105 protein-coding genes, 1 tRNA gene and 4 pseudogenes are annotated in these 106,431 nt (G+C 56.7%); 55 read left to right on the top strand and 55 right to left on the bottom strand.

Annotated features, from left to right (window positions below; all coding sequences use genetic code 11):
- Positions 1-3,014, bottom strand: a 3,014-nt coding sequence (gene dnaE / locus ACTF5F_RS09075) for a DNA polymerase III subunit alpha (protein ID WP_438956549.1), incomplete at its 3' end; no start/stop codon positions are given.
- 114 nt (positions 3,015-3,128) lie between these two features.
- Here dnaE and ACTF5F_RS09070 point away from each other — a divergent pair.
- The 10 genes from ACTF5F_RS09070 (at position 3,129) to ACTF5F_RS09025 (ending at position 14,712) form a co-directional block, all read left to right on the top strand.
- Positions 3,129-3,404, top strand: coding sequence for an ArsR/SmtB family transcription factor (locus ACTF5F_RS09070; RefSeq protein WP_438956548.1), 276 nt, complete (start codon positions 3,129-3,131; stop codon positions 3,402-3,404).
- A 138-nt stretch (positions 3,405-3,542) separates the two neighbouring features.
- The gene (gene xdhA / locus ACTF5F_RS09065; protein ID WP_438956547.1) at positions 3,543-4,901 is read left to right on the top strand and encodes a xanthine dehydrogenase small subunit; all 1,359 of its coding nucleotides are present in this window, start codon (positions 3,543-3,545) and stop codon (positions 4,899-4,901) included.
- Complete coding sequence (xdhB, locus tag ACTF5F_RS09060; protein WP_438956546.1) at positions 4,898-7,192, top strand: xanthine dehydrogenase molybdopterin binding subunit; 2,295 nt, start codon at positions 4,898-4,900, stop codon at positions 7,190-7,192. Before xdhA ends, xdhB begins: the two co-directional genes overlap by 4 nt.
- The gene (gene xdhC, locus ACTF5F_RS09055; RefSeq protein ID WP_438956545.1) at positions 7,189-8,103 is read left to right on the top strand and encodes a xanthine dehydrogenase accessory protein XdhC; all 915 of its coding nucleotides are present in this window, start codon (positions 7,189-7,191) and stop codon (positions 8,101-8,103) included. The genes xdhB and xdhC overlap by 4 nt, the downstream gene beginning before the upstream one ends.
- Entirely contained in the window at positions 8,078-9,595 is a 1,518-nt protein-coding gene (locus ACTF5F_RS09050) for an ABC transporter ATP-binding protein (RefSeq protein WP_438956544.1), read from the top strand. Before xdhC ends, ACTF5F_RS09050 begins: the two co-directional genes overlap by 26 nt.
- The gene (locus tag ACTF5F_RS09045) at positions 9,588-10,670 is read left to right on the top strand and encodes an ABC transporter permease (protein ID WP_438956543.1); all 1,083 of its coding nucleotides are present in this window, start codon (positions 9,588-9,590) and stop codon (positions 10,668-10,670) included. Before ACTF5F_RS09050 ends, ACTF5F_RS09045 begins: the two co-directional genes overlap by 8 nt.
- The gene (locus tag ACTF5F_RS09040) at positions 10,667-10,984 is read left to right on the top strand and encodes a hypothetical protein (RefSeq protein ID WP_438956542.1); all 318 of its coding nucleotides are present in this window, start codon (positions 10,667-10,669) and stop codon (positions 10,982-10,984) included. Before ACTF5F_RS09045 ends, ACTF5F_RS09040 begins: the two co-directional genes overlap by 4 nt.
- Complete coding sequence (locus tag ACTF5F_RS09035) at positions 10,975-11,889, top strand: ABC transporter permease (protein ID WP_438956541.1); 915 nt, start codon at positions 10,975-10,977, stop codon at positions 11,887-11,889. The genes ACTF5F_RS09040 and ACTF5F_RS09035 overlap by 10 nt, the downstream gene beginning before the upstream one ends.
- A gap of 31 nt (positions 11,890-11,920) precedes the next feature.
- A complete protein-coding gene (locus ACTF5F_RS09030; RefSeq protein WP_438956540.1) occupies positions 11,921-13,012 on the top strand; it encodes a BMP family ABC transporter substrate-binding protein in 1,092 nt (363 codons plus the stop codon).
- A gap of 623 nt (positions 13,013-13,635) precedes the next feature.
- Positions 13,636-14,712: an NAD(P)/FAD-dependent oxidoreductase gene (locus tag ACTF5F_RS09025; protein WP_438956539.1), complete on the top strand. Its 1,077-nt coding sequence runs from the start codon at positions 13,636-13,638 to the stop codon at positions 14,710-14,712.
- Here ACTF5F_RS09025 and ACTF5F_RS09020 read toward each other — a convergent pair.
- On the bottom strand, positions 14,709-17,216 hold the full coding sequence (locus tag ACTF5F_RS09020) for a GcvT family protein (protein ID WP_438956538.1): 2,508 nt from the start codon (positions 17,214-17,216) through the stop codon (positions 14,709-14,711). The genes ACTF5F_RS09025 and ACTF5F_RS09020 overlap by 4 nt on opposite strands.
- A 111-nt stretch (positions 17,217-17,327) precedes the next feature.
- Positions 17,328-18,314, bottom strand: a complete 987-nt coding sequence (locus tag ACTF5F_RS09015; RefSeq protein ID WP_438956537.1) for a 2-hydroxyacid dehydrogenase — start codon at positions 18,312-18,314, stop codon at positions 17,328-17,330.
- A gap of 200 nt (positions 18,315-18,514) precedes the next feature.
- On the opposite strand from ACTF5F_RS09015, the gene ACTF5F_RS09010 reads away from it, so the two are divergent.
- Complete coding sequence (locus ACTF5F_RS09010) at positions 18,515-18,955, top strand: SH3 domain-containing protein (protein ID WP_438956555.1); 441 nt, start codon at positions 18,515-18,517, stop codon at positions 18,953-18,955.
- Here ACTF5F_RS09010 and ACTF5F_RS09005 read toward each other — a convergent pair.
- The 5 genes from ACTF5F_RS09005 to ACTF5F_RS08985 all read right to left on the bottom strand — a co-directional run bounded on the left by ACTF5F_RS09005 (position 18,952) and on the right by ACTF5F_RS08985 (position 24,677).
- The gene (locus ACTF5F_RS09005; RefSeq protein ID WP_438956536.1) at positions 18,952-20,979 is read right to left on the bottom strand and encodes a M3 family metallopeptidase; all 2,028 of its coding nucleotides are present in this window, start codon (positions 20,977-20,979) and stop codon (positions 18,952-18,954) included. The genes ACTF5F_RS09010 and ACTF5F_RS09005 overlap by 4 nt on opposite strands.
- Before the next feature lie 29 nt (positions 20,980-21,008).
- Positions 21,009-22,055: a HesA/MoeB/ThiF family protein gene (locus ACTF5F_RS09000; RefSeq protein WP_438956535.1), complete on the bottom strand. Its 1,047-nt coding sequence runs from the start codon at positions 22,053-22,055 to the stop codon at positions 21,009-21,011.
- A complete protein-coding gene (dut, locus tag ACTF5F_RS08995) occupies positions 22,052-22,522 on the bottom strand; it encodes a dUTP diphosphatase (RefSeq protein WP_438956554.1) in 471 nt (156 codons plus the stop codon). Before dut ends, ACTF5F_RS09000 begins: the two co-directional genes overlap by 4 nt.
- Positions 22,522-23,724 carry a bifunctional phosphopantothenoylcysteine decarboxylase/phosphopantothenate--cysteine ligase CoaBC gene (coaBC, locus tag ACTF5F_RS08990; protein ID WP_438956534.1) on the bottom strand — a complete coding sequence of 401 codons (1,203 nt, stop codon included), beginning with the start codon at positions 23,722-23,724 and terminating at the stop codon, positions 22,522-22,524. Before coaBC ends, dut begins: the two co-directional genes overlap by 1 nt.
- A gap of 74 nt (positions 23,725-23,798) precedes the next feature.
- A complete protein-coding gene (locus ACTF5F_RS08985) occupies positions 23,799-24,677 on the bottom strand; it encodes an RNA polymerase factor sigma-32 (RefSeq protein WP_438956533.1) in 879 nt (292 codons plus the stop codon).
- A gap of 98 nt (positions 24,678-24,775) precedes the next feature.
- Here ACTF5F_RS08985 and cobU point away from each other — a divergent pair, with 98 nt between their 5' ends.
- The 4 genes and pseudogenes from cobU to ACTF5F_RS08965 form a co-directional block, all read left to right on the top strand.
- On the top strand, positions 24,776-25,297 hold the full coding sequence (gene cobU, locus ACTF5F_RS08980) for a bifunctional adenosylcobinamide kinase/adenosylcobinamide-phosphate guanylyltransferase (protein WP_438956532.1): 522 nt from the start codon (positions 24,776-24,778) through the stop codon (positions 25,295-25,297).
- Positions 25,294-25,875 (top strand): histidine phosphatase family protein, encoded by a 582-nt coding sequence (locus tag ACTF5F_RS08975; RefSeq protein WP_438956531.1) that lies wholly within the window; start codon positions 25,294-25,296, stop codon positions 25,873-25,875. The genes cobU and ACTF5F_RS08975 overlap by 4 nt, the downstream gene beginning before the upstream one ends.
- 67 nt (positions 25,876-25,942) lie before the next feature.
- Positions 25,943-26,188, top strand: a complete 246-nt coding sequence (locus ACTF5F_RS08970) for a hypothetical protein (RefSeq protein WP_438956530.1) — start codon at positions 25,943-25,945, stop codon at positions 26,186-26,188.
- Positions 26,189-26,237: 49 nt separating this feature from the next.
- Positions 26,238-26,918 (top strand): annotated as a pseudogene (locus ACTF5F_RS08965) (ATP-binding protein); the annotation flags it as partial.
- Here ACTF5F_RS08965 and gshB read toward each other — a convergent pair.
- The 3 genes from gshB to rsmI all read right to left on the bottom strand — a co-directional run bounded on the left by gshB (position 26,915) and on the right by rsmI (position 29,139).
- Entirely contained in the window at positions 26,915-27,856 is a 942-nt protein-coding gene (gene gshB, locus ACTF5F_RS08960; RefSeq protein WP_438956529.1) for a glutathione synthase, read from the bottom strand. The pseudogene ACTF5F_RS08965 and the gene gshB sit on opposite strands and share 4 nt — an antisense overlap.
- Before the next feature lie 69 nt (positions 27,857-27,925).
- Positions 27,926-28,282, bottom strand: coding sequence for a YraN family protein (locus ACTF5F_RS08955; RefSeq protein ID WP_438956528.1), 357 nt, complete (start codon positions 28,280-28,282; stop codon positions 27,926-27,928).
- Positions 28,279-29,139, bottom strand: a complete 861-nt coding sequence (gene rsmI, locus ACTF5F_RS08950) for a 16S rRNA (cytidine(1402)-2'-O)-methyltransferase (RefSeq protein WP_438956553.1) — start codon at positions 29,137-29,139, stop codon at positions 28,279-28,281. Before rsmI ends, ACTF5F_RS08955 begins: the two co-directional genes overlap by 4 nt.
- Positions 29,140-29,248: 109 nt before the next feature.
- On the opposite strand from rsmI, the gene ACTF5F_RS08945 reads away from it, so the two are divergent.
- From ACTF5F_RS08945 to murJ, 3 genes are read left to right on the top strand one after another with little or no spacing between them, the layout of a single operon-like run.
- Positions 29,249-30,433 carry a penicillin-binding protein activator gene (locus ACTF5F_RS08945; RefSeq protein ID WP_438956527.1) on the top strand — a complete coding sequence of 395 codons (1,185 nt, stop codon included), beginning with the start codon at positions 29,249-29,251 and terminating at the stop codon, positions 30,431-30,433.
- A 1-nt stretch (position 30,434) separates the two neighbouring features.
- The gene (locus tag ACTF5F_RS08940) at positions 30,435-33,197 is read left to right on the top strand and encodes a [protein-PII] uridylyltransferase (RefSeq protein WP_438956552.1); all 2,763 of its coding nucleotides are present in this window, start codon (positions 30,435-30,437) and stop codon (positions 33,195-33,197) included.
- Positions 33,194-34,729: a murein biosynthesis integral membrane protein MurJ gene (gene murJ, locus ACTF5F_RS08935; protein WP_438956526.1), complete on the top strand. Its 1,536-nt coding sequence runs from the start codon at positions 33,194-33,196 to the stop codon at positions 34,727-34,729. The genes ACTF5F_RS08940 and murJ overlap by 4 nt, the downstream gene beginning before the upstream one ends.
- On the opposite strand, the gene ACTF5F_RS08930 is transcribed toward murJ, so the two are convergent.
- A complete protein-coding gene (locus ACTF5F_RS08930; protein ID WP_438956525.1) occupies positions 34,726-35,403 on the bottom strand; it encodes a rhomboid family intramembrane serine protease in 678 nt (225 codons plus the stop codon). The two genes, murJ and ACTF5F_RS08930, sit on opposite strands and share 4 nt — an antisense overlap.
- 82 nt (positions 35,404-35,485) lie before the next feature.
- On the opposite strand from ACTF5F_RS08930, the gene trpS reads away from it, so the two are divergent.
- Complete coding sequence (gene trpS, locus ACTF5F_RS08925) at positions 35,486-36,502, top strand: tryptophan--tRNA ligase (protein ID WP_438956524.1); 1,017 nt, start codon at positions 35,486-35,488, stop codon at positions 36,500-36,502.
- Positions 36,503-36,789: 287 nt separating this feature from the next.
- Here the strand turns inward: trpS and ACTF5F_RS08920 are convergent, their stop codons facing one another.
- Positions 36,790-36,987 (bottom strand): hypothetical protein, encoded by a 198-nt coding sequence (locus ACTF5F_RS08920; protein ID WP_438956523.1) that lies wholly within the window; start codon positions 36,985-36,987, stop codon positions 36,790-36,792.
- Positions 36,988-37,523: 536 nt separating this feature from the next.
- Between ACTF5F_RS08920 and ACTF5F_RS08915 the strand changes: the two genes are divergently transcribed.
- The 11 genes from ACTF5F_RS08915 to ACTF5F_RS08865 all read left to right on the top strand — a co-directional run bounded on the left by ACTF5F_RS08915 (position 37,524) and on the right by ACTF5F_RS08865 (position 46,528).
- Positions 37,524-37,979, top strand: a complete 456-nt coding sequence (locus tag ACTF5F_RS08915; protein WP_438956522.1) for a universal stress protein — start codon at positions 37,524-37,526, stop codon at positions 37,977-37,979.
- 79 nt (positions 37,980-38,058) lie between these two features.
- Complete coding sequence (locus ACTF5F_RS08910; protein ID WP_438956521.1) at positions 38,059-38,622, top strand: NifU family protein; 564 nt, start codon at positions 38,059-38,061, stop codon at positions 38,620-38,622.
- A complete protein-coding gene (tsaB, locus tag ACTF5F_RS08905; RefSeq protein ID WP_438956520.1) occupies positions 38,612-39,274 on the top strand; it encodes a tRNA (adenosine(37)-N6)-threonylcarbamoyltransferase complex dimerization subunit type 1 TsaB in 663 nt (220 codons plus the stop codon). Before ACTF5F_RS08910 ends, tsaB begins: the two co-directional genes overlap by 11 nt.
- Positions 39,271-39,690, top strand: a complete 420-nt coding sequence (locus tag ACTF5F_RS08900) for a GNAT family N-acetyltransferase (protein ID WP_438956519.1) — start codon at positions 39,271-39,273, stop codon at positions 39,688-39,690. Before tsaB ends, ACTF5F_RS08900 begins: the two co-directional genes overlap by 4 nt.
- Positions 39,691-39,867: 177 nt before the next feature.
- Positions 39,868-40,863: a BMP family lipoprotein gene (locus ACTF5F_RS08895; protein WP_438956518.1), complete on the top strand. Its 996-nt coding sequence runs from the start codon at positions 39,868-39,870 to the stop codon at positions 40,861-40,863.
- Between the two features lie 75 nt (positions 40,864-40,938).
- Positions 40,939-41,130 carry a hypothetical protein gene (locus ACTF5F_RS08890; RefSeq protein WP_438956517.1) on the top strand — a complete coding sequence of 64 codons (192 nt, stop codon included), beginning with the start codon at positions 40,939-40,941 and terminating at the stop codon, positions 41,128-41,130.
- Positions 41,127-42,659 (top strand): ABC transporter ATP-binding protein, encoded by a 1,533-nt coding sequence (locus tag ACTF5F_RS08885; protein WP_438956516.1) that lies wholly within the window; start codon positions 41,127-41,129, stop codon positions 42,657-42,659. The genes ACTF5F_RS08890 and ACTF5F_RS08885 overlap by 4 nt, the downstream gene beginning before the upstream one ends.
- On the top strand, positions 42,659-43,750 hold the full coding sequence (locus ACTF5F_RS08880; protein ID WP_438956515.1) for an ABC transporter permease: 1,092 nt from the start codon (positions 42,659-42,661) through the stop codon (positions 43,748-43,750). Before ACTF5F_RS08885 ends, ACTF5F_RS08880 begins: the two co-directional genes overlap by 1 nt.
- A 2-nt stretch (positions 43,751-43,752) precedes the next feature.
- Positions 43,753-44,721 (top strand): ABC transporter permease, encoded by a 969-nt coding sequence (locus tag ACTF5F_RS08875; protein WP_438956514.1) that lies wholly within the window; start codon positions 43,753-43,755, stop codon positions 44,719-44,721.
- 146 nt (positions 44,722-44,867) lie between these two features.
- Positions 44,868-45,782 carry a sulfite exporter TauE/SafE family protein gene (locus ACTF5F_RS08870; RefSeq protein ID WP_438956551.1) on the top strand — a complete coding sequence of 305 codons (915 nt, stop codon included), beginning with the start codon at positions 44,868-44,870 and terminating at the stop codon, positions 45,780-45,782.
- Positions 45,782-46,528 (top strand): TIGR02186 family protein, encoded by a 747-nt coding sequence (locus tag ACTF5F_RS08865; protein ID WP_438956513.1) that lies wholly within the window; start codon positions 45,782-45,784, stop codon positions 46,526-46,528. Before ACTF5F_RS08870 ends, ACTF5F_RS08865 begins: the two co-directional genes overlap by 1 nt.
- On the opposite strand, the gene ACTF5F_RS08860 is transcribed toward ACTF5F_RS08865, so the two are convergent.
- From ACTF5F_RS08860 to ACTF5F_RS08825, 8 genes and pseudogenes are all read right to left on the bottom strand, one after another.
- Positions 46,525-47,253: an SDR family oxidoreductase gene (locus tag ACTF5F_RS08860; RefSeq protein ID WP_438956512.1), complete on the bottom strand. Its 729-nt coding sequence runs from the start codon at positions 47,251-47,253 to the stop codon at positions 46,525-46,527. The genes ACTF5F_RS08865 and ACTF5F_RS08860 overlap by 4 nt on opposite strands.
- The gene (locus tag ACTF5F_RS08855; protein ID WP_438956511.1) at positions 47,250-48,782 is read right to left on the bottom strand and encodes an ATP-dependent DNA helicase; all 1,533 of its coding nucleotides are present in this window, start codon (positions 48,780-48,782) and stop codon (positions 47,250-47,252) included. The genes ACTF5F_RS08860 and ACTF5F_RS08855 overlap by 4 nt, the downstream gene beginning before the upstream one ends.
- A 40-nt stretch (positions 48,783-48,822) precedes the next feature.
- Positions 48,823-49,452 carry an acyl-homoserine-lactone synthase gene (locus ACTF5F_RS08850; RefSeq protein WP_438956510.1) on the bottom strand — a complete coding sequence of 210 codons (630 nt, stop codon included), beginning with the start codon at positions 49,450-49,452 and terminating at the stop codon, positions 48,823-48,825.
- A gap of 83 nt (positions 49,453-49,535) precedes the next feature.
- Positions 49,536-49,796, bottom strand: coding sequence for a helix-turn-helix transcriptional regulator (locus ACTF5F_RS08845; protein ID WP_438956509.1), 261 nt, complete (start codon positions 49,794-49,796; stop codon positions 49,536-49,538).
- Between the two features lie 21 nt (positions 49,797-49,817).
- Positions 49,818-50,132 (bottom strand): annotated as a pseudogene (locus tag ACTF5F_RS08840) (autoinducer binding domain-containing protein).
- A 12-nt stretch (positions 50,133-50,144) separates the two neighbouring features.
- Positions 50,145-50,318: a hypothetical protein gene (locus tag ACTF5F_RS08835; RefSeq protein WP_438956508.1), complete on the bottom strand. Its 174-nt coding sequence runs from the start codon at positions 50,316-50,318 to the stop codon at positions 50,145-50,147.
- 305 nt (positions 50,319-50,623) lie between these two features.
- Complete coding sequence (ccrA, locus tag ACTF5F_RS08830; protein WP_438956550.1) at positions 50,624-51,913, bottom strand: crotonyl-CoA carboxylase/reductase; 1,290 nt, start codon at positions 51,911-51,913, stop codon at positions 50,624-50,626.
- 122 nt (positions 51,914-52,035) lie between these two features.
- A complete protein-coding gene (locus ACTF5F_RS08825) occupies positions 52,036-53,424 on the bottom strand; it encodes a 1-acyl-sn-glycerol-3-phosphate acyltransferase (RefSeq protein ID WP_438956507.1) in 1,389 nt (462 codons plus the stop codon).
- A 136-nt stretch (positions 53,425-53,560) separates the two neighbouring features.
- Here ACTF5F_RS08825 and ACTF5F_RS08820 point away from each other — a divergent pair, with 136 nt between their 5' ends.
- Positions 53,561-55,528: a methylmalonyl-CoA mutase family protein gene (locus ACTF5F_RS08820; RefSeq protein ID WP_438956506.1), complete on the top strand. Its 1,968-nt coding sequence runs from the start codon at positions 53,561-53,563 to the stop codon at positions 55,526-55,528.
- An 82-nt stretch (positions 55,529-55,610) separates the two neighbouring features.
- Here ACTF5F_RS08820 and ACTF5F_RS08815 read toward each other — a convergent pair whose 3' ends face one another.
- Positions 55,611-56,213: a DUF4329 domain-containing protein gene (locus ACTF5F_RS08815; RefSeq protein ID WP_438956505.1), complete on the bottom strand. Its 603-nt coding sequence runs from the start codon at positions 56,211-56,213 to the stop codon at positions 55,611-55,613.
- Between ACTF5F_RS08815 and deoD the strand changes: the two genes are divergently transcribed.
- Positions 56,206-56,910 (top strand): purine-nucleoside phosphorylase, encoded by a 705-nt coding sequence (gene deoD / locus ACTF5F_RS08810; RefSeq protein WP_438956504.1) that lies wholly within the window; start codon positions 56,206-56,208, stop codon positions 56,908-56,910. The genes ACTF5F_RS08815 and deoD overlap by 8 nt on opposite strands.
- Here deoD and ACTF5F_RS08805 read toward each other — a convergent pair.
- From ACTF5F_RS08805 to ACTF5F_RS08745, 13 genes are all read right to left on the bottom strand, one after another.
- A complete protein-coding gene (locus ACTF5F_RS08805) occupies positions 56,907-57,752 on the bottom strand; it encodes an urea carboxylase-associated family protein (protein WP_438956503.1) in 846 nt (281 codons plus the stop codon). The genes deoD and ACTF5F_RS08805 overlap by 4 nt on opposite strands.
- A gap of 61 nt (positions 57,753-57,813) precedes the next feature.
- Entirely contained in the window at positions 57,814-58,593 is a 780-nt protein-coding gene (locus tag ACTF5F_RS08800) for a succinate dehydrogenase iron-sulfur subunit (protein WP_438956502.1), read from the bottom strand.
- Positions 58,594-58,725: 132 nt separating this feature from the next.
- The gene (locus tag ACTF5F_RS08795; RefSeq protein ID WP_438956501.1) at positions 58,726-59,658 is read right to left on the bottom strand and encodes a glycosyltransferase family protein; all 933 of its coding nucleotides are present in this window, start codon (positions 59,656-59,658) and stop codon (positions 58,726-58,728) included.
- Positions 59,659-59,697: 39 nt separating this feature from the next.
- Complete coding sequence (locus ACTF5F_RS08790) at positions 59,698-60,090, bottom strand: hypothetical protein (protein WP_438956500.1); 393 nt, start codon at positions 60,088-60,090, stop codon at positions 59,698-59,700.
- 188 nt (positions 60,091-60,278) lie between these two features.
- Positions 60,279-60,563: a hypothetical protein gene (locus tag ACTF5F_RS08785; RefSeq protein ID WP_438956499.1), complete on the bottom strand. Its 285-nt coding sequence runs from the start codon at positions 60,561-60,563 to the stop codon at positions 60,279-60,281.
- Positions 60,563-60,994 (bottom strand): hypothetical protein, encoded by a 432-nt coding sequence (locus ACTF5F_RS08780; RefSeq protein ID WP_438956498.1) that lies wholly within the window; start codon positions 60,992-60,994, stop codon positions 60,563-60,565. The genes ACTF5F_RS08785 and ACTF5F_RS08780 overlap by 1 nt, the downstream gene beginning before the upstream one ends.
- On the bottom strand, positions 60,994-62,802 hold the full coding sequence (sdhA, locus tag ACTF5F_RS08775; protein WP_438956497.1) for a succinate dehydrogenase flavoprotein subunit: 1,809 nt from the start codon (positions 62,800-62,802) through the stop codon (positions 60,994-60,996). Before sdhA ends, ACTF5F_RS08780 begins: the two co-directional genes overlap by 1 nt.
- A 23-nt stretch (positions 62,803-62,825) precedes the next feature.
- Entirely contained in the window at positions 62,826-63,197 is a 372-nt protein-coding gene (sdhD, locus tag ACTF5F_RS08770) for a succinate dehydrogenase, hydrophobic membrane anchor protein (protein ID WP_438956496.1), read from the bottom strand.
- Positions 63,198-63,207: 10 nt separating this feature from the next.
- On the bottom strand, positions 63,208-63,597 hold the full coding sequence (gene sdhC, locus ACTF5F_RS08765) for a succinate dehydrogenase, cytochrome b556 subunit (RefSeq protein WP_438956495.1): 390 nt from the start codon (positions 63,595-63,597) through the stop codon (positions 63,208-63,210).
- Between the two features lie 184 nt (positions 63,598-63,781).
- Positions 63,782-64,807, bottom strand: coding sequence for a MaoC family dehydratase (locus ACTF5F_RS08760; protein ID WP_438956494.1), 1,026 nt, complete (start codon positions 64,805-64,807; stop codon positions 63,782-63,784).
- Complete coding sequence (locus tag ACTF5F_RS08755) at positions 64,804-65,007, bottom strand: DUF1737 domain-containing protein (RefSeq protein ID WP_438956493.1); 204 nt, start codon at positions 65,005-65,007, stop codon at positions 64,804-64,806. Before ACTF5F_RS08755 ends, ACTF5F_RS08760 begins: the two co-directional genes overlap by 4 nt.
- A 3-nt stretch (positions 65,008-65,010) precedes the next feature.
- Positions 65,011-65,556 carry an NnrU family protein gene (locus ACTF5F_RS08750; protein WP_438956492.1) on the bottom strand — a complete coding sequence of 182 codons (546 nt, stop codon included), beginning with the start codon at positions 65,554-65,556 and terminating at the stop codon, positions 65,011-65,013.
- Positions 65,553-66,395 carry an HpcH/HpaI aldolase/citrate lyase family protein gene (locus tag ACTF5F_RS08745; protein ID WP_438956491.1) on the bottom strand — a complete coding sequence of 281 codons (843 nt, stop codon included), beginning with the start codon at positions 66,393-66,395 and terminating at the stop codon, positions 65,553-65,555. The genes ACTF5F_RS08750 and ACTF5F_RS08745 overlap by 4 nt, the downstream gene beginning before the upstream one ends.
- Before the next feature lie 198 nt (positions 66,396-66,593).
- Between ACTF5F_RS08745 and ACTF5F_RS08740 the strand changes: the two genes are divergently transcribed.
- From ACTF5F_RS08740 to lpdA, 12 genes are all read left to right on the top strand, one after another.
- A complete protein-coding gene (locus tag ACTF5F_RS08740; RefSeq protein ID WP_438956490.1) occupies positions 66,594-66,728 on the top strand; it encodes a hypothetical protein in 135 nt (44 codons plus the stop codon).
- A 294-nt stretch (positions 66,729-67,022) separates the two neighbouring features.
- On the top strand, positions 67,023-67,991 hold the full coding sequence (gene mdh, locus ACTF5F_RS08735; RefSeq protein ID WP_438956489.1) for a malate dehydrogenase: 969 nt from the start codon (positions 67,023-67,025) through the stop codon (positions 67,989-67,991).
- A gap of 248 nt (positions 67,992-68,239) precedes the next feature.
- Positions 68,240-69,433 (top strand): ADP-forming succinate--CoA ligase subunit beta, encoded by a 1,194-nt coding sequence (gene sucC, locus ACTF5F_RS08730; protein ID WP_438956488.1) that lies wholly within the window; start codon positions 68,240-68,242, stop codon positions 69,431-69,433.
- Positions 69,434-69,578: 145 nt separating this feature from the next.
- On the top strand, positions 69,579-69,773 hold the full coding sequence (locus ACTF5F_RS08725) for a hypothetical protein (RefSeq protein ID WP_438956487.1): 195 nt from the start codon (positions 69,579-69,581) through the stop codon (positions 69,771-69,773).
- Positions 69,774-69,889: 116 nt separating this feature from the next.
- Positions 69,890-70,324: a hypothetical protein gene (locus ACTF5F_RS08720; RefSeq protein ID WP_438956486.1), complete on the top strand. Its 435-nt coding sequence runs from the start codon at positions 69,890-69,892 to the stop codon at positions 70,322-70,324.
- An 11-nt stretch (positions 70,325-70,335) separates the two neighbouring features.
- Positions 70,336-71,220, top strand: coding sequence for a succinate--CoA ligase subunit alpha (sucD, locus tag ACTF5F_RS08715; RefSeq protein WP_438956485.1), 885 nt, complete (start codon positions 70,336-70,338; stop codon positions 71,218-71,220).
- A gap of 127 nt (positions 71,221-71,347) precedes the next feature.
- Positions 71,348-71,833 carry a DUF805 domain-containing protein gene (locus tag ACTF5F_RS08710; RefSeq protein WP_438956484.1) on the top strand — a complete coding sequence of 162 codons (486 nt, stop codon included), beginning with the start codon at positions 71,348-71,350 and terminating at the stop codon, positions 71,831-71,833.
- The gene (locus ACTF5F_RS08705) at positions 71,830-74,778 is read left to right on the top strand and encodes a 2-oxoglutarate dehydrogenase E1 component (protein ID WP_438956483.1); all 2,949 of its coding nucleotides are present in this window, start codon (positions 71,830-71,832) and stop codon (positions 74,776-74,778) included. Before ACTF5F_RS08710 ends, ACTF5F_RS08705 begins: the two co-directional genes overlap by 4 nt.
- The gene (gene odhB, locus ACTF5F_RS08700; protein WP_438956482.1) at positions 74,775-75,992 is read left to right on the top strand and encodes a 2-oxoglutarate dehydrogenase complex dihydrolipoyllysine-residue succinyltransferase; all 1,218 of its coding nucleotides are present in this window, start codon (positions 74,775-74,777) and stop codon (positions 75,990-75,992) included. The genes ACTF5F_RS08705 and odhB overlap by 4 nt, the downstream gene beginning before the upstream one ends.
- 117 nt (positions 75,993-76,109) lie before the next feature.
- On the top strand, positions 76,110-76,511 hold the full coding sequence (locus ACTF5F_RS08695) for a hypothetical protein (RefSeq protein ID WP_438956481.1): 402 nt from the start codon (positions 76,110-76,112) through the stop codon (positions 76,509-76,511).
- Positions 76,512-76,514: 3 nt separating this feature from the next.
- Positions 76,515-76,925, top strand: coding sequence for an MAPEG family protein (locus ACTF5F_RS08690; RefSeq protein ID WP_438956480.1), 411 nt, complete (start codon positions 76,515-76,517; stop codon positions 76,923-76,925).
- 67 nt (positions 76,926-76,992) lie between these two features.
- Positions 76,993-78,381 (top strand): dihydrolipoyl dehydrogenase, encoded by a 1,389-nt coding sequence (gene lpdA / locus ACTF5F_RS08685; protein WP_438956479.1) that lies wholly within the window; start codon positions 76,993-76,995, stop codon positions 78,379-78,381.
- A gap of 83 nt (positions 78,382-78,464) precedes the next feature.
- On the opposite strand, the gene ACTF5F_RS08680 is transcribed toward lpdA, so the two are convergent.
- Positions 78,465-79,112 (bottom strand): GntR family transcriptional regulator, encoded by a 648-nt coding sequence (locus tag ACTF5F_RS08680; RefSeq protein ID WP_438956478.1) that lies wholly within the window; start codon positions 79,110-79,112, stop codon positions 78,465-78,467.
- Between the two features lie 30 nt (positions 79,113-79,142).
- Positions 79,143-79,835 (bottom strand): M48 family metallopeptidase, encoded by a 693-nt coding sequence (locus ACTF5F_RS08675; RefSeq protein ID WP_438956477.1) that lies wholly within the window; start codon positions 79,833-79,835, stop codon positions 79,143-79,145.
- Positions 79,836-79,944: 109 nt separating this feature from the next.
- Between ACTF5F_RS08675 and ACTF5F_RS08670 the strand changes: the two genes are divergently transcribed.
- Positions 79,945-80,271 (top strand): TIGR02300 family protein, encoded by a 327-nt coding sequence (locus tag ACTF5F_RS08670; RefSeq protein ID WP_438956476.1) that lies wholly within the window; start codon positions 79,945-79,947, stop codon positions 80,269-80,271.
- Between the two features lie 67 nt (positions 80,272-80,338).
- Positions 80,339-80,414, top strand: a tRNA-Ala gene (locus ACTF5F_RS08665).
- 416 nt (positions 80,415-80,830) lie between these two features.
- Here ACTF5F_RS08665 and ACTF5F_RS08660 read toward each other — a convergent pair.
- On the bottom strand, positions 80,831-81,196 hold the full coding sequence (locus ACTF5F_RS08660; RefSeq protein WP_438956475.1) for a winged helix-turn-helix transcriptional regulator: 366 nt from the start codon (positions 81,194-81,196) through the stop codon (positions 80,831-80,833).
- A gap of 126 nt (positions 81,197-81,322) precedes the next feature.
- Here ACTF5F_RS08660 and ACTF5F_RS08655 point away from each other — a divergent pair, with 126 nt between their 5' ends.
- Both ACTF5F_RS08655 and ACTF5F_RS08650 read left to right on the top strand, forming a co-directional pair.
- Positions 81,323-81,964 carry an NAD(P)H-dependent oxidoreductase gene (locus ACTF5F_RS08655; RefSeq protein ID WP_438956474.1) on the top strand — a complete coding sequence of 214 codons (642 nt, stop codon included), beginning with the start codon at positions 81,323-81,325 and terminating at the stop codon, positions 81,962-81,964.
- A gap of 1 nt (position 81,965) precedes the next feature.
- Positions 81,966-82,835 carry a DJ-1/PfpI family protein gene (locus tag ACTF5F_RS08650; protein WP_438956473.1) on the top strand — a complete coding sequence of 290 codons (870 nt, stop codon included), beginning with the start codon at positions 81,966-81,968 and terminating at the stop codon, positions 82,833-82,835.
- Between the two features lie 75 nt (positions 82,836-82,910).
- Here the strand turns inward: ACTF5F_RS08650 and ACTF5F_RS08645 are convergent, their stop codons facing one another.
- The 7 genes from ACTF5F_RS08645 to ACTF5F_RS08615 all read right to left on the bottom strand — a co-directional run bounded on the left by ACTF5F_RS08645 (position 82,911) and on the right by ACTF5F_RS08615 (position 90,256).
- Positions 82,911-84,566, bottom strand: a complete 1,656-nt coding sequence (locus ACTF5F_RS08645; RefSeq protein WP_438956472.1) for a Na/Pi cotransporter family protein — start codon at positions 84,564-84,566, stop codon at positions 82,911-82,913.
- 19 nt (positions 84,567-84,585) lie between these two features.
- Positions 84,586-85,386 carry a phosphodiesterase gene (locus tag ACTF5F_RS08640; protein WP_438956471.1) on the bottom strand — a complete coding sequence of 267 codons (801 nt, stop codon included), beginning with the start codon at positions 85,384-85,386 and terminating at the stop codon, positions 84,586-84,588.
- Positions 85,383-86,192: a carbohydrate ABC transporter permease gene (locus tag ACTF5F_RS08635; RefSeq protein WP_009160744.1), complete on the bottom strand. Its 810-nt coding sequence runs from the start codon at positions 86,190-86,192 to the stop codon at positions 85,383-85,385. Before ACTF5F_RS08635 ends, ACTF5F_RS08640 begins: the two co-directional genes overlap by 4 nt.
- Entirely contained in the window at positions 86,189-87,082 is an 894-nt protein-coding gene (locus tag ACTF5F_RS08630; RefSeq protein WP_438956470.1) for a carbohydrate ABC transporter permease, read from the bottom strand. The genes ACTF5F_RS08635 and ACTF5F_RS08630 overlap by 4 nt, the downstream gene beginning before the upstream one ends.
- Before the next feature lie 65 nt (positions 87,083-87,147).
- Positions 87,148-88,416: an ABC transporter substrate-binding protein gene (locus ACTF5F_RS08625; RefSeq protein ID WP_438956469.1), complete on the bottom strand. Its 1,269-nt coding sequence runs from the start codon at positions 88,414-88,416 to the stop codon at positions 87,148-87,150.
- 47 nt (positions 88,417-88,463) lie between these two features.
- The gene (locus ACTF5F_RS08620; RefSeq protein ID WP_438956468.1) at positions 88,464-89,480 is read right to left on the bottom strand and encodes an ABC transporter ATP-binding protein; all 1,017 of its coding nucleotides are present in this window, start codon (positions 89,478-89,480) and stop codon (positions 88,464-88,466) included.
- The gene (locus tag ACTF5F_RS08615) at positions 89,477-90,256 is read right to left on the bottom strand and encodes a DeoR/GlpR family DNA-binding transcription regulator (protein WP_438956467.1); all 780 of its coding nucleotides are present in this window, start codon (positions 90,254-90,256) and stop codon (positions 89,477-89,479) included. The genes ACTF5F_RS08620 and ACTF5F_RS08615 overlap by 4 nt, the downstream gene beginning before the upstream one ends.
- 239 nt (positions 90,257-90,495) lie before the next feature.
- On the opposite strand from ACTF5F_RS08615, the gene ACTF5F_RS08610 reads away from it, so the two are divergent.
- The 4 genes and pseudogenes from ACTF5F_RS08610 to ACTF5F_RS08595 all read left to right on the top strand — a co-directional run bounded on the left by ACTF5F_RS08610 (position 90,496) and on the right by ACTF5F_RS08595 (position 95,170).
- Positions 90,496-91,380 (top strand): HAD-IIA family hydrolase, encoded by an 885-nt coding sequence (locus ACTF5F_RS08610; RefSeq protein ID WP_438956466.1) that lies wholly within the window; start codon positions 90,496-90,498, stop codon positions 91,378-91,380.
- Between the two features lie 216 nt (positions 91,381-91,596).
- A pseudogene (locus tag ACTF5F_RS08605) lies at positions 91,597-92,168 on the top strand (tyrosine-type recombinase/integrase).
- A gap of 274 nt (positions 92,169-92,442) precedes the next feature.
- Complete coding sequence (locus ACTF5F_RS08600; protein ID WP_438956465.1) at positions 92,443-94,239, top strand: IlvD/Edd family dehydratase; 1,797 nt, start codon at positions 92,443-92,445, stop codon at positions 94,237-94,239.
- A gap of 31 nt (positions 94,240-94,270) precedes the next feature.
- Positions 94,271-95,170: a sugar kinase gene (locus ACTF5F_RS08595; protein WP_438956464.1), complete on the top strand. Its 900-nt coding sequence runs from the start codon at positions 94,271-94,273 to the stop codon at positions 95,168-95,170.
- A 17-nt stretch (positions 95,171-95,187) separates the two neighbouring features.
- On the opposite strand, the gene ACTF5F_RS08590 is transcribed toward ACTF5F_RS08595, so the two are convergent.
- The 8 genes and pseudogenes from ACTF5F_RS08590 to ACTF5F_RS08555 all read right to left on the bottom strand — a co-directional run bounded on the left by ACTF5F_RS08590 (position 95,188) and on the right by ACTF5F_RS08555 (position 102,044).
- On the bottom strand, positions 95,188-95,322 hold the full coding sequence (locus tag ACTF5F_RS08590) for a hypothetical protein (RefSeq protein WP_438956463.1): 135 nt from the start codon (positions 95,320-95,322) through the stop codon (positions 95,188-95,190).
- 27 nt (positions 95,323-95,349) lie between these two features.
- Positions 95,350-95,745, bottom strand: a pseudogene (locus ACTF5F_RS08585) (Hint domain-containing protein).
- Positions 95,733-96,206 (bottom strand): hypothetical protein, encoded by a 474-nt coding sequence (locus tag ACTF5F_RS08580; protein ID WP_438956462.1) that lies wholly within the window; start codon positions 96,204-96,206, stop codon positions 95,733-95,735. Before ACTF5F_RS08580 ends, ACTF5F_RS08585 begins: the two are co-directional and overlap by 13 nt.
- Before the next feature lie 223 nt (positions 96,207-96,429).
- Positions 96,430-97,716 (bottom strand): serine hydroxymethyltransferase, encoded by a 1,287-nt coding sequence (glyA, locus tag ACTF5F_RS08575; protein ID WP_438956461.1) that lies wholly within the window; start codon positions 97,714-97,716, stop codon positions 96,430-96,432.
- Between the two features lie 14 nt (positions 97,717-97,730).
- Positions 97,731-98,702, bottom strand: coding sequence for a 2-hydroxyacid dehydrogenase (locus tag ACTF5F_RS08570; RefSeq protein ID WP_438956460.1), 972 nt, complete (start codon positions 98,700-98,702; stop codon positions 97,731-97,733).
- The gene (sucD, locus tag ACTF5F_RS08565) at positions 98,702-99,589 is read right to left on the bottom strand and encodes a succinate--CoA ligase subunit alpha (RefSeq protein WP_438956459.1); all 888 of its coding nucleotides are present in this window, start codon (positions 99,587-99,589) and stop codon (positions 98,702-98,704) included. Before sucD (ACTF5F_RS08565) ends, ACTF5F_RS08570 begins: the two co-directional genes overlap by 1 nt.
- Entirely contained in the window at positions 99,586-100,785 is a 1,200-nt protein-coding gene (locus ACTF5F_RS08560) for a malate--CoA ligase subunit beta (RefSeq protein WP_438956458.1), read from the bottom strand. Before ACTF5F_RS08560 ends, sucD (ACTF5F_RS08565) begins: the two co-directional genes overlap by 4 nt.
- An 11-nt stretch (positions 100,786-100,796) precedes the next feature.
- Positions 100,797-102,044, bottom strand: a complete 1,248-nt coding sequence (locus tag ACTF5F_RS08555; RefSeq protein ID WP_438956457.1) for an aminotransferase class V-fold PLP-dependent enzyme — start codon at positions 102,042-102,044, stop codon at positions 100,797-100,799.
- Between the two features lie 207 nt (positions 102,045-102,251).
- On the opposite strand from ACTF5F_RS08555, the gene ACTF5F_RS08550 reads away from it, so the two are divergent.
- The 3 genes from ACTF5F_RS08550 (at position 102,252) to ACTF5F_RS08540 (ending at position 105,256) form a co-directional block, all read left to right on the top strand.
- Positions 102,252-102,917, top strand: coding sequence for a response regulator transcription factor (locus ACTF5F_RS08550; RefSeq protein ID WP_438956456.1), 666 nt, complete (start codon positions 102,252-102,254; stop codon positions 102,915-102,917).
- 78 nt (positions 102,918-102,995) lie between these two features.
- On the top strand, positions 102,996-103,973 hold the full coding sequence (locus ACTF5F_RS08545) for an HpcH/HpaI aldolase/citrate lyase family protein (protein ID WP_438956455.1): 978 nt from the start codon (positions 102,996-102,998) through the stop codon (positions 103,971-103,973).
- A 17-nt stretch (positions 103,974-103,990) separates the two neighbouring features.
- Complete coding sequence (locus tag ACTF5F_RS08540) at positions 103,991-105,256, top strand: glycerate kinase type-2 family protein (RefSeq protein WP_438956454.1); 1,266 nt, start codon at positions 103,991-103,993, stop codon at positions 105,254-105,256.
- On the opposite strand, the gene trxA is transcribed toward ACTF5F_RS08540, so the two are convergent.
- Positions 105,248-105,568, bottom strand: coding sequence for a thioredoxin (trxA, locus tag ACTF5F_RS08535; RefSeq protein ID WP_438956453.1), 321 nt, complete (start codon positions 105,566-105,568; stop codon positions 105,248-105,250). The two genes, ACTF5F_RS08540 and trxA, sit on opposite strands and share 9 nt — an antisense overlap.
- Before the next feature lie 59 nt (positions 105,569-105,627).
- A partial coding sequence (locus ACTF5F_RS08530; RefSeq protein ID WP_438956452.1) for a PD-(D/E)XK nuclease family protein occupies positions 105,628-106,431 on the bottom strand: 804 nt, incomplete at its 5' end.

The following is a 106,431-nucleotide window of genomic DNA, read 5'->3' as shown; positions in this document are numbered from 1 at the left end:
CCTGCCATCTTAACGATACACGCACCGCGTTCAGCCTTGGCGGTGACATCATCCAGGGTGAGAACCTGCTTGCGCTTCAAAGACACCATATAATCATCAAGCGGATGGCCGGAGAGGTAGAAGCCGATCGCTTTGAATTCCTCTGCCAAGCGTTCCGCAGGCAACCAATCCTCGCCCCTCGTCAGGCGCGGTTCCGGCAGATCATCACCCGCCTCCCCAAATAGCGAAACTTGGTTGGAGGCTTTCTGATCGAAGATCGCAGCCGAATAAGCTGACAGCGCATCAAGCGACATCATCACGCGGCGGCGGTTTGGGTCGAGGATGTCAAACGCCCCTGCCCGCGCCAACATCTCCAACGGACGCTTGCCAACACGCCGCAGATCAACACGGCGGGCGAAGTCGAAAAGGTTAACGAATTCCTTATCACCGCGCGCCTCCGCAATCAGCTTCATCGCTTCGACGCCGACATTTTTCAACGCGCCAAGCGCATAAACCAGCTTTCCATCGCGGACATCGAACGTCGCCTCAGACCGATTGATGCAGGGCGGGATGTAGTCGAGGCCCAGCCCCTTCTCCACTTCTTGGAAGTAAACGCCCAGCTTATCCGTCAGATGCAAATCGCAATTCATTACGCCCGCCATGAACTCAACAGGGTGGTTCGCCTTCAGCCAAGCGGTTTGATAGCTTACAACGGCATAGGCGGCCGCGTGGGATTTGTTGAAGCCGTAGTTGGCAAACTTCTCCAAAAGGTCAAAGACTTCACGCGCCTTTTTGGCATCCACCCCGTTCTTCTTGGCGCCTTCTTCAAACTTCGGACGTTCCGCATCCATCGCCTCTTTGATCTTCTTACCCATCGCGCGGCGCAGCAGGTCAGCTCCACCAAGGGAGTACCCTGCCATAACCTGAGCGATCTGCATCACCTGTTCCTGATAAACGATGATGCCTTGGGTTTCTTCAAGGATGTAATCGATGGACGGGTGGATCGATTCCAACTCCCGCTGCCCGTTTTTCACCTCACAATAGGTCGGGATATTTTCCATTGGGCCGGGCCGGTAAAGCGCCACCAGCGCAACGATGTCCTCGATACACGTTGGCTTCATCCGCTTCAGCGCGTCCATCATGCCGGAGCTTTCCACCTGAAATACCGCGATGGTCTTGGCAGCGGAATAAAGCGCGTAGGATTTCTCGTCATCGAGCGGGATGGCCCCAATGTCGTTGACCGCGCCCTTAGGCGGTTGGAACAACTGCTCTCCCTCGGCGGTGACGTGCAGATCACGGCCAGACTTCAGGATGAGATCAACCGCGTTCTGGATCACTGTCAGCGTTTTCAAGCCCAAGAAATCGAACTTCACCAACCCCGCCTGCTCCACCCATTTCATGTTGAACTGCGTCGCTGGCATGTCGGAGCGCGGGTCTTGATAAAGCGGGACCAGCTCATCCAATGGCCTGTCCCCAATCACAACACCCGCCGCGTGGGTGGAGGCGTTTCTGAGCAAACCTTCAACCTGATGCGCATAGGTGAGTAAACGGTCAACAACTTCTTCTGCCTTCGCCGCCTCCCGCAAGCGCGGCTCATCAGCGAGTGCTTTTTCAATGCTAACGGGCTTCACCCCTTCAACAGGGATCATCTTCGACAGTCGGTCCACCTGTCCGTAGGGCATCTGCAAAACACGCCCCACATCGCGCACGGCAGCCTTGGACAAAAGCGCACCAAAGGTGATGATCTGGCCCACTTTGTCGCGTCCGTATTTCTCCTGCACGTAGCGGATCACCTCTTCGCGGCGGTCCATGCAAAAGTCGATATCAAAGTCCGGCATCGAGACCCGTTCTGGGTTCAAGAACCGTTCGAACAGCAGTGAATAGCGCAGCGGATCAAGGTCGGTGATGAGCAATGCATAGGCGACCAGTGACCCCGCACCAGACCCCCGGCCGGGCCCGACCGGAATATCATGGTCTTTCGCCCATTTGATGAAGTCGGCAACAATCAGGAAGTAGCCCGGGAACCCCATGCCTTCGATAATGCCAAGCTCGAACTCCAGCCGCTTCTCGTATTCCTCAATCGGCGCGGCTGGGTCGATCATCGACAAACGATACTTCAAACCTTCCTCTGCCTGACGTCGCAGTTCCGCCACCTCATCATCCGCAAACTTGGGCAGGATCGGATCGCGTTTGTAGGCTTTGAATGCGCAGCGCTTGGCAATCTCGACCGTGTTCTCAATCGCTTCCGGTAGATCGGCGAAGAGCGTCACCATCTCTTGCTGCGATTTGAAATAGTGTTGCGCCGTCAGCCTGCGCCGCTCTTCCTGTTGGTCGACATAGGCACCTTCCGCAATGCAGATCAGTGCGTCATGCGCTTCATAAAGGTCGGTCTTCGGAAAATAGACATCGTTCGTCGCGACCAAGGGCAAGTTCTTGGCGTAGGCAATCTCGATGGTGCCCCGTTCCGACAGCCGCTCCGCTTCCGGCTGACCGCCTTCACCGGGGTGACGCTGCAATTCGATATAAAGCCGGTCGGGGTAAATCGTGGCCAGACGGTTCACAAAGTCTTCCGCCTTGGGACGCTGCCCCTGTTGCAACAACCGCCCGACTGGACCGTCAGGGCCACCACTGAGACAAATCAGCCCCTCATGATGCGCCGCCAATTCCTCAACAGTGACCTGCGGCAACTGCCCATCTGCGTCCAAATAGGCGCAGGAATTGAGCTTCATCAGGTTCATGTAGCCCGTCTCATTCTGCGCCAAAAGAACGATTGGCGCAGGGTCCGGAGCACGTTTCCCAGGCTCCGCAACTAGGAACGTCACATCCACTTGACACCCGATAATCGGCTGAACACCAGCGCCAGAGGCGTATTCCGAAAACTCCAAGGCGGCGAACATATTGTTACTATCCGTCAGGGCGACGGCAGGCATATCTGCGCCTGCGCACAGCCCTGCGAGTTTCTTCACTGGAACCGCGCCCTCGAGCAGTGAATACTCAGTATGTACGCGGAGATGGATGAATCGGGGATCAGACATGCGCTGACCTTATGATGCAGTTTAGTGCTCCGAAAGATCAGATTTGTTAGTTAATTCGCTAGGTATATTCATGTCACCCAGTAAGCCATTGAAACAAAACAAATGAGCGATTCTTTGTCGAAGATTTTGGCGGCCTTGTCCGATCCGACGCGGCGTGCTGTGGTCGAACGATTGATGACAGGTCAGGCCAGTGTCAGCGCGCTCCACACACCGCATGATATGGCGATGCCAACATTCCTAAGACACCTGAAAGTCTTGGAAGATGCCGGTTTGATCCGCTCCGTCAAACGTGGCCGCGTGCGCACCTGTCAAATCGCGATGGGCCCCATTCACGAACTGCAAGGCTGGCTGGAGTGGCAGACGACGTTGCGGGATGATCGACCAAGCTAAGTCTGATCAGCGCAGGCCAACAATTTTCTTGCCAAACTCACCTCCCCTTGGTTTCATTGAACAAAAGGGCCTCGTGTCTACGCCGCATCGACACGAAGCAGCGCCCCGAACAAATTGGTAAGGCGGCAGGCTTACACAATGACCGTTTCGTTTCTTCTGAATGGAGAGACTGTGGAGGTTCAGACCGACCCCACCCGTACGCTGTTGGATTGGTTGCGGGAGGACGCGGGGCTTTGCGGAACGAAAGAAGGCTGCAACGAAGGCGACTGTGGTGCCTGCACCGTGATGGTGACGGATGAGAAGGGCGTGCGGGCCTTGAACGCCTGCATCCTGTTCATGCCGCAACTCCATGGAAAGGCCGTGCGCACGGTCGAAGGGATCAGCGGACCGTCTGGGGAACTGCACCCCGTCCAGTCCGCGATGGTAGATCATCAAGGCTCTCAATGTGGGTTCTGCACACCGGGCTTTGTTGTCACGATGGCGGTCGCGCATCAGAACGGCGCGAAAGACCACAACGATCAGCTTGCAGGCAACCTTTGCCGCTGCACGGGCTATGCGCCCATTATTCGTGCGGCGGAGGCCGCTGCTGACGAGCCTGCTCCAACATGGATGGACGACACGCCACCGAAAGCCGCAAGCGCAGCGCCGTTTTCACCAACGGACCTAGACGATTTGGCCGATTGGTACGTTGATAACCCAGACGCCACGCTCATCGCTGGGGCCACTGACGTTGGCCTTTGGGTCACAAAACAACTGCGCGAATTGGAAAGCATCGCGTTCCTCCACAAATGCGCGGACCTTAAAAAGATCGAGCGCGCGTCAGACCAAATCACCTTTGGCGCGGCGGTCACGATGACCGACGTGCTGGAAGAACTGCGCGACGATTACCCGAGCTATGCCGAACTGATCCGCCGTTATGGCTCCACCCAAGTGCGCAACGCTGCGACGATTGGCGGCAACGTCGCGAATGGCTCCCCCATTGGCGACAACCCACCCGCCTTGATCGCCCTCGGCGCGACAATGACCCTGCGGCGCGGCAAGGACACCCGCACAATTCCCGTCGAAAAATTCTTTATCGACTACGGCAAACAAGACCGCCAAGCGGGTGAGTTGGTGACAGCCATCCATGTACCGCTCGGCGCGGCCAACTTGCGCTGCTACAAACTCAGCAAGCGCTTTGACCAAGACATTTCCGCCGTTTGCGGCGCGTTCAACACCACCGTGTCAGACGGAAAAATCACCGATGCACGTATCGCTTTTGGCGGCATGGCGGGCATCCCGAAGCGGGCGGCGCAAGTTGAACAGGCGCTTATTGGTGAACCTTGGACCGCTGAAACGATTGAGACAGCGGTCAAAGCCTTCAACGACGATTTCACGCCACTCTCTGACATGCGCGCTTCCGCTGACTACCGCTTGCAGGTCGCGCAAAACATGCTGCTCCGCTATTTTGCCGAACAAAGTGGTGAGGCTGTGTCTGTTTTGGAGGTGCGCGCATGAGCGTTGCCAAACCCCTCCCCCATGACGCGGCGAAACTGCACGTCACAGGTGCTGCGCGGTATGTCGATGACATCCCAACGCCGCAGGGCACCCTGCATTTGGTCTTTGGCCTGTCCGACGTCGCGCATGGGACCATCAAAAGCGTTGATCTGTCCAAGGTCCACGCGGCTGGAGGCGTCGTCGACGTTCTCACCGCTGATGACTTGCCGTTTGAGAATGACGTCTCCCCGTCCGCGCATGATGAACCGTTGCTTGCCGAAGGCACCGTTCATTACGTCGGCCAACCGATCTTCCTCGTTGTTGCCACCTCCCACTTCGCCGCACGCAAAGCCGCGCAATTGGCGGAGGTTGAGATTGATCCGCTCCCCGCCATCCTCACGATTGAGGACGCTCTGGAAGCTGACAGCCGGTTTGAAGAAGGTCCGCGCATCTGGTCGCGCGGCGATCTTCCGAAAGCGATGAAATCCGCCAAACATCGCCTGAGCGGTACCATCGATATGGGCGGGCAGGAGCATTTCTACCTCGAAGGTCAGGCCGCCCTCGCCCTGCCGCAAGAAGGCGGTGATATGGTGGTGCATTCTTCCACCCAGCACCCAACAGAGATTCAGCACAAGGTGGCCCACGCCCTCGGCATCCCCATGCACGCCGTTCGGTGTGAGGTGCGCCGCATGGGTGGCGGGTTTGGCGGCAAGGAAAGCCAAGGCAACGCCCTGGCCGTCGCTTGCGCCCTCGCCGCCCACCGCACGCAACGCCCCTGCAAGATGCGCTATGACCGCGACGATGACATGATCATCACCGGCAAGCGTCACGATTTTCGGATCGCTTACGACGTCGCATTCGATGACGCAGGACAGGTGCAGGGCATCGAATTCACCCATTGGACCCGCTGCGGTTGGGCGATGGATTTATCGCTGCCCGTCGCGGACCGGGCCATGCTCCACGCCGACAACGCGTACTTCCTTCCAGCGGTCAAAATCACCTCCCACCGGCTGAAAACAAACACTCAAAGTGCGACCGCATTTCGCGGCTTTGGCGGCCCGCAGGGGGTGCTTGGCATTGAACGTGTGATGGACGCAATTGCGCATGAGCTGGGGCTTGATCCCGTAGCGGTGCGCAAGGTCAATTACTACGCACCGATGGGCAAAACCGACCCGTCGCGCGGCACGACCACACCGTATGGGATGGAGGTCACAGATTTCATTCTCGATGGAATCACAGATCGGCTTCTGACCTCCGCCAACTATGGAAAGCGCAAGCAAGCCGTCGCGGACTGGAACGCCACACATGACTATTTGAAACGTGGAATCGCGTTTTCGCCGGTCAAATTCGGCATTTCGTTTACCTTAACGCACCTCAACCAAGCTGGCGCGCTGGTCCATGTCTACCAAGACGGCTCCATCCATCTGAACCACGGCGGGACGGAGATGGGGCAAGGTCTGTTCCAAAAGGTCGCGCAAGTCGCCGCCTCACGCTTTGGTGTCAGTATCGACGCGGTGAAGATCACGGCGACTGACACCGACAAAGTCCCCAACACGTCGGCCACCGCGGCCTCCTCCGGCTCTGACCTCAACGGTATGGCGGTCGCTGCGGCCTGCGACACGATCAGGGATCGGATAGCGGAGGCCGTTGCGAAGGCGTGGGGCGTCTCAGCGTCCGACGTGCAGTTCAAAGACGGGAACGTCACCGCACCATCGCAGTCCGTCACTTTCGCTGAAGCGGCTCAAATCGCCTATGTGAACCGTGTCAGCCTCTCCTCCACTGGGTTCTACAAAACCCCAGACCTTGCATGGGATCGGATCAAGGGCGAGGGGCGGCCATTCTTCTACTTCGCCCATGGAGCGGCCATCACCGAGGTGGTGATCGACACGCTGACCGGCGAAAACCGCATCCTGAGAACGGATATCCTTCACGATGCGGGCGCGTCGCTCAATCCAGCCATCGACATCGGCCAGATCGAAGGGGGCTATGTGCAAGGCGCAGGCTGGCTCACGACGGAGGAATTGGTGTGGGACGGCAAGGGCAACCTGCGCACCCACGCCCCGTCCACCTACAAAATTCCTGCCGCCTCTGACCGGCCTCAGGTGTTCAACGTCGCCCTTTGGGACGAACCGAACCCCGAACAGACAATCTACAAATCAAAGGCGGTTGGGGAGCCACCCTTCATGCTTGGCATCTCAGCGTTCCTCGCGCTCTCAAACGCGGTCGCTGCCTGCGGACCGAACTACCCCGATCTGCAAGCCCCCGCCACGGCGGAGGAGGTCTTGGCCGCCATAGGACGGGCGCGGTCATGAGTTTCGACCTCATCAGCCTCCAGAACGCCGTCGCGCAGCACGGCACCGTCGCGCGGGTCGTTGTGGTCAAAACAGCAGGCTCCGCCCCGCGCGAGGCGGGCACCGCCATGTTTGTCTGGCAGGGTGGCCAATCAGGGACGATCGGCGGTGGCGCACTTGAGTTTGAAGCGGTCAAACGTGCCAGAAAATTGAGCATAGGCAAGCACTTGCTTGAAACTATCCCCCTCGGCCCCGGCGTCGGCCAATGCTGCGGTGGGTCGGTGACATTGGTGACGGAGACGTATGACGCCAACACCTTACCCAAGGACGGCCCCGTCGCCCGCCGTGTCGGACCCAGTCAAGGCCCCTGCCCCGAGCCCACCGGTGATTTGGTGTTCAAGAACGGCTGGCTGATAGAGCCCATCTCGCAGCCAAAGCGCAACATCTGGATTTATGGCGCCGGACACGTCGGGCGTGCGCTGGTCAACACGCTCGCCCCCCTCCCTGACCTCGAATTGGTCTGGGTCGATACGGCTCAGGACCGGTTTCCAACGCGAGTGCCTGATGGCGTCGATTGCCTGGTCGCAACCGATCCTGCCACCGCCGCCCGCCACGCGCCGCCAGAGGCAGAACATCTGATTCTGACCTATTCGCACGAGCTCGACCTGGCGCTGTGCCACACGCTTATTTCGCAACCGGCAGGCTCAATCGGTCTCATTGGATCAGAAACGAAATGGGTAAAATTTCAGCGCCGCCTGACCCAGCTTGGCCACAGCATGACCGAAATCGCGAAGATCACCTGTCCGATCGGTGATCCGAGCTTGGGAAAACACCCACAAGAGATTGCAATTGGCGTCGCAATGGGGATGCTGGTTCAGGGGATGACGACGGGGCAACACGACCAAGATGACCAACACGCTGCTCAAGCTTGACGGGCTGACCAAAGCCTATCCAGGCGTCGTCGCAAACAGCGACGTTTCCTTCGATATTCAATCGGGCGAAATCCACGCTTTGCTGGGGGAAAACGGCGCTGGAAAGTCAACGCTTGTGAAAACGGTCTACGGGCTGGTGAAGCCAGACAGCGGAACGATGGAATTGGGCGGCGCACCCTTTGCCCCGCCAGAGCCTCGCGCAGCCCGCGCGGCTGGTGTTGCGATGGTGTTCCAGCACTTCTCCCTCTTCGATGCGCTCAACGTCGCCGAGAACATAGCGCTCGGGATGGAGAACCCGCCGCCACAACGACAAGTCGCAGCCCGCGTGCGGGAGGTGTCGGAGAAATACGGCCTCCCCCTCGATCCCGACCGGATCGTAGGCGATCTGTCAGCAGGGGAACGCCAACGGGTGGAGATTATTCGCTGCCTGCTGCAAGATCCTAAGCTTCTCATCATGGACGAACCCACCAGCGTTTTGACCCCGCAGGAGGTGGACATCCTGTTCCAGACCCTGCGCAAACTCGCGGCCGAGGGGACAGCCATCCTCTATATCTCTCACAAACTGGAAGAGATCCGCGCCCTTTGCGAAACCGCAACAATCCTGCGGCTGGGCAAGGTCGTCGGCAGCTGTGATCCGCGCCAAACCTCCGCCCGCGATATGGCGGAGATGATGGTGGGCAGCAGCCTTCAGGTACCTGAAAAGACCGCCGCTGAAGGTGGCGATACCTTGCTGGAACTCAAGGGCCTCAGCGCTCCCGCCCCGCATCAGTTTGGCACGGCGCTGAAAGACCTCAACCTGTCCGTCGTTGCCGGTGAAATCCTTGGCGTCGGCGGGGTTGCGGGCAACGGGCAGGATGAACTCGTCGCCGCACTGTCCGGCGAAACCCGCACCGCACCTGACATGATCCACTTCAAAGGCAAGGCGGTGGGGCACCTCTCACCAAATGACCGCCGCGCGCTTGGCCTTTTGGCCGCTCCGGAAGAGCGGATGGGCCACGCGGCGGCACCGGACTTGAGCCTGACCGAAAACGCACTGATGACTGGGCTTACCCGCAAATCGCTCTCCCGCCGCGGCTTCCTCAACTGGCCCGATGCCAAAAGGTTTGCGGAAGATGTGATCAAAGGATTTGACGTCCGCACGCCGGGGCCAGAGAACGCGGCACGATCCCTGTCGGGCGGTAATTTGCAGAAATTCGTGATCGGGCGGGAAATCCTGCAAGAGCCTGAGGTGTTCGTCGTCAATCAACCCACTTGGGGCGTTGATGCCGCCGCAGCCGCGGCCATCCGGCAAGCCTTGCTCGACCTCGCGGCCAAAGGCGCGGCCGTCATCTGCATAAGCCAAGACCTTGATGAACTTATGGAAATCTCCGACCGCTTTGCTGCGCTAAACGCGGGCAAACTCTCTGCCCCGCGTCCGGCCAAAGGTTTAACGGTTGAGGAGATTGGCCTCATGCTCGGCGGTGCCCACGATATGGAGGCGTCCCATGCTTAGGCTCGAAAAACGCCCGCAACCGTCCCGAGCATGGGTCTTTGCAACGCCGCTGCTCGCGGTCGCGCTGACCATGCTCTTCGGCGGTATCCTCTTTGCCGCGCTCGGGAAAAACCCGTTGGAGGTGATCCGCACCATCTTCCTCGACCCGCTGTTCTCAGAATTTGCATGGTACTACCGCCCACAACTGTTGGTGAAAGGCGCCCCGCTCGTGTTAATCGCGATCGGTCTCTCCTTCGGTTTTCGCGCAGGGGTGTGGAACATCGGGGCGGAGGGTCAATATATCCTTGGTGCGATCTGCGGTGCGGCTGTGGGCCTTGCGCTCTACCCAGCGGAAACACGGCTGATCTTTCCGCTGATGGTCATTGCTGGCGCGATTGGCGGATGCCTATGGGCGCTGATCCCCGCCATACTGCGCGTGCGGTTCGGAACAAACGAAATTCTCGTGTCGCTCATGCTGGTCTATGTTGCTGAACAGCTCTTGGCCTCGATGGCATTGGGGGCGTTGCGGAACCCTGACGGCATGGGCTTTCCCGGCTCGCGAAACCTCGCGCAGTGGTCATCCTCCGCCAACCTAGAGCTCATCGCCGGATCTGGAATGCACTGGGGCGTGGTCGCGGCCTTCATCGCTGTGATCTTTGCCTATGTGACGCTGACCCGTCATTTGTTTGGGTTCCAAGTCAAACTCTCCGGCCAAAGCCCCCGCGCGGCGCGGTTTGCGGGCATCATGCCCGGACGTCTGATCCTGATTTGCATGGGCATTTCGGGCGGATTGGCGGGGCTCGCGGGCCTTTTCGAAGTCACCGGCCCCTCTGGTCAAATCAGCATCGACTTCAACGTCGGGTACGGCTTCACAGCGATCATCGTGGCCTTCCTCGGCCGCTTGAACCCCATCGGCATCCTGCTTGCCGGCGGCCTGATGGCGCTGACCTACATCGGTGGCGAAATCGCCCAATCGAACCTCGGCCTGCCTGCGGCGGCGATCCAAATGCTGCAAGGCATGTTGCTCTTCTTCCTGCTCGCCGTCGACGTTCTCACCAACTTCCGCATCCGCATCGGACAGGGGGCCGCAGTATGACCTTTCACGCAAAACCCTATGCAATGGGCGCAGTGATGTTCGCGATGATGCTGCCAATGCTGCACGGTCCCCTGATGACAGGAGGGGACCTATCCGTTTCACTCATCCTCTTTGCCCTTGCGCATTTGGCTGTTGCCCTCGTCTTGATTGCCAAAGCGGTCTTTGGGGCGCGGATGAGCCCGAAGGTCAGATCATTGCTGTCCAAAGTCCACCGACCTTCGAGACAACACTTTGCCAATATGCTCGCAGGTGCCGCGTCCACTTTCGCCGTGGTGCACAGTTTGGTTCATTCGGGAGCCGTCTCATGGACCTGAGCGCGATCAACCCTGTCCTCCTGCTCGCCTCGCTCATGGTCGCGGCAACACCGATCCTACTGGCCGCGATTGGCGAGCTTGTTGTGGAACGCGCGGGCGTGTTGAACCTCGGCGTTGAAGGGATGATGATCACAGGCGCGGTCTGCGGATTTGTCGTGGCGGTGAACACGGGCTCCCCTTGGCTGGGGTTTCTGGGTGCAGCTGTGGGCGGCGCGCTGCTTTCCGTCCTTTTTGGCATCCTGACGCAGTATCTCTTGTCCAACCATGTGGCGACCGGCCTTGCGCTAACACTCTTTGGGCTTGGGGTTTCTTCTCTGATTGGCCAAGGCTACGTGGGCATCAAAGGGCCGGAGTTTCCAGATTGGTACATCCCTATCCTTGGGGACATCCCCATCATTGGAGAGATCCTGTTCCAGCATGATCCGATGGTCTACGTGGGCCTTCTGATCTGCTTTGGTGTCTGGGTCTTCCTCAAATATTCGCGTCTTGGCCTCGTCCTCCGTGCAGTGGGCGAAAACCACGACGCGGCGCACGCTTTGGGTTACAAGGTTGTCCGCGTTCGCATGGCGGCCATCATGTTTGGTGGCGCTTGCGCGGGCTTGGGTGGGGCCTACCTTAGCCTTGTCCGCGTGCCGCAATGGACCGAAGGGATGACCGCTGGTGCCGGTTGGATCGCCCTTGCCATCGTTGTTTTTGCTAGTTGGAAACCGGGGCGGCTTTTACTGGGTGCCTATTTGTTCGGCGGGGTGACTGTTCTTCAACTGAACTTGCAAGCGGCTGGCGTCGCCATCCCGATCGAATACCTGTCCATGTCGCCATATCTGGCAACTATCGTCGTTCTGGTTATTATGTCTGCGGGACGCGCGCCCGGGTCACTGGGACGAATCTTTCACGCCTCACGTTGAGGCGGCTGCTAACCACTCAAGGGGAGAAAAAATGAAACTCACATCAATCCTAGCCGGCGTCGCGATGGCTGCTGGTTTGGCCACAGGCGCAATCGCCGATGGTCACGAGAAAACGAAAGTAGGCTTTGTCTACGTTGGCCCAATCGGCGACGGCGGTTGGACCTATGAACACCACCAAGGTCTCTTGGCTGTTGAAGAAGCCTTCGGTGACAAGGTTGAAACTGTCTATGTTGAGAACGTGCCAGAAGGTGCGGACGCAGAGCGTGTGATGACACAGATGGCGCTGGAAGGCGCTGACCTGATCTTCACCACGTCCTTTGGTTACATGGACCCAACGATCAACGTCGCAGCCAAATTCCCAGATGTGAAGTTTGAGCATGCAACAGGCTTCAAGCGCGCCGATAACGTCTCCACCTACTCTGCACGCTTCTACGAAGGCCGTGCGGTACAAGGCCACATCGCGGGCAAGATGACGGAGTCCAACATCGTGGGCTACATCGCATCCTTCCCAATTCCAGAAGTCATCCGTGGTATCAACTCCGCCTATCTGCACGCCAGCAAGGTGAACCCGGATATCGAGTTCAAGATCATCTGGGTCTACACATGGTTCGACCCAGCGAAGGAAGCCGAAGCTGCCAACGTTCTGATTGAACAGGGTGCTGACGTGATCCTTCAGCACACTGACTCAACCGCGCCACAGGCCGCAGCACTTGCTGCCAACGATGCGGGCGGCAACGTGATTTCCTTCGGTCAGGCGTCCGACATGGCAGAGTTCGGGCCCAAGCCCCGCGTTTCTTCCATCATCGACAACTGGGCGCCTTACTATGTGGCCCGCACGCAGGCTGTTATGGACGGCACATGGTCCAGCGTCGACACATGGGACGGCATGGACACCGGCATGGTCGAAATCGGTGAGATCACCGACGTTGTCCCCGCCGAAGTGAAAGCCGAAGCAGAAGCCATGATCGCAGCCATCGCAGCGGGCGAATATCACCCGTTCACAGGGCCAATCAACAAGCAGGACGGCTCTGCTTGGTTGGCAGACGGTGAAGTGGCAGACGACGGCACTCTTGCTGGCATGAACTTCTACATCGAAGGCGTGACAGGCGACATTCCGCAGTAACGCGCAAAACATCAAAGACGAAAGGCGGGCCCTCAGATGGTCCGCCTTTTTTGATTGAATAGATGCCCGAAACCGATTGCCCCTGAGCACTTAAGAAGGCAAAAAATCGCGCTCGCTGACGACCGATTTTGTCCTTCTAAAACCGAAAGAGTCTGCGCCACTTTTCAGCTCAAAAATTGAGATTCGCAGGTCACCGCTAGTTCACGTTTGCGACAGCGAATTAGATCACTCTACCCCCAATTGTTACCGCAACGTAAAGAAATCAAAAACAATCCGTCTAAATCTGCTGTACTGATCACAAATAAAGTCGCCAACCTGTCCAATTGGAGCAGTTCCAAATTGGATCAAAAATCCGTAAAAATTTCCTCAGTTAAACGGTGTTTTCGTTGAATAGCTTTTCGAAGGGTGACTAGTGTTTGGTTAAGGTTTTCCCGGTCGCCGCGCGTTTAGATGTTTTGTGTTGTTTAGGGCATCGCGGCGATCGGACCTCTTCTCTTCAGTACACCTTCTGATCTTGCTTGAAAATGGGTGAAACGGCGTTAGCCTTTCGGCATGTGTTTCACCACCGTCTCACCACCTTTTGCCCACCGATCGCAACACTCTAGCCCGAGTGCACGTACGTCATGTTTGACGTCCTGATCATTGGCGGCGGCGTCGCGGGCCTTTCCCTTGCTTCCCAGCTTGCACCTCATGTCAGCGTGGCGCTGATCGAAGCTGAACCCTCCTTGGGCTATCATGCCTCAGGCCGCTCTGCAGCGGCCTATGAACCAAACTACGGCCTCCCATCTACATTAGAGCTGACACGGGCCAGTTTTGAGGCGCATACAGCCTTTGGCGTCCTATCCCCGCGTGGCTGTTTGTTGCTGGCAAAGGCCGCAGACAAAGACGCATTCCTTGACGATGTGAAGACCCTCGACCTCCACCAGATTTCCATCAAAGACGCAAAAGCCAAAGTCCCGATCATTGATGACACAAAGGTGGCCTTTGCAGCGCATCATGACGGGCTTTGGGACGTGGATACCGACCTCTTACGGCAAAACTTCGCGAAGATCGCCCGCAGCCACGGTGCTGAAATCATCTGTGGTCACAGGGTTACGTCGATCAGCAAATCGCTGCGCGGGTGGTCGGTTGAAAGCCAGAGCAGGACAACCGAAGCAAAAGTGCTGATCAACGCGGCTGGTGCTTGGGCGGACGGTATTGCGCAAATGGCAGGCATGCGTCCCATAGGCCTGCAACCGCTCCGCCGCTCGATGGGGCGCATCCCTGCCCCCGGTGGTCATGATGTGAGCGGTTGGCCAATGTTTTTTGGACCGTCCGAAAGCTGGTACGCCAAGCCTGACGCGGGTGCATTGATCGTCTCCCCCGCGGATGAAGACCCGACAGAACCCCATGACGCCTTTGCCGATGACATAGTTCTGGCGGAAGGTTTCGCGCGATACGAAGAACACGTGACAGAGCCGGTAACACGTTTGCTCACTTCATGGGCTGGCCTGCGCACCTTCGCGCCAGATCGCCAGTTCGTGCTTGGCCGCGACCCGTCCGACCCGTCCTTCATCTGGTGCGCAGGTCAGGGCGGCTATGGGTTCCAGTCGTGCCACGGTGCCGCGCAGTATCTGGCGGAGATGGTTTTGGAAAAACCATCCTCCTTCAGCGCCACGCTCCACCAGCAACTAGATCCCGCCAGATTTGACGCGCCTTAGCCGTCTTTCCGAATGACCTCGTTCTTCGGATCGTAAGGGCTGTCCTCAACGATCTGAGCGTCCCAAAGCTGATCAAGCATCTTGACCTTCAGCTTGGTCCCAACTTCCGCCAAAGCGGGCGGGACGTAGCCCATGCCGATGCTCTTCTCAAACGCGACGGAGTATCCGCCAGAGGTCAGACGCCCAACACGCTCCCCCTCCACGGTGTAAAGCGCCTCACGTCCCCATGGGTCCGCGTCAGACGGGCCATCGATCAGCAGTGTCACACATTTGGACCGGATGCCCTTGGCAACCATCGCGTCTTTGCCGTGGAAGTCTTTGCTCAGATCAATGAACCGCGGCAAATCCGCCTCTTGTGGGGTCGCATCACGGCCAAGTTCGGTGCCGAAAGCGCGATAAGATTTCTCCTGACGCAGCCAGTTCTGCGCACGAGCACCGACCAGCTTCATCCCATGTTTCTCACCAGCTTTTTCAAGCAGATCGAACAGGTAGGTCTGCATTTCAATCGGATGATGCAACTCCCATCCAAGCTCACCCGTATAGGCCACTCGGATCGCATTTACCGGGCACATTCCAAGTTCGATCTGTTTGGCTGACAGCCAAGGGAAATTTTTGTTGGACAGGGCGTTCTCAGGATCAGATCCACCGATTACCTCTTTCAAAACGTCGCGAGACTTCGGGCCCGCAATCGCGAAGACACCCCATTGAGTTGTGACATCCTGCGCGTTGATGCGGCCGAATTCTTCTTCCTTCTCAGCAATCGCTTTGTAGAGGAAGTCCTCGTCATAGCTATGCCAGCCACCGGCTGAGACGAGGTAGTAATCATCTTCCGCCAAACGCACGATGGTGTACTCAGTCCGCGTCGTACCATGCGCGGTAAGCGCATACGTCAGGTTGATCCGCCCAACCCGAGGCAACTTGTTGCAAGTGAACCAATCCAAAAACGCGGTCGCCCCCGGTCCGCTGATCCGATGCTTGGCAAATGCGGTTGCATCGATCAGGCCAACGCCTTCTCGGATCGCTTTCGCCTCTTCCACCGCATATTGCCACCAACCACCGCGACGGAAGGACCGGCTTTCTTCATCGAAGTTGTCTGGCGCATCCAGCGGTCCGTAGTAGTTCGGGCGTTCCCAACCGTTCACCCACCCGAACTGCGCACCACGCGCTTTCTGTCGGTCATAGGCTGGTGCGGTCCGCAATGGACGACAAGCAGGTCGCTCTTCATCTGGGTGGTGCAGGATGTAGACGTGATCGTAGCACTCTTCGTTCTTGCGGGCGGCAAACTCCGTCGTCATCCAGTCTTGGCCGTAGCGCTTTGGATCGAGCGACGCCATGTCGATCTCAGCCTCGCCGTCGACCATCATCTGCGCAAGGTAGTAGCCCGTGCCACCCGCCGCCGTGATCCCGAAGGAGAATCCTTCGGCCAACCACATATTCGTCAGACCAGGTGCGGGACCAACAAGCGGGTTGCCATCAGGTGTGTAGCAAATCGGACCGTTGAAATCGTCCTTCAACCCGCTTTCCTCACAGGAAGGTACGCGGTGGATCATTGCCATGTACTGCTCTTCAATCCGCTCCAGATCGAGCGGGAAAAGATCCGCGCGGAAGCTGTCCGGCACACCGTGCTCAAAGCAAGCAGGCGCGTTCTTCTCATATACGCCTAAAATCCAGCCGCCCCGCTCTTCCCGAACATAGGACTGCGCATCGGCATCGCGGACGACCGGATGCTCCACTCCGCCCGCTTCGCGATATTTCACAAGCTCCGGATCCTGATCCATGACAATGAACTGGTGTTCAACGGGGATCGCTGGGATCTTGATACCCAGCTTTTTCGCTGTGGTCTGTGCGTGATTACCGGAGGCAGTGACCACATGCTCCGCTGTCACAACGATCTGTTCGTCGGACCCAACGAGGTTGCCGCCCCTTTCCACCATCTTGGTGCAGGTGACTTCCCAATGGGTGCCGTTCCAATGATAGGCATCGGCCTGCCATTTCCGCTCAATCATCACGCCGCGCTGGCGCGCCCCTTTGGCCATCGCCTGCGTCACATCCGCAGGGTTAATGTAGCCATCCGTGTTGTGGTAAATCGCGCCCTTCAGGTCTTCCGTGCGGATCAGCGGCCAACGCGCTTTGATCTCATCTGGTGTCAGCCACTCGTAAGGCACGTCGCAGGTCTCAGCCGTTGAGGCGTAGAGCATGTATTCATCCATACGCTCCTGCGTCTGCGCCATGCGCAGGTTGCCAACGACCGCAAACCCCGCGTTGAGACCTGTTTCTTCCTCAAGCGTTTTGTAGAAATCGACAGAGTATTTATGGATATGCGTTGTCGCATAAGACATGTTGAAAAGCGGCAGCAGACCGGCAGCATGCCATGTGGATCCGGAGGTTAGCTCATCCCGCTCCAGCAGCATGACGTCGTCCCAGCCCGCCTTGGCCAAATGATAGGCAATCGATGTCCCGACGGCACCGCCGCCAACTACAAGCGCTTTCACATTGATCTGCATCGCCGACTCCCTTGGTCTCTGTGTTGCTGGCAATCTGGCCTAAGTCGGCAAATCACGCCAGAACCAGCCGACCTAGTGTGTCGCGAAACCGACCTTTCAGGCAGCAACCGCTTAGTGAGCAGAGGGTAGGACGAGGTCGGGCGGCCTGTGGCCGTCTTGGAAGGTCCGGATGTTGATCAAAACCTTCTCCCCCATCTCCACGCGGCCTTCGACCGTGGCAGAGCCCATGTGCGGCAGAAGAATGACGTTTGGCAGCGCTTTGAGGCGCGGATTGATCTCATGTCCGCGCTCAAACACATCCAAGCCCGCACCCGCAATCTCCCCAGCGCGGATCATCCTTGTGAGCGCGTTTTCGTCGATCACTTCGCCACGGGACGTGTTCACGATCACTGCGCTGGGTTTCAACAACCGCAAGCGCCGCGCGTTCATTAGGTGATAAGTCGAAGGCGTGTGCGGGCAATTGATCGACAAAACATCGACCCGCGCCACCATCTGATCGAGGCTTTCCCAGTAGGTCGCCTCTAGCGCCTCCTCAATCTCCGTCCGTAGCCTGCGGCGGTTGTGGTAATGGACCTGCATGCCAAAGGCTTTCGCACGGCGTGCCACTGCTTGCCCGATCCGGCCCATCCCAAGGATGCCCAAGCATCGCCCTTTGATCCGCCCGCCCAACATCGCGGTGGGCGCCCAACCGCCCCAGTCGTCCGACTGCGCAATGCGGAACCCTTCGGCCAAGCGGCGGGTCACGCCCAGGATCAGCCCCATCGTCATATCAGCCGTATCATCGGTCATGACATCCGGCGTGTTGGTCACATGGATGCCGCGCTGTCGGGCGGCAGCAACGTCGATATTGTCGACACCGGCCCCATAGTTCGCGATCAGCTTCAGCTTGTCACCCGCCCGCGCCAAAAGGTCGGCATCAATCTTATCCGTGATTGTCGGCACCAAGACATCGGCATCCGACATGGCTTGCGCCAGTTCATCGGTGCTCATCTGAGTGTCTTCATAGCGCAGCGTCATGTTGAAAAGTTCCGACATCCGCGTCTCAACCACGTCGGGCAACCGTCGCGTGACAACAACACTCAGCTTTTTGCTTGGCATTCAGCCCTCCCGACGGCTTCCAACTCTCGCGTTTCCATGACAGGTTGCCTTCAAAGATCGCGGGGCACAAGAACCCACGCGAAAGAGCAGTCGGAACAGGAACCCGAGACGTGAAGTTCAAGGCATTGATTTGCTGTTTGCTGGTCGGCGTCAGCACTTCATCTGCTGGGGCGGAGGAAGTCACACGCGCTGATACTTCTATCACAAACGGGCCTGTCATTGGACCGGAGACGAACCTCCCCCTGCCGCGCTTCGTGTCCCTGAAAGCCAGCGAAAGCAACGTCAGGCGCGGCCCATCGCTCAGCCACCGCATCGACTGGGTCTTCCAACGCCGCGAAATGCCACTGCGCGTTGTGGCAGAATACGGCCATTGGCGTCGTGTCCTTGATCGCGACGACCAAGGCGGTTGGGTGCACTACACCATGCTCTCAGGCATCCGCACCGTTATCGTTGAGGATCAGGTCACGCTCTATAAGCGCCCTGATCTTGAAAGCTTTGAAGTGGCCGAAGTCCACAGCGGTGTGATCGCACGGCTTGGGGAATGCGAATTGGACTGGTGCAAGGTCAACGCAGGTGGCTACCGCGGCTGGGTTGAAAAATCCCATCTTTGGGGCGTGACCGCGGAAGAATTACGCGATTAAGTCGCTTTGTCGAGCCCGCGCCCCTTCAGCAATGCCTGAACACCCGGCAACCGCCCCCTGAATGCGGTGTAAAGCTCCGCCGCATCGACAGACCCACCAGACGACAGGATGGTTTCTTCCAGCTTTTTGGCAAGTGCCGGATCAAAAGGATCACCCGCTTCTTCGAACGCTTCAAACGCATCTGCATCCATCACCTCTGACCACATGTAGCTGTAGTAGCCGCTGGAATAGCCGTCACCCGCAAAGACATGCGCAAAATGCGGCGTCGCGTGGCGCATCCGAATGGCATGGGGCATTCCAATCTCTTCCAACATTTCGGCCTGCTTTTGCATTGGGTCAGACGGCGCCGGTCCGTCGTGGAACGCCAGATCAACCAAGGCAGAGGCCACATATTCTACAGTCTGGAAGCCCGTATCGTAGTTCGCCGCCGCTAACATCCGATCCAGCATATCTTTTGGCATCGGCTCACCCGTTTCGGCATGGGTCGCAAACTCTGCCAGCACCTCTGGCACAGCCAGCCAATGCTCATAAAGCTGGCTTGGCAGTTCGACAAAATCGCGGGCGACGGAGGTGCCGGATATGCTCTCATACGTCACATCCGACAGCATCTGATGCAGCGCGTGGCCAAACTCGTGAAAGAGCGTCCGCGCATCGTCAAACGACAACCGCGCGGGCGACCCCTTAGCGGGTTTTGCGAAATTGCAGACATTGACGACATGCGGTCTCAAATCACCAGCGAGCCGCTGTTGCGACTGCATCGCCATGCACCACGCGCCAGAGCGTTTGGAGGGACGTGCAAAATAATCCCCAATGAAAACAGCGATATGCTCCGCATCGCGGGTCACATCCCACATCCGCACATCAGGGTGATAGGTGGGGCCGTCCAAAGGCGTGAAGGACAACCCAAACAGTCGCTCCGCACAAGTGAACGACGCTTCAATCATCCGATCAAGCTGCAAATACGGTTTCAACGCCGCCTCATCGAGGTCATGCTCCGCTTTCCGACGCAACTCCGAATAATAGCGCCAATCCCAAGGCTCCAAAGGCCCATTATGACCATCTTTGTGAAGCATTTCCGTCAAGACAGCCGCGTCCGCTTCCGCACTCGCGCGGGCTGGGGCCCAAACCTGCATCAAAAGGTCACGCACCGCATCCGGCGTGCCCGCCATTTCCGTCTCTAGCTTGTAGTCCGCGAAAGTCTTATAACCCAAAAGCCTGGCCCGCTCTTCGCGGAGCTTCAGCGTTTCCGCCGCAATCGCGCGGTTGTCGGTCTCACCACCATTTGCCCCACGCGCTCCCCACGCTTCATAGGCTTTCTGACGCAGCGCACGATTGGGGGAAAATTGCAGAAACGGCACAATGAGCGAGCGTGAGAGCGTCACCACTGGGCAGCCCGCCTCTTTCTCCTCACCTGCCGCACGGGCCGCATCGATCACGAAGTCTGGCAAACCGTCCAGATCGCCCTCGCCCAGCGCCATGAACCACGCCCGTTCGTCGGCGAGCAGGTTCTGCGTGAATTCCGTCCCCAAAACGGACAACCGCGATTTAACTTCACGCAAACGATCAGAGGCCTCGCCTTCCAACTGTGCCCCTTGCCGGACATAGCCCCGCCGCGTCAGCATTAAAACGCGCCGCTGCTCATCCGTCAGGTCAAGCGCATCGCGGGACTGCCACAACGTCTCAATCCGTTGGAACAGCGCCTTATTCTCCGCCACTTCTGAGCCAAAAGCACTCAGCTTGGGTGCGAACTCACGCTGCAACGCTTCCCGCGCGGGATTGCTGTCGGCCCCCGCCACGGCATAGAACGCGCCAAAGATGCGGCCCAACTGAAACTCCGCCAGTTCCAATGCCTCAATGGTATTGGCAAAGGTCGGCGCATCCTGATTCTCAGCAATCGCCTTGATGGCGGCGCGCGCTTCTTTCAGTGCGTGATCCGCCGCTGGCGCAAAATGCGCGTCCTCGATCACGTCAAATGGCGGCAAATCAAACGGGTTATCCCAATCGGACAGCAACGGGTTCGTCATGAATGTCTCCTTTAGGGATGACCTAGGCGTCAGGCCGCCCCTTTTCCACCGCAGACCGCGCAATCTGGATCGATCTTGGTTTGAATGGTCCGCGTGTCCGCGTAGAGCGCGTCATAAATCATCAATCGGCCTCTGAGCGGCTCACCTGCGCCCGTGATCACCTTGATCGCTTCCGCCGCCATCATTGACCCAACTACGCCGGGCAATGGCCCTAAGACACCGGCTTCGGCACAGCTTGGCACAAGGCTCGGATCGGCAGGCGTCGGGAATACACAGGCATAGCACGGCCCGCCATTTGACGGGTCATAAAAGCTGATCTGCCCTTCCCACTGCGTCAAAGCCGCGGCAATCAGAGGCTTTTCCAGCCTAGTCGCCGTCTCATTCACCAAATACCGCGTGTCGAAATTGTCAGACCCGTCGAGGATGACATCATATTCGACGAACAATTCCTCAGCGATGTCACCCGTCAGCCGCCGCTCATAAGCCCGCACGTCTGTGTAGGGGTTTTGAGCCACCATCGCCTCAGCGGCAGAGGTGACTTTGGGCGCACCAATGCTCTCATCGCGGTGAATCACCTGGCGTTGCAGGTTGGTGTTCTCAACTGTGTCATCATCGATGACACCAATCGTGCCAACGCCCGCCGCCGCCAGATATTGCAAGGTGGGCGACCCCAAACCACCGGCCCCAATCACGAAAACTTTGGCGTTTTTGAGCGATTTTTGACCCGGGCCGCCAATCTCCCGCAGCACGATATGCCGCGCGTAGCGGTCAAGTTCTGTCGCGGTAAAGTCGCCCTGTTGTTGAACCGCTACGTCAGGCTGCACCACCCGCGCCTTCAACCGCCTAAGGAGGATTCGATATGCCCAAACAATCCCGCTAAAGGCCACGACCAACAGCCACAGCCGCGCATCGCCACCCGTCGCCTCACGCAATGGATGACCATCCGGCAGCACCAATTGCAGCGCGATCACGGCCACCAACAAGATGCCGATCATGATCCAGCGGGCATTGCGCGGCTTGCCCATCACGACGCCAATCCCCCAAATCACGGCGGCCATCGCGCCGACCATGATCATGACTGGGTCCCCGTTGATCCAAACCCACCAGCGCCGCGTTCTGTGGTATCCAATGTCTCAACCACATCAAAAGCCGCCTGCACCACAGGCGCCACAACGATCTGAGCGATGCGCATCCCGTGCGTAATGTGAAACGGTTCTTGCCCCAGATTGACGGCAATGATGCCAACAGGCCCGCGGTAGTCACTGTCGATCGTACCGGGTGTGTTGAGCAGCGTGATCCCGTTCTTCAAGGCCAAGCCGGACCGTGGCCGCACTTGCACCTCAAATCCCACAGGAATCGCCATCGTCAAACCGGTCGGGATCAAAACCCGCTGACCAAACTCCAAAACAAACCCGTCATCCCGCTGACCCTCTGGGAAATTAGCGCAAATGTCTGCGCCAGCAGCCCCGGCCGTCTCGTAACGGGGGAGCGGCAAGCGCTGATCGGCCTCCGCCAACCACGCGATCTGCACTGTGGGAGGTATCACTTCTTGCCCTCAAGCGTCTCTGCAATCATTTGTGCCAGACGCGCCGCGACCTGATCCTTGGTCATGCGCGGCCAAACATCTGTACCGGATTGCCGGATCAAGGTGATGGCGTTCTCGCTCCCCCCCATGATCCCTGTCTCAGGTGACACATCATTTGCCACAATCCAGTCGCAACCCTTAGTTTCCAACTTCGACGTCGCATGGGCCACCACATCATCCGTCTCAGCCGCAAATCCGACGATCAATCCGGGGCGACCTTTTTTCCTTTTGGATACCGTGGCGAGGATGTCTGGGTTCTCTGCAAACTCTAATCTCGGCGGGCCAGAGCCGTCCTTTTTGATCTTTCTGTCACCTGCATTTGCCGCGCGCCAATCCGCGACCGCCGCCGCAAAGATCGCTACATCTGCAGGGAGGGCTGATTCCACCGCCTCCAGCATTTCTTGCGCGGTTTGCACCAGTACGACCTTCACGCCATGCGGCGCAGGATGATCCGCTGGACCGGTCACGAACGTCACATCCGCCCCCAACATCGCCAGCGCCCGCGCAATCGCCGTGCCTTGCGCGCCCGATGACCGGTTCGCAATATACCTGACGGGATCAATGGGTTCATGCGTCGGGCCAGAGGTCACAAGCACATGCTTGCCCGACAGTGGCCCCGCGCCCAGCCCCGCCTCCACCGCAGCGACAATCTCCAAAGGTTCGGCCATGCGGCCAGGGCCATATTCACCGCAGGCCATGTCGCCATCATTGGGGCCAGCCATCAAAACACCGTCATCTTCTAGCGTCGCGAGGTTGCGCTGCGTCGCGGGGTGGGTCCACATGTGCACGTTCATCGATGGTGCAATCAAAACCCGCTTGTTAGTCGCCAAAAGTACGTTGGAGGCGAGATCATTCGCATGTCCCTGCGCCATCTTCGCCATCAAATCCGCTGTTGCAGGTGCCACGACGATCAAATCCGCGGCTCGCGACAGCTCAATATGGCCCATCTCCGCCTCATCCGTAAGGTTGAAGAGGTCTTCAAACACCTTTTCACCGGTCAACGCAGAGACACTCAACGGCGTGACAAACTCAGCCGCCGCTTTTGTCATCACAGCCGTCACCTTTGCCCCCCGCTCCCGAAAGCGACGGATCAGGTCCAATGATTTATAGGCGGCAATCCCGCCGCCTATCACCAGTAAGATGTGTTTGTTTGCCAGCATCAAATCGCCCTAGGTTTGCGTGCGAACACTAGGCGACTTGATATGCGAAAGACAATGCGTGAACCGTGAGTGGTTTAGGCAAAGAATGCGTGGACTTCGCTGCTTTCTGCTTCCAACTTCTTGCGCATCTTGCCGAAGGCTGCCGCCTCGAGCTGGCGCACACGCTCCTTCGACAGACCAAGCTCAACGCCCAAGCTTTCCAGCGTGCGAGGGTCTTCGCGCAGTTTGCGCTCTCGGACGATGAATCGCTCACGCTCATTGAGTGACGCCAAAGCGCTCAAAAGCCACTGGCGCAGTGTCTCCTGATCGTGACTGTTTTCGACATGCTCCGCAGCTTGCGGCGCATCGTCTTCCAATGCATCGATCCATTCACGCCCTTCCTCATCGGTAGATTGCGTCGCGTTCAATGAAAAGTCGGAGCCGGAAAGGCGTCCTTCCATCATTTCAACGTCATGGATCGGCACACCCACCTCTTCTGAGATCAGTTGGTGCATGATGTGTCTTTCAATCACGCGCCCTTCGGCGGCGGCCTCACGCTCCAGACGAGCTTGGACCCGACGCATATTGAAAAACAGGGATTTCTGGCTGCTGGTCGATCCTGTGCGAACCATCGACCAGTTCCGCATCACATAGTCCTGAATGGAGGCTTTGATCCACCAAACGGCGTATGTGGAGAAGCGGACGCCACGGTCGGGATCGAACTTGTCGGCGGCTTTCATCAAACCGACCGAGGCTTCCTGAATAAGGTCATTCATGGGGGCGCCGTAGCGCTTGAACTTAGCAGCCATAGAGATAGCCAAACGCATGTAAGCATTGATCAACCGGTGCAGGGCCTTCTCATCACGCTCGTCGCGCCAGGCGTACGCCAAGGCCAATTCCGTCTCTGCGTCAAGCAACTCTGCTTTCATCGCCGTGCGTGACAAGGTTTGAACACTCAACCCGTCGACTGCCATAGTATTTCCCCCTATAAAAAGTTCCGTGCTTAAAGGCCGGTTTGTAATAAAGTTACGAAGGGGGAACCCATTTGGATCATTTTTGTTCGGAAAAAAGTTTGCCTGCGCTCACCCTCGTCCTAGGTGGTGCTGCCTCTGGTAAATCAAGATACGCCGAATCTCTAGTCCAAGCCACTGATCAAAAACGCATTTATATCGCAACCGCTCAGGCTTTTGACGAGGAGATGAGAGCCAAGATTGCCGCACATAAAATTCAGCGCGGCCCCAATTGGATGACGATTGAATGCCCGATTGACCTATGTGATGCGATTTCAGGTTGCGCGCCAGACGACGTTGTTCTGATTGATTGCCTTACCCTTTGGCTCACCAATGTTTTGCTCACTGAAAGGGATGTAGACGCAGAAATGGATGCTCTTGTAGCCTCTCTCTCCAGCGCATCAGCAACCATTCTCGTAGTCTCTAACGAAGTGGGTCAAGGGATTGTGCCCGACAATGCCCTATCGCGGCAATTCCGTTCGGCGCAAGGGCGGCTCAATCAAAAGGTGGCGGAACACGCTGATACGGTGGTTGGCGTCATGGCTGGCCTGCCCTTCGCGCTGAAAGGACCGCTCCCTCTATGACCCATTTTTGGTGGGTCCGGCATGGGCCAACGCATCAAAAGTCTTTCGTGGGTTGGCGCGATATCCCTGCCGATCTGTCCGACACGCCCCTGATTTCTGCTGTCGCCAACTACCTGCCGCAAGATGCGCTAATCATTTCTTCCGACCTGATCCGTAGCACGACAACCGCCGACGCCATTCAGGGTCAACGCAACCGCCTTCCCCACGACCAACGCCTGCGCGAGTTCGATTTCGGCGACTGGGACGGGCTGACCTTTGATGAGGTCAACGCCCGTGATCCAATTCTTTGCCGTGAGTACTGGGAAAAACCCGGCGATGTAGCGCCCCCAAACGGCGAAAGCTGGAACGCGGTCGCAGGACGGGTGAATGCGGCCGTCGACCACCTCATTCAATCCACCAAAAGCCAGCACATCATCGTCGTCGCGCACTTCGGCGTCATCATGACCCAAATACAAAAGGTCGAAGGCGACGACGCCTACAAAGCCTTAGGCCACAAAATTGACAATCTATCTGTCACGGACCTGCGGTTTGACGGGCAAAACTGGCATCGCGGCGCGATCAATCACCTCCCTGAATAGGAGGTATGACGCATGTTCGTTCGCTCTAAACGGCATGGCCGAGTAGCGTTTGATTTTGGAGTTTTCTATGTCCCACACCCTCTACATCGGGGATCGCACCTTCTCCAGCTGGTCCTATCGCAGCTGGCTAATGCTCGAAAAATTCAACCTGACTTATGATGTTGTCATGACCGGTCTTTATTTCGGCACCTTGGCGGAGGATTTGGCCGATATCGCACCAACCAGAACTGTGCCAGCCATAACAACATCCAGTAGGCCACGTGTTGACCGACAGCCTGTCAATGGCCGAAACGCTCGCCGAACGGCATCCTGAAGCTGGGCTTTGGCCCGCAGACCCTGCCGCCCGCGCACTCGCCCGAAACTTAGTGGGCGGGGGGCGCGGCGCAAAACCGGGGGGAATATCGCTCGCCCACAATGGCGTCCTTTTCATGGACGAATTCCCAGAGTTCCCCCGCGCGGTGCTACACACGCTGCGCCAACCCATTGAAACTGGTGAAGTCGTCTTCTCCCGCGCCAATGCGCACGTCCGATATCCGTGCCGTTTCATGCTGGTCGCGGCCGCAAACCCCAGTAAATGCGGATATTTCTCCGATCCCTCCCGCGCCTGCGCCCGTGTCCCTATGTGTGGGGAGGATTACTTGGGCCGTATCTCAGGCCTCTTGATGGAACGGTTCGATCTGCGCGTCGATGTACCCCCTGTGGCGTTCACCGACTTGGACATGCAAGCAAATGGCAAAACCTCCGCCGATATTGCCACGCGGGTCGCCCACGTTCGCGACATCCAAGCGGCACGGTTCAAAAACACAGAAGGCGTGCGCGTCAACGCCGATGCCGAAGGGGCGTTTCTGGAAGAGCTCGCAGTGCAGGAACCTGCCGGAAAAGCCCTTTTGATCCGAGCCGCCGAAACGCTCGGCCTCTCCGCGCGTGGCTATCACCGCGTGTTGCGCGTGGCGCGTACTATCGCAGATCTCGACCAATCAGAAACCGTCCAACACAAACACATCGCCGAAGCGATCAGCTTTCGAATGCCCTCTGCGGCTTAGGCCCGTTTCGCCTCAATCGCTTGCCAGATTTTCTCTGCGACGTTGGTGCCGTTAAACCGCTCCAACTCTTGAATGCCGGTGGGGGAGGTTACGTTGATCTCTGTCAGCCAATCGCCGATCACGTCGATCCCTACAAAAATCTGACCTTTTTCCTTCAACAACGGCCCAATTGCCGCACAAATCTCACGGTCCCGATCTGTGAGCTCCACCTTCTCTGGTCGCCCACCCACATGCATGTTCGAGCGTGTCTCCCCCGCAGCAGGCACACGGTTAATGGCGCCCACAGGCTCCCCATCGACCAAAATCACCCGCTTGTCGCCGTTGCTGACCGCTGGCAGGAACTTCTGAATGATCAACGGTTCACGATTCATGGCACTGAAAAGCTCGTGCAACGATGCGAGGTTTGCGTCCGCTTGATGAAGCTTGAAAACACCGGCGCCACCGTTGCCATAAAGCGGCTTCAAGATCACATCACCATGCTCTGCGCGAAATTCCTTCAGCGTCTCGAGATCGCGGGCAATCATCGTGGGGGGTGTCAAATCAGGGAACGATAACACCAACAGTTTTTCTGGATAATTCCGCACCCAAAACGGGTCATTCACCACCAAGGTCTGCGGGTGGATCATGTCCAGCAAATGCGTTGTGGTGATGTAGCTCATATCAAACGGCGGGTCTTGGCGCAGCCAGACGACGTCATACTCCGACAGATCAACATCCTGCAAATCACCAAATTGGAAGTGATCGCCCTTCTTGCGTTGCACCGTCAACGGCAAACCCCGCGCCATCACGCGGCCCGCGCGATAGCTGATTTGATCAGGTGTATAGTAAAACAGGCGATGCCCCCGAGCCTGCGCTTCTTCTGCAAGCCGGAACGTGCTGTCCGCGTCAATATCTATGGGATCGATGGGGTCCATCTGAATGGCGACTTTCAATGACATCCCGCACCCTCCGACTGACTCGCGTCCTTGTTACATGGCGTAGCGGGGCGGTCAGATCAATGGGTCAGGTCAGCCGTTGCCCAGGACATTTTCAAGGAGGCTCACATCACCAACACCATCGACCAGTGCCAAATCAAAACGGCACTCAGTATCCAAACCGGTTAGTGATCGGGCCAAGAACTCTTCCGCAGTTTGCAGAAACCGCTGCTGCTGACGGCGCCCGAGACGCCAAGCTGCCGCAGCGTGGGTTTTGCTTTTCTTCACTTCGACAAAAACAGTGCAGCCCTCAGCTTCGACAATGAGGTCAATCTCCCCACCTGATCCACGCCAACGCTGCGCTGACACACTATAACTGGCATTAACATATCGTTGGGATACGATGGCTTTCGCCATACGACCCGCGTGATATCCAACTGATCCCGTCACTCTTTTTCCTTCAATTCCAGCGCGCGCTGGTAGACTTGTTTTCTTGGCAATCCCAGCGCACCTGCCACGGTTGTTGCCGCGTCTTTCACACGCATCGTATCCAAAGCCTGCGCCAATGCCGCGTCGATATCATCGTCCGACACCAAAACTGCGCCGTCGCGACCAACCACAACAACACATTCCCCTTTGACCGACCGCCCTTCAAACGCGGCTGAAAGACCGTCCAAATTATTGCGCGATACCTCCTCAAACTTCTTGGTCAATTCGCGGCATACCGCCGCTTCCCGACCACCTCCGAAAACATCGCGCAAATCATTTAACATTTCCCGAACACGCTTCGGCGATTCAAAAAAGATCAGTGTCATTGGCAGATCACGCAACTCTGCCATCGCCGTCCGCCGTTGCTGTTGCCCCGATGGCAGAAACCCGATGAAGGCAAACCGATCGCTCGCCAAACCGGACACCGTGAGCGCCGCCAAAGCAGCCGACGGTCCGGGTGCCGCCGTCACCTGCAACCCTTCCTTTGCGACTGCTGCGCCCAATTCAAACCCCGGATCAGCAACAAGTGGCGTGCCTGCTTCGGAGAAATATGCAACAGATTTCCCCCCTCTGATCTCTGCCACCAAACGGTCAATGACTTTCGTCTGGCTGTGATCATGCAAAGCAATTAACGGCCGTTCTCTCAACGGAACCCCATGAATTTCCATAAGTTTTCGTGCTGTGCGGGTGTCTTCCGCTGCCAAGATGTCCGCCGATGCAAGAATATCCAAAGCCCGCAGCGTAATATCCCGCGCCGATCCAATCGGCGTTGCAAGAAAGTATAAGCCCGCCGAAAGAGCCGTTTTTCGAAAATTCATCATGGACCCTCTCTCTAGCGGGCTTATTATTAGAGCATTCGCACAGGGAGCGCGCAGATTAGAGGGCTTGCCCACAGCACCCCTGCTCAAGACAGAGGATCAAGACCGTATGTTTAATTCATCTTCCCCCACCCGTAGCTGGGTCGCAAGGCTGTTTGTCTTTCTGTCCTTTGCATTGCTCGCCGCATGTCAGCCGGTTTTGGTCGACCCAAATGCGAACTCCGGTCAACGGATCGACACGTCACGCCCCGTGCAAGTCGCACTTCTTGTTCCGGGTGGCTCAGGTGAAGGATCGGAACAGCTCCTTGCAAGCAATTTAGAGAATGCCGCTCGCTTGGCGATGGCAGATCTCAATGGCGTTGATGTTGACCTGCGCGTCTATAACACAGCGGGCAATCCCGAGCAGGCGGCCACTGTCGCGCGTGCAGCCGTTGATGAAGGCGCAAAGATCATTCTGGGCCCGCTCTTTGCTGAATCTGCAAACGCGGTGGGTGTAGCTGTTGCGGGTGACAATGTGAACGTCCTTACCTTCTCCAACAACCCAACGATCGCGGGCAGCAATGTCTTTGTTCTAGGCTCCACATTCCAGAACTCCGCAAACCGCTTGGTGAATTATGCATCACGCAATGGGCTGTCACGATTTGGTATCGTTAATGGCGATGATGTGCCTGGCGCCTCCGGCCGCGATGCCATCGCGAATGCCGTGCGCGCGAACGGTGCGCAGGTTGCAGGCGTGGCAAGCTACCCCCTTTCCCAACAGGGTATCTTCTCAAACATCAGCCAGATCACCTCGACCCTGCGCAACGGCGCCGTAGACGCGGTATTCATGACCGGCGGTGTGACAGCTGACCTCCCCATCATTGCAACAGCCTTGGATGACAACGGCTTTGGCCCAGATCGCGTGCAGTACATTGGCCTCACACGGTGGGATTCCGTGCCGCAAGCGCTTGAGCTCACAAGCCTGCAAGGTGGCCTGTTCGCTGTGCCGGACCGGGCGCGCGCAGCTAGCTTTGAGAGCCGCTATTTCTCAACCTATGACGCCACCCCACATCCGTTGGCTGGATTGGCCTATGACGGCATCGCCGCGATCGGAGCATTGGTCGCAACGGGCGAAGCTGATGCGCTCACCCGCAATGGATTGACTACGCCGCAAGGGTTCACGGGCACAAATGGTGTCTTCCGTTTCTTGCCCAACGGGCTTAATGAACGGGGACTAGCGGTCGCAACGATCCAAAATAATCAGGTGCTTATCCTTGAATCAGCTCCACGTTCCTTCGGCGTCTCAGGCTCCTAAGATCAACGTAGCACAGCCTTCGGCAGCGCCCATCTGCCCGGCCGAAGACATCTTCGATGCGACAAGCGTCAGGGCGAAACTTTCGAAAGCGCTTGAAGCCAAATCGATTGACAAAGACAAGCGGGCCGCAATTGTCGGCGTCCTCAATGAGACGCAGGCGACCGGAAGGGCGGCGATCGAACGCGCTTTCAAAGCCCGACCCCTCGACGCCATTCCAGCGTCAGCGGCGTACAGTTGGCTGACAGATTGCCTCGTCGCGACCGTGATCGAGGCCGTCAAATCAGAGCTTCATGTCCTGCCAAACCCCACCGACGGGGAGCGATTGAGCGTTCTGGCTGTCGGCGGCTATGGCCGTGCAGAGATGGCGCCTTACTCCGACGTCGATCTGCTCTTCCTGACCCCCTACAAGATCACGCCTTGGGCCGAGAGTGTCATTGAAAGCAGCCTCTACATCCTTTGGGATCTCAAGCTGAAAGTCGGCCATGCAAGCCGAACCGTGAAAGACTGCGTGCGGCTAGCCAAAGAAGACTTCACCATCCGCACCTCATTGGTTGAATACCGCTATATCACTGGGGACGAAAACCTCGCCCAATCGCTTGGCAAAACGCTTTGGAACGATCTCTTCCGGAGCACCAGCGCTGAATTCATCGACGCCAAACTACAAGAACGGTCCGAACGCCACCGAAAACAGGGCGGGCAGCGCTACGTTGTCGAACCGAATGTGAAAGAGGGCAAAGGCGGCCTGAGAGACCTGCAATCGCTTTACTGGATCAACAAATACATCCACCGCGTCAAAACCGCCTCCGAACTGATGAAGTTCGATGTGTTTTCGCGCGAAGAGTTTAACACCTTCCAAGACGCACACAACTTCCTTTGGGCTGTGCGCTGTCATCTTCACCTCATTGCCGGTCGCGCGGCGGATCAGTTGACCTTCGACATGCAAGTCGCGGTGGCAGAGGCGATGGGGTATTCTGATAGGGCCGGAAGGCGCGCCGTCGAACATTTCATGCAGGATTATTTCCGCCATGCCACCCGCGTGGGCGAGTTGACACGCATCTTCCTGACCGCCCAAGAAGACGCACAGAAGAAGTCCGCCCCCATGCTTGAGCGGCTCTTCACCCGTCGCAAAACAGCCAAACCCCCTTATGCGATCAAACACAACCGGCTCACGATTGCGAAGAGGGAAGAATTCCTTTCCATTAAACTGAACCTTCTGCGGTTGTTTGAAGAAGCGTTGCGCACAGGCACGTTGATCCATCCCGATGCGATGCGATTGGTTGCGGCCAATTTGCATCTGATTGATGACGATTTGCGCAAGGACAAAGAAGCCAACAAGATCTTCCTCGATCTGATGCTCAAGCACGGCAATCCAGAGCGCGGCCTGCGGCGGATGAATGAACTGGGTGTCCTCGCGGCCTTCATGCCAGAGTTTGCGCCCATCGTCGCGATGATGCAGTTTAATATGTATCACCATTACACGGTGGATGAGCACATCATTCAATGTATCAGCGTCTTGAGCGCGATCGAGCATGGGGAACTGACCGAAGAACTGCCCATTGCTTCAAGCATCTTGAAAAAGGGCATCAATCGCAAGGTGCTCTACGTGGCGCTGCTTCTGCATGACATCGGCAAAGGTCGGGGTGAAGACCACTCCATCCTCGGCGCACAAATCGCCCGAAGGGTAGCCCCGCGTTTGGGGCTTAACAAAAAGGAATGCGAAACGGTCGAATGGCTGATCCGTTATCACCTTCTAATGTCCGACGTGGCCCAGAAACGCGACATTTCTGAACCGCGCACGGTACGCGGTTTCGCGAATGCCGTGAAATCAGTTGAACGGCTCGATTTGCTGACGGTTCTCACCGTCTGCGATATTCGCGGCGTAGGCCCTGACACGTGGAACAACTGGAAAGCGGTCCTGATCCGCAACCTTTACAAAGCTACCACAGACGCGCTTGAAAACGGGCTCGAAGACATCAACCGCGAAAGCCGTGAGGCGGAAGCGAAACGCGCCCTGCGCGCCTCGCTCGCCGATTGGGACAGCAAAGCGCTGCGTGCGGAAGTGGGACGCCATTATGGCCCGTACTGGCAGGGTCTCCCCCCCGCCACGCATGTCATTTTTGCCAACCTGCTGCGTGACCTCAACGATGCGGAAATCAGTATTGATCTGAAGCTCGATGAAGACCGCGACGCGACCCGCGCCTGCTTTGCAATGGTCGACCACCCTGGCCTTTTCAGCCGCATGACTGGCGCACTTGCGCTTGTAGGGGCCAACATCGTTGATGCACGGACCTACACGTCAAAGGACGGCTACGCGACAGCGGTGTTCTGGATCCAAGACGCCGACGGCTCTCCTTACGAAGCCGCACGCCTGCCGCGACTGCGCACGATGATCGAGAAAACGCTCAAAGGTCAGGTCGTCGCCCGCGATGCCCTGAAAGACCGTGACAAGATCAAGAAACGCGAACGCGCCTTCAAAGTGCCCACCAACATCACCTTTGACAATGACGGTTCCGAAATTTACACCATCATCGAGGTCGACACCCGCGACCGGCCCGGACTTCTGTTCGATTTGACCCGAACGCTTGCACATAACCACGTCTATATCGCCTCAGCCGTCATCGCGACATATGGTGAGCAAGTGGTTGATACATTCTACGTCAAAGACATGGTGGGCTTGAAATTCCATTCGGAGGCCAAGCGCAAAGCGCTTGAAACCAAGCTGCGTGACGCGATCACGCAAGGGTTTGAACGGGCGACCGCATGAAGCCGATCCGCCTCATGGCTGGCTTTTTCACCGTCGGTATTTGGACGATGCTCAGCCGTATCCTTGGCTTTGTCCGCGACATCCTGATCGCCGCAACGCTTGGCACGGGACCCGTTGCAGAAGCCTTCCTTATCGCCTTCTCGCTCCCCAACCTATTCCGCCGCTTCTTTGCGGAAGGGGCGTTCAACATGGCCTTCGTGCCGATGTTTTCCAAAAAAGTCGAAGGCGGGGATGACCCACACCGCTTTGCGCAAGACGCCTTTGTCGGACTTGGCTTTGTACTGACTGCCTTCACGATCATTGGGATGATTTTCATGCCAGTGTTAGTGATGCTGATGGCGTCTGGTTTTCGCGGGGATGAGCGGTTTGATCTGGCAGTGCTCTACGGTCGCTTTGCCTTCCCATATATCCTATTTATCTCGTTCGCGGCTTTGCTGTCGGGCGTGTTGAACGCCGTGGGGCGCTTCACCGCCGCCGCCGCCGCACCTGTTTTGCTCAATATCATCTTCGTGGCAGCAATCGCGTATGTTTATCTGGCGGAACCTGACCCAGTCGCGGGCGATGTGGGCTTCGCGCTCGCCGCCGCTGTCCCGATCGCTGGTATCGCGCAACTCACACTGGTTTGGTTTGCGGCCAAAAACGCAGGGTATCAACTGAATATCTCCCGCCCGCGTCTGACACCAGAACTCAAACGCCTCGCCATCATCGCGCTGCCCGCCGCACTGGCAGGCGGTGTGGTGCAAATCAATTTGCTCGTCGGACGGCAAGTGGCCAGCTTCTTTGACGGCGCGATTGCATGGCTCAGCTACGCCGACCGTCTTTACCAACTGCCACTGGGCGTTGTCGGTATTGCCATCGGCGTGGTCCTGCTCCCACACCTATCCCGAAGCCTGCAAGCGGGTGACGAAGCAGGCAGTCAGGATGCCTTTAACCGCGCCTGTGAGGTCAGCCTCGCCTTGACCATTCCTGCCGCTGTCGCGCTCATCGTGATCCCAATCCCGCTGGTTGCTGTCCTTTTCGAACGTGGGGCGTTCAACACCGCCGACACGCAAGCCACCGCATTGGCCGTGGCTGTCTATGGTTTGGGCCTTCCTGCCTTTGTCATGCAAAAGACGCTCCAACCGCTCTTTTTCGCGCGAGAAGATACGAAGCGTCCCTTCCAATACGCGGTCGTCGCCATGATCCTGAATGCTGTCATCGCCGTCGGCCTAGCCCCAGTTATCGGCTATATTGCCGCCGCTATCGGCACTACAGCCACGGGCTGGGCCATGGTAGCCCTTCTTTGGCGGGGATCACGAGGGATGGGACCGTCGGCGCAGTTTGACGACTGTTTCAAACGCCGCATCTGGCTGATCGTCGCGGCCTCGCTCGGAATGGGGATCGTGCTGCTTGGCCTCAGCGCCGCGCTTGGCACTCCAAGCGTGCTTGGCGTTGCGGCCTTAGTCGTCGCTGGCATCGTCAGCTATTTCGGCATTGGCCACCTCATCGGGGCCTTCCAACTGGGTGAGTTTCTCCGCGCGCTGCGCAGCTAACCCCGCATCCGCGCCAAGAACGCAGACCAGCCGCCAGGCGCGGCAAGGATCGACAAGCAGAACCCCGCGATAAAGCCCGCCAATTCTGCAACCCACATCTTGTTGTCACCGAAGATCAGACCAAACACCAACTGGATCGCCAGCAGCACTGCAATCAACCGGAACGCTTGAAGCTGGTTGCCCCCCACCGACCCCAGCCGTGTGAAGATCACATAGGTGTAAGCACCGATCAGCCCGTAAACAGGCGTGAACGCGCCATAAAGCGGGTACTGCCCGCCAATCAACAGGCCAAAGGCGAACGCGCCAAAGACGGTCGCCACAACAAACACGATGAGCGTCGGCACATTGCCAAAAATTTCGCCCACAAACTTGCCCAACGCCAAGATTAATGCCCCACCGAACAAGGCGGAGGTAAAGCTCCCGCTCACAAACGGATAGGTCACGAAACGGCGCAGAACATCGAGGCTGTAATCCCCGCGCTCCACAATGAAATCCCAAACCAGCGTCGTGAACCCAAAGTCATTGAGCGCATTGAGTCGCCAGCCAACCGCCCCCGGCCCGCCAACAAACCCCGTCTCCCCCGCGCTGAAAATCAGCTCTACCCCAAAAACCAAAAGCGCCAATGCAATCGCCACTGGCGGAAGGGGGTTCACGGGCGGTTCAAACTGCTCCATCGGTCTGTCCTGTTGTTATTGACCAAACGCTCTGGCATGGGTAAGCGACGTTTTCTGATAATGCTAGCCCGGTTCAACACACATGACCCAGTCCACATTCACACCCCGTGTCTTTTCCGGCATCAAACCTTCCGGTGGTTTGCAGCTTGGCAACTACCTTGGTGCGATCAAGCGCTGGGCTGACATGCAGGGCGAGATGGAGACGATTTATTGCGTCGTTGACCTCCACGCCATCACCGTTTGGCAGGATCCAGCAGAGCTGCGCGATGGCACCCGTGAAATCGCAGCGGGCTTGCTCGCCTCCGGCATCGACCCGACAAAGTCGATTCTTTTCAACCAATCGCAAGTCTCCGCTCATGTGGAGCTTTGCTGGCTCTTCAACTGCGTCGCGCGCGTCGGTTGGATGAACCGCATGACCCAGTTCAAAGACAAAGCAGGCAGCAACGCAGAGAAAGTGTCGCTGGGACTTTACGCTTACCCATCGCTGATGGCAGCAGACATTCTGCTCTATCACGCGACACACGTGCCAGTGGGCGAGGACCAGAAGCAGCACGTTGAACTGACCCGCGACATCGCGTCAAAGTTCAACCACGACTTCAAGACTGACTTCTTCCCGCTGACAGAACCCGTGATCGAAGGCCCCGCCACGCGTGTAATGAACCTGCGCGACGGGACCAAGAAGATGTCGAAGTCAGGTGAAAGCGATATGGAGCGTGTGAACATGCTCGATGACGCCGACAAGATCGCCAAGAAGTTCAAAAAGGCAAAAACCGATCCTGAGCCGCTTCCGGAAACACTGGACGGTTTAAAAGATCGGCCAGAGGCGCGGAACCTCGTAGATATTTACTCTGCACTGAACGATACAACGCCGGAGGCCGTGATCGCTGAATATGCAGGCGCTGGCTGGGGCACATTTAAGCCTGCTTTGGCAGACCTCGCTGTCGCGAAACTTGCGCCCATTTCCGACGAAATGTGTCGTCTGATGAACGACCCGGCAGAGATTGACCGCATCCTTGGCGATGGCGCATACAAAGCCCGCGAAATTGCGGAGCCGATCTTGCAGCAAGCCTACGATATCGTCGGGTTCCTGCGCAGCTAGTGTCATAAAACTGAATCGCTGGCGCCGTATCGCAGCATTACCATGTTCCCCGGCATGGCCGGTTGCGTCCCATCTTTGCAGCCCAAGCAGTGCGCCCGGTTTTTTAAGGACCGGGCGCTATCACTTACGGTGGCGATCAGCCCCGCTCAATCGCAATCAATTGCCGAAGATTTGTTTTCGAAATCCGGCCCTGAAACACCGTGCACTCAACGACCATCGAAGGCGTCCCGATAAATCGAAACACCTCCGCCAGAGCCGCCGCACGGTTCATTACGGCCTGTGTCTTATCAGATGATAAGATCGGCCGTGAACTGCGCCACGTCCAGCCCCAACTCCCCCGCCAATCCTTGAAGGTACGGCACGCTCACCACCACCGGCCGCGACACCAGCAGATCGTGGAACGTGACATAGGCCCCTTGCGCCCCCGCCGCGATCGCTGCGCGCGCAGCAAGCTCTGACGCCTCCCCCAAAGATCGGCGTCCCATGCCAAGAGACCTCAATCCGCTCCTCCACCATCACCTCGATCAGTTCACTGCTGATCACGCGACAGATCGGGCAGTAGAAGTCGGAGAAATAGGCAACTTGCACCGCATCCTCATCTGTCTTTGCATAGAACAATTGCGAAGTGATATCGGCATCCACTGCTGCCCGCGCAGCCGTCAAATCGGGCGTTGGCCCCGTGTCTAGCCCTGCAAACACGTCAATTGGCGCGGACTCTTCTCCACCGGCGAAAGTGCGGAATCCCTTGGGGTATCGAGTTCTTCAAAATCAAACCCTGACGACAGCCTGTTAAAGACAGCAGGGATCGCGCGCCAGCCAACGACAAACGCTGCCAACCCGCCCAACACTAGAAGCTGTCTTCGTTTCAAGTCACACCACCAACCGTCACCATCACGCCTTGCATCGCACGGACCGCAAAGCGCGGTCCAGTGACTTCGCCGTAACCCGCGTTCGGTGTTGCTCTTACCTTTGGCATCCGTCACTATCGGATCAGCCGTGCACACCAAGGAAATCAACACAAATGCGTAAATTCATGGTCGTTCTGGATGACAGCAAAGAATGCCTCAACGCCATGCGCTATGCCGCCATGTGCGCCGCACGAACAAGCGGTGGCGTCACCGTCCTCGCTGTGATCCCGCCGGAAGAGTTCAATCACTGGATTGGCGTTGGGAACATCATGCGCGAAGAGGCTCGCGAACGGATCGAAGTACATTTTGAGGTTTTTGCAAAATGGATGCGTGACAAACAGAATGTGCATCCAGAACTTGTGATCCGAGAAGGTGAAGCAGTGCAGGAAATCCTTGGCCAAGTGGCTGACGATCCCGACATCGCAGCACTCGTTCTGGGCGCAGGCACCGATAGCAAAGGGCCAGGTCCATTGGTCAGCAGTCTCAGCCGTCAGGCAGGCACGCTGCCCCTCCCCATTACTATGGTTCCAGGTGACCTTTCCAAAGAACGTATCGAGGCCATCGTTTAGAACCAGATTAGAACCGTTCTAAACCTTGACATCACTGCGTCAAACCCTCATTTATTAAATGAATTTGGAGGCACCTGCGATGTTCATTCAGACAGAATCCACCCCAAACCCAGCAACCTTGAAGTTCCTTCCAGGCGAAAACGTGTTGGAGATCGGAACCGCGGATTTCCCAACCGTTGAAGCGGCCGAAAGTTCCCCCCTCGCCCAGCGCCTATTCGGTGTTGACGGCGTCGAAGCGGTGTTCTTTGGAATTGATTTCGTTACCATTACCAAGGCCAACAACGTCGAATGGGACCACATCAAACCGGCCCTGCTTGGCGCGATTATGGAGCACTATCAATCCGGCGCACCAGTTATGGCGGCAGATCACAAGCCAGTCAGCGGCCATGCGGAGCATTCCGGCGAAGACGCTGAGATCGTCACGCAGATCAAAGAGCTCCTCGACACCCGCGTGCGTCCAGCAGTGGCACAAGACGGTGGCGACATCACATTCCACGGGTTTGAGCGAGGCGTGGTTTACCTGCACATGCAAGGCGCCTGCGCGGGCTGTCCATCTTCAACCCTGACATTGAAAATGGGCATCGAAAACCTGCTGCGCCACTACATCCCCGAAGTGACAGAGGTGCGCCCAGTTGCCGCCTAACCCAACGATCTTGGCATTTGACACATCGGCGGCGCATTGCGCCGCCGCTTTACTATGTAACGGTCACATCACCAGCCGCGTCGATGAAATGGTACGGGGACAAGCCGAACACTTGATGCCCATGCTAGAAGACATGCTCAAAGACGCCTCCCTCTCATGGGCCGATCTGGATGCAATCGGCGTTGGCATTGGGCCAGGTAACTTCACTGGCATCCGCATCTCAGTCTCCGCAGCCCGCGGTCTGGCTCTGGGCCTTAGTAAACCCACCATCGGCGTCTCAACACTCGAAGCGCAAGCGCATGGACAAGAAGGCACCATTCTCAGCTGCCTCGACGCACGCCGCGACCGTGCATACGCGCAGCTTTTCAAAGACGGTAAAACATCGTCAGGACCGACGCTTTGTGACCTAACACAAGCCGACTTGCTGCAACTCAGCCCACTTGAAACGCCAGCCGTGATCGGGGGTGTCTCCACCCAAATCGCTGATCTGACAGGATGGCCAGTGACAACTCTCCGCCAATCGCTGATCGAAAGCATCATTGGGATCGCCGCATCTCAGATCGACAACATACCGACGCGCCCTGCCCCGCTCTACATCCGCGCCGCAGACGCGGCACCGTCGCGCGACAAACCTCCGACCGTCATCGGATGAGCGCCGAAGACCTCGCCGCGACCCATGCCGCCGCCTTCCAGAATGCGCGGGGCTGGAGCGCGGCGGAATTAACACAGCTCCTCGCCCAAGACACCACGCTCCTGATCGGCAACGCGGCATCCTTCATCATCGCCTCAATCGTGCTGGATGAGGCCGAAATTCTGACTGTCGCCACCCACCCAGAGAACCAGCGCCAAGGCCGCACCCAAGCGAACTTTGCTGAATTGGAACGGCAACTTACAGAACGCTCAGTCACTCGCATCTTCCTCGAAGTTGCCGCTGACAATCAGCCCGCCGTCACGCTCTACACCCAACTGGGATTCGCAAAAATCGCCACCCGATCAGGCTATTACCACCGTTCAGATAGCCCCGCTTTCGATGCTGAGATTTACGAAAAGAAGCTCAACGCCCGCTAAGCGCGCATTTCCTGTGGAAAACTCCCTGTTACCCTCACTGCATCCCAAAAAGCAGTTGACCCCCGCCGCGCCGCGTTGCCTTATCTATACATAATGTGGGTTGAAAGGCCCATTTGTACCTGGGGGGCTGTCACAGATCGTAGGTGTTCAGCCCAACAATTGACTTGGGAGAGTTCAATGACATTGATCAAAAAAATGCTGAGCGCGTCCGCCGCAGTTGCCCTGACAGCGGGCGCAACGATGGCCGACCCGGCAATCGTGTTCGATCTTGGTGGTAAGTTCGACAAATCCTTCAACGAATCCGCATTCAACGGCGCACAGCGCTGGGCTGAAGAAACCGGTGGTTCTTTCGCCGAAGTAGAACTGCAGTCCGACGCACAGCGTGAGCAAGCGCTCCGCCGCTTCGCTGAGTCCGGCGCAAACCCAATCGTCATGGCTGGCTTTGCTTTCGCAACAGCCCTGAACGAAGTTGCTGCTGACTACCCAGACACAAAGTTCGTCATTATCGACATGGTTGTCGATCAGCCAAACGTCCGCTCCGTTGTGTTCAACGAGCATGAAGGCTCCTACCTCGTCGGTATGCTCGCTGCAATGGCGTCCGAGTCCGGCACAGTGTCCTTCGTCGGCGGCATGGACATCCCACTGATCCGCAAGTTCGCGTGTGGCTACGCACAGGGTGTGAAGGCTGTGAACGCAGATGCAACCGTTGTGGCCAACATGACAGGCACAACACCAGCGGCATGGAACGACCCAGTGAAGGGGTCCGAGCTGACACTGGCACAGATCAGTCAAGGCTCTGACGTTGTCTTCGCAGCGGCTGGCGGCACAGGCGTTGGCGTTCTACAAACAGCAGCCGACAATAACATCCTGTCCATCGGTGTTGACGCAAACCAGAACTACCTGCACCCAGGTCAGGTTCTGACGTCCATGCTGAAGCGCGTCGACAACGCTGTTTATGAGGCGTTCTCCGCCGGTGCAGACGTTGAAACTGGCTTCAACGCAATGGGTCTCGCGAACGAAGGCGTCGGCTACGCGCTGGACGAATTCAACGCTGAGCTCATCACAGCTGAAATGGCGCAGATGGTCGATGCCGCTGCCGTCAAGATCGCAACGGGTGAGCTGGACGTTCACGACTACTCAAGCGACGAAACTTGTCCAGCGCTCGACTTCTAAGACCGACCGCTTAGGCCAAAATCGCAGGGCCGCGTCATCCATTGGCGCGGCCCTGCTCAATTCCGGGGGGCTTTGATGGCAAATTCTCTAGACACCTTCTTTTCCGCATGGGACATGGACAGCGACGTCGATCGTGCCGCAGCCAACGCATCGGCCTACGCCACCGACGGCAAAGAGATGGTCCAACAAGGCCAGTATTTCGTTGACCTCGACGGAGATAAGATCAACCCCATGGTCGGCTTTGTCGGGACCGGAGCACCAGAATGACGACTGCACCAGCGATTGAGCTCAAAGGCATTTCCAAAGCCTTCGGACCTGTTCAAGCCAACAAAGATATCTCCATCCGCGTCATGCCCGGTACGATCCACGGGATCATCGGCGAAAACGGCGCGGGCAAATCGACCCTCATGTCGATTTTGTACGGATTCTATAAGGCTGATGCCGGTGAGATCTTTATCGGCAGCCAGAAAACCACAATTTCCGACAGCCAAGCCGCCATCGCTGCGGGCATCGGAATGGTGTTCCAGCACTTCAAACTGGTCGAAAATTTCACAGTGCTTGAAAACGTCGTGCTCGGCGCGGAAGACGGGGCAATGCTACGGCCGTCGCTGGCCAAAGCCCGCCGTGAACTGAAAGCACTGGCGCAGGAATACGAACTGAATGTCGACCCAGACGCACTGATCGAAGACATCGGTGTCGGGATGCAGCAGCGCGTCGAAATCCTCAAAGCGCTCTATCGTCAGGCTGACATCCTGATCCTTGACGAACCAACGGGCGTTCTGACACCCGCCGAAGCCGATCAGCTTTTTCGCATCCTTGAGCGGCTCAAGGAAGAAGGCAAAACCATCATCCTGATCACCCACAAACTGCGGGAGATTATGGATGCCACGGATACGGTGTCGGTCATGAGACGTGGTGAAATGACGGCGACCGTGAAGACGTCGGAGACGTCACCCCCCGAACTGGCGGAGCTTATGGTTGGGCGCAAAGTCCTCCTCCGCGTGGAAAAGAAACCAGCGGAAGTAGGTCAGAAAATTCTGGAAGTTCAGAACCTTAACGTTACTGACGAAAAGGGTGTCCATCGCGTCAAAGACGTCAGTTTTGACGTCAAAGCAGGCGAAATCCTTGGCATCGCAGGCGTCGCAGGCAACGGGCAATCCGAACTGCTCGAAGTGCTTGGCGGCTATGAAAAGGCCACAGGCTCCATCAAGGTCAACGGTCAAGAAATTGACCTCACAGGCTCCAAATCAGATGGCCGCAGCCGCCGCGAGCGCGGCATCTCTCACGTGCCAGAGGATCGCCAGTCCGAAGGTCTGATTATGGACTTCATGGCGTGGGAAAACGTGGCATTCGGCTATCATCATGACGCCCGTTACAACAAAGGCATCCGTATGGAAAACGCTGCCATCCGCGCGGATACCGAAGAAAAAATGGCCCGCTTCGACGTGCGCCCGCCCAACCCACGACTGGCCGCGAAAAGCTTTTCCGGCGGCAACCAACAGAAAATCGTTCTGGCGCGTGAGATTGAACGGAACCCCGACCTCCTCCTCGTTGGTCAGCCGACACGTGGCGTCGACATCGGCGCGATTGAGTTCATCCACCAACAAATCGTCGCCCTCCGCGACCAAGGCAAAGCGATCTTGCTTGTCTCGGTCGAGTTAGAAGAAATCCTCTCCCTCTCCGACCGCATCGCTGTGATGTTCGATGGCCGGATCATGGGTGAACGCTTGCCCGATGAAACGGACGAAAAAGAACTTGGTCTCTTGATGGCCGGAATGACCAAGGGGGCCGCATAATGGATGTGATGCCAAAATGGGCGGAGGTCGTCCTCGTCCCTCTGATCAGTCTTTTGCTGGCGGCGATTCTGTCTGCGATTGTGATCCTCGCCATTGGAGAAAACCCTTGGGCCGCGTTGATGCTAATGATCGATGGGGCTTTGGGCAGCACCTACGGCTGGGGCTACACCTTGTACTACGCCACGAACTTCATCTTCACGGGCCTCGCAGTCGCCATCGCCTTCCACGCGCGCATGTTCAATATTGGCGGCGAAGGTCAGGCGATGCTTGGGGGATTGGGCGTCGCGCTCGTCTGTATCTATCTGCCGTGGCCGCATTGGTCCCTCGCCTTGCTGGGTGCGACCGTATCTGCGGCCCTGTTCGGCGCGGCTTGGGCGACGATCCCGGCCTTATTGCAAGCCAAACGCGGCAGCCACATCGTGATTACCACGATCATGTTCAACTTCATCGCTTCGGCATTATTGAACTTCCTGCTGATCGGCGCCCTGAAACCAACGGGTTCAATGGAACCTGCCACGGGAAAATTCCCAGAGGCGACCCACCTTCCATCGTTCCAGGACATGTTCTCTACCGCCGAAACACCACTGTTCCGCGGCGCACCCGCGAACATCAGCTTCTTTGTCGCCGTCGCCGCCTGCTTCGCCCTGTGGTTCCTCATCTGGCGCACCCGCCTCGGCTATGAAATCCGCTCATTTGGGCATTCGGAAAGCGCTGCGAAATACGCGGGCATCAGACCAACCAAAATCATCATGATCGCCATGCTGATCTCCGGCGCATTGGCAGGCATGATGGCCATCAACAACGTCATGGGCGAAGCAGAACGGCTCGTCCTCAACGCTGTCGAAGGCGCGGGCTTCATCGGCATCGCTGTCGCCTTGATGGGCCGCAGCCACCCGTTCGGTGTCTTCCTCGCCGCGCTCCTTTTCGGGTTCCTTTACCAAGGCGGGGCGGAGCTTGCGCTTTGGACGTCGATCCCACGCGAACTCATCGTTGTGATCCAAGCGCTGGTGATCCTTTTCACTGGGGCTTTGGACAACATGGTCAGGATGCCGCTTGAGCACATTTTCCTTGCCGTACGGAAGGGGGCGTAATCATGGATCTGCTCACTATCCTCCAAATCCTCGACTCTTCCGTCCGTCTGGCGATCCCACTTTTACTGGCTTGCCTTGCGGGGCTCTACTCAGAACGCGCTGGTATCTTCGACATCGGGCTCGAAGGGAAAATGCTCGCCGCCGCTTTCATGGCCGCCGCTGTTGCCTACACCTCCGGCAGCGCGTGGGTCGGTCTTTTGGCAGGCATCGGGGCGTCGCTGCTTTTGTCCGCGATCCACGGCGTTGCCTCCATCACCTTCCGCGGCAATCAGTTGATTTCCGGCGTCGCGATCAACTTCCTTGCGGCAGGCCTTACCGTCGTTGTCGCGCAAAGCTGGTTCGCTCAAGGCGGCAGAACCCCAACTCTGCAAGGTGCAGGCCGCTTCGAACCAATCACCCTTCCTCTCGCCGATACATTGCAAAACGTGCCGCTCTTTGGGCTGATTTACCGCGAGCTCATCTCAGGCCATTCGATCCTTGTCTACGTCGCTTTCCTGCTAGTGCCGTTCACATGGTGGGTGCTCTACCGCACACGGTTTGGTCTACGCCTCCGCGCCGTGGGGGAGAACCCTGCATCGGTCGATACTGCTGGTGTCTCCGTCGTCCAACTGCGCTACGCCGCCGTGATCATCTGCGGCATCCTTTGTGGGTTGGCGGGGGCATACCTCTCCACCGCTCTGCAAGCGGGCTTCACCAAGGACATGAGCGCCGGACGCGGCTTTATCGCACTCGCCGCCCTGATCTTTGCCAAATGGCGGCCGTGGTATGCGCTTTATGCCACGCTACTTTTTGGCTTCCTGCAAGCCCTCGCCCTGCGCCCAGACCTTTTGGAAAACACCCTTGGTTTCAAAGTGAACGGTCAACTGCTCGACGCGCTACCCTACATCCTCACCGTCGTGATCCTTGCAGGTTTTGTGGGCAAGGCGATCCCACCCCGTGCCGGTGGCGAGCCCTACGTGAAAGAGCGATAGTTCAGTCCAGTTTCCCCCGCTCGGTCCATCCAACGGGCAGGGAAATACTGCAGGTGCAGAAAAATCTGGGCCGAGGGGTTTGACATGACCCCATGAAAGGTGCTGTTAGCGGGCATCAGCAGCATCTGACCCTGCAGGACACGCCCATGCAAATCTACCTTCCCATTGCCGAGGTTTCGGTAAATGCCTTCCTGCTCTTTGGGCTGGGCGGGATGGTCGGCATTTTGTCGGGCATGTTTGGCGTTGGCGGCGGCTTTCTGATGACGCCGCTTCTGTTCTTCATTGGCATCCCGCCAGCGGTCGCCGTCGCCACTGAAGCCAACCAGATCGTCGCCTCCTCCTTCTCCGGCGTCTTGGCACACCTCAAACGCAAAACCGTGGACCTCAAAATGGGATCGGTCCTGCTCATCGGCGGTCTCATAGGCGCGGCATTTGGCGTGCTGGTCTTCAACTATCTCAAATCGCTCGGTCAGGTCGATCTGCTGGTGCGCCTCTGCTATGTTGTGTTCTTGGGCATCATTGGCAGCCTGATGTTTGTCGAAAGCCTGAAAGCGATCCGGCAGTCGGGCAAACCTGGCGCGACCCCAAAACGCCGCAAACATACATGGGTCCACAACCTGCCCTTCAAAATAAAATTTCGGGTTTCTGGCCTCTATATTTCGGTCATCCCACCCATCCTTGTGGGCGTAAGCGTCGGCATCCTTGCCGCCATCATGGGCGTCGGCGGCGGCTTTATCATTGTGCCTGCAATGATCTACTTGCTGGGCATGCCGACCAAAGTAGTTGTCGGCACATCGCTCTTCCAGATCATCTTTGTGACCGGCTTCACCACCATGCTGCACGCCACCACAAACTACACGGTCGACATCGTTCTGGCGGTGCTCTTACTGGTGGGCGGCGTCATAGGCGCACAGATCGGAACCCAAATAGGGGTAAAGATGAAGGCCGAACAGCTTCGTATCCTTCTGGCGTTGCTTGTGATCACCGTCTGCGGAAAGCTGGCACTGGACCTTATTCTGGAACCTGCGGAACTGTATTCGCTCGGAACGGGGGCCCACTGATGCGCGCGCTTCTTGCTCTCCTTCTGTGTCTTGCCACACCGCTCACTGCGGAAAGCATCGTGTCCGACCTCAGCCGGGATGAGGTGTCGATAAACGTGACCTTCAACGGATCAGACATCCTAATCTTCGGTGCCGTCCGCCGCAACGCGCCTGAACCTGAGGGGGAGATGGGCGTCATCATCACTGTCGCGGGCCCCGATCAAGACGTCACCGTCCGCCGCAAAGCGCAAAAGTTCGGCATCTGGGTCAACACTGATCAGGTCGAGATTGCAGAGGCCCCCTCCTTCTATGCCGTCGCCAGCAGCGGACCGTTGGAAGATGTCCTGCGCGCTTCAGAAGACCTGCGCCACAAGATCACAATTCCGCAAGCCCTCGGCCAAGTCGGGACCAACGTGCTCGACAGCCGCAACTTCTCTGCCGCGCTCCTGCGCATCCGCGAAGACCAAAGCCTTTATCAAGTGAACGAGGGGGCGGTCAGCCTGTCACAGGACACCCTTTTCAGCACTTCTGTCGAAATGCCTGCCAACCTAACCGAAGGCGCCTATGCCACGCAAATCTACCTCACCCGCGACGGCACCGTGATCGACAGCTATGAAAACGTGATCCCCGTCAAAAAAGTTGGGTTGGAGCGGTGGCTCTACAACCTCTCACGCGAACATGCGTTCTGGTACGGCCTGATGTCCTTAGCAATTGCCATCGCCTCCGGCTGGCTCGCCTCTGCCGTCTTCACGCTCGCCCGACGCTAGCCGCGCCCGATATAGGGCATCTGCGTCGCCATCAGCGTTTGAAACTGCACATTGGCGTTGAGCGGTAGTTCGGCCATCGCCAACACCGCATCGGCCACCAGTTGCACATCCATCATGGGCGGCGGGGTCTCCCCCTTTGCCTTCGCACGCTGCGCCAGATCGCGCAGCATATCCGTCTCCGCATTGCCGATATCAATCTGACCGCATGCGATGTGGAACGGACGTCCATCCAGCGAAATCGACCGCGTGAGCCCCGTCACCCCATGTTTGGTCGCGGTATATGTCACCGACCCTTCGCGCGGCACATGGGCGGAGACGGAGCCGTTGTTGATGATCCGTCCCCCTTGTGGGTCTTGCCTGCGCATCTGGCCAAAGGCGGCGCGTGCCGCCAGAAACATGCTCGTCAGGTTCACATCCACGGCCTGCTGCCAATGCTCAACAGACACCTCATCAATCAGTGCAGAAGGCGTGAAAATCCCTGCATTGTTAAAAAGCACATCCAACCGACCCGCCTGATCCAAGAAAACTGCGAAAGCAGCCTCAACCGCCGCCGCATCGGTTACATCCGCCGGGAGGACAACGGCCTCTGAATGCTTGGTCGCAATCTCCTCCAATGCAGCTTGGCGCCGCGCGATCAGACCGACGGTCCAGCCTTTGGTCAAACACGTCTCCGCCACCGCACGTCCAATGCCGCCGCTAGCTCCTGTGACGATCATTGTCTTCATTCCACATCCTCCGCCGTTAACGTCAACGCCGCTGCTGGGGCCTTCAAATCATCCACAACCAACGGACTATCGGGCCGCCCAAGACGATTGCGCACCACCCACCGCAACTGCGTCTCCGCCCGTGTGATCGCGACGTAAGCGAGCCGCTTCCAAAGCGGTTGTCCTGCTTCCCTCCGCCCCATCCGGCTGGCCGCATAAATATCGGGGGCAAAGACCTGCACCGCGTCCCACTGCGACCCTTGCGCCTTGTGGATTGTGACCGCGGCCCCGTGCAGGAACGTGGCCCCCATCTTTGCCGCAAAGGGGATAAACGGCTCCTCATCGCCCTCTTGTTCAATCTTCACGATGGAGGCCGCGCTGACTTGCGGGTCCTCCGCCCCCATCACATGCAGGCGCGAAAACCCAGGCTTGCGCCCCGGTCCTAGATAGATCACTTGCGCGCCTTTGATGAGGCCCCGCGCCTCCAGATCAAGCCGCTTCTTGCGGTGCTTCATGGGCAGCTCGATCCCGTCGCAGATAAGCGGCTCCCCTTCCAACAACTCATCCCCCGGCGCGCCATAGGCCGCACGGAACGCATGGATCAGACGGATGCGCGTCGCATTACGCCAGACCAATGCGGGCGACCGTGCCATCAGACCCGCTTCAACCCTTTGCGCCAAAACCACCCGTTCATCCCGTTCTGCCGCCTCCTTCACAAGCTGCTCAAACCTGTAGAAATCAAGCTGCGAGTCAGCCAAGGCGTGGGCCAAATCAAGGATTGGGTTGTCCGCATCCTGACGATGCACGCGGTTCAACTCCAACACCCGCTGCTCCGGCAAGGTCTCAAACACCATGCCCCCACTAGTCTGTACGGGCGGCAACTGTGCCGGATCGCCGAACAACAACAGCGTTGGGAAAATCTCTTTCAGGTCTTCGACTTGCTTCTCATCCAGCATCGAACTTTCATCGATGAACCCGATATCCAGTGGTTCCTCCCGCCGTTTCCAGCCGGTGATGAAATCACTGCCCCGCAAGCCCGCCGCAGCGAGCGCCGCTGGAATCGATTTGTTCTGAAGGTAGGAGGCTTGCGCCCGATCAAGGGCCACATCCGTCAGCCCCTCAATCTCCGGCCGGTCGCCTTGCCCCACAAGCCATTCGGCAATCTTTTCATACTCTGGACTATAAACGGGGGTGTAGAGGATGCGGTGGATCGTCGTCGCAGGCACCCCGCGCGTGCGCAACACACTCGCTGCTTTGTTGGTGGGTGCTAAAATCGCAAGCGTCCGACGGTCTTTCTTCTTGCGCCCCTCCCAGTCGCCCGAAATCACATCGACGCCCGCCTCCTCCAACGCCTCGTAGAGTTTGGCAAGCAACAGCGTCTTGCCCGACCCCGCCTTGCCCACCACCGCAAGAACGGAAGACCGGTCAGATTTCGGCGGCATCAGAAGGCTGTCGTCCAACTCAACACCCGATTGCCGCAGCATCGCTGCAATATCATCCCAAGCCGCAGCTTGATCGTCCGAGAACGTGATTTGGGAAGGGAACGACATGGGTGGAGGTTACCCGCCCAACGTAGCAGTCACCAGCGGATTAGCTGGCCTTTCGCAAACTAATTTCTGGCTCGAACGAACAATCAAACCAAGCCTCAGACAGTTCTGACGAAATGCCCGCGCGCCGCAGTACACGCTGGCTGTGCTGTTCCCGATAAGACCACAGACCAACGCTAATTTTGTCGCGATCGGTACCTTCACTTCCAATTACTTCAGGAGCCGTGCCAATCATATTGTAGATACGAACGATGCGGGTATCAAAGACGACCAAAACATGCGTCAGGCCAAAAGCGCAGACCAGTTCGTCCCCCACCAATGACAAGATTGCCGCAACCTTCGCCCCTGCGTCCGGTGTCAAGCAGAACCGCGTGCATTCCCAAATCAAGGGCGACGAAATCTGCGTATCCGACAGGTGAGAGAAATGCTCATTCACCATCGTGCGACCGGATGTTGGCAAAAATCGCATCGATCCCGCGTGCCGACCATCTTTTGTCTCAGAAATCACATATAGCGGGTTGATCGCGTCATATTCGTCCCGTTCCCATCCCGCGTCATTCACCGTCACGACGCAACCCAACCGATCCTTGAACTGGACGGTCCGGTCCAGAAACATAGTAGAGCGCAACGGTGGATAGTGATCCCACTGATCCGCGTATAAATATCTGATCATGTGCATCCCTCCAATCGCGGCTGACGATTGGAAGGTCATCTACCCTCATAAAATTGAGGTTAAGCTAACGTGCGGCGCCTTTTTCAGATCGCCTCCTGATGCGGGACGTCCTCTTTGCCAGGCCAGTTGCTGACATCAGCCTTCACCGCACCGCCCATCAGGATCTGCCCCTCACTCAACGCGCGCGCCACCGCCTGGGTCGTATTCAAAGCGTCCAACTTAAACCGCGCACTTTCGATATATGCGCGCAACGTATGTTCAGAGATCGACAGCATTTCCACAACCTGCCCACGACCATACCCCATCGCCAGATAGGTCAGGGAGTCCACTTCGCGTGGGGACAACGGCCACGGAGGCTGGGCCTGCTATCCGTCTTTCATCTCAATCGTTTTCTGGTTCAGATAATGCGCAATAAGGATGATGCTGCGTTGGTGTATCACCGTCAGATCGGCCGAAAGCTCATTGGAACAACTATGCGACACTGTGAACAGTGCGAATTGGCCATTCGGGCCGCGGATCGGAACGGAATACCCCTGATTGCCCACACCAAAATCCATCACATCTTTCCGGAAACTGCGCGCCGCTTTCGATGACCAATCAAGCCGCTTCTAATCCACAGGGTGGAATCTGTGAAAGCACCCTAAAATCACCGGATCGATCCGCACGTATTCCTTCTTGATATAATGCCGCGCCTACTCAGGCGGGTAGCTGCCAAACCCAAACTGCTCACCGTTCGCACTGACCCAGTTACAGACAAATTGATCGACCCCAAGCCAGCCACGCAGCCTGAGAATCCAGTCCTGAATTTCGTAGAATTCTTTAGTTTGACCCAGCTCTTCGAGCAAATGATCCAACGTGATCGTCATCGCCACACACCACCACTGATGCGATCTCGGACGTGGTTGCTATTTCGACCGATGCCACGTTAGCGGTTTGCGCGAGTTGCTCCGCCAGGAGTTCCAACTGATTTTGCTGTGCAAAGAACCTTAGATCGGTCAGCACGTTGAGTATCCACTTATGTCCCAAGATCAAACCTCCAGTGAAATCGTTAACTAAGCATTAACAACTTATGGTAGCATTCTGATTGTTACGAAAATACTCACGAAAAAACCCTCCCCCAAAAAGGGGAGGGTCCCAATTCTCACGCATTGAAACTAAAAGGTTTCAATAATTATCGCTTCGAAACAGCGATCGTCTCTTCCAGGGTGCGCAGACCGGTTTGCGTGGCCTGAACCAACACGGACATATTTCCTGGCTTATGCTCATTCTTGCGCATCTTGATGTGTGCGGCAGGGATCTCATCCCAGTCGAAGCACTCTGACATGCAAGGGTCCAAACGCTCTTCCAACATCAGCTGGTTCGCAGCACTTGCCTGCGCCAAGGTCGCAAAGTGGCTGCCCTGCAGACGCTTCTGGTGCATCCACATGTAGCGCGCATCCACCGTCAGGTTGTAGCCCGTTGTACCTGCACAAAGCACAACCATCCCACCGCGCTTCACCACGAATGTGGAGACAGGGAATGTCGCCTCGCCTGGGTGTTCAAACACCATGTCGACGTTGTTGCCTTTGCCCGTGATGTCCCAGATCGCCTTGCCGAACTTACGCACTTCAGCGAACCATTTCTTATATTCTTCGGAATTCACCGTGGGCATCTGCCCCCAGCAATCAAAGTCGCGACGGTTGATGACCCCTTTGGCGCCCAGAGACATAACGAAGTCACGCTTGTCTTCGCCACTGATCACACCAATGGCATGGGCACCAGCGTTCTTGGCTAACTGAACCGCGTAAGAACCCAGACCACCAGACGCGCCCCAAACCAGAACCGTCTGACCTGGCTTCAATTCATGCGGCGCGTGCCCAAACAGCATCCGGTATGCAGTTGCAAGGGTCAGCGTGTAGCACGCGCTCTCTTCCCACGTCAGGTGCTGCGGGCGGCGCATCAGCTGCTGCGACTGCACGCATGTGAACTGCGCGAAAGATCCGTCAGGCGTCTCATAACCCCAGATCCGCTGAGATTGGGAGTTCATGGGATCGCCACCATTACAGTGCTCATCATCACCGTCGTCTTGGTTGCAATGGATGATGACCTCATCACCCACTTTCCAGCGCTTCACCTTCTCACCAACGGCCCAAACGATGCCGGACGCATCAGAACCCGCAATGTGGAAATCAGCGCCGTGGACGTCAAATGGGCTGATCGGAATACCAAGGCCCGCCCAAACGCCATTGTAGTTCACACCAGCCGCCATAACGAGGACAAGCACTTCGTTCCCATCAGGCTTTGGCACGTCGACCACTTCGATCTGGAACGCTTCATCCGGTTCGCCGTGACGCTCACGACGGATTGTCCAGGCATACATCCGCTCTGGCACATGGCCCATCGGAGGCATCTCGCCCACTTCATAAAGGTCTTTGCTTGGCGCATCATATGCATGACTTGCAGCGTTTTGATCCAGAGCCATTAGTGTCACCATCATTGAGGTTTCTATAAAAATTGCCGCACCGCAGAATCGATGCATTCAAGTCTTGATATTCGACGTTAAAGCAACTTTGCAACCCAATGATTGTGATTTTTGTAATTTAATTACTTTGCAATTGCAGAAATTTTAGTGGTTTCAGGGAAATGGTGCGCAACTGATCGTGCGTAATAGGCCAAGACAGGGCGTCCAGTTTCAGTCGTTTGCAGGGTGTCGCCCCGCCATGAAACGATGCTGCGCCGCTCAAACCGCTTCAGGATATCGGCCACCAATTCATCCGCATCCCGCCGAGGTCGTGGCATCGAGTTGCTCTTCAGCGCTTTCAGCTTCTCTATCACTGCCTCAACAACCTGCGCCTGCGTTGGGTTTTCGAGTTCAAGGATCACCGATGCCACCAAAGGCGCGGACAGCACAGGAACAACCGCGCGGATACGCTCGATCAATTCGGCGCCCACCGCTTCGGTCAGTTCATCCTCGCCATGCAAGTCGCGAAACTCCCGCAAGGACAGCGGCGTCCCGAACCCGACCGATGCCGTCCCGAAACCTCGCATTTGGCGACTAATCCGCAGCCAGAAGTATCGCAGAACACCGCCCACCATTATCATGATGGGTGGCCTGAACCGCCGCACACCTGTCAAATCCGCGCGGATCAGGAACTGATCCTCCAACACCCGATCATAGTTGAGCCCCACGGGCACAAAGACCACATCGCGCTTCGCCGGATCATTTCCTGTCACGATATAATTTAAAAGCCCAAGCTTCGGCTCCCCAACCGCACCGGTTAGGCTCAACCCGCCTTCGGGGAACATCGCTTGCGTCACGCCCCCCTGGGTCGCCATTTGCACATATCTGGCAAGCACTTTGCGATAAAGCTGCCCGCGCGACTTACGCCTGATGAAGTAAGCCCCGAGCATCTTGATGAGCGCACTCAGCGGCCAGACCCGCGCCCATTCCCCAACGGCGTAGGACAAGGCACCTGCACGGCTGACCAAATAAGTGACAAGCACGTAATCCATATTGCTTCGGTGGTTCATGACAAAGACGACGGTCGCATCCTTATCCACACTCTCCAGCGCATCGCGGTCAAACGCGCCCAGCCGGATCCGATACATCGCGCGGCTGATCCATTTCGCCAGCCGCATCCCCACTGTGAAATAAAGCGTTGCGGAAAAGGATGGCACGATTTCCCGCGCGTAGCGCTGCGCGGTCTCAAACGCCACATTCTCAGGCACGTCATAGGTGTTGGCGTGCTCAACAACCGCTTCCGTAATCGCCGGATCATAAATCAGCCGCTGGATCATGTCATAGCGCCGCGCCAGCTTGAACGGCTCAATCGGCCGCGCCAATCGCTCATTCAGACGCGCAACCAACCGCTCCGCACGTTTGCGAAAGAACCAGCGGACCGACGGAAACAGGAAATGCGATGCAAGCGTGACTGCCGCAAACAGGACGAGCAAGATAAAAGCCCAGAGCGGCATCGTGATGGGTTGCGTCATTGCGCGACCCTGACAGGGAAAGCGCGCAGCGTAAATCCCCTCATGCCGCAGCGCAGCGAATTGACAGAGACCAATAATGTCCTGTAAACCCAAACTTGCGAAATAAAATTACTCACTAAGATTCGAGGGGTCCCGGATGTCGCAGACGCAGAAAGATCGCCCATGGCTCTTTAGAACTTATGCTGGCCATTCCACCGCTGCGGCCTCAAACGCGCTCTACCGCGGCAACTTGGCCAAAGGTCAAACCGGCCTTTCCGTGGCGTTCGATCTGCCCACGCAGACGGGCTATGACAGCGATCATCAGCTGGCCGCAGGTGAAGTGGGCAAGGTGGGCGTCCCGGTCTGCCACCTCGGCGACATGCGCACGCTTTTCAACGATATCCCGTTGGAGCAGATGAACACCTCCATGACGATCAACGCGACCGCGCCTTGGCTGCTCGCCCTTTATATCGCCGTGGCCGAAGAACAGGGTGCTGATGTCTCGAAACTGCAAGGCACGGTGCAAAACGACATCATCAAGGAATACCTCTCCCGCGGCACCTACATCTGCCCGCCGGAGCCATCCCTACGCATGATCACAGACGTCGCCGCCTACACGCGTGAGCATCTGCCAAAATGGAACCCAATGAACGTCTGTTCCTACCACTTGCAAGAGGCTGGCGCGACACCGGAACAGGAACTTGCCTTCGCCCTTGCGACCGCCACAGCCGTTCTGGATGATCTGAAAGACAAAGTACCTGCCGAAAACTTCCCAGCGATGGTGGGTCGCATCTCCTTCTTCGTGAACGCAGGCATCCGCTTTGTCACTGAGCTATGCAAAATGCGCGCCTTTGTGGAGCTTTGGGACGAGATTTGCCAAGACCGCTACGGCGTCGAAGACCCAAAATTCCGCCGCTTCCGCTATGGCGTTCAGGTAAACTCCCTCGGCCTGACCGAACAACAGCCTGAAAACAACGTCTACCGCATCTTGATCGAGATGTTGGCAGTGACACTCTCCAAAAAAGCCCGCGCCCGCGCCGTCCAGCTACCTGCGTGGAATGAAGCGCTCGGCCTGCCCCGCCCATGGGACCAGCAATGGTCGCTTCGGATGCAGCAAATTCTGGCATATGAAACTGACCTTCTCGAATACGATGACCTCTTCGATGAAAATCCAGCAATCGATCGCAAAGTGAACGCTCTCAAGGACGGCGCGCGCGCTGAACTCAAGCAGATCGATGGTATGGGCGGTGCTGTTGGGGCGATCGCTTATATGAAAGGCCGCTTGGTGGAATCAAACTCCGACCGAATCGGCGGCATCGAAACAGGTGATACAACGGTCGTCGGCGTGAACAAATGGCAAGCTGGCGAAGCCTCCCCCCTGACCGCGGGCGACGACGCCATCATGGTCGCAGACGCGAAAGCGGAGGCGGACCAACTCAAACGCCTCACCGCATGGAAGGCCGACCGGAATGAAGAGGATGTCACTAGCGCCCTCGCCAGCCTGTGTGACGCCGCAAAAGACGGCAGCAACATCATGGTCCCGTCGATCCAATGCGCCAAAGTCGGCGTGACCACCGGCGAATGGGCCAATGTTGTGCGCGGCGTCTTCGGTCAATACCGCGCTCCAACAGGGGTCAGCGCGAACCCATCAAACCGCACCGAAGGTCTTGATGAGATCCGCGATCAAGTCGACGCGGTCAGCAAAGCGCTTGGTCGCCGCCTGAAGTTTTTAGTTGGCAAGCCGGGCCTTGACGGACATTCCAACGGCGCAGAACAAATCGCCGCCCGCGCCCGCGATTGCGGCATGGAAATCACCTATGAGGGCATTCGACTGACGCCCGAAGAACTGGTTGAGGCCGCCAAAAAGGATGAGGCGCATGTCATCGGCCTGTCGATCCTCTCCGGCTCTCACATCCCACTGATTGCGAACTTCATGGATCAGATGCGCGCGGCAGGTCTGGTCCACATCCCTGTCATCGCTGGCGGGATTATTCCAGATGAAGACGCTGAAAAGCTCCGCGCGATGGGCGTGGCCAAGGTCTACACACCAAAAGACTTTGAGCTCAACAAGATCATGGGCGACATCGTCACTTTGGTTGACCCCAGCGCGATGGCGGCGGAGTAACTAGAAGCTCAACCGCCACGCCAGCTCTGAATAGGTATAGCTCTGCGCGACCAGCCCACCCTCGCCTGGGATCAGTCGTGGATCACTGGGCAAACAGCCCGACCCACACAACTGGCTCATCACCCGCTCTGAACTGTCGACGTGACACAGCCGCCGCCCCCGGCGTTGCAATATAGCCTTCAATCCCGTCCGCCTCATCACCTTCGACATCCGTGACGCTCGGCAATTCATTGAAGAAGTCGGTCAAGAATGCGCCGTGCGTATGGTAGGACGCCGTCACAACTTCAATCCGCCCCTGCCCCTGAATCGCGCAGTTCGCCGCATAACCCCGCTCGGCCCGCGTTGCGATCAGCGCTCCAAACGCATCAAACCCGATCAGCCCGCAATACCCCGCGCTGGTTTGGATGGAGATGGGCTGTAGCTGCGCAAACAGCGACCGCACCAGCGCAACCTCCTGCGCGCACTGACTGGCCGACATCACAGAACGTTCCTGCGGACGCGCGGGCACCATCCCGCTCTTCTGGGGGAGCGTCGGCACACTGACCGTCGGCGCACAGGCCGAAATACCAAAAAGAATGAAGTGAGATAACGCACCAATGATCCCTCTGCCCGATTGCCAAAGCGCAGCAATTGAGTGACATTTGCGTGCAAACGCCCCATGCACAAGGAAAAGCAAGATGAGCATTCATATCGGCGCCAAACCCGACGAAATCGCAGAGACTGTCTTGCTCCCTGGCGACCCCTACCGCGCGAAATGGGCGGCAGAGACGTTTCTTAAGGACGTTAAATGCATCAACGAAGTGCGTGGCATGTTGGGCTTCACCGGCACATGGAACGGCAATCACGTCACGATCCAAGGCTCCGGCATGGGGATGCCGTCGCTGTCGATCTACGTGAACGAATTGATCAAGGATTATGACGCCAAAACGCTCATCCGCATCGGATCCTGCGGCGCCATGCAGGAAAAGGTCAAAATCCGCGATGTGATCTTGGCCACCACATCCTCCACACTTTCCACACCCTCCATCGGCATGTTCAAGGAACTAAACTTCGCCCCCTCCGCTGACTTTGACCTTCTGCACAAAGCCTTCCATGCAGCTGAAAAAAAACCTTCCCCAGTCCACGTCGGCGGCATCTATTCTGCCGATGTGTTTTATGACGAACGCCCTGACCTCAACGAACAAATGACACGCCACGGCATCCTTGCCGTCGAAATGGAATGTGCGGAGCTTTACAACCTCGCCGCCCGCTACAACCGCCGCGCCCTTGCCGTGCTCACCGTCAGCGACCATCTTCTAACGCACGAAGCCCTACCATCCAAGGACCGCGAACGCTCCTTCGGGGATATGGTAGAAATCGCGTTGGAAGCGGCCTTCGCCTAGGTCCCGTGCGTCCCGTCATAGCCATTCACCGGCGGCGGCGTCCAACCGTCGGTGGTCACAGGTTTCAACACCTCCATCTCCAACGGATAGCATTTTGCGACATCGCTTGAATGGGTCGTGCTGCAATCGCCACCGGGACAAGCGCTTAGCACGGCAAGCAAATCAATCTCCGCAAAAAGCTCCAGATAATCGCCTGGCCGCACGGGGCTGGCCTTCATGAAATATTGGCCCGTGTCCCGCGTGAACCCCGTGCACATAAAAACATTGAGCACGTCATGCACCAGCGCCTCCGCCTCCGTGAGCGATAGCCCCTCACTCTCTGCCAAGGCCCGCGTCAGGTTGGAGTGGCAGCAATGGTGATACAGCGTGCCCGACAACAGGTTGCCGGTATAGGGATCACAGCGTGTCCCAATCACGTCGTGCACACTGCCCCCAAACGTATCCATCCCGTACCACCCCAGCGTATCATCGGTAACGGTCGCCATCGGGCGCAAATACGGGAAAGACGACCACATCCGCTCCCCCGTGGTAATGTGCGTGCCGTGCAGTGCGCGGGTCTTTCCAGAATAAAACCGCTCATTCAGATTGTTGGCGTTGAACAGGTTCAAATCGCCAACCTGTGGCCCTTCCACACTTTTGATCCGCAAGAAATGCCCAGCAGGCACACGGATCGCCGCTGCCTCACGCGGCGCAGAGGTTGCTTGATCCAGCGTCGCCAACCGCTCACGAAACCGCGCATACATAGCCATATCCGGCTCCGGGAGGGTTTCCGTCGGATAACAAATCACAGGCGGCACAGACCGCCGCGCGTCAGCATCATTCGGGGGGTTCAGACCAGTCATCGCACATCACGCACTTAAAGGATGTGCAAACTCTGGGGGAAGTTTCGGCGTCTGAAAAGCCTTAAACCATCCGCTCCACCATCATCGCCTTGATCTCAGAGATCGCCTTTGCTGGGTTTAATCCCTTCGGGCAGGTCTTGGCGCAGTTCATGATGGTGTGACAACGGTATAGCTTGAACGGATCTTCAAGGTTATCCAACCGCTCCCCCGTCGCCTCATCGCGGCTGTCAACCAACCAGCGATGCGCCGCCAAAAGGGCCGCTGGCCCAAGGTATTTGTCGCCATTCCACCAATAGGACGGGCAAGATGTGGAACAGCACGCGCACATCACACACTCATAGCCGCCATCCAGCTTTTCCCGATCTTCAACCGACTGCTTCCATTCCTTCGCAGGCGTGTTCGAGTTGGTCTCAAGCCACGGCATAATGGAGGCGTGCTGCGCATAGAAATGCGTCAGATCAGGTATCAAGTCCTTGATGACAGGCATATGCGGCAGAGGGTTGATCTTGATATCACCCTTCACCTCATCGATGCCGTAGATACAGGCCAGGGTGTTGATCCCGTCGATGTTCATCGCGCAAGACCCACAAATCCCCTCACGGCAGGACCGGCGGAAGGTCAGCGTCGGGTCAATTTCGTTCTTGATCTTGATAAGTGCGTCCAAAATCATCGGACCGCAGGTGTCCATGTCGACGAAGTATGTATCAACACGAGGGTTCGTATCGTCGTCAGGGCTCCAACGATAAATCTTCACCGTCCGCAAATTGGTCGCGCCCTCTGGTTTTGGCCATGTTTTGCCAACCACCATGCGAGAGTTTTTGGGTAGTGTGAATTGAACCATGGTCTCACCTAATGCTTACGCGGAACCTACTTTGATTCAGGGGGCAATCCAAGCAAAATTCCCGTTCAAAATGCCGCGCTTGCGCAGGTTTTTGCATCCAGTGATCACAATTGTGAATGACGTGCGCACATTTCAGATTTTTGTGATTACATCTGATATGACGCGCGCACGATTGTCAAAAATGTGCCGCTCGCGAACGATCTGAGAAATCCTATGCAATTCCCTTTTGTCCGCGCCGATAGCCTTTTGCACCGCGTTGCCAATATCAAGTTGGCGGTCATACATGTAGATGCCGCCATGCAATTCATCTGGAATGCCGTTCATCTGTTCCGTTACGACCGGACGACCCGTCGCTAGCACGTCGAACACGCGGTTTGATGCAAAGTGATGCTCCCGCATCCCCGCACAGTGGTCATTCAAAACCACCCCAGCCGCCCCATAGACTGACCGCAGTTCACTGTTCGGAACATGACGCCCCATATAGTTGACGCCGGCCACCTTGTCCCAATTTTGCCGCCGAACTTTGACGTCGAATCCTGCACTAACGCTTGCTTTCACTATAGGGCGAGGCTCCGTCTTTTTTCGGTTCCCAACAAATACGACAAATGGCTCAGATAGTTCGTCCGTGGGATAGAAATGCGCCGGATCCGTGCCTTGCAATAAAAGCTCCGCCGCACTGTTCATGGACCGAACGAGCGGTAGGGATTTCTCAGATGCCATAAAAATATGGACGTACTGCTTCGTCTCCCGCTCTCCAAAAGTGTCGCTTTGCGAAATCAACCACATAAGCGCAGACCGGTCCGATTTGGGCCGCGCATATCTCTTTCCACGCAAGATCAGGTCAATACAGTCATCGGGAAAGGATTCGCTGCGCACTCGTCGAAAATGCGCCAACCGCTCGATCAAACTGTCACCACGCCTTTGAAAACTCAGGTATGCTGGATGGTCCTGACGCTCTAACGCAGCGGCAAGAGACGGACCGAAATAGAAATCACCCCGTGCGCCCTTCTCTGACGGTGGCGGGCAAGGAAGCTGCAATCGCACCGGTCGTCTCCGGTCAATCATAGCCAAATCGTTCGAAATCAGCCCGATAAATCTCACGGATCAAGGCTTCATCGCTTGCTGAAACCCGAACGGACTTCTTCGCTTTCTTGGCATGCCCCAAAAATCGAGCATTCCTGCGTACACCCCAAAACTGTCGTCCAAACAATGCTCAACCGCTTCCAAGCCGTCTTCCAGACGAAACACGGTCACTTCGTCTGAATCGAACTTAATTTTCGGTAGAGCATGGCCATCAAAAGTGTATGGCGCATCTTCAAGAACCTTGGGCAACCGTTTCAACCAGCCGCTAAATGACGTAAGATGCCCAATCGTCTTTTGGTTTTGCTTTTGGAATCCATAAACACTTGCTAGCCGCTTGATCGGATTGCGCACGACTGCAAACTCAAAATCAAAGAAGGAAGGAGGGAAAAGCCGATCCCGCGCTTCTATCGTCACGTGTTGGTGGGACGTGTGGGTCCACGGGTGAGCAGCGGCATCCCTGAAATATGCCCAATCCTCAAACGCAGGCGCTCCAAATCGCGCTTAAAGGTACTCTGTAACCGAAGTGCCCGCACATTTCGGAACATGTGAAAAATAAATTAGGCCGACATCAGTCTTGTATATCGGCATTCAAGTGCGCCCGCCTAAAGATCCCGCAGCACAGGCGGTCGGATGGGGAGTTCGCCGGTAAGCTCGAACACGCATCGCTCATAGACTGCGACAGGGTCAAGGCCGCGCAAGAAATCGCTGCTGACGCTAATATTGCCACTGGCAAAGGTGCCTGACGAACTGTTTGCGCCAATCTCAACCCATGCTTCAGGGCCTTGAGCGGCGCGCGCCCGCTCTTCACACCGGTCCGCCGCGTGGTTGGGGTCAATCAGTGTGCAGGCTGTCACCGCCATCGCTGCAAGAACCGCGAACCAACGCATCAGTTCTTCAAACAGTAAGAGCTGCCCGCAAACATCACCGCGCGACCCACTGGGCAAAATTGGCCGGACGGCTGCGGCACCATCAGGCTGTTCGGTCGGCGATACCCGACCGAGGTAAACTGTGCCGCGGCGTCTATGCTCTCAATCTTGCCCGTGGCCAGCGACAACAGCTTGTCGTTCTTACAGGCATTGACCTTGTTTGCCATGTCTTGGCTCACGTTTAGTCCCGCTTGAACGGTCAGGTCCACACCACCTGCAACGTTGGTCTCTTCAACAACAAAAGCACTATCCGACGGGACCCCAATCTCTCGCGCACATTGGGGGATCAGTATCCTCTGCTCCTCAAATGTGGCGTTCACTGGGGTCAAGCTGCCCAAATTGCAGCCACCCAGCGCCAAGGTTGCACATCCCATCAAAATAATGCCGCACATCAATATACCCTCGCCTTAGGTGCGATCTTTTTAAGATCGATACCCCCCTCATTATGGCTGGTAAGTGGGTTCAGGTGAACGCCGCGGTATCCGATTTTTGATTTGTTGCCTTTGAACCAGATAAGCGAATGCTTACGCCAGTTCTCATCATCCCGCTCGGGATAGTCCTCATGCGCATGCGCGCCGCGGCTTTCCTTCCGCGCTTCAGCACCAACAATAGTGGCCAACGCGTTGGGCATCAGGTTGCCCAGTTCAAGCGTCTCCATCAAGTCGGAGTTCCATACCATCGACCGATCTGTGACTTTTATCTGCGGCATCTGATCCGCGATCTTGTTCATCTCTTTGACACCTTCGGCGAGCGTCTTATCCGTCCGGAACACCGCCGCGTCTTTCTGCATTGCCTTTTGCATCGACAGGCGCAGCTCAGCGGTGGAGATATCACCCTTCGCATAGCGCGTGTTATCAAACCGGTCGAACGCCGCGTCGACAGACGCTTGGTTTAGGGTTGGGTTCGGTGCGTCCGCATCAACTACTTCGCCAGCTTTAATCGCGGCCGCACGGCCAAAGACCACGAGGTCGATGAGGGAGTTTGACCCCAAACGGTTCGCCCCGTGGACGGAGGCACAGCCAGCCTCACCAACCGCCATCAAGCCAGGAACAATCGCATCCTCATCCTTGGAGTTCGGGTTCAACACCTCACCCCAATAGTTCGTTGGAATGCCGCCCATATTGTAATGCACGGTCGGCAATACAGGGATTGGCTCTTTCGTCAGATCGACACCCGCAAAGATGCGCGCGCTTTCCGAAATGCCCGGCAACCGTAGATCAAGCGTCTCTGGCGGCAAGTGGTTGAGATGGAGGTGGATGTGATCGCCATCGGCACCGACACCGCGCCCTTCACGGATTTCCATTGTCATGCAGCGCGACACCACATCGCGGGAGGCAAGGTCTTTATAGGTCGGCGCATACCGCTCCATAAACCGCTCACCTTCTGAGTTGGTGAGGTATCCGCCTTCGCCACGCGCACCCTCAGTAATCAAACAGCCCGCGCCGTAGATCCCTGTTGGATGGAACTGAACGAATTCCATATCCTGCAAAGGCAGACCCTGACGCGCGACCATCCCGCCACCGTCGCCGGTGCAAGTGTGTGCAGACGTGGCGGAGAAATAGGCACGGCCATAACCGCCTGTGGCCAAAACGGTCGTCTTGGCGTTAAAGACATGCATGGTGCCGTCATCAAGCTTCCACGCAACAACACCTTGACACTGACCATCATCGGACATGATCAGATCGGTCGCAAAATACTCGATAAAAAACTCGGCCTGCTGCTTCACAGACTGCCCATAAAGCGTGTGCAGTATCGCGTGGCCCGTCCGGTCCGCCGCGGCACAGGTCCGCTGCACAGGTGGGCCTTCACCGAACTCAGTGGTGTGACCGCCAAAAGGTCGCTGGTAGATGTTGCCCTCTTCCGTGCGGGAGAAGGGAACGCCGTAATGCTCCAATTCATAGACAGCCTTTGGCGCTTCACGGGCGAGGTATTCCATCGCGTCCGTGTCGCCCAACCAGTCAGAGCCCTTCACAGTGTCATACATGTGCCACTGCCAACTGTCGGGGCCCATGTTGCCCAAGGACGCCGCGATACCGCCTTGTGCGGCAACCGTGTGGGAGCGTGTCGGGAACACTTTGGAGATACAGGCCGTGCGCAGCCCCTGCTCCGCCATGCCCAGCGTGGCGCGCAAACCCGCACCACCGGCACCTACGACAACGACGTCATACTCATGCGTCTCGTATTCATATGCTTTTGTCATTCAGATGTTCCTTGCAGCGGAAATCAAAGGGCAAGCTTGACCAAGGCAAAAAGCCCGGCAGCGATCAATGTGTAGCAAAGCCCGTTCACGGCAATCAGCGTCAGATGCCGTGCGCGGCCGCCGATATAATCCTCGATGGCTTCAGTCGCCTCACCCAGCAGGTGGATCAATCCAACAACAAGAGTCAACGCGGTCACGATCGCGGGAAACGGACGGCTGTAGTAGGCCAGAACCTCTTCATACGTACCGCCAAACCCGATGGCGAAAGTGAAAATGAAAATCGGCAAAAGCGCACACAGCAAAACCGATGTCACAAACATCTGCCAGTGGTGATGCGTGCCATGCCCTGATGCCCCAAGGCCCTGCGCGCGTTTACGGTCAGTCATAAATCTCATGGCGCGCTCCTTAGGTGACGATAAAAGTAAGGATGGCGAGCAGCGTCGCACCAATGAACATAACCAGGCCCATCGCCTCGGCCGTTTTGACGTCCATGCCATAGCCCAGATCCCAGATCACATGACGCAGGCGGCCCAGCAAGTGATACCAAATCGCCCAAGTCGCGAAGAGGAAGATCACATCGCCCAGAACCACGCGCAGCAGCCCGTCCACCATCGCAAAGGCATCAGCAGATGTTGCCGCAGCAACCAACCAAGCGACGATCAACACAGCGACGCCTAGCGAGATAATCGCCGTAATGCGCACCATAATCGACGACATCGATGTCATTTGTGGGCGGTAGTAAGGCCCAATCATGAACGGAGAAAGGGGCCGGTTCCCCCTGTTGACGTCTGCCATAGCACTCCCCTATTGGTGTACGACGCACACACGCCGTTTTGCTTGCGTGCCTATGTGCACCAAACACGCGCTGGAGTCACGCAAGCTTGTGTCAATTTTTGACAGAAAGCCCCATCTGCGTCACTTTTTCTCAGATATGTGATCACAGGCAATTTTGGCGTGATCACAAATCGAAAGCAAGTGCCTAAAGCGGCATCAAAACCCAGTAATCAAGGTCGAGCAGGACATCGGGCAAATACTTCCCGTCGTCGCCTTTCAATTCACCCGCCGCGCCCTTGGTCGCCACCAGCCGCAGCCGCGCTGCACCAACGCCCGGCGCATCCGTCTCAACCAAATCCAGCACCTCAGACCACGCGCGGATTGTATCGCCAGAGAAACAGGGGTTCGCATGGGCGCCGCTGTTAAGTGCCACCATAATCTGTGCATTGGCCAAGCCATTGAACGACAACGCTCGCGCCATCGAAATCACATGTCCGCCATAGATCAGGCGTTTGCCATCCGGCCCGTTGGTCGCATCAAAATGAACCTTTGCCGTGTTCTGCCACAGGCGCGTGGCCATCATATGCTCCGCCTCTTCGACGGTTACACCATCCACGTGGTCGATAATCTCTCCCACCGCGTAATCCGACATCCGGTGCGGCTCTCCCGCGAGAGTAAAATTATAGTTGGAGAAATCCAAACCTTCCGGCACCACCAGATCGGCCGCATCGACCGACTTCGCCAGTTCTGGAATGACCGCCTCGGGCGCATCACCCGGGCTCCGCCGACGCACCATGACCCAGCGGACATACTCCATAACAATCTCGCCATGTTGGTTTTCGCCACGGGTCCGAACCCAAACGACACCGGTTTTGCCATTGGAATTCTGTTTCAAACCAATGACTTCCGATGATGACCGCAGCGTGTCACCGGGCCAAGCAGGTTTCAGCCACCGCCCTTCGGCATAGCCCAAATTCGCCACCGCATTCAGCGACACATCCGGTACGGTCTTGCCAAACACCAGATGGAACGCGACTAGATCATCGACAGGCGACGCCGCAAGCCCGCAATCCTGCGCGAATGCATCCGATGAATAAAGTGCCCCACGTGCAGGATAGAGCGCATGATACATCGCCCGTTCCCCACCCGAAACGGTGCGAGGCACCGCGTGCTGGATCACCTGCCCTACAGAATAGTCTTCGAAAAAGCGGCCCGGATTGGTCTTGCTCATTGTTGTCCCAATTTCATGTCTGGATGATACTCAGCGTCCACGTCCTTCACGACAGCCTGCGCACAGCGCATCACGCCATTGGCATGGTCAAAGGCATATTTTGGATCACCGTAAAGCGTCCAACCCTTTGAAATCGCGTCCGAAACCTTATGGCAAAAGGCGGCCGTATCGTCCTCTGTCAGCAGCCGATAAAGTTGCATGTCTTATCCAAACGGGTTGTAGCCGAGCCAAATGTGAACAGCCGAAACGATTGAAAAGACGACGACCGTCACAATAAGCGCTGTTGCCTCTTTCTTGATTGGCACCGCATGGTACGGAGCGCGAGGCCCTTCGGCACGGTTGATCACAGCCATCTCCGCCAAGGCCCAAACCGCCAAGCCACCAAACAAAAGGAAGGATGGGCTATCTCCGTTCACCAAGATATGCGCCACACTCCATATAACAACTGCCGTCAGTTGTGGGTGGCGGATAAAGTTCGTCACCCGCGTCTTCGCGCCACTCGCTGCAAACAAGTAAAAAGAAAATAATATCAAAAGGTTATTTATTCCCGTCAGGGCGGTCGACCGCCCCCAATAAAACGTCCCCTCAGCACCGCGGTAGCCAATGACCATCAAAACAATCGCCGCGACTGAGGCAAGAGCGACAATCGCCTTCCCCCGCTCCCCAAATCCGGCGCGGTGGTCAGGCGCGTAACGCTTCCAAAAGTGAGCCAAACTCCAAAGGATCAAACCTGCTGCTATTAAGATCATGACGCCTCCAACATCGCGATAGCTTCTGCTTTCGCCAACGTCGCGCGGGCTGTCTCCAAATGCAAGTTTTCTACGATCTTTCCGTCTACAACTGCGACACCCTGACCAGCAGCAACAGCGCCTTTGAAGGCATCAATCTGCCGCTGCGCCAAATCCACATCTGCCGTTGTTGGACCAAAGACGTTATTGGCAATCTCAACCTGTGCTGGATGGATTAGCGATTTTCCATCAAAGCCAAAATGGCGCCCCTCTTCACATTCCGCCCGCAGCCCGTCTTCGTCTTTGAAGGCGTTATAGACGCCATCAATCGCCACGACCCCGTGCATCCGCGCGGCCAAGAGGCTCATCTGAAGCGCAGTTGTCATTGCAGCACGACCGCGTGAGTTCAGCTCCTTGGCCAAGTCGTTCGTCCCTATCACGAACCCTTCCAACGCCGGATAGCCTGCAATTTCCAATGCATTTAGAACACCTTGCGGCGTCTCGATCATGGCCCAAATCTTCCGATCTGGCAGCAAAGCCGCCAAGGCGTCCACATCTGCAGCGCTACCCACTTTTGGCAACAGCACCGCATCAAAATCGGCCGCTTCCAAAGCCGCCGCGTCATCAGCACCCCACTCCGTGTCGAGCGCGTTGATCCGCACGACACGATACCGCACCCCAAATCCGCCTGCCGCCAACTCGGCCACAATCGTCTCCCGCGCCGCAGCCTTTTCATCCGGTGCAACCGCATCTTCTAGATCGAACAGGATCACATCCACAGGCAACCCCCGCGCCTTTTCAATCGCGCGTGCGCGCGAGCCAGGAATGTAGAGAGCGGACCGTGTCGGACGATTCTGCATGGCGACCTCGAAATAATGTTGCGCATGAATGAACCATTTCGAACAGATCATTCAAGCCAAAATTGCTGCATCGCGGCAAATTCCCCTGCGTGACGGTCCATTAACCAATAAGTGCCGCGCAACAGGGACAAATTTCACCAAGCACAAGAAACAATTTTTTCGTCTTCTTTCCAACCCACCCATTTGAGGCACGATAACATGCAGCAGAAACTCTTCCTGACCTCCCTCGCATTAGGCGCCATGCTGGAGACCGCAGAAATGGCGCCCGCCCAGTCTGGCAACTGCGGCCCGCGCGACGCCGTGGCGCAAAGACTGGCCGAAATCTGTTATTAAAGCAGGCATATTGCAGCGCTAAATGGCGACAACAGCCTCCATGAGCTTTTCGCGTCAGAGACCACCGGCACTTGGACCATTACGATCACGCAAAGTTCCAGCCTGACTTGCATTGTCGCTGCAAGTGAGCACTATCAAAACCTCGCAAAAGACCTCCCGAACATGGATCCAGGCGCCTAACGCAACTCGGTCCAGTCGAAGTTTTCGCCTCTCGCCGCAGCGCAGCGCACTTGCACGGTCAGCCACAAACGACTAGTCACACCCCCGAAATCTACGTCGTATAGGATGACTCGCATGGCTAGACCCAAGATTGCCCTCATCGGTGCCGGACAAATCGGCGGCACCCTCGCACACCTCGCAGCAATCAAAGAACTGGGCGACGTCGTCCTCTTCGACATCGCCGAAGAAGGCGACATCGCACGGGGCAAAGGCCTCGACATCGCAGAGGCTGGCCCTGTCGCTGGCATCGATGTCGCTCTCAAAGGCACAAACGACTACACCGACATCTCAGGCGCGGACGTCTGCATCGTCACCGCCGGTGTTGCGCGCAAGCCAGGCATGAGCCGTGATGACCTTTTGGGCATCAACCTCAAGGTTATGAAATCTGTGGGCGAAGGCATTGCCGCCCACGCGCCGAACGCATTCGTCATCTGCATCACCAACCCGCTCGACGCGATGGTGTGGGCACTGCGCGAATTCTCCGGTCTGCCGCACAACATGGTCTGCGGCATGGCGGGAGTTTTGGACAGCGCACGCTTCCGTCACTTCCTTGCTGAAGAGTTTGACGTCTCCATGCGCGATGTCACAGCCTTCGTTCTGGGCGGCCACGGCGACACGATGGTCCCACTGGCCCGTTATTCTACCGTCGCAGGCATCCCGCTCCCCGATCTGGTAGAGATGGGCTGGACCACGCAAGAAAAGCTCGACGCAATCATCCAACGCACCCGCGACGGCGGCGCTGAGATCGTTGGCCTACTAAAAACGGGCTCCGCCTTCTACGCGCCTGCCACCTCCGGCATCGAAATGGCCGAAGCCTACCTCAAAGACCAAAAGCGCCTGCTGCCTTGCGCGGCACATGTTGACGGTCAGTATGGCCAAGACGGCATCTATGTCGGCGTCCCGACCATCATTGGTGCCGGCGGGATCGAGCGTGTGGTCGAGATCAAGATGAATAAAGACGAACAAGCAATGTTCGACAAATCCGTCGACGCCGTGAAGGGCTTGGTCGACGCCTGTAAGTGCATCGATAGCTCTCTGGGCTAACATCCCAAAACAAATATCCTCAAAAGCGCCCGCATCGACGGGCGCTTTTTTGTTGCCGCGACTCAAAGAATTACAGGCTTTTCATAGCATTCGCGCGAGGCTTTCATAACATTCCACATATTTGTGATCACACTTTTCTGACGTGTGATCACAAATGTCGCTTTTTCACCTATCCGCCCCCTGTTCTAGTTTTTCTGGCTTCCTATTTGTGGTTCAGTGTCCAAAATCGAACCAGCCGAGGGATCGCTATGAACATCCATGAATATCAAGCCAAAGCGCTTCTGCGCGATTTCGGGGCACCCGTCAGCGACGGCCGCGCGGTCCTCAAAGCCGAAGACGCGAAAACGGCAGCGGGTGAGCTTGATGGCCCCCTCTGGGTCGTAAAGGCGCAGATCCACGCAGGTGGGCGCGGCAAAGGCAAGTTCAAAGAAGCCGACGCCGGCGAAGCGGGCGGTGTCCGCCTGACCAAATCGGTGCAGGAAGCCGCCGAAGAAGCCAAAAAGATGCTAGGCCGCACCCTCATGACCCATCAAACCGGTCCTGCAGGCAAGCAGGTCAATCGCATCTACATCGAAGACGGTTCTGACATCGAAACAGAAATGTACCTCGCCCTCCTCGTCGACCGTGCCACGTCCCGCGTGGGGTTCGTCTGCTCCACCGAAGGCGGTATGGACATTGAGGAGGTCGCAGCCTCCACCCCTGAAAAAATCCTAAACTTCACCGTTGATCCAGCCACAGGCTATCAACCATACCATGGCCGCCGCGTGGCCTTCGCGCTTGGCCTCAAGGGCCAGCAGGTCAAGCAATGCGTCAACCTGATGGGCATCCTTTACAAAGCCTTCATCGAGAAAGACATGGAGATGTTGGAGATCAACCCCCTCATCGTCACTGACAAAGGCGACCTGAAAGTGCTCGACACTAAAGTGTCTTTCGATGGCAATGCGGTCTACCGCCACGCCGACGTTGCCGCCCTGCGCGATGAGACTGAAGAAGACGAGAAAGAGCTCGCCGCCTCCAAGTTTGACCTCAACTACATCGCCCTCGACGGCGAAATCGGCTGCATGGTCAACGGCGCTGGTCTTGCGATGGCCACAATGGACATCATCAAACTCTACGGCGCAGAGCCTGCGAACTTCCTCGACGTGGGCGGCGGCGCGACAAAAGAAAAGGTCACCGAGGCGTTCAAAATTATCACCTCCGACCCCAACGTCAAAGGCATCCTCGTCAATATTTTCGGTGGCATCATGCGCTGCGACGTGATCGCCGAAGGCGTCGTTGAAGCCGTGAAAGAAGTGGGCCTCAAGGTTCCGCTGGTTGTCCGTCTCGAAGGCACAAACGTCCAAGAAGGCAAGGACATCATCAACAATTCCGATGTTGATGTGATCGCTGCGGACGATTTGAAAGACGGCGCACAAAAAATCGTGCACGCGGTCAAAGGCTAGAATGGCAGGCGAGACGTCATGACATTGCCCGATTTCCACCCCAAAACCACCCGCTCGCCGCGTCAGGAAGGAGCCGTCGAATCTCTGGCGACTTCTTTGAAGCGTCGATTGGGCGTGGGACCACGGTGTGGAAAGGTCAATGGTTATGACAATTTCGAAGATGATGCTGCCAATGGTAGCCTTGATCGGTTTGAGCGCTTGTATGAGCGGGACAGAGGGCGTGACGCGGGCCAAAACCGGCGTAACATCCTGCCCGGAGTTTGGTGCCTACGCGCAATACATGACGGGTGGCGACTTGCGCTGCGGACCAAAAGCCGTATTGCCTTACACACTCCAGTAAGCAAACCCCACATTCAAAGCACTTCACAGCTGTCCTCTCGCGGGGGCTGCGGTCGTGCTGTTGGCGTATTGGTCATTGCGGCCACCACCGCAACCGCCGACCCTCAAGGCAGCCCGATGAACACTTCGCCCAGCGCGGCCCAGATCGGACATGTGTTCATGGCGACCTGTTCCCCTAAACTCACCCCGCTAATGGAGAAAGAGTTTCTTCTCTTTGACACGGCCTTCGGCTGGGATGCGGCGGAAGCAGGCACCGATTTTGCCTTCAGCCCTACGGACAGCGACATCCTCGCCACCTTTGATGGCAATTGGGAAGGCGGCACCTGCACGCTCACGATCTCCCCCGCCATTGGCGGCGACGGGGCGGACCTTTATGATGGTCTCATCACCCACGTCGAAGCCGAATTCGATCCGCTGCCAGAGGCGGACTACACCGATGGCGGCGTAATCTGGGATTGGGTCCAAGACGGCACCGTCACCATCACCTTAACCATCGAATTCACCGAAAACGACGAAGGCCACACCCTTCGTACCCAAGCCAAACAATTCTAAGGGAAACGCACATGGCCATCCTTGTCGACGAAAACACCAAAGTCATCTGTCAGGGCCTCACCGGGTCCCAAGGCACGTTCCACACCGAACAGGCCCAAGCCTATGGGACCAAGATGGTTGGCGGCGTGACACCGGGCAAAGGCGGTCAAACCCACCTCGGCCTGCCTGTGTTCGATAGCGTCCACGAAGCAAAGCTCGCGACAGGAGCCAACGCCTCCGTCATCTATGTCCCGCCGCCCTTCGCAGCGGACTCCATCCTCGAGGCGATCGACACAAAGATGGAACTCATCATCTGCATCACTGAAGGCATCCCCGTGCTCGACATGATGAAGGTCAAGCGCGCTTTGGAAGGCTCCGGCTCTCGCCTCATCGGTCCGAACTGCCCCGGCATCATCACACCAAACGCCTGCAAAATCGGCATCATGCCCGGCCACATCCACAAACGCGGCTCCGTTGGCGTTGTGTCCCGCTCCGGCACGCTGACCTATGAGGCCGTCAAGCAAACCTCTGACAGCGGCCTGGGCCAGTCTACAGCTGTGGGCATTGGCGGCGATCCAATTAAAGGGACGGAGCATATCGACGTCCTCGACATGTTCCTTGATGATGATGAGACAGAATCCATCATCATGATTGGCGAAATCGGCGGCACCGCGGAAGAAGAAGCTGCCGAATTCCTGACCGAACAGCGCAAGAAAGGCCGTTGGAAGCCTACCGCTGGCTTCATCGCAGGCCGCACCGCACCTCCAGGCCGCCGCATGGGCCACGCGGGCGCGATCGTCGCCGGTGGCAAAGGCGACGCGGAAAGCAAGATTGAAGCGATGAAGTCCGCGGGCATCGTCGTGGCCGATAGCCCAGCTACACTGGGTGAGGCCGTGCTGGAAGCGATTGCTAAATAAATGTTGGACCGGTTGCTCAACTCACTGAGGGCCGCGACCAGCCGTCGGCGTGGCACTACAAGCGCTGCGCCGTTTGAGCAGCTGAGAAGCTGAGAAGCTGAGATTGATGGGCCCCCGAGAAGCAATCATGCATGGCATCAAAAAGCCTTTGATATTCAAAGGTCGCGCAATCCGTTCAGAGTTTTGGTGGTTTGCTCCAATTGGCATTTTGCCAACGATTATCGCGTGCTGGAACATCGGTTGGGGCAAGTTCGAGTTTTATGGCGGATGGCGGATGCTCCTTCTCATCTTCGTCTCAATTCCATTTCTCGCTGCAGGGTCGCGGCGATTGCAGGATATGGGCGAAGAAGGACATCAGATTCTTTATCCATTTTTGCCAGTCATAATGCTGTGGATCGCCTTCCAAGCTCTATCTTGGTTCAGCCTGATAACCCTACTCCTTGGGATTGCGTTCATAATGGGCATCCTTGCTTTGCTGGTACTTGTCCCCGCCTATCTTTTCGCTTTGCTCACAAGGCTTATGTCTATTTGTCCGATTATTGGCATGTTGATCGTCCCTTCTGAACCCGGCACCAACCGTTTTGGCCCCAACCCCAATGAGGTCCCCTCATGAACGACCAATCCCCGAACGACGTCTTTCATTCCTCGTCCTTTCTGCAAGGGCACAATGCGGAATACGTGGAACAGCTCTATGCCCGCTACGCCGACAACCCCGGAGCAGTTGATGAAAGCTGGCAGGCGTTCTTCCGGTCGCTGGGGGATGCCAAGGCAGAGGCCGCAGGCCCAAGTTGGGCGCGCGCCGATTGGCCGCCGCAGCCCGCCGATGATCTGACCGCCGCCCTCGACGGCCAATGGCCTGCAGAACCCAAAGCGGCTGGCCAAAAGATCAAAGACAAAGCCGCAGAAAAAGGCGTCACGCTGGATGAAAGCCAAGTCCGCGATGCTGTTCTCGACTCCGTCCGCGCGCTGATGATCATCCGCGCCTACCGGATCAGGGGGCACTTGATTGCTGACCTCGATCCGCTCGGCATGCGCGCCAACGAACCGCATCCTGAGCTCGATCCAGCATCCTATGGCTTCACCCCCGCCGACATGGACCGCCCAATCTTCATCGACAACGTTCTTGGCCTCGAAATCGCGACGATGAACGAAATCCTTGCCATCGTGCAGCGGACCTATTGCGGCACCTTCGCGTTGCAGTACATGCACATCTCCGACCCAGAAGAGGCGAGCTGGCTGAAAGAACGGATTGAAGGTTACGGCAAAGAGATTGCCTTCACCAAGGAAGGCCGCAAAGCGATCCTGAACTCCATGGTAAAGGCAGAGGGGTTCGAGAAATTCCTGCACGTCAAATACATGGGCACGAAACGCTTCGGCCTTGATGGCGGCGAAAGCCTGATCCCCGCGATGGAACAGATCATCAAGCGCGGCGGACAGTTGGGGCTTGAGGATATTGTAATCGGCATGCCGCACCGCGGGCGTCTCTCCGTCCTCGCCAACGTGATGGAAAAGCCTTACCGCGCGATCCTCAACGAATTTGAAGGCGGCAGCTTCAAGCCCGAAGATGTCGACGGCTCTGGCGACGTGAAATACCACCTCGGCGCCTCCTCCGACCGCTCTTTCGACGGCAACAACGTGCACCTGTCACTGACCGCGAACCCAAGCCACCTAGAGGCGGTGAACCCCGTTGTGCTGGGCAAGGTCCGCGCCAAGCAGGACCAAAAGAACGACGAAGACCGCACAAAAGTCATGGGCATCCTCCTTCACGGTGATGCGGCCTTCGCAGGCCAAGGCGTCGTGGCCGAAGGCTTCGGCCTCTCCGGCCTCAAAGGTCACAAAACAGGCGGCACGATGCATATCGTGGTCAACAACCAAATCGGCTTTACCACCGCGCCGCACTTCAGCCGCTCCAGCCCCTACCCAACCGACATCGCCCTGATGGTGGAAGCCCCGATTTTCCACGTGAACGGCGACGATCCAGAGGCGGTCGTCCACGCCGCCCGCGTCGCGACCGAGTTCCGCCAAAAGTTCCACAAAGACGTCGTGCTCGACATCATCTGCTACCGCCGCTTCGGTCACAACGAAGGCGATGAGCCGATGTTCACCAACCCGGTGATGTACAAAAAGATCAAGACGCACAAAACCTCCCTCACCCTCTACACCGAACGGCTCGTCGAAGACGGGCTGATCCCAGAGGGCGAGATTGAGGACATGAAAGCCGCGTTCCAAGCGCACCTGAATGAAGAGTTTGAGGCCGGCAAAAACTTCAAACCCAATAAGGCCGACTGGCTCGACGGCCGCTGGTCCCACCTTGACAAACGGGGTGAGGAATACCAGCGCGGCGAAACCGCGATCAGCAAAGCCGCGTTCAAGGACATCGGCAAAGCACTGACAACCGTGCCAGAGGGGTTCCCCCTCCACAAAACTGTGGGCCGCTTGATCAAATCCAAGCAAGAGATATTCAAATCGGGCGAAGGCATCGACTGGGCCACGGGCGAAGCGCTGGCATTCGGTTCTCTCGCGCTCGAAGGCTACCCTGTCCGCCTCTCCGGTCAGGATTGCACACGCGGAACCTTCTCCCAACGCCACTCCGCCTTCATCAACCAAGAAACGGAAGAACGGTATTACCCGCTCAACCACATCCGTGAAGGCCAAGCGCAGTACGACGTCATCGATTCCATGCTGTCCGAATACGCGGTTTTGGGCTTTGAATACGGCTACTCCCTGGCCGAACCCAACGCGCTCGTGCTCTGGGAAGCGCAGTTCGGCGACTTCGCCAACGGTGCGCAGATCATGTTTGACCAGTTCATCAGTTCTGGGGAGTCGAAATGGCTGCGCATGTCCGGCCTCGTCTGCCTGCTACCACACGGCTACGAGGGCCAAGGGCCCGAACACTCCTCCGCCCGCCTCGAACGCTTCTTGCAGATGTGTGGTCAGGACAACTGGATCGTGGCCAATTGCACGACACCTGCGAACTACTTCCACCTGCTGCGCCGTCAAATCCACCGCGACTACCGCAAGCCGCTGATCATCGTGACGCCAAAGTCCCTGCTCCGGCACAAACTGGCCGTCTCCAAAACGGAAGAATTCACCAAAGGGTCCAGCTTCCATCGCGTCCTTTGGGATGATGCGGAATATGGCAACTCCGACACCAAACTTGTGGCGGATAGCAAGATCAAACGCCTCGTGATTTGCTCCGGCAAGGTATACTATGATTTGCTGGAAGAACGCGACGCCCGTGGCATCGATGACATCTACATCATGCGCTACGAACAGTTCTATCCGTTCCCTGCGCAATCCTCCGTCAAGGAGCTTGAGCGCTTCAAGAACGCCGAAATGGTCTGGTGTCAGGAAGAACCGCGCAACCAAGGCGCATGGTCCTTTATGGAACCAAACCTCGAATGGGTGCTGACGCGGATCAAAGCCAAACACACCCGCCCCGTTTACGTGGGACGCCCCCCCTCGGCCTCCCCTGCGACTGGCCTCGCCAGCCAGCACAAAGCCCAACAAGCAGCCCTCGTTGACGAAGCGCTGACCATCAAAGGATCAAAGAAATGAGCACCGAAGTTCGCGTCCCCACCCTTGGTGAATCCGTGACAGAGGCGACCGTCGCCACATGGTTCAAAAAGCCTGGCGATGCCGTCGCTGTTGATGAGATGCTCTGCGAGCTTGAGACCGACAAAGTGACGGTCGAAGTGCCAAGCCCCGTGGCCGGCACCCTCTCTGAAATCGTCGCTGTCGAAGGCGACACTGTTGGCGTGGATGCGCTCTTGGCGCAAATTTCAGAAGGCGAAGCACCCGCCGCTCCAGCGCCGGAGGCGAACGCCGACGCGAGCGCAGAGGCGGCCCCCGCAGGGGGCTCTGATAAGCCCGTAACCCCCACCGCGAAAGACGTCAAAAACGCCCCTTCAGCCAACAAACTGATGGAAGAGAACAACCTGACGGACGTGCAGGGCACCGGCAAAGGCGGCCGCGTTATGAAAGAGGATGTCTTGAACGCCCTCAGCACGTCAGCCCAGGCGGCTGCGCCGACCGCGCCCGCCCAACGTGCCCCGGTGCCAGCCGATCAAGCCGCGCGCGAGGAACGAGTAAAGATGACCCGCCTGCGTCAGACCATCGCCAAGCGTCTGAAAGACAGCCAGAACACCGCCGCCATGCTGACCACCTATAACGAGGTCGACATGACAGAGGTGATGGCACTTCGGAACGAATACAAAGACCTCTTTCTAAAGAAGCACGGCGTGAAGCTCGGCTTCATGTCCTTCTTCACCAAGGCCTGCTGCCACGCACTGAAAGAAGTGCCAGAAGTGAACGCAGAGATTGACGGCACCGACATCGTCTACAAATCCTACGTCAACATAGGCATCGCAGCCGGTACACCAACCGGCCTTGTGGTGCCCGTGATCAACGACGCCGACGCCATGTCCTTCGCTGCGATCGAGAAAGCGATTGCCGAAAAAGGCGCGAAAGCTCGCGACGGCAAGCTGTCGATGGCAGAGATGCAGGGCGGCACCTTCACCATCTCCAACGGCGGTGTCTACGGCTCCCTGATGTCCTCCCCGATCCTGAACCCGCCTCAGTCCGGCATCCTCGGCATGCACAAAATCCAAGAGCGTCCAATGGCTGTCAACGGAGAGGTCGTGATCCGTCCGATGATGTATCTGGCCCTGAGCTACGACCATCGGATCGTCGACGGCAAAGGTGCTGTGACCTTCCTTGTGCGCGTGAAAGAAGCGCTTGAGGATCCACGCCGGTTGTTGATGGATCTTTGATCAAATGTTCCGCGCCGCACATAAGGGCATCGCGCGGACCTCAGGGGTGGACGTGAAGCGCCTTCCCCTCAGGGGTAGGTCCGGGCGCTGCCCGGCGATGCCGGGCGCAACGACAACATGAATGTACTTTCAAAAAGCGAGTTGGTTATCGCAAAAATCTTGGAACGCTTAATTGAAAACGGTCTCCGAGAGTCGGAATTGAATTTTAAGGATCTTGGGCTTCCCGAAGAATTCGGAAACTTCTTTTTCCAGTGTGTCGATTGGTTAAGAGCCGAAGGGTTTATTCGCTACACAAATCTACAGCGTTTTGTCGACTCAACGGCATCAGGATATGTGTTAAATCCAGTCTTAACTTCACTTGGCATGCACATGTTGGGCAACACAGTTGAAATAGGGCAAAAGTCAGTTTCCGTGGCCAAAGCCGTCAGTAAAGTAATTTCCGGTAAGGTCGACTACAACCGGGTTGGGAACGCAATTGGCGGTATCCTTGGTGGATTCACAAAGTCTATCGGCAGTTAAGAAATGACCAATGAACTCACCATCCTCGCCCTCGCGGTCCTGCTTCAGGCGCTTCATTTCACACTGATGTCCATCGCCGCGAACCCTGACCTCGGCCCGAGCAAAACCATGTCGGCCCGTGACGAATCCCACTTGGGCGGCCCGCTCGCCAGCCAACTCGCCGACAAGCCCGCGCGCCCCTACCGCGCGATGAACAACCATTTCGAAGCGCTGATCCTCTTCACCGCCGCCGTGGTCGTAGTGGTGCTGGGTGACAAGGCGACCCGCTTTTCAGAAATCTGCGCGTGGACCTACCTTGGTGCCCGCGCCCTCTATGTCCCTGCCAACTTTTTCGGATGGGCGCCGTGGCGCTCTCTCATCTGGTTTGTGGGCTTTCTCGCAACCCTTGCAATGGTGCTGTCAGTATGGATCTGATGCACATCTGTACATACGCTCTGTGTACGCCCAGTGTACGCGTAAAATAAGGAAAAAGGAGTCTCCCATGGCCAGCTATGACGTGATCGTAATCGGCGCCGGACCCGGCGGCTATGTCAGCGCCATCCGCTGCGCCCAACTGGGCCTAAAAACCGCAATTGTTGAAGGACGGGAGACATTGGGCGGCACCTGCCTCAACGTTGGCTGCATCCCGTCCAAGGCGCTGCTCCACGCCACGGAAATGCTCCACGAAGCCGAAGAGAACTTCGCTAAAATGGGCCTCAAAGGGAAGGCGCCTTCGGTCGATTGGAAGCAGATGCTGCAATACAAGACCGATACCATCGGCCAGAACACCGGCGGCGTGGAGTTTTTGATGAAAAAGAACAAGGTCGACTGGTTGAAAGGCTGGGGATCCATCCCTGAGGCCGGAAAAGTGAAAGTCGGTAACGAGGTGCATGAGGCCAAAAACATCATTATCGCCTCTGGCTCCACCCCCACCGATCTGCCGGGTGTGGAGGTTGACGAAAAAACCGTCGTGACCTCCACAGGCGCATTGAAATTACCAAAGATTCCAAAGACTTTTGTCGTCATCGGCGGCGGTGTAATCGGGCTTGAACTGGGCTCCGTCTACGCGCGGCTCGGGGCCAAGGTGACAGTCATCGAATTCCTACACCAAATCACCCCCGGCCAAGACGGTGAGGTCGCCAAAACCTTCCAACGCATGCTGAAAAAACAAGGCATGAAATTCATCATGGGCGCCGCCGTGCAGTCCGCCAAGAAGAAAGGCCAAAAGGCCGAGGTCACTTATAAACTGCGCAAGGACGACAGCGAACATATCATGACCGCGGATGCCGTCCTCCTCGCCACCGGTCGCCGCCCGTACACGGATGGTATGGGGCTGGCCGAGCTGGGCTTAGAAATGACCGACCGCGGCCAGATCAAAACTGACGCGCGCTACCAAACCAACGTGCCCGGCATCTACGCCATCGGCGACGCCATCATCGGCCCGATGCTCGCCCATAAAGCCGAGGATGAAGGCATAGCCTGCGCCGAAGGGATCGCGGGCCAACACCCCCACGTTAACTACAACGTGATCCCCGGCGTCATATACACAAATCCAGAGGTGAGCAGCGTCGGCGAAACCGAAGAAACCCTGAAGGATCAAGGGCGTGCGTATAAAGTCGGTAAGTTCTCCTTCATGGGAAACGGCCGAGCAAAGGCCAACTTTGCAGGCGACGGCTTCGTGAAAATCCTCGCCGACAAAGCCACCGATCGCATCCTCGGCGCGCACATCATCGGCCCAATGGCCGGCGATCTCATTCATGAAATTTGCGTCGCAATGGAATTTGGCGCAGCGGCTGAAGACCTAGCCCGCACCTGCCACGCACACCCTACTTACTCTGAGGCTGTGCGCGAAGCCGCCCTCGCCTGTGGCGACGGCGCAATCCACATGTAACTTTCTCTTGCCCCAAATGTCCCCGGGGGGAGGCCGCAAGGCCAGGGGTGGAACCCCCAAAAGGGGTGGGCGGGCGGGGCCCGCTACCCCTTTAACATCCGCAAGCCCTTGGTCGCATCCGCGCGGATCGCTAGCCGCAATCCCGGCTCATCACCGGCTTTCAATGCGCCCAAGATCATCCGATGGCTTGCAGGAGGTTCGGTCCGATTGAGCCGCCCGTAAAGCGCCCTCATCGTTGGGCCAAGCTGCAGCCAAACCGTTTCAGTCAACGCTAGGATAGCTGGCGCCTGCGCCCGCAGATAAAGCGTCCGGTGGAACTCCAAATTCATCCGAATATACCCCGCCGCATCATGCCGTGCGATCATTTGGGACACGCGCCCGTTGATCTGCTCCAACCGCTCGATCAGCGCCAAATGCGCCCGCGGCAAGGCACGGCTGCCCAGCTCCGGTTCCAACAAGGCCCGCAGCGCGGCGAGCTCTTCAATCCGGTCATTCGACAGCTCCGGCGTCGACACGCGGCCAGAGGATGACAGGGACAAGGCCCCTTCCGCCACCAACCGCCGCACAGCCTCCCGCGCGGGCGTCATCGACACCTCAAACTCCGCCCCAATCCCGCGCAGTGTCAACGCTGCACCAGGTTGAATTTCTCCATGCATAATCCGGCTGCGCAACGCGCGGTAGACCCGCTCATGTGCGGCACTCGTGGAATCTTGCGGCTTGGGTGCGATCATGCCCTTTTGTGATCACAAAGGCGCACAGGGTCAATTCCCAAAATCATAGCGGTGCAATTGATTGCCATTCTCCCGCAACCATCGCCGATGCACCTGATAATCCGGCATCAACTCCGCGACATGGCCCCAGAACGCTGCAGAATGGTTCATCTCAACCAAATGACACACTTCATGTGCGGCGACATAATTCAGCACATCGTCCGGCGCCATGATCAGCCGCCATGAATACATCAGCACGCCCTCTGACGAACAAGACCCCCACCGCGACCGCGTATCGCGGAGACTGATCCGCGTGTAGGAGCGTTCCAATACGCCCGCATAGTGATCCGACATTGCCACCAAGGCATCCCGCGCCTTCAGCTTGAAAAGCGCCTTGATCCGTGGCGCAACAGTAGCGGGGTCTTGCGGCACCACAATAACGCCATCACGCAGTGCCGCGCGCTTCACATCCCCGCCCAAAATCGGCACGTCGATGCCCCCCAAGAGCACGGTGCCGCCAATGCGCAGCGGCGTCGGCGGTGCAATGTCGTTCAGGTGCTTGCGCAGCCAACTTTCCTTCTCTGCCAGAAAGCCAGAGACCTCCCGGTCAGAACTAAACGACGGCACGGTGAGCGAGACCTTCCCGTCCAAACGGGACACGCGCAAGCTCAACCGCCGCGCATGGCGCGACTGCTTCACCTGAACAGGAATTGGGGGGTTGCCAACCGTGATCTCGCGACCCATGTCCACCCTTCGAAGTTGAAACGTGTCAAAGCCTTTGACACCACGCGATGCTTATGGCAGTTGGCGACGATCCACTGCAAGCGCATCCAAGATTAAAAGGGAATCGATTATGCCGAAGGAAGAATGGGGAACCAAACGTGTCTGCCCAGAAACCGGCAAACGCTTTTACGATCTGAACGCAGATCCAATTATCAGCCCTTACACCGGCAACGAAGTGACCGTTGATACGTCCAAGACCCGCACAATGGTCGCAGACGCTGAAGACGCACAGTCCAAAAAGGCGAAAGAGGCGGCGGAGGATGAAGATCTGGTGCTCGATGATGACGTCGATAATGAAGACGTTGACGCCGATCTGGGTGATGATGTGCTCGACGATGACGACGACACAGTCTCCCTTGATGAGCTTGCCGACGTCGCCACAAACGACGAAGACTAAGACATGAGGCGGGCGTGATCTTTTCACTTGATCTCGCCCCCACCGCTGCCTAGAACGCAGCCAGATAGGGGCCTTAGCTCAGTTGGGAGAGCGCTTGCATGGCATGCAAGAGGTCAGGGGTTCGACTCCCCTAGGCTCCACCAAGTTACACAGTTAACACACCGATAAATATTCGTTTTCAAGAATAGTTGAAAGCGCATACCAACGATATTGCCCACAACCAATCTCAGCCGCTTGCTCGCCTTGCTTAGTTTGCATCGTAAAAACCAGCACTTAGTTTAGTGTCACAGTTTGTTTCAGCTTTTCTCCCGAATCAAAAAAGCGACGAAAAGGCGCACTCTACCAAAATGCCAATCAGATCGAATGACGTTCACGGCCCATAGCGGACTTTGAGCATGACCTCCAAATGCTGAGGTTGCAATCCGCATTCCTGCCATTCGTTGCACGCGCAAAATCAACATTTGATTGAACTCAAGTTCTGCCGGACAATGTGCGAATTCGCCAAGCCAACGCTAACATCTGCTTTCCCAGGAAGAACCTAGACTTATGGGATGGGTGCCTACTTTGCGACGGCCTCGTCATAGGTCTCGCGCGCATCATCGATCCTGGATAGGTTTTCCAGCGCCCAATACCCTAAGGCACTGACAGGTTTGCGAAACGACTGTCCCATCTCAGTCAGGTTGTATTCGACCTTCGGCGGGATTGTTGGATGGTAAGTCCGGTTCACAAGGCCGTCGCGCTCGAGCTCTTTCAGCGTCAAACTGAGCATGCGTTGCGAGATGCCAAGGTTGCGCTTGAGTTCATTGAACCGCAGCGTTCCATATTCGGCCAAAGAGATCACGACCAGCACGCTCCACCGATCGCCGACCCGCGACAGAACTTCGTTAATGCGCTTACAATCGGGGCAGCGTTCGTCGTCCAGCATGGCGGTTCCCCTTGTGTAACCGAGGTTCAGAAATGTGCCTTCTTGCGGCACAATCTGGTTCCCCATAGATAGTCGGTAACAAATATATACCTACCACCCTAGGCACTTACAATAGGACCTGACCCCATGACAGCCAAACCACTCCATGATCTTCTGAACTGGCGCTATGCAACCAAAAAGATGGACGCCGCCAAGGCTGTCCCACAGGAGAAAGTTGATGCAATCATTGAGGCCGTCCGCATGGCGCCGACGTCCAGTGGCACGCAGCCGTTTGAGTTGTTGGTCGTAAGGAACGCTGAGATCCGTCGCAAAATTGCCGAGGCCGCAGGCGGACAGGCTCAGATCACAGATGGGTCTCATGTCTTGGTTTTCGCCGCGTGGGACAACTACACCGCCGAGCGTATCGACGAAGTCGTGGGCCTGAACGTTGAGGCGCGTGGCGATCTGCCGATGCTGCACGCCTATTATGACAACCTGAAGTCCAACTACTTGTCTCGCGATGCGGAGATAAACTATGCCCACGCGGCGCGCCAAGCTTATATAGCGCTTGGTATCGCGCTGGTCGCCGCAGCAGAACAAGAGGTCGACAGCACACCAATGGAGGGGTTTGACCCTGATGCGGTGGATGCCATCCTTGGCTTGAGAGAACGTGGTTTGCGGTCCATCGTCTTGATGCCTTTGGGCTACCGCGATCCAACCGGCGATTGGTTGCTTCCAATGGATAAGGTTCGCAAATCGCACGACACCATCGTGACGGAGGTAAACTGATATGGGCTTCCTTCGTAAAATCTTCGGTGCACAACCGCAACTGACAGCCGACGGTGCATTTAGCCCGTCGCCCCTTGCGATCAAACTGGGTACATCATCCACCACTGACTACGATGGTGGTGCCTACACGGAATGCTATGAGGGCACCCGCAACCGCGTCCTCATGGTTTGCACCGAAGAGCGCAACTTGACGATGGCCAACGGCAAGAAGTTCTCGACAGGGAACCACCCCGTCGAGATGGGCCTGCCGATGTTGCATCTGATGAACGCAGGGTTCGAGATTGACGTTATCACACCGACTGGCGCGCCTGTTGCAATCGAAGAATGGGCGATGCCCGCGGAAGACGGAGATATCCAAAAGCTGTACCGTGACTTTGCCGACGCATTTCAGAACCCTGGTAGCCTTGCCGATTTTGCAGCAAATTCGATGACAGATGACGCCCCATATGCCGCAGTGTTCATCCCCGGCGGCCACGGCGCGATGCTTGGGTTACCCAATAATGCTGATCTGGGCAAAGTACTGCACTGGGCGCACAACGCAGGCCTTCATACCCTCGCTTTGTGTCACGGTCCCGCTGCGTTGTTGGCTGCGAATAACGACGCTGGCTTCTTGTATGACGGCTATAAGATCACCGTTTTCCCAGATGCGGTGGACAAGCAAACGCCGATAATCGGATATTTACCCGGACCAATGCCGTGGTGGGTATGCGAAAAGCTGAACGCATTGGGCGTGCAAACAATCAACAAAAAAGCCGACAGTTCGACTCACGTTGACCGCCGCCTCGTCACAGGTGCAAGCCCGCAGGCTGCCAATAGCTTCGGTCGGCTTGCCGCAACGACTTTGTTGAAGCGTACAGAAGCAAATTCTTAGGTCGACCCCGCACAAATAGAAGAGAGGTGCAATAGCCTTTGCACCTCGAAGCCGATTTGAATTGAAGAAGCCATCCTAAGTGAGACGGCTTTTTAGGAGGTCACCAGACTTTAACAGAATGGGGTGAGCGACCATCGAAAATGCTGTGTTGATTTGCTTTAATGCGCGAAGCGTTTCCTGATGGATGTTGCTCGTTTCTATGCTCTCGGACAGCCCATCCCGAAGGCGACCAATATGGCTGCGCTGAAGTTTTTGCTCGACTTTGCGCACTTTTTCCTTGGCCGCCACAAGTTCGCGGGCTTCGGCTGGGTTTTGGTTCATCATCACATTCAGGGCGAGCTGCACATTGCCTTGAACGCGGTCCGTGAAATCACGGATTTCCTCGCGACCCTGGGACGAGAATTGTAAGTTTTGCAGATCAAGTCGCTTGGCGAGTTCCAGCATAATCCGCGTGATGGCATCAGATGCGGAATCCAGACTGGATGAAATCGAGGCAAGTTCCATAGACCGACGGCTCAGGTCTTCGTCCATGCCCTTTTGCCCAAGGCGCGCGAGATAGAGTTTGATCTCCAGATGGGTCTGTTTGACGGCCTTGTCCTGATCGGCGATCAAGCTGGCGGTGGCGGTGTTCCAGTGGTCGTAAATGGGTTCAACCGTGATCAGCATTTGTTCAATCTTTTGGCCCATCGCCAAAAGCTCGCGCGCCGCACAGTCAATGGCACGCCCGGGGCGGTCCAGCAGAGCGGGATCAAGGGCGCTGGCGACCTTCAGCCCTCCAGATTGATCGGGTCTTTCGGGCATGAGATATGGCGCCACGGCCATAATCGGCCCCATAAATGGGAGTGTCACAAGCGCTAGGCCGACGTTAAACGCAAGGTGCAGATTGATGGCTTGCCGGTCTGGCGTCGCACCAAGCCCGGTTAACAAATCTGGCATCGCGACAATCCCGAGGAGGACCAGTGCAGCACCACCGCCTCGGAGGATCAGATTGGCCATGACCATCCGTCGTGACGCGATTGGTGCGGAATAGGTCAGTACATATGCAATAACGCCCCCACCCAGATTGGCCCCAAGGATCATGGCGGCGGCAGCAGGGGTTGGAAGGATGGATTGACCAGTCAATGTGACGAACAGCAATACCGCAGCAACGCTTGAATGGACGCCCCACGCGAACACAGCGCCAATGACGAAAGCGGTCAGCAGATCGCTACCCAGATAGGCCATGATGGCCTGCGTGCCGGGATGGGATATCATCGGCTCGGTGGCACCCCGGATCATCTCCAGAGACACAAAAATCAGGGCAAGCCCAATCATGATCCGGCCAATCTGCCGCGTGCTGCTGCCGTCGCCGCGCAGAAACACAGTGACCCCGATCACCAGAAGCAAAGGGATCAGCAGAGGCTGACGCACCATCAGAAGCTGCGTCACCACTGCGGATCCGACATCAGCCCCCAATAGGATCGCCAGCCCTGTCGCCGCTCCCAGCGCACTCTTAGAGACAAAGTTGGACACCAGCACGGCAACCGCAGTTGCGCTTTGCAGCAACACTGCAGCACCCATGCCTGTACCCGCCGCTAGCAATCGGTTCTTGGTAGAATGACGCAACCAGCTACGCATCGGCGCGGCAAACCCACGCTCAACGCCGGTGCGCACAAGACGCACGGCCCAAATCAACAGGGCCGCAGCGCCAGCGATCTGTATGACGATTTGAAGGGCGTGCGGTTCACTCACCGGTCATACTCTCCTGCCTTCAAGAGGTCTGGAATGGAAAGGGACCGTTACCGTCATCTGGGCCAATGCGGATCGACTGAAAGCCTCCATCCCATCGGTGCAGCAGGCATCCATCCTCCTGGGTATGAAACCCAACCGGCGCATCAGGCCGCCGGTCATAGGCAAAGGTGCTATTGGGCGATGGTGCAGAGATCGCGACATGGCCTGCAATTGTCTGAATCATCATGGCGTGGATATGCCCGCAGACAATCCGAAGCTCACCTGCATAGCTGCAGACGGCGTCTGCGAAATCCTGTTTATTGGTCAGACCGATGTCATCCATGAACCTGATGCCACATGGAAACGGTGGATGATGCAACGCCAGCAAAACCGGAAGGCCATCCGCGCGGTTCAATGCGGCACGCAGGAAGGCCAGCGTCTCCCGGGTCAGGGTTCCGTGCTTTTGCCCCTCGACCAATGTGTCCAGGCCGATCAGGCAAACCTCTCCGATCCTGTGGTCCCAGTTGATAGGACCCGCGCCCGGGATCTGATCCGCAAAGGCCGCACGCATCGGCGCGCGTGCATCGTGGTTGCCAGGTATGACATGCAGCGGCACCCCTAGAGGGGCGATCAGCTTTTTAAAGTGGTCATAGCTTCGCGCACTGCCATCATCGCTGAGATCCCCGCTCACAAGCACTGCATCCAGCCCCCCGATCTGGTGACGGATTGCACCGATCCGGATGACTAGGCGATCCAGGGCATCTGCAGTGTCGAGCCGACCCGCGACACGCCCACCTGGTGCCACGATATGCGTGTCGGAGATCTGCAAGATTGTTTTCATTTGATCCCTGCGCGCAGGAAGGCTTGGACAAATTGGCGTTGGAAGATCAGGAACGCTATCAGCAATGGCGCGACAGACATCAGAGTTGCGGCCGAGATGACGCTGATATCCACACCGTTTTCAGGCGCGCCAAAGATCGACAAACCCACCGTCAGAGGCCGCGTTTCCGGAGAGTTAGTGACGATCAAGGGCCACAGGAAATTGTTCCAGTGGGTAGAGACCGAAACCAGCGCATAGGCCAGATATGTGGGTTTTGCCAAGGGCACATAAACCCGCCACAGAATGCCCAGCAATCCACAGCCCTCAATCCGCGCGGCCTCGTGCAATTCAATGGGGACACCCTTAAAAGACTGACGCATCAGGAATATGCCAAATGCGCTGGCCATATAGGGCATCCCAACACCAAGGATCGTATCAAACAGCCCTAGCCGCGAGATCATGGCGTAGTTTTCAACGATCAGCACTTCGGGCAGGATGAAAAGCTGCATCAGTACCAGAATGAACACGAAATCCTTGCCGGGGAAATTCAACTGCGCAAAGGCGAAGCCTGCTAATGTCGTCAGCACGAATTGCCCGATCAGGATCACGGTCACCAGCATGAAGGTGTTGATGAAATACTTCAGCCATGGCGCGCCCTCCCAGGCCACGCGAAAGTTATCCAATGTCCAAGGCGAGAACAGTTTCAGATTGACCGCATCTGACGTCGAATGTGTTGCGGCCCAGAAGGCGAACAGTAACGGTGAAATCCAGATGATCGCCAAAAGGATTGCGCCAAAGCTGTCCATGAATTTGGTCAGGCTCTTCATTGGTAGTGCGTCCTTCTGTCGAGATATAGGAACTGCACAGCCGCAACGATCCCCAGCACTCCAATGACCATCATCGTCATGGCCGCTGCACTTGGCGCGTCAAAAAAGGCGAATGCCATCTCGTAGATGTAATAGAGGATGAGTTTTGAGGCATCTGATGGCCCGCCTTTGGTCAATATGAACAAATGGTCGATCAGTTTGACCGAGTTGATCATGGCATTTACCGCGATGAACAGGGTTGTGGGCATAAGCAGCGGCAACACGATCCGGCGCGTATATGTCCAGCGGCTGGCCCCTTCGATATCGGCGGCTTCCTTGAGGTCCGCCGGGATCGTCTGAAGCGCGGCGAGGTAGAAGATCATGAAGAACCCCGCCTCTTTCCAGATGGTCACAATGATGATCGCCCAAAGCGCGGTTTCCGGCTGGCCCAGCCAGTTAACGGACGGCAGGCCAAACAGACTGCCGATCTGGTCCAGCACCCCAAGGCCGGGCGTATAAAAGAAAAGCCACAGGTTTGCCGCCGCGATCATCGGCAAGACGGTCGGTGTGAAATAGGCAGTGCGCACAAAGCCACGGGCGCGGATTTTTCCATTTGCCCAAAGCGCCATCGAGAGCGCGATGAAGATTGACACAGGGATTGTGATACCTGCGTAAAGCAGGTTGTTCTTGATCACGATCCAGAAAGTCGGATCGGCAAAGAGATCGGCGTAGTTCTCGGTGCCTGCAAATTCGGTAGGTTTGCGACGCGTGCCGCGGGAAAACAGGCTTGACCACAAAGTCGCGACCGACGGATAGAACGCAAACAACGTCAACAGAACAGCGGCAGGCGACAGCAACAGCCAGCCATAAATGGCCTGTCTGCGGCGTTCAAGATTGGCGTGGGCTGACATGGCGCGTCTCCGCTGTGGGAAAGAGGTGGGCCGGCACGAACAACGCGCCAGCCCCGCCAGTAGTTTTACTGGTAGTCTTTGAGCAGGCGCTCAGCGGCGGCCTGTGCCTCGGCAAGTGCATCAGCTGGCTCTTTCGCGCCGGTCAAAGCGGATTGGATCGCATTGTTGAGACCATCGCGTACACGGGCTGTCTCGAAGGTCGAGAATTCGGCCACAGCGTTTTCCAGCTGGTTGCGTGCCACCAGGGCAGGCGGGAATTCAGCTGTGTAGGCTTGCAGAGCATCTGTTTCATAGGCTGCGGGTGACACACCCATGTAGCCAGTGCCAATGGACCATGCGGCGGCCTGATCAGGCGCAGTCATGAACTGGATCAACTTCATTGCAGCGGCGCGCTCTTCGTCAGACGTATCTTTGAACAGGTAGAAGTTGCCGCCCCCTGTTGGCGAGCCTTTGCGCACATTGGCGGGCAGTTCGGCCACGCCAAAGTCAAAGCTCGCACCATTTTTGACCGCTGTCAGGTTGCCAGTGGAATGCCACATCATCGCGGTTTGGCCTTCAAGGAACGCCTGACGCAATGTGCCCCATTCAACGGTACCTGTTGGCATGATGCCATGTTCCGACGAAAGCGATTTCCAGAATTCCAGCGTTTCCACAACGGTTGCGTCGTCGAAGTAAGTGGTCAGACCATCATCGGACATGACCTCTTTGCCATTCTGGATCGCAAGCGCCTGGAACATCCAATAAGGATATCCGGTAGAGGGGATCATCAGGCCGTAGGTGTCGCCTTGAGTCAGAGCCTTACCCATAGAAATCATTTCATCCCAAGTCGTAGGTGGTGCTTCGGGGTCAAGACCTGCGGCGCGGAACATATCCTTGTTGTAATAAGCCACGATCGTTGAGCGCTGAAACGGAATGCCCCATGTCTGGCCTTCGATCGTACCATTGGCCATGAGCGCGGGATAGAATCCATTCAACCATTCTTTGTCCGCATCCGTTGTTGCGACCTCCTCGAACGGGATCACCAAATCCTGTTCGATCAGGTCATAGGCGTCGATAGAAAACATCACCGCCAATTGGGCAGGCTCACCAGAGGCAAGTGCGGACAAGGCACGCACGCGCGTGTCATCGTAGTTGCCCGAATAGATCGCGTTCACTTTGATGTCAGGGTTTGCAGCTTCAAAGTCTGCAACGATGCCGTCGACCACTTCGGTCAAGGCACCCCCGACCGCAATCGGGTAATACATTGTCAGTTCGGTCTCAGCATTTGCCGGAGCGGTCAGGCCAACCGCCATCGCAGTGGCCAGCCCCAATCCAGTTTTCGAAAATAGTTTCATCTTTCTCTCCCTTGGTTTTAGTTGGTTGTTTTGTCAGCCGGTGATTTTCACCCAGCCAGTCGTTGGCCCGCAGCGTCAAAGACGTGCAGGTTTTCGTCGTGAAAGGTGATGTCGATTTCGCTGCCATCGGCCATCATCGAAAGACCCGGTTTGAGCACGCAAAGTCCTGAAGTGCCGGCGCGATCCAGACCGATCAGCGTCTCTGCCCCCAAAAATTCACTTTCATTGACAGTGCACCGCATCCGCCCCTCGCCTTTTGGCACAATCTGGATATTTTCGGCTCTGATCCCGATTGTCTTGTCATCGCCAAACCCATCCAAAACGGAAGATTGCATCAAAGCCATGGGTGGCGCGCCGACAAACTCGGCAACAAAGGTATTGTTGGGCCTGCTGTACAGGTCCTCGGGCGCACCAACCTGCTGGATATGCCCGTCTTTCATTAGCACAACCGTGTCGGCCATGCTCATCGCTTCTGTCTGGTCGTGAGTCACATAGACGACTGTGATGCCCAGATCGCGCTGCAACTTCTTGATGTCCTTGCGCACGGCGTTGCGCAGCTTGGCATCAAGATTGGAGAGCGGTTCATCCATCAGGCACAGGCGTTGCCCCGCCACGATGGCGCGGGCCAAGGCGACACGCTGGCGCTGTCCGCCTGATAATTCGCCAGGCTTGCGATCTTCAAGACCGAGCAGGTCGGTGATTTCTAAAGCGCGGCGCAGCTTCTCCAGCCGCTCTTTCTTTGGGACGCGCCTGACCTTCAGGCCAAACATGACATTTTCGGCGACCGACAGATGCGGAAAAAGTGCGTAGGACTGGAACACCATCGACAAGTTCCGGTCCGATGCCGCACTGGTCGTCACAACCTTGCGATCGATCAAAATCTTACCCTCGTCGGGCAATTCCAATCCCGCCAACAAGCGAAGCGTCGTTGATTTCCCGCACCCCGACGGGCCCAAAAGGGCGGTAAAGCTACCCTCGGGAATATCTAACGTGATGCCTTCAACGCCCAATTTGCCGTTCCAGCGTTTTGCCACGCCATCGAGCTTCACAAACGGTGTTGTCATTTTGCATGTCCTTCAGCCACAAGCAGCCGATCTTTGAGGGTGGCCAGCAAAGACGCAAACTGCTCCCCCGGCCGTCGGTCGATGATGATCCTGTCCATGTCAGCTATATTGCCGCCCAACGCGGGGGCCTGACGCCCAAACTTTGACCCATCGATCACCAGAAGAGACTGTTTGGCATTTTCACAAATCTTTTGTGTCGCGCTGACTTCAGTTGTGTGAAATTCCAGCAACCCACCGTCGTCTGCGATCCCCGCGGCACCAAACACCGCGAAATCCGCACGGAAGCGTCCAAAAAAATCCAGCACTTCGTTGCCCAAAATGTCGCGATCCGGCAAACGCACCTCACCACCGGGCAGGATGATCCGATTTGAGACGTCCTCGCTCAGCGCCATCGCGGCACTCAGGTTGTTTGTGATGACGGTCAGGCCCTTCCGGCGGCGCAAGGCCTGCGCAACGCTCAGCGGCGTCGAACCGATGGAAATGAACAAAGTAGCACCGTCAGGAATCAGCTCAGCGGCGGCCTCTCCGATGGCGCGCTTACCCATCAGGTTCGTGCCAGCACGTTGATCGAAAGGCGTATTGAGAAATTCTTCGCTCAGCTCGATGCGGCCATGGACACGGTGCAGCATGTCGCCTTCGCAAAGGGTATCCACGTCGCGCCGGATCGTCTGCATGGAAACATTAAACCGGTCAGCCAGCGAACCAATGGTCACAGCCCCCTGTTCAAGCACCAAAGCCGAGATCGCTTCGCGTCGTCTTTGTTTTTTTGATGACATTCCACCCCCGCGACCATGAGTCTCTCGGAAGGTTAATCTGCAAAAAACCACAAAACAACATTTTTTTGCGTGATGCGGCCGGGGGTTTGCGGTGGATGAGCCTAAGCTCAGTCAGAAAATGGGTGTTTGATCCATCAAAGACCCCAATAAAATGTTGTTTTGTGGTTTTTACTTTCGCTTACAGAATATTCCTTTAAGGTGTTCGCCAAGCGGGCGATCAGAAAACGAAATGGGGAAGCATGCTGACAACGCAGTCGATATTTGATCGTTACGAAGAAGTGCGGGCACGGTTTCCAAACGTTGTCGCTCGCGAAGCCTCGCTTGGGATCTCGTCATTGCTAGACATCGACGATCAGGTTGATGCCTTTGTTTTTGACGCATTTGGCGTATTAAATGTGGGCGAAACGATGATCCCCGGTGCAGATTTACGTCTGGATCAGCTGCGGGCACGAGGTTGCGCCATTCGCATCCTCACCAATGCCGCAAGCTATGACAGAGAGGGTGCAATTGCAAAGTTCCAACGCCTTGGATTGCGCGTCATGGATGATGAAATCATCACCAGCCGGGAAGCGGCTCTTCAAAACCTGAGTGACGGGAGTTGGGGGGTAATCGCCGACGACTATGACCCGCTGAACGATCTGCCTAGCAGCGTGACGCGCCTGAAAGACAACGCCGACGACTATGACAAAGCCGAACAATTTCTGTTTCTGTCGACAGCGGACTGGACAACCTCGCGTCAAGGCTTGTTGATGTCAGCGATGCAGCAGCGCCCGCGAAAAATATTGATCGCAAACGCAGATCTGGCCGCGCCTCGTGATAATGGATTCTCCATTGAGCCAGGGCACTACGGCCACCAGATCGCCGACCAATTCCCAAGCTATGTCCACTTCTTTGGAAAACCTTTCCCCGACGTCTATGACCTAATCGAAGAGTCACTGGCTTCGCTTGAGCCTGACCGGATAGCGATGTGCGGCGACACTCTTCATACAGATATTTTGGGCGCTGCGGCACGTGGCTGGCGCACGGTATTGGTCACGCAAGATGGCTTGTTCGCGGGCTACGATACGCAGCCATTTTCAGAGCAAGCGCACCTTTTTGCAGATTGGCACGTCAGCCGAATCTGATGAAGCGGGTTTCATGATGTTTGTGTGTTGAATGTTGAGCCTGTTGATGAGTTCTCGCCTGTCCAGGTGGGCAGCGCAACATCCTGTGGTACACTGTGCCCGTCAGCATTGGGTTGTCGCTTTGGGAAGGCATGGCGGATCGGAGGATCAATCATGGAAACCACACCGAACCTGCCAGCCATTCGCGCACTCCGCCCCGCTTAGAACAAGGGTCGCATCATTGGTCAGAAACGACCTTTGAAGCTCAAACACGTTTGGGCAATCCGAGTGCGGCTTGAACTAGCAGAGAACCATCAAGACCTCGCACTGTTTAACATGGCGATCGACAGCAAATTGCGTGGCTGTGACTTGGTGAAGATGAAAGTCGTTGACGTAATGGCGTCTGGCCAGATCAAGGAACGCGCTTCCGGCCTGCAAAGCAAAACCCAGAAACCCGTGCGATTTGAGATTTCCGAAGGCACCCGAGCCTCGGTCGAGAAGTGGATGGAAAACGAGCTCATGGTCGGCTCAGAGTACCTTTGGCCGGCCGCTTCCATGAACGGCTGCATATTTCGACCCGGCAGTACGCCCGGATCGTGCGCGATTGGGTCACGTCCATCGGGCTTAAGGCGAGTGCATACGGCATACACTCGATCCGACGCACACAGGTCACGCAGATCTACAAGAAAACAGGCAACCTACGGGCAGTGCAATTTCTGCTCGGCCACACGAAGCTGGGCAGTACTGTTCGGTATCTTGGTGTGGAGCTCGAAGATGCTCTGGGCATCGCAGAAGCCATTGAAATTTAGCGTATTTGGGTCGTATTCACAGTATCGCGCTCAAATGCGTTGGCAGTCAGTGGTGTAAGCAAAAGCGTTAAAGCCAAAAATGATCTCTTCATGTGTCCCTCACAAAAAATTGTGACGCCACCTTGGGTTGTAGCGCGCAAAATAACTACAGTATTTTTTGCCGAATATGCAAAATCTCTCACATATCGCCTTCGCGCAGCAGTCAAAGCTAACGCCTTGAATACGGCGCATGAAAGAGTCAGACAGTGGTCACTACCATTTCTGAAAGCTCGTTATGACCAAGATGAAGAAGGAAAATCTGCGCTCGCGTGATTGGTTCGCGCGTGAGGGCGATCCCGAGATTACAGCGCTCTATCTTGAGCGCTACCTCAATTATGGGCTGACGCGGGAAGAGTTGCAGGAAGGCAAGCCGATCATCGCGATTGCCCAGACCGGCAGCGATCTCTCTCCTTGCAACAGACATCACCTTGAACTCACCAAGCGGGTCCGCGACGGGATCATCGCGGCGGGTGGCACCCCGATAGAGGTGCCGGTGCATCCCATCCAGGAAACCGGCAAACGCCCAACGGCAAACCTTGATCGCAACCTCGCATATCTCTCATTGGTGGAAACGCTGCAAGGGTACCCGCTTGATGGTGTGGTCCTGAACATCGGTTGTGACAAGACCACCCCTGCCTTGTTGATGGCGGCTGCCACAGTCAACATCCCTGCAATTGCCCTTTCGGTTGGCCCCATGCTCAACGGCTATTGGAACGGGGAAAGAGCCGGCTCCGGCACGGTGATCTGGAAAGCGCGGGAACTGATGGCGAAAGGGGAGATTGACGGCGACAATTTCATGGAAATCGCCGCCTCCAGTGCCCCCTCCGTTGGCTACTGCAACACGATGGGCACGGCAACAACGATGAACTCTTTGGCCGAAGCCTTGGGCATGCAACTGCCCGGCAGCGCAGCCATTCCCGCCCCCTATCGTGAGCGGGCGCAGGTCAGTTATGAGACGGGCAAACGCATTGTCGACATGGTGTGGGAGGATATGCGCCCTTCCGACATTATGACCCGCGAAGCGTTTGAGAATGCGATCGTGATCAACTCCGCCATCGGCGGCTCGACCAACGCGCCAATCCATCTGAATGCCATCGCCGCGCATTTGGGCGTTCCACTCAACAACGATGATTGGCAGTCGCTGGGCTACAAGGTGCCACTTCTCGTAAACCTGCAACCCGCCGGCACTTATTTGGGTGAGGATTATCACCGCGCAGGCGGTGTTCCGTCCGTTGTGGCGGAACTGGTGAAGGGCGGTTTGCTGCCAAACCCTGACGCCATAACAGTGAATGGCCAGACAATGGGCGCAAACTGCGACGGCAAGGCAGCAACCAACACAGATGTGATCCGCACCCTCGACAATCCATTGGTGGACGATGCGGGTTTCTTGAACCTTAAAGGCAACCTTTTTGACAGTGCGATCATGAAAACCAGCGTGATCTCAGAGGCTTTCAAAGCGCGCTACCTGTCCAACCCCGATGATCCCAATGCATTCGAAGGGCGGGCGGTCGTGTTTGATGGACCCGAAGACTTCCATCACCGCATCGATGATCAGGCAGAGAACATTGACGAAAACTGCGTTCTCTTCATGCGCGGCGCAGGCCCCAAAGGATACCCGGGCGGGGCGGAGGTCGTGAATATGCGCGCGCCGTCTTACCTTCTGAAGAAAGGCATCGACGCGTTGCCTTGCGTCGGAGACGGTCGGCAGTCGGGCACCTCCGGCTCCCCCTCCATCCTTAACGCCTCGCCGGAAGCCGCCGCAGGTGGCGGTTTGGCGCTGCTCAAGAACGGCGATCGCGTCCGCTTTGATCTTGGCAAAGGCACGGCTGACATGTTGGTCCCACTGGACGAGTTGGCCGATCGCGCCCGCTCTTTGGCAGAGACGGGCGGATACCAGATGCCAGAAAGCCAAACCCCATGGCAGCAATATTTCCGCGAACTGGTATCAGGTTTGGATACGGGCATGACCTTGCGCGACGCGCCGGATTACCGCGATACCGCGCGTGGGCATCGCCCCCGAGACAGCCACTAGTCAGGCAACTACACCCCAGAGGAAGGACCAAATGGTTAAAGATGGTGCCCCTGTGGGCTGTCTTGGCGAGGTTATGCTTGAGCTGGTTTTGGGCTCTGGCACTAATGCGCAGCTTGGCGTTGCGGGCGACACCTACAACACTGCCGTTTACATTGCGCATGAGTATCCCGACGTCAAAGTCGACTACGTGACGGGTCTTGGGAAGGACGGCTTCTCCGATCGTATTCGGGCGCATATGGCGAAATACAACGTCGGGTCTGACCGTATTTTCACCCATCCTGACCGTGGTCCCGGCCTTTACGCCATTGAAACCGATGACAAGGGTGAGCGCAGCTTTACTTATTGGCGCAGCGCGTCTGCTGCGCGGTGTTTGGGCAACCCTGATTTACCTGAGATTTCCGACATGCTGAACGGGCTCACGCACCTGCTGTTCACGGGCATCAGCCTCGCCATTTTGGAACAGGCCAACCGCAACCGGTTGTTTGAGGCAATCGACGCCTTCCGCGCGAATGGTGGGGTCGTCGCATTCGACAGCAACTACCGTCCACACCTTTGGGGCGACGCCAATCTTGCCCGGCGCGAGACGGAGCGTGCATGGGCCACCTGTGATATCGGCATGCCCTCGGTTGACGACGAAATGGCCCTGTTCGGCGATGCCTCCACCGTGGATGTTTTGAAACGTTTTGCGGGCTACGGCATTGGCATTGGCACCCTGAAACGTGGTGCAGACGGGCCAGTTGGACTTGATGGGACCGTTCCAGAGATCACCTCAAAACCAACGGCAGTTGTCGACACAACAGCGGCGGGCGACAGCTTCAACGCGGCCTATCTTGGCGCCCTCATTAGCGGGTCGGATAACGCAACATCGATGCGTGCGGGCCATGACCTCGCTTGCAAGGTCATAGCGCAAAAGGGTGCAATCATCTTTTAAGCCCTGGTTAGAGAACGCTAGATAAAGACGGCCTCATGTGGCTTCAACGTCGTGCGCGCCGCGCCAAAGGCTTGCCTATTGGCGGCATGACCAAGTTCTGGGAAAAGTTCCAAGAGTTCGATAAAAACATCCGACAGAACCGTATCTGTCACAATGTCACCTGGTTGGAAGCTTTCGCTTCATGTGCCATCGACATGGACGATTTCGTGGCCGTCAAACATGAAATGGATGTAGGTCACCCCATCTGCATCTGCCGCGATCTCTACCCCGTCGCGATGTGTTAGATGCTTTGCACAAACCAAAGCCTCCGGCTCTCCCGAAAGAAGCGACAAGGCCGTGCTCGCCACCAATATCCAATGTTGGGGCGACACCAGCATATATCAGACCGGTGCCTGTTTGCCCAAAGCACCCTGCGCAATGTGTATGGGGCGCATCTGTGGGCGGCGAGCCAGCTCTGTTGTGTCAAGCGACTTTCGCCCAATCCAGCAGATTGGCTTATATCCATTATCGCGGGTCAGGACGTGATCACCAATTTGAAGGTCTTCGACCAGCTTCGGCCCGGTCAGGGGCGACACAACACTGTCAGGACAGAAACAAGGAATGACATTTCAACACTGGCAAAAAGACCGGAGGCTGCGACGGAGCTAAAATCAAGCGCTGTCGTCCAAGCCATACCTGTCCCACAGCCCCGCAAGCCAAGACAGGAATTGGGATCAAAAGGTTCGCCGGTATCTACGTAGGTTTCGTCCGCTTCAACAGTCGCTCCCGTCCAGACTCCACCATTGGTGAAGCTAACTGCGACATCTATCCCACCGGTGTCCTGCGTGAACCCAGCAAAAATATCTGTGCCGTCGACACCTTGATTGGTCCAATCAAGGAACAAGGGGGTGTTTGAGAATGTGGAACTGCCACCATCGACGACATCATCACCAGCACCGGCGTTGATTGTGTCGTTACCAGCGCCGCCAGTAATTGTGTCTGCATCAGCAGTGCCAACTATCGTGTTGTTGCTGTCGTCGCCGTTGATAATCGCCATGGGTCTTCTTAACTTCGGACGGGTAAAAAACTCTTACGGGCCGATAGCCATGAAGAACGCCGAGAATGTGGCAACGTTAGGGGGAAAACGCGAAATGTTGCGCATAACAATCGAGAATGCGCCTCAGGATTTCACCAATCTCACGGTTTCTATTTTATGGTTGAATTTCGGTGGGTTGGCCGATTGGGCAGCACCTAAAACGATTAGGTCCCGCCCTCTCTGATCAATAGATCGGGAAGTTTTCACACATGGCTTCGACCTGCGCTTTCACGCGCTGCTCGACAGCTGTATTCTCCTGTCCGTCATTGGTGGCAAGCCCATCCACAACCTCAACGATCCAGTGTCCGATTTGACGGAATTCCGTCTCTGTAAACCCGCGCGTCGTGCCCGCTGGGGAGCCAAGACGCAGGCCGGACGTGATCATCGGCTTTTCAGTGTCAAACGGGATGCCATTCTTATTGCAAGTGATATGCGCGCGGCCCAATGCGGCCTCCGCCGTGTTGCCCTTCACGCCTTTCGGCCGCAGATCAACAAGCATGACATGCGTGTCGGTGCCGCCCGTGACAACGCTCAAACCACCCTCTTGCAGAGCATCTGACAGCGCCTGCGCATTGCGGATGACCTGCTTCTGGTAGTCCACGAATGACGGTTGCAATGCCTCACCGAACGCCACAGCCTTCGCTGCGATCACATGCATGAGCGGACCGCCCTGAATGCCGGGGAAAATAGCGGAGTTGAACTTCTTTGCGAGCTTCTCATCATTGGTCAGGATCATGCCACCCCTCGGGCCACGCAGCGTCTTGTGAGTGGTGGTGGTCGCCGCGTGGACATGGGGGAAGGGCGATGGGTACACTCCTGCGGCAATCAAGCCTGCAAAGTGCGCCACATCCGCCAAGAGATAGGCCCCAACCTTGTCCGCGATCGCGCGGAATCGCGCAAAATCAAGCTGGCGCGGGATGGCTGAGCCGCCCGCAATGATGAGCTTTGGCTCATGTTCCAGAGCCAATTCTTCGATCTGATCATAATCAACGTCGAGCGTATCTTCCCGCACGCCATAATGAACGGCATTGAACCACTTGCCCGACTGGTTGGGCGCAGCACCGTGCGTCAGGTGTCCACCCGCATCCAACGACATGCCTAGGATCGTGTCACATGGCTGCAAAAGCGCCTGAAACACACCTTGGTTGGCTTGGCTGCCCGAGTTCGGCTGAACGTTGGCAAAGCCACAGTCAAACAGCTTGCAGGCCCGCTCAATCGCAAGGTCTTCGGCCTCGTCCACAAACTGACACCCGCCGTAATAACGTCGGCCGGAGTAGCCTTCGGCGTACTTGTTCGTCATCACCGAGCCCTGCGCCTGCATGACGGCCTTAGAGACGATGTTTTCAGAGGCAATCAGCTCAATCTCATGCCGCTGACGGCCAAGTTCGCGGCTGATCGCGCCAAAAATATCTGCGTCGGTGTCGGCAAGATCGGCGGTGAAGAAACCGGTATCACGGTGGGGTGCATTCATGTCAGAGTCTCCGTTTAGGCAACGCGGTCGCGTGGCGCTTTGCCTTCAAAAAAGTCATTGAGGTTATCGAGCACGCGGAAGCCCATCGCTTGCCGCGCTTCGCGTGTGGCACTGCCAAGATGCGGCAGTATGACAAGGTTGTCGCACTGTGCGAGGGTCGGATTGATCGCTGGTTCCCGCTCGAACACATCAAGCGCCGCACCGCCAATCGTCTCGAACATCAGCGATTGCGCGAGGGCGGCTTCATCCACGACCTCGCCACGGGCTGTGTTGATGAGAAACGCATCAGGTTTCATCAAATCCAGCCGCGCGCCATTGATCATCTTTGCATTTACCGCACCGCCGGGGCAGTGCAGCGAGACAAAATCACATTGCGGCAGCAGCTCATCCACGGATGAGACCTGCACAGCATTAAATTTCTTGAGAATTTCAGGGCGCACAGCGGATCGGTTTTGAACCAAAATCTTCATTCCGAACCCAAAATGGGCGCGCTTTGCCATCTCTTGCCCGATGCGGCCAAACCCGATGATGCCAAGTGTTTTGCCTGACACTTTCGTGCCCACAAGATGCGTGGGACGCCAGCCGGACCAATCGCCTGCGCGCAGCTCCCGCTCACCATCCCCTGCCCGACGGGCAACCATCAGCATCAGCGTCATCGCAAGATCCGCCGTGCATTCGGACAGAACATCCGGCGTGTTGGTGATGGCAATGCCATGAGTCTTGGCCCGCTCCACATCAATGTGCGTGTAGCCCACACCGTAATTGGCCAGAATCTTGGTCTGCGGTTTGGACACATCCAACGCCTCAGGCCCGATCTTGTCGGTCACGGTTGGCAATACAGCGTCATAGCGCTGGATCGCCTCACGAAACTCAGCAGGTGTCAGCGGGCGATCGGATTTGTTCAGTTCCACATTGTAACTCTGTGCAAGCTGCTGTTCGACCGCTGCTGGCCAACGGCGGGTGACAAGAACGCTTGGGCGCACCATCACGCGTCCTCCATCACGCGGGCGATGGTTTCACCGATGACCGCAGGGTTTTCCGCCACGGTCACACCAGCCGCTGACAAAATCTCAACCTTCTCTGACGCGCTTTCGCCAAAGGCCGAGATGATCGCACCCGCGTGGCCCATCGTACGGCCCTTTGGTGCAGTCAAACCCGCCACATAAGCCACAACAGGCTTTGACACGTGATCGCGTATGTATTCAGCCGCTTCCGCTTCCTGCGGACCGCCAATCTCACCGATCAAAGCTATGACATGTGTGTCGTCATCATTCTCGAACCGCTCAAGGATATCTCGGAAAGACGACCCGTTGATCGGATCACCGCCGATGCCAACAGAGGTGGAGACACCAATCCCGCGTTCCTTCAACTGGCTCGCCGCTTCATAACCCAGTGTGCCGGAGCGACCAACGATGCCCACATGACCCTTGAGGTAAATGTGACCCGGCATGATGCCCAAGAGCGCCTTACCGGGGCTGATTGTGCCTGCGCAGTTCGGACCGGTCAGCACCATCCGGCGCTCTTTCGGGTAGCGGTACATGTAGCGCTTCACGCGGATCATGTCCTGCGCTGGAATACCGTCGGTGATGCAGACACAGTATTTGATGCCCGCATCCGCCGCTTCCATGATGCTGTCCGCCGCAAAGGGTGGCGGGACGAAGACCAGAGATGCCTCGGCGCCGGTTGCCGCAACCGCGTCTTCAACAGTGTCGAACACTGGCAGACCTTCAACCGTCTCGCCACCCTTTCCGGGAACCACGCCACCTACCACATTTGTGCCGTACTCCAGCATGTCTTTGGTGTGGAACCGCGCCATTTTGCCGGTAATACCCTGCACGATGACAGGTGTGTCCTTTTCCAGAAAAATGCTCATGATACGACCCTCACTCTAACGCCTTGAGAGAGGTCGTTTCTCCACGCGCCTACAGCTCTCTCAGCAGCTTCATTCAATGTGCTTGCACGGATGATCGGCAGACCAGACTTGGCGAGGATCTTTTGACCCTCCTCTACGTTTGTCCCTGCAAGCCGGACGATGACTGGCACGTCGACTTGCACTTCTTTCAATGCGTGGACTACGCCCTCTGCGACCCAGTCACAGCGGTTGATGCCCGCAAAGATGTTCACGAGGATCGCCTGCACGTTCTTGTCCGACAGGACGAGGCGGAAGGCCTTAGCAACACGCTCAGGCGTCGCACCACCCCCGATGTCGAGGAAGTTCGCAGGCTCACCACCTGCCAGCTTGATCGTATCCATCGTCGCCATCGCCAGACCTGCACCGTTCACGATACAGCCGATGTTGCCGTCCAAACCAACGTAGCTCAGACCACGGTCTGCCGCGCGGCTTTCGCGTGGGTCTTCTTGACTCTTGTCGCGCAATTCCGCGATCTGCGGATGACGGAACAAGGCGTTGTCGTCGAATGTCATCTTTGCATCGAGCGCGATAATCCGGCTGTCTTCTGTGATAACCAGCGGGTTGATCTCAACCATCGTGGCATCCAGCTCGGTAAAGGCGCGGTAGGCACCCTGAAGCGTGCGCACCATCTGCTGCACAAGTGCGCTGTCGATCCCTAGCCTGAAAGCAATCTGACGGCACTGGAACTCACGCAAGCCCACAGCAGGCTCGACAACGGCACGGACTATGCTGTCAGGCTTTTCGGCGGAGATATCTTCAATCTCCATCCCACCTTCGGCGGATGCAACAATCATCACACGCTGCGTTGTGCGGTCGAGAACGAAACCGAGGTAAATCTCTCGCGCAATTGGCACAGCAGCCTCTACATAGACACGGTAAACGCCCTTGCCTTCTGGACCTGTCTGGTGCGTGACCAGCTTCATCCCGAACATGTCTTCACAGACATCGTTGATCTCAACGTCGCTATTACAAACCTTGACGCCACCCGCTTTGCCGCGGCCGCCGGCGTGAACCTGCGCCTTTACGACCCAACGCTCCCCACCCAACTCGCGGGCACGATAGGCCGCTTGTTCTGGGCTGTAGGCCAATGCACCGTCAGGAATGGCAACGCCGAAGCCTGCAAGTACTTCTTTGGCTTGATATTCATGAATGTCCATGACGTCTTCCTTTATTCGGCAGCAATTGCTGTGCCGTAGTGACCACGCAGAACGTCGTCGATTTTGTCTTGATCCACATCTGCACCCATCGACCGCATCGCATCTGCGAAACGATTGACGATATCCGTGATCGCGGCTTCGTTCAGCAAGTTCAGGATGCCGATACGGACCTGAACAGGCTCTGACAGTGTGGGCCAGATGCCGAAGTTCTGTGCGCGGCAGTGCTGGACAAGATCCATCTCACGCCCCGCCAATGCGCCTGGCAAGTTCAGAACGACGAGAGACGGCATGTTCGATGTCACCTCGCAGCCCATCGCCTCAACAGCTTGCCGCAGTGCAGTTTCGTGGAACACGTAGTCGGCGGCACGCTGCGCCACAGTCTGCTGCAAGCAAATGCGCAGCGCTTCGTGGAAGGCGGAAACCGCATAGGCGGAATGCGTACGGTGGTATGTGCCACGCTCAACATCCTGACCGTCGATCACACCCCAGTGACGCGCCTCTAAGATCGGATGGTGGCAGAATGTCCGCGTGCCAGTGGCGCGAAGCACCTCGATATATGTGTCGCTAAAGGACACAGGCGCATAGGTCAGCGGCAGGCAGCAGATGCCCTTCTGCGGGCAGGACGCCCAGCCGTGCACACCTGGATAGTCATCAATGCGGAAGTTCCCGACGCCAAGACTTGAGACAGCATCCACAAGACCCATCACGCCGTGCTTCTGACACGCATCGCTGAACGCTTGCACGTCGTTGACGCGGCCAGAGCCTGTTTCCCAATGCGCCATCGCAGCCCATTTTGGCTTATGCTCGGCCAAAGCAGCCTCAACGATCTCTCCGGTCACGCTTTCGCCGTGTGGGACGTTGACGATCACAACGTTCTCCGTCTGCGGATCGAGGGAGTTCGCAGCCAGTTCTTCAGCTGATGCCGCTTTCATGCGAACGGTCAGCCCGTCGATCCCGGAGAAGGTCCCGTTGACGAACATCACAACCTTGTCGCCCGGCATCACGGCGGAGAACATCATGTCCAATCCGCTCCAACCCGTGCCTGCAACGCCGAATGTGTGTACGTTGTCGGTCCCCATAACGTCGCGCAGCATCACTTTACATTCGACCATGCCCCGAAGAACGTCGGCGTGCATGTGATCGGCCAAGCCAGCGCCAGCATATCGTGCTAGAACCCGTGCATCCGTGTTGCCAGGGCCGGGGCCAGCGGCGATCGTGTTAGGAATGTCCAGTTGTGGAAAGCTAAGTATGTCTTGCATGGTCCCTCCAAGCGGATGCGATGTAGTTTTGTTTCGATTTAATGCTTGAGGATGAAACATAAATGCGTTGCCATAAATGAAAACACACCTTAGTACTACTTTTGGTAATCTAAATGGGTGGGAAATTCACCACCCAAACGTTTAAATATGCAAAGGTATGCCGAAAATAGACCCGCACAAATGGGTAGTTTTTTCAAATAAGACAAAATGAATCAGACTATTAGCCGAAATGACGCTCCGATCGACATCATCCTCGCTGATGGCAATCCGCTGGTGCTGTCCGCCTTGTCAGAGCTGATCGACCGCCATCCGCGATTCTCCTTGGTGGCCACAGCCGCCACCGCCGAAGGGTTTTTGGGCACATTTATGCGGATCCCCGTGCAGGTCGCGATCATCGATTGGAACCTGCCCGCTCTCGGCGGCGCAAAACTGATCGAGATTTTACGCGATCAGGAAAACGCCCCGCGGATCGTCGTTTATGCCGAAGACACCGGTGACTTGCCCCGCCTCGCCATGACCGCCGGTGCGGCCGCCTTTGCCGCGCGGTCCAGCGATGCAGAGACGCTTCTTGAGACCTGTATCGACGTCGCCGCTGGAAAAATGGTCTTCCCGTTCATCGATGTCCGAAACCTGCAAAGCGACCCGATCCAGTCCCTCTCCCGCAAGGAGCGTGCGATGCTCGAAGCGCTCTCAAAAGGGCTCACAAATCGGGAGCTGTCCAAGGAGCTTGAGGTTACCATCAACACGGTGAAATTTCACCTCTCAAACCTCTACGAAAAACTGGGGGTCAAAAACCGCGCGCAGGCCATCGCATTCTTCTATTCCTCGCGCCTCGCGCTGGAGCAAAATTCCGACGACGGTATACCCAAATAGACCGAAACTTTTCTTGACATAATGTTTCGTAAGATTCTTGTGTCGCGCAATATTACTTCTTTAGAAAAGGTCTCACCCATGTCGTTCCACTCCGTCACACAGGCACCCGGACGCCTCAATCGTTCCGAACTCGCTGTTCCCGGCAGCCAGCCGCAAATGTTTGAAAAGGCAGCAAAATCTGATGCTGATGTAATCTTTTTAGATCTTGAGGACGCAGTCGCGCCAGATGAAAAATTACAGGCGCGAAAAAACATAATTAAAGCACTCAACGACATTGATTGGGGCAACAAATCCATGTCCATTCGAATCAATGGGTTGGACACGCATTACATGTACCGCGATGTTGTCGACATCGTCGAACAGGCGGGCGAGCGGCTAGATTTGATCATGATACCCAAAGTGGGAACCGCTGCGGATGTCTATGCAGTAGACATGATGGTGACCCAAATTGAGGACGCAAAAGGCTACAAAAAACGCATCGGTTTTGAGCACATTATCGAAACCGCTTTGGGCATGCAAAATGTGACTGAAATTGCCGCGGCATCTAAACGAAATGAAAGCCTGCATTTCGGGGTTGCGGACTATGCCGCATCGACCCGCGCACGCACGACGATTATTGGCGGTGTGAATCCCGACTATTCGGTTTTGACCGATCCGGCCGAGGACGGAAGTCGAGATATCCATTGGGGCGATATGTGGCACTACGCGCTGGCCAGAATGGTGGTTGCCGCACGCGCCAATGGACTGCGCCCTATTGATGGTCCGTTCGGCGATTTTTCCGATCCAGATGGCTACCGCGCAGCCGCAAAACGGGCTGCCGTCCTGGGCTGTGAAGGCAAATGGGCCATTCACCCAAGTCAGGTCACTTTGGCGAACGAAGTCATGAGCCCATCAGAGGGTGAAGTGGATCGCGCAAACCGGATATTAAGAGCCATGGCGGATGCCGAAGCAGCTGGAAAAGGCGCAGTTTCTCTTGAAGGCCGATTGATCGACTATGCTTCTATTCGGCAGGCCGAAGTGTTAATAGAAAAAGTAAAACAGATAGAATCAGCATAAATAAAATCAACAATTTGATGACACAGCAACGGCTCTTCGCGCGATCACTTTTCGACCATGCAATTCAGGCAGCAGAGCCTGCAAGCGCGGTGCAGCGTTCATTGAGCGCGGCACCTCTTCCAGCTTTGCCAGACGGTCGGTTAATCTTGATTGCCGTAGGTAAAGCTGCCTGTGCAATGATTAAAGAAGCGATGGATCACGCGCCGCAAAGTGCAACTGTTCAAGCCATTGCAGTCACAAATTACGAAAATGCGCGCCCAATAGAAGGCTGTGAGGTAATTGCCGCAGGTCATCCGGTTCCCGATGAAAATGGATTAAAGGCGTCAGAGCGAATAACCGAGATCCTAACAAAAGCGGGGTCTTCAGATTTCATTCTAACGTTAATCTCTGGCGGTGGATCTGCACTTTTACCATCTCCTATTTATGGCATTACACTGCAAGATAAAATCAAAACCAATGAACTTTTGCTTAACAATGGTTACGAAATTGGGGAAATGAATTTAATCCGGCAGCAGTTATCACGCTTAAAAGGCGGAGGGATGACGTGTTTGGCATCACCCGCCCCTGTGCGATCGCTAATCATTTCTGATGTCATTGGCGATGATTTGCGTGTAATTGCAAGCGGCCCAACTGTATCACCTATTGGCACAGCCGAGCAGGCCGCTAAACTGCTGCGCTCACGCGGACATTTTGACAAGCTTCCCAAAGATGTTCAGCAGCATTTAAATAACGGTACCTCTAAGAATTCTGATACGCTGCAACAGGTCCAAAATCAGCTTATTTGTTCAAATTTGTATAGTCTAAATGCAATGCACGCAGCAGCAGACAGTTGGAATCCCCAATTAGTGTCTGATAATTTGCAAGGAAACGTTAAAGAGGCCTCATTAGAGATAGCAAATTTCATCAAGGCACAGAAACATAACGGCCCTCAAGTATTTTTATGGGGCGGCGAAACAACGGTTAATGTTTCTGGGTCTGGTCGCGGCGGTCGCAATCAGGAATTAGCACTAAGGGTTGCACTAAATCTAAAAAGCATGCCTGGAAATTGGGTATTCCTAAGCGGAGGCACAGATGGGCGCGATGGGCCCACTGATGCCGCTGGTGGGCTAGTGGACGCAAAAACCCCTGAACGAATCCTGACGGCAGGCGGAGACATCACAAAATTATTGGACAACAGCGATAGTTACCACGCCCTGTCCTTGGCAAATGACCTACTCATCACCGGCGCTACCGGAACAAATGTGGCGGATGTTCAAATATTTGTCACAAGTGGATTAAATTGAGTCTTGTATCCAGCTTTGCAAGGCTGCCTTCGGCGCCGCCCCTGCACGATTAGAAATCACCTGACCATCTTTGAAGATAAAAAGAGCGGGAATTCCGCGAACACCCATCGCTGCGGGTGAATTAGGGTTGTTATCTACATCCACTTTGACGACTTTAATCTGCCCTTCCATTTCATTGGACAGCTCTTCCAGTGCTGGACCGATTTGCTTGCAGGGACCACACCATTCTGCCCAAAAATCGACCACAACAGGAATGTCTGAGTTTTTTACTTCTGCGTCAAAAGTTTCATCTGTTACAGCAACTGTCGCCATTTTTGTCTCCTATCGTGACCTGCTCGCTCATTGCAAATTAGGGTTGCACCGTTCAAACGTCAAGAGAGCTCGACCTTAGAAATTTCCGCCGCCACCGAAGCGTAACTAATCGGCATCAATAGCGCAGTTTTCGTCCATAAAATCGCTGGTTTAACTGTATGGTGCGGATAAAGCCTGGCAACGGCAGTCGCATATGCCCCGAGCTGCCGCAATAATCCCAAGGGCACTTCCGATGGCGTGCCTGGGACATTTGCTTTTGTTTTGAAATCAACAACCCAAACATCATCATCCCGAACCAACAACCGATCAATAACACCATTCATCTGTTCTGCGTGCTGTGGGGAAAGTTGCCCAGAAATACCAACTTCGCATAAGGCTTCCGGTGCAAATAAAAAGCTTAGATCAGGGTTTTGAATCACACCGGCTGCTTCGCGCAACAACGCAGAAAATTCAAGCGGCGCGGCCGCAACCCCGGCTGCTGCCAAAATAGAAGTGCCTTGCTGTGGCCAGAGCCTTTGATCCACATCAGGAAGTACTTCGAGCAATTTATGAATTTGAATGCCGCGCTTTTTGGCGGCGGCCTCATCCGAATTGTCCTCATGGGGAAGTGCCTTAGCGCCGCCAAGTTCTGACGGGCTGAGAGGCGCCTTTGGTTGATGCGTTTCGGGGGGCGGGCTGTTTACCCAGTCCGGAAGAGAAATGGAAATGGCGCCTTCTTTGCTGGAACCAACTTCCGCGCTGCTTGGCCAAGTCCCATGTTCAACCCGAAGACCGTCACCGAGACCAAAAGAGTATCTAACCGCACCCGTGTGCTGCATCGCGCTTTGGACTTTGTTGTACCAAGCCGTTGGCTCGCCCGTGAT

Origin of the sequence: Cognatiyoonia sp. (genome assembly GCF_965661665.1) — a bacterium.
Classification (GTDB): domain Bacteria; phylum Pseudomonadota; class Alphaproteobacteria; order Rhodobacterales; family Rhodobacteraceae; genus Cognatiyoonia.
This window is presented reverse-complemented; position numbering and strand designations above follow the sequence as displayed.

Bases quoted from the DNA above. Each gene is read 5' to 3' on its own strand.
- ACTF5F_RS08760 (WP_438956494.1), bottom strand. From the start codon at position 64,807: ATGAGCAAGACCAATCCGGGCCGCTTTTTCGAAGACTATTCTGTAGGG.
- ACTF5F_RS09015 (WP_438956537.1), bottom strand. From the start codon at position 18,314: ATGCCAAGCAAAAAGCTGAGTGTTGTTGTCACGCGACGGTTGCCCGAC.
- ACTF5F_RS08755 (WP_438956493.1), bottom strand. From the start codon at position 65,007: ATGCAACTTTATCGGCTGCTGACAGAGGACGATACGGCCGCCTTTTGC.
- ACTF5F_RS08920 (WP_438956523.1), bottom strand. From the start codon at position 36,987: ATGGGACGCCGATCTTTGGGGGAGGCGTCAGAGCTTGCTGCGCGCGCA.
- ACTF5F_RS08815 (WP_438956505.1), bottom strand. From the start codon at position 56,213: ATGCTCATCTTGCTTTTCCTTGTGCATGGGGCGTTTGCACGCAAATGT.
- ACTF5F_RS08890 (WP_438956517.1), top strand. From the start codon at position 40,939: ATGGCAAATTCTCTAGACACCTTCTTTTCCGCATGGGACATGGACAGC.
- ACTF5F_RS08860 (WP_438956512.1), bottom strand. From the start codon at position 47,253: ATGAAGACAATGATCGTCACAGGAGCTAGCGGCGGCATTGGACGTGCG.
- deoD (WP_438956504.1), top strand. From the start codon at position 56,206: ATGAGCATTCATATCGGCGCCAAACCCGACGAAATCGCAGAGACTGTC.
- ACTF5F_RS09045 (WP_438956543.1), top strand. From the start codon at position 9,588: ATGCTTAGGCTCGAAAAACGCCCGCAACCGTCCCGAGCATGGGTCTTT.
- ACTF5F_RS08660 (WP_438956475.1), bottom strand. From the start codon at position 81,196: ATGCTGGACGACGAACGCTGCCCCGATTGTAAGCGCATTAACGAAGTT.
- gshB (WP_438956529.1), bottom strand. From the start codon at position 27,856: ATGTCATTGAAAGTCGCCATTCAGATGGACCCCATCGATCCCATAGAT.
- ACTF5F_RS09040 (WP_438956542.1), top strand. From the start codon at position 10,667: ATGACCTTTCACGCAAAACCCTATGCAATGGGCGCAGTGATGTTCGCG.
- sdhC (WP_438956495.1), bottom strand. From the start codon at position 63,597: ATGGCAGACGTCAACAGGGGGAACCGGCCCCTTTCTCCGTTCATGATT.
- ACTF5F_RS08975 (WP_438956531.1), top strand. From the start codon at position 25,294: ATGACCCATTTTTGGTGGGTCCGGCATGGGCCAACGCATCAAAAGTCT.
- sdhD (WP_438956496.1), bottom strand. From the start codon at position 63,197: ATGAGATTTATGACTGACCGTAAACGCGCGCAGGGCCTTGGGGCATCA.
- sucD (WP_438956459.1), bottom strand. From the start codon at position 99,589: ATGAGCATTTTTCTGGAAAAGGACACACCTGTCATCGTGCAGGGTATT.
- sdhA (WP_438956497.1), bottom strand. From the start codon at position 62,802: ATGACAAAAGCATATGAATACGAGACGCATGAGTATGACGTCGTTGTC.
- ACTF5F_RS08595 (WP_438956464.1), top strand. From the start codon at position 94,271: ATGGTTAAAGATGGTGCCCCTGTGGGCTGTCTTGGCGAGGTTATGCTT.
- ACTF5F_RS08650 (WP_438956473.1), top strand. From the start codon at position 81,966: ATGGGCTTCCTTCGTAAAATCTTCGGTGCACAACCGCAACTGACAGCC.
- ACTF5F_RS08780 (WP_438956498.1), bottom strand. From the start codon at position 60,994: ATGTGCGGCATTATTTTGATGGGATGTGCAACCTTGGCGCTGGGTGGC.
- ACTF5F_RS08600 (WP_438956465.1), top strand. From the start codon at position 92,443: ATGACCAAGATGAAGAAGGAAAATCTGCGCTCGCGTGATTGGTTCGCG.
- ACTF5F_RS08795 (WP_438956501.1), bottom strand. From the start codon at position 59,658: ATGATTGACCGGAGACGACCGGTGCGATTGCAGCTTCCTTGCCCGCCA.
- trpS (WP_438956524.1), top strand. From the start codon at position 35,486: ATGACCCAGTCCACATTCACACCCCGTGTCTTTTCCGGCATCAAACCT.
- ACTF5F_RS09035 (WP_438956541.1), top strand. From the start codon at position 10,975: ATGGACCTGAGCGCGATCAACCCTGTCCTCCTGCTCGCCTCGCTCATG.
- ACTF5F_RS08560 (WP_438956458.1), bottom strand. From the start codon at position 100,785: ATGGACATTCATGAATATCAAGCCAAAGAAGTACTTGCAGGCTTCGGC.
- ACTF5F_RS08680 (WP_438956478.1), bottom strand. From the start codon at position 79,112: ATGATCGCACCCAAGCCGCAAGATTCCACGAGTGCCGCACATGAGCGG.
- ACTF5F_RS08670 (WP_438956476.1), top strand. From the start codon at position 79,945: ATGCCGAAGGAAGAATGGGGAACCAAACGTGTCTGCCCAGAAACCGGC.
- xdhC (WP_438956545.1), top strand. From the start codon at position 7,189: ATGAGTTTCGACCTCATCAGCCTCCAGAACGCCGTCGCGCAGCACGGC.
- ACTF5F_RS08915 (WP_438956522.1), top strand. From the start codon at position 37,524: ATGCGTAAATTCATGGTCGTTCTGGATGACAGCAAAGAATGCCTCAAC.
- ACTF5F_RS08675 (WP_438956477.1), bottom strand. From the start codon at position 79,835: ATGGGTCGCGAGATCACGGTTGGCAACCCCCCAATTCCTGTTCAGGTG.
- ACTF5F_RS08855 (WP_438956511.1), bottom strand. From the start codon at position 48,782: ATGTCGTTCCCTTCCCAAATCACGTTCTCGGACGATCAAGCTGCGGCT.
- glyA (WP_438956461.1), bottom strand. From the start codon at position 97,716: ATGAATGCACCCCACCGTGATACCGGTTTCTTCACCGCCGATCTTGCC.
- ACTF5F_RS08570 (WP_438956460.1), bottom strand. From the start codon at position 98,702: ATGGTGCGCCCAAGCGTTCTTGTCACCCGCCGTTGGCCAGCAGCGGTC.
- ACTF5F_RS08640 (WP_438956471.1), bottom strand. From the start codon at position 85,386: ATGAAAACAATCTTGCAGATCTCCGACACGCATATCGTGGCACCAGGT.
- ACTF5F_RS08970 (WP_438956530.1), top strand. From the start codon at position 25,943: ATGTCCCACACCCTCTACATCGGGGATCGCACCTTCTCCAGCTGGTCC.
- murJ (WP_438956526.1), top strand. From the start codon at position 33,194: ATGAAGCCGATCCGCCTCATGGCTGGCTTTTTCACCGTCGGTATTTGG.
- ACTF5F_RS08865 (WP_438956513.1), top strand. From the start codon at position 45,782: ATGCGCGCGCTTCTTGCTCTCCTTCTGTGTCTTGCCACACCGCTCACT.
- ACTF5F_RS08825 (WP_438956507.1), bottom strand. From the start codon at position 53,424: ATGACGCAACCCATCACGATGCCGCTCTGGGCTTTTATCTTGCTCGTC.
- ACTF5F_RS08820 (WP_438956506.1), top strand. From the start codon at position 53,561: ATGTCGCAGACGCAGAAAGATCGCCCATGGCTCTTTAGAACTTATGCT.
- ACTF5F_RS08580 (WP_438956462.1), bottom strand. From the start codon at position 96,206: ATGGCGATTATCAACGGCGACGACAGCAACAACACGATAGTTGGCACT.
- ACTF5F_RS08610 (WP_438956466.1), top strand. From the start codon at position 90,496: ATGCTGACAACGCAGTCGATATTTGATCGTTACGAAGAAGTGCGGGCA.
- ACTF5F_RS09005 (WP_438956536.1), bottom strand. From the start codon at position 20,979: ATGACGAACCCGTTGCTGTCCGATTGGGATAACCCGTTTGATTTGCCG.
- ACTF5F_RS08930 (WP_438956525.1), bottom strand. From the start codon at position 35,403: ATGGAGCAGTTTGAACCGCCCGTGAACCCCCTTCCGCCAGTGGCGATT.
- ACTF5F_RS08615 (WP_438956467.1), bottom strand. From the start codon at position 90,256: ATGTCATCAAAAAAACAAAGACGACGCGAAGCGATCTCGGCTTTGGTG.
- ACTF5F_RS09020 (WP_438956538.1), bottom strand. From the start codon at position 17,216: ATGCAGATCAATGTGAAAGCGCTTGTAGTTGGCGGCGGTGCCGTCGGG.
- ACTF5F_RS08725 (WP_438956487.1), top strand. From the start codon at position 69,579: ATGACAATTTCGAAGATGATGCTGCCAATGGTAGCCTTGATCGGTTTG.
- ACTF5F_RS08710 (WP_438956484.1), top strand. From the start codon at position 71,348: ATGCATGGCATCAAAAAGCCTTTGATATTCAAAGGTCGCGCAATCCGT.
- ACTF5F_RS08745 (WP_438956491.1), bottom strand. From the start codon at position 66,395: ATGCAGAATCGTCCGACACGGTCCGCTCTCTACATTCCTGGCTCGCGC.
- ACTF5F_RS08690 (WP_438956480.1), top strand. From the start codon at position 76,515: ATGACCAATGAACTCACCATCCTCGCCCTCGCGGTCCTGCTTCAGGCG.
- ACTF5F_RS08705 (WP_438956483.1), top strand. From the start codon at position 71,830: ATGAACGACCAATCCCCGAACGACGTCTTTCATTCCTCGTCCTTTCTG.
- ACTF5F_RS08880 (WP_438956515.1), top strand. From the start codon at position 42,659: ATGGATGTGATGCCAAAATGGGCGGAGGTCGTCCTCGTCCCTCTGATC.
- lpdA (WP_438956479.1), top strand. From the start codon at position 76,993: ATGGCCAGCTATGACGTGATCGTAATCGGCGCCGGACCCGGCGGCTAT.
- ACTF5F_RS08805 (WP_438956503.1), bottom strand. From the start codon at position 57,752: ATGACTGGTCTGAACCCCCCGAATGATGCTGACGCGCGGCGGTCTGTG.
- ACTF5F_RS08545 (WP_438956455.1), top strand. From the start codon at position 102,996: ATGTCGTTCCACTCCGTCACACAGGCACCCGGACGCCTCAATCGTTCC.
- ACTF5F_RS08695 (WP_438956481.1), top strand. From the start codon at position 76,110: ATGAATGTACTTTCAAAAAGCGAGTTGGTTATCGCAAAAATCTTGGAA.
- xdhA (WP_438956547.1), top strand. From the start codon at position 3,543: ATGACCGTTTCGTTTCTTCTGAATGGAGAGACTGTGGAGGTTCAGACC.
- ACTF5F_RS09000 (WP_438956535.1), bottom strand. From the start codon at position 22,055: ATGATCATGGTCGGCGCGATGGCCGCCGTGATTTGGGGGATTGGCGTC.
- ACTF5F_RS08630 (WP_438956470.1), bottom strand. From the start codon at position 87,082: ATGTCAGCCCACGCCAATCTTGAACGCCGCAGACAGGCCATTTATGGC.
- ACTF5F_RS08635 (WP_009160744.1), bottom strand. From the start codon at position 86,192: ATGAAGAGCCTGACCAAATTCATGGACAGCTTTGGCGCAATCCTTTTG.
- ACTF5F_RS08895 (WP_438956518.1), top strand. From the start codon at position 39,868: ATGACATTGATCAAAAAAATGCTGAGCGCGTCCGCCGCAGTTGCCCTG.
- trxA (WP_438956453.1), bottom strand. From the start codon at position 105,568: ATGGCGACAGTTGCTGTAACAGATGAAACTTTTGACGCAGAAGTAAAA.
- ACTF5F_RS08655 (WP_438956474.1), top strand. From the start codon at position 81,323: ATGACAGCCAAACCACTCCATGATCTTCTGAACTGGCGCTATGCAACC.
- ACTF5F_RS08800 (WP_438956502.1), bottom strand. From the start codon at position 58,593: ATGGTTCAATTCACACTACCCAAAAACTCTCGCATGGTGGTTGGCAAA.
- ACTF5F_RS08550 (WP_438956456.1), top strand. From the start codon at position 102,252: ATGAATCAGACTATTAGCCGAAATGACGCTCCGATCGACATCATCCTC.
- sucD (WP_438956485.1), top strand. From the start codon at position 70,336: ATGGCCATCCTTGTCGACGAAAACACCAAAGTCATCTGTCAGGGCCTC.
- ACTF5F_RS08850 (WP_438956510.1), bottom strand. From the start codon at position 49,452: ATGATCAGATATTTATACGCGGATCAGTGGGATCACTATCCACCGTTG.
- ACTF5F_RS08540 (WP_438956454.1), top strand. From the start codon at position 103,991: ATGACACAGCAACGGCTCTTCGCGCGATCACTTTTCGACCATGCAATT.
- xdhB (WP_438956546.1), top strand. From the start codon at position 4,898: ATGAGCGTTGCCAAACCCCTCCCCCATGACGCGGCGAAACTGCACGTC.
- sucC (WP_438956488.1), top strand. From the start codon at position 68,240: ATGAACATCCATGAATATCAAGCCAAAGCGCTTCTGCGCGATTTCGGG.
- ACTF5F_RS08900 (WP_438956519.1), top strand. From the start codon at position 39,271: ATGAGCGCCGAAGACCTCGCCGCGACCCATGCCGCCGCCTTCCAGAAT.
- ACTF5F_RS08985 (WP_438956533.1), bottom strand. From the start codon at position 24,677: ATGGCAGTCGACGGGTTGAGTGTTCAAACCTTGTCACGCACGGCGATG.
- ACTF5F_RS08740 (WP_438956490.1), top strand. From the start codon at position 66,594: ATGCAGCAGAAACTCTTCCTGACCTCCCTCGCATTAGGCGCCATGCTG.
- ACTF5F_RS08870 (WP_438956551.1), top strand. From the start codon at position 44,868: ATGCAAATCTACCTTCCCATTGCCGAGGTTTCGGTAAATGCCTTCCTG.
- ACTF5F_RS08875 (WP_438956514.1), top strand. From the start codon at position 43,753: ATGGATCTGCTCACTATCCTCCAAATCCTCGACTCTTCCGTCCGTCTG.
- mdh (WP_438956489.1), top strand. From the start codon at position 67,023: ATGGCTAGACCCAAGATTGCCCTCATCGGTGCCGGACAAATCGGCGGC.
- ACTF5F_RS08910 (WP_438956521.1), top strand. From the start codon at position 38,059: ATGTTCATTCAGACAGAATCCACCCCAAACCCAGCAACCTTGAAGTTC.
- ccrA (WP_438956550.1), bottom strand. From the start codon at position 51,913: ATGGCTCTGGATCAAAACGCTGCAAGTCATGCATATGATGCGCCAAGC.
- rsmI (WP_438956553.1), bottom strand. From the start codon at position 29,139: ATGAATTTTCGAAAAACGGCTCTTTCGGCGGGCTTATACTTTCTTGCA.
- ACTF5F_RS08720 (WP_438956486.1), top strand. From the start codon at position 69,890: ATGAACACTTCGCCCAGCGCGGCCCAGATCGGACATGTGTTCATGGCG.
- ACTF5F_RS08555 (WP_438956457.1), bottom strand. From the start codon at position 102,044: ATGCAAGACATACTTAGCTTTCCACAACTGGACATTCCTAACACGATC.
- ACTF5F_RS08750 (WP_438956492.1), bottom strand. From the start codon at position 65,556: ATGATCTTAATAGCAGCAGGTTTGATCCTTTGGAGTTTGGCTCACTTT.
- ACTF5F_RS09025 (WP_438956539.1), top strand. From the start codon at position 13,636: ATGTTTGACGTCCTGATCATTGGCGGCGGCGTCGCGGGCCTTTCCCTT.
- ACTF5F_RS08620 (WP_438956468.1), bottom strand. From the start codon at position 89,480: ATGACAACACCGTTTGTGAAGCTCGATGGCGTGGCAAAACGCTGGAAC.
- odhB (WP_438956482.1), top strand. From the start codon at position 74,775: ATGAGCACCGAAGTTCGCGTCCCCACCCTTGGTGAATCCGTGACAGAG.
- ACTF5F_RS08785 (WP_438956499.1), bottom strand. From the start codon at position 60,563: ATGCGTTGGTTCGCGGTTCTTGCAGCGATGGCGGTGACAGCCTGCACA.
- coaBC (WP_438956534.1), bottom strand. From the start codon at position 23,724: ATGCTGGCAAACAAACACATCTTACTGGTGATAGGCGGCGGGATTGCC.
- ACTF5F_RS08835 (WP_438956508.1), bottom strand. From the start codon at position 50,318: ATGACGATCACGTTGGATCATTTGCTCGAAGAGCTGGGTCAAACTAAA.
- ACTF5F_RS08945 (WP_438956527.1), top strand. From the start codon at position 29,249: ATGTTTAATTCATCTTCCCCCACCCGTAGCTGGGTCGCAAGGCTGTTT.
- ACTF5F_RS08625 (WP_438956469.1), bottom strand. From the start codon at position 88,416: ATGAAACTATTTTCGAAAACTGGATTGGGGCTGGCCACTGCGATGGCG.
- ACTF5F_RS09030 (WP_438956540.1), top strand. From the start codon at position 11,921: ATGAAACTCACATCAATCCTAGCCGGCGTCGCGATGGCTGCTGGTTTG.
- ACTF5F_RS09050 (WP_438956544.1), top strand. From the start codon at position 8,078: ATGACCAACACGCTGCTCAAGCTTGACGGGCTGACCAAAGCCTATCCA.
- ACTF5F_RS08885 (WP_438956516.1), top strand. From the start codon at position 41,127: ATGACGACTGCACCAGCGATTGAGCTCAAAGGCATTTCCAAAGCCTTC.